The organism is Flavobacterium rakeshii, assembly GCF_009741375.1.
Taxonomy (GTDB): Bacteria; Bacteroidota; Bacteroidia; order Flavobacteriales; family Flavobacteriaceae; genus Flavobacterium; species Flavobacterium rakeshii.
In genome coordinates, this window is record NZ_WOWP01000057.1 from 1 (window position 1) to 81355 (window position 81355).

Sequence of the window (81355 nt, forward strand, 5' to 3'; positions counted from 1 at the left end):
ATTGGAAACAAAATTATTTATTTAGATTAAATAAAAATAACTATTTAGAATTATTACAAATAATTATTTCTAAAACTTAAAAAAAGAATGATATAATATGATTTTAAGACTGAATTTATTTCATATTGAAATTATAAACTGTTTGTATAAAAAATATTAATAAAGTTTTCAATACTATATTACTCCTAACCTTTATATCACTAAATAGTGTTTATTAAAATTAGTCTTAAACAAACTACCAAATTCTATTTATTCATACGTAACTTATTTTTTGCCAAATGACAAAAAGAACTTACTTAATGATTACTAACTTTACCTAATGGAACAGCTTATTGAATATATTTTACAGTTTAGCAATTTAAATACACAGCAAATTGAACTTATTTCTAAAAATTCAGTTGAGACAGAATTACATAAGGACGAGTATTTTGCTGAAGCCGGTAAAAGGTTTGACTACTATGCTTTTATTTTAGAAGGTGTTTTCCGTATTTGTTACTATAACCGAAAAGGCGAAGAAATCACCAAGTATTTTGTTGAAGAAAACCACTTTATAGCAAACCCTTATAGAGCTGAACCCTTTACTGAATACATACAGGCTGCAACCTACAGTAAACTGATTCTGTTTTCCCAACAGCAATGGAAAGAACTCTCTAATACAATTGTAGACTGGGAAACTATTACCAATAAGATATTTCATAATGCCTTAATGAAAAAGGTAGACAGGATGAGTTCGCTGGTTTCGGAAGATGCCACAACACGCTACCTCATCTTTCTGGAAAAATTCCCAACTCTAGTAAACAGAGTTCCGCTCACCTACATAGCCTCTTATCTGGGAGTTACACAATCATCACTAAGCAGGATTCGAAAAAACATTCGCTAAGTCCCTTTTTGCCAAATGGCAAATGTTTTAATATCCGGTTAATAGAACTTTGTGTTGTTAATCAAAAAAAGTAAAAAATGAGTTTTAAAGAAACAATTACAATTGGTGCCAATACAAGTAATCCATTAACCATAAAAAGGTTAGGTTATGGCACTATGCAGTTACCCGGAGAGTATGTTTGGGGTGAGCCTAAAAACAGAGATGAAGCCTTACAGATTTTAAAAACAGCTTCTGAACAGGGAATTAACTTTTTAGATACCGCCGACTACTATGGTCAGGATATAACTAACCGACTTATTAAAGAAGCCTTATATCCATATAAAGATGACTTGGTAATATGCACAAAAGTAGGTGCAAACAGAGGTGAAGATAAAAGCTGGGGTGTTTATGATAAACCTGAGAATTTAAGAGCCAGTATTGAAAATAATTTAAGAACCTTAAAAACAGAACAGATACAGCTTGTACATTTCCGTGTAATGCCTGGCTCAAGTACACCTTTTGAGGAATCGCTAAATGCAATGTTTGAGATGCAAAAGGAAGGGAAAATTATGCATGTAGGTTTGAGTAATGTAACTCCTGAAGAATTAAATAAAGCTCTAGCTATGGGGAATGTAGCCAGTGTTGAAAATGCATTTGGTTATGATCAACGTAAAAGCTTCTCTACACACGGAATGGAAATAAGAGGGCTGCAGGAAGTAATGGATATTTGTGTAGCTAATAATATCCCTATGGTTCCGTTTTTCTCATTACAAAGCTCTTTACATAACAAGGAAAATAAAATCGCTGAGATTGCAAAAAAATACAATGTATCATCGGCACAAATAAACCTGGCTTGGCTGTTACATTATAATGATTTGATTTTACCTATTCCGGGGACTTCAAAACTAAACCACTTAAATGAAAACATTAAAGCTTTTGACATAAGGCTTACCGATGAAGATATGGCGTTTTTAGGATAATTCGTCATAACCAAAAGGTACAGTTTAGTTGTGCCTTTTGGTTTTTATTCTCTAATACAATACATATTCTACCTCCTATTTTGAGTAGTTTACTCAATAGTTTTTAATTTTGTAATTCACTTCACAATTACAAGAATATGATTCCGGAAAACCTGATTAAACAGATTGCTTTCATTAAGGAAATTGATAAGATAAAGTACATACAGAGGAAAACTAAGCTATTTAATAGTGACCGAAATGAAAATGATGCAGAGCACAGTTGGCATTTGGCAGTAATGGCTATCGTTTTAGCCGAACATTCAAATGAACCGATAGATGTTCTCAAAGTGGTTAAAATGGTTTTGATACATGATATTGTAGAAATTGATGCCGGAGATACTTTTATTTATGACACCCAGAAAAACCATGATAATACCGATGAGGAAAGAATAGCTGCTAATCGTATTTTTGGACTACTACCTAAAGAACAAGCAAATGAGTTAATAGAGATTTGGGAAGAGTTTGAAGCGGGAATAACCAAAGAAGCAAAGTTTGCCAGAGCAATGGACAGACTGGAGCCATTACTACAAAACACATCTAACAATGGCGGAACATGGAGAGAGTTTAATGTAAGCTATGATAAGGTATATAACAAGAAAAAAGTAATTAACGAAGGCTCAACAACCCTGTGGGACTTTGCCGAAAAATTAATAAACGAAAGTGTAGAGAAAGGTATTTTAAATAAGGAATAGTCTAATCATAATAATAAATATTATAAAAACATTCCTGTTATTCAATAACAACTACTTCATCAATATTATAAATCCAATCATCAGGATTGGTTTCGTTATACCTGAAAATCCCCTTAATGGTTATAAACTTATCAGTTTTTAAACGCTGAGTATTACCATCTTTAAAATTAATACCAGAAATAGATTCGGGGCCTGCAGCTCCACAAAAAAAGCATGAAGCCATTTGATTTTTGCTAATAGCATAACTTTCTTCATCGATAGGAATAACATAACCTTTTAATACTACTTCCTTACCCAAAAGAGTTTTTAATTTTGTGTTTACCTTAGGATACATTATTCCTTCAGGATATATTGAATCTTTTATCTCACTATATTCAATGTCAGAAAGTAATTTCCAGTTTAAAGTATAAGGCTCATCTATATTGTATTGACTTACTATTGAATCCTTTTTAAATTTTGTTTTTTCACTATATGTCCCTAATACTACTGAGTCATGTATTATATCTGTATTAACCTTTGTTTTATCTATAGTTTTATTATTGCTAACCAAATAACTGCCACCAAAAATTAAGAGACTACAAATAACTACTATTATGGCTATTAAATAAGTTTTACTCATGTGATATTTACATTATTTCAGGAAAATTATCCTCCCATTTTATAGTTTTCCAATTTTTAATTTCATCATCATTTAATAAACATTTTTCCAGTTGACCAATGTATTCCTCCCTATTTAACTGCTGACCAATAAAAACAATTTCATTTTTACGGTCCCCCCAATTACTATCCCATGATTCCTCTATATCATACTGATTATCATGAAAAGCACGGTATCTTATTCTTTCACTATATGGCATGCTACACCACCATACCCCGGCAGTTTCTACACGCATGCTACCACCAGCCTGACTAAAATTAACTGCCAAATCAGGACGTGAAGCTAACCAAAATAATCCCTTTGCCCGTATTGTATTAGAAGGGTAATGCTCTCCCAAAAAATTTAACCAGCGTTGTGGATGAAATGGTTTTTTACTCCTAAAAACAAATGATGAAATACCGTATTCTTCCGTTTCAGGAACATGCTCATTTTCCAGCTCCTTTAACCAGCCGGCAGACGTTTGTGCTTTTTCAAAATCAAAACTGCCCGTATTTATTATATCAGCTAAAGGAACCTTACCAAATTCCGAAACAATAATATGGGCATCTGAATTAAGTTTGCGTAAAGCTGCCTTAAGAACTTTTATAACTTCAGCATCTACTAGATCAGCTTTATTAATGATAATTACATTTGCAAATTCTACCTGTTCTGTGAGTAGATTAACTATAGTTCTATTATCGGCAGGGTCATCTGTAAGGTCCCTGTCAGCAAGTACTTCATCGGTATTAAAATCCCTGAAAAAATTATACGCATCCACAACAGTAACCATAGTATCTATATAACTAAAAGTGGAAAGGTCTACAGAGCCATCTTCGGTACTAAAAGTAAATGTTTGGGCTACAGGTACAGGCTCTGAAATGCCTGTACTTTCAATCAATAAATAGTCAAACCTGTTTTCTTTTGCTAATCTTTCAACTTCAATAATAAGATCTTCTCTTAAAGTACAGCAAATACAACCATTACTCATCTCAACTAACTTCTCTTCTGTTCTTGAAAGAGTTTGTTCTTTAGCAACAAGTCCGGCATCAATATTTATCTCGCTCATATCATTAACAATCACCGCAACCTTTAAACCGTCCTTATTGTGTAATATATGGTTTAGTAAAGTCGTTTTGCCAGCCCCTAAAAAACCACTTAATACCGTTACCGGAAGTCTATTTATTTTTTCCTGCATTTTTTCTGTTTATATATTAGAAAATGAAAAGTATTATTGCATCAACACTAATGCAACTTAGTTGCAAATATAAACAAAACCTTATTACTGCAACTATGTTGCAATAAATTAAATTATGAACTATACTTATGACATATATCATATTTTAAGTTCACACTAACATCTTAATTTGCCTAAAACAAATTAAGATGGAATACTGGAAAAAAATTACACACAGCGAGCGCTTAAAAGATATTAAAAAGGCATTACACAACAATGTAAACTTCTCTGAAGATCCTTCCCTTGGATATCCAGCATCAAAGTTGGATGAAAAGGTTTTTAACGATGAGGCTCCGTTTTTAAAAGACAGTCCTGTACTGCAATCGTTTGTAGCAAACCCAAATCATATAGGCTGCCATACCTTTGGCACATCTGAAAAAGCTTTTAAAGGCACTCAGGATATAGAACGCGAAGTACTCAATATAGTAGCCGTTGATATTTTTAAGGCACAACCTGATTCATTTGACGGCTATATAGCCCCGGGAGGTACCGAAGCTAATATACAGGCATTATGGGTGTACCGAAATTACTTTATAAACGAATTAAATGCTTCTCCTAATGAAATAGCCATAATAGCATCAGAAGATACCCACTACTCTATCCCAAAAGGTTCAAACCTGTTAATGATAGATTATATCAAAATACCTGTTGATTTTGAAAATAGGTCGGTTAACAAACCGGCTTTAGAAAGCAGTATTAAAAAAGCAATCATTAACGGTAAGAAATACTTCATTATAGTAGCCAACATGGGGACTACCATGTTCGGCTCTGTAGATGATGTAAATACTTATGTAGCTGTAATGGAGCAAAACAATCTCCCTTTCAAACTACATATTGATGCTGCTTACGGCGGATTTATATATCCGTTTAGTAATCCAAACAGTGATATGAGTTTTAATAACCAAAACATTAGTTCCATAACAATAGATGCTCATAAAATGTTACAGGCACCTTACGGTACAGGAATTTTTATCTGTCGTAAAGGATTAATTGAAAACGTACTGACCAAAGAAGCCGAATATGTTGAGGGAATGGATTTAACCCTGTGCGGCAGCCGATCAGGAACTAACGCAGTTGCGGTTTGGGCAATACTTGCTACATATGGTCCGCATGCGTGGTTTGAAAAAATAAGTATACTGCAAATGCGAACAACATGGCTATGTAATCAGTTAGATGAGTTAGACATAAAATACTTCAGGAATCCATATATGAATATCGTAACCATTAAGGCAGAAGGAATCCCTGAAGAACTGGCCCTTAAATTTGATTTGGTACCCCAAAAACATGATGAAACCAACCAATGGTATAAAATCATTGTAATGGGACACGTTGAGGTAGAAGATTTATTACAGTTTATAAATGAACTTAAGGTGGTTAAAAACGTTTCTGTTATTAATTAAATAAATCAGGCATTTATACCTAAAATACCCAAACAGGTAGTATTACGGTATATTTATAACTATTAAGTATTTAAATTTGAGATGTACTTAATTAACCATACCCATGTTAGAATCAAACATTAAAACCCCGGGAGTATATATAAATGAAATCAATGCATTTCCTAATTCGGTTGTACCGGTACCTACCGCCGTACCTGCCTTTATAGGATATACACCACAGGCTGAATATGAAGGAAAATCATACACTAATAAGGTTCAGAAAATAACATCGTTCTCTGAATTCAAAGCAATATACTGTATACCCGATGCGGCACCTCCGGCAGATCCTTCAAAACAATATAATCCACAGTATTATCTTGTAAAACAGGAGGCGCAACCTGCCAGTGGCGACTATTTACAGGTAAACGGTACTTTTTATTCTGTTGTTTCTGATCCTAATACTATTTACTATTTATACAATAGTATAAGGTTGTTTTATCAAAATGGTGGTGGTGATGCTTATATTATTTCCGTAGGAGGATATGGTAAACCTTCAGGAACACCTGGTGCTATTGGTAAAAACATAATAAATCCTAATGTAAAGCTCAATGAGCTTTTAAATGGCCTGGCATTACTTCAAAATGAGAATGAGCCTACCATGTACATCTGTCCGGAAGCTACATTATTATCTGTTTCAGATAATGGCACTCTTATGCAAAAGATGTTGTTACAATGTACACAAAAAGAAAACCCTATATCGATATTTGATATTATAGGGGGTAATAATCCCGACCCTACACTTTACACTAATGACATTGAAACCTTTAAAAACAATACCGGCAACAACGGATTAGACTACGGAGCCGCCTATTATCCTTTTGTAGGTACAACCGTAACGCAAAGTAATGAAATTGATTACACTAATCTTTTTGGCGGAGATATAAAACAACTGGCTACTATACTAACCGAGGCCGACGGTAACAGCGATACCCTGAATCAGTTATTGGATACTATTCAAAATCCCGGGAAAGATCCTTTAACGGTTTCTCAATACAATAATGCTCTTATAAATGCCAGTAAAAAGTATCATGAAATTATAAACCATATTTTAGCTGATGTTAACATACTACCTCCAAGTGGCGGAATGGCCGGAGTAATAACTGTAACAGATAATGAAACTGGAGTTTGGCAGGCACCCGCCAATAAAACTATTGTTGGCGCAAACACACTCCCAATAAAGCTTAATGATAGCCAACAGGCTAATTTAAATGTAGATAGTGTTACAGGTAAATCAATAAATGCAATACGCTTTTTTAACGGACAGGGAATTTTAATTTGGGGAGCAAGAACGCTAGATGGTAATAGTAATGACTGGAGATATATCTCTGTAAGAAGAACTGTGTCTTTTATACAGCAATCCTGTAAACTAGCCATGAAAGCTTATGTTTTTGAGCCTAATACCGTAAATACCTGGTCAGCAGTAAAATCATCTATTAGTAATTTTCTAATCTCAGTTTGGAAAGAAGGAGGCTTACAGGGTGCAACTGCGGCCGACGCTTTTTCTGTACAATGTGGTTTAGGGACCACAATGACTTCTGATGATATAATTAACGGAGTAATGAATGTTACAATTAAAGTGGCAGTTACACATCCTGCAGAATTTATTGTTATTACACTTCAACAACAAATGGCTACCGGTAATTAAATAAATTATGCCACATTACATTAAAAAGCCTCACTGAATAGTGAGGCTTTTCTATTATTCCTTAATACTTAATGCTCCTGACGGGCATTTGGCTACCTGATCAATCAGTTCTTTTGACGAGGCATTCTCCGGTTTAATCCAGGGCCTCTCTTTAGGGTTATATACTTTAGGTAATGTTTTTACGCAAATACCCGAATGTATACACAGCTTTTGCTTCCATAGTATAGTAACCTCTCCGTTAGTATATTCACGAACGTCCATAATTTCATAGTTTTTATACGTTACAAGTTACTTCTTTTCGGGTAATAAAACAACATTTTAAGTTGGCTATTCAAAATGGTTTAACCCACGAATGCCCCATATCATTGATTATATAATCGGTTTATTTATTAAAAGAACTTTCGGTGTTAACCTTATTATCCTCACCATAAACTTTTTGTCCCCAATTACCCTTGTCACCTAAAGCACGACCTTTAATTAGCCAGGCAATACCAAAAACTAACAATGATAAAGCCTCAAAAGTTAATGTTGAATACGGAAACAGTTTAAACTTTGCCGATACAGGTACCATAATGATAAATACCAATATAGAGTAGCCACAAAAACGGTAAATATTATTTTCATTCACAACGCTTTGTGGTGTATTCGTTTCATGTTTATGTCCTATGGTAAATACATTAATTGATAAGAGTGAAAAAACTAGGAACAACATTCCGGCAAAACCATAATGCAACGCTCCCAACCAAGCATCTGGATACGGGATAAGAGTGTATATTTTTTATGAAATAACCTCGGGGTTTGTAGGTACCATAGCTACACCAACAGCCATTATCCCTGCAATATTTGTAAGTAAATTGTCATTTTTCCATATGGATGGATTACCATGACCCTTGTAGCGTATTAAAAACAAGCCAACAGCACACAGGGTACCGGTAAAAATCTCCCTGAAGTTGGTATAATAATAGTGGCTGATTGACGGTTGTACGTTGGTATCAAAAAAATCTATAAACGAAAGGATAACCAAAACTATAGGTAAAAATATTCCTAAATAACCTATAGCTCTTCTTATCCTTCGATAAGAATATATATCAAAAACCGGAATTTCTGTTTTTGGCGTTTCCATAATTGATTAGATTTGGTTTCTGTAAAATTATCAATATATTGAAAAGTATATACAGGTAAAACTACCTGTTTTGTATAAGGGTTTTCACTATATAACTATAAACCAAATACCTAATAACCTTGAAAGGTAAAACCGAATCACTTAAAAACAGAGGTAAAAGCTCTGAAGACGATAAACTTTTCGGTAACGAAAAAGAACAGCTAAAAATAACCGAAGGGCTTAAAGATATGTATTACCTGTTAAGCAGAGATTTCCCTGCAAAAGCATCGGTAGGGCTTGTAGGTAATCGATACCGCCTTAAAACAAGGCAAATAAAGGCATTACAGGGAATGGGAGCTTCAAGTCAGGATATTTCGCTCAGAAAAAGTAAAGAACTTACTCCCGAAGAGTTAAAAGGTAAAACTATTTACCTTGATGGTTTTAATGTAATAATACTGTTTGAAACCTTACTTTCCCAAGGATTTATTTTTAAAGGGCTTGATGGTTGTTACAGGGATATATCCTCTGTTCATGGTACTTATAAAAGAGTTAGCCAAACGCAGGAAGTACTAGTTACAATAGGGGAAATATTCAGTAAACTGGAACTGGAAAAAGTGATATGGGTATTTGATGCTCCCGTATCAAACAGCGGAAAAATGAAAAGCTTTTGTTATGAACTGACACAACAACATAACTTTAAATGGGAAGTACTTCTGGATAATTCTCCCGATAATTTTTTGTGTGAAGGGGAGAAACTTGTTTGCTCATCAGACGCGTGGATACTAAACGAATGTAAGCAATGGTTTAATTTAGGAAGCTATATAATTAACAACCTGTTTCCTAACACAAAACCGTCTTATATAATAGAACCATAAAAAAATCCCCTGCAATGCAGGGGATTTTATATTTAAAATAAGATTTCCTTATTCATCACCATGTAAAAATGCCTGCCTGTTTAATAGTGTTTCTTCACTTTCAACATGGTCATCATCAGGCACACAGCAGTCTACCGGACATACAGCAGCACATTGAGGCTCCTCATGGAAACCTTTACACTCTGTACATTTACCTGGTACAATGTAATATAAGTCGTCTGAAATAGGTGTTTGAGCCTCATCAGCATCTACCTCTTCCCCGCTTGGTAATACAATTTTACCACTTAAACTGGTACCATCTTTATATCTCCAGTCATCGGCACCTTCATATATTGCCGTATTAGGACACTCGGGTTCACATGCCCCACAGTTTATACATTCGTCTGTTATTATGATTGCCATAGCTTGTTTTATTTTTTAATAATGTAAATTTGCACAAAATTACGTCCAAAACTATTCATAAGCAAATCTAATGACTTTAGCCGAAAGAAAAACAGCCTTTGTTGAATTAGGTAAATTTTTAGGTCAGTTTTCTGCCGAAAACACTACTCCGAAAGAAGGTGTACAGCACAACGACTTATTTTTTGATAACTTTTCTAACCTGATAGAGTTATCACAATCACACAATCGTTGGTTTACTAAGGATGAGGTTTATTTCGCATTACAGTCATGGGCTGATGCCTTAACCCCTGATAATCTGGATAAATGGTTAAGCAACTACAATCTTGATACTGTAGAGCCAAAAACTATTGGACTTATTTTAGCCGGGAATATTCCGCTTGTTGGGTTTCACGATTTAATTTCGGTAGTAATTACAGGGCATAAAGCTTTGGTTAAAACATCATCAAACGATCAGCATTTACTACCATTTTTAGCCAAGTATTTAATTACGGTTGAACCCCGTTTAGAAAACGCGGTTACTTTTACCGAGCAAAAACTGGAAGGTTTTGATGCTGTTATTGCCACGGGTAGTAATAATACAGCACGTTATTTTGAATACTACTTTAAAGATAAGCCCTCTATAATCCGTAAAAACCGTAACTCAGCTGCTATACTTACAGGAAATGAAAGTAAAGAAGAATTGATAGGGCTTGGAGAAGATATTTTCAGGTATTTTGGTTTAGGATGCCGTAATGTATCAAAACTATTTGTACCAAAGGATTATGATTTTACTCCGTTTTGGGAAGCCATTTATGAGTACAGAGATATTATCCATTATGAAAAATATGCTAATAATTACGATTACAACAAGGCGGTTTTCCTAATGAGTAACTTTAAAATTCTGGACAACGGTTTTTTAACCATAAAAGAAGACAGTAGTTACTCCTCTCCTATCTCAAGTGTTTTTTATGAGTTTTATGAAAACACAGATGCTATTAAACAGCGTATTGAAACAGATAAAGAACTGATTCAGTGCATTGTTAGCAACATTGACGGTATTGGCGGAAAAGTTGCTTTTGGAGACACACAAAAACCACAGCTTTGGGATTATGCTGATGGTGTGGATACAATTGCATTTTTATCAAAAATATAGCGGAATAATTCAAAATATTTCCGAATCTTTTTTGCTGTTATCTAATGGATATTTTGGAAATTTGTAGCACGCATTCTATCTATTTTTAATTTGTCCCATGAAAAAACACAATTTCAGTGCAGGTCCCTCAATCCTGCCACAAGAAGTATTTGAAAAATCTGCTCAGGCAGTCCTTGATTTTAATAATTCAGGGCTTTCTATTCTCGAAATCTCACACAGAAGTAAAGATTTTGTTGCCGTTATGGAAGAAGCCAGAGCCACCGCGCTTGAGCTTTTAGGGCTGGAAGGCAAAGGTTATAAAGCACTTTTCCTAACCGGAGGTGCCAGTATGGAGTTTGTAAGGGTTCCGTACAACCTGTTAAAAGAAAATGGCAAAGCTGCTTATCTTGACACGGGAACATGGGCTTCGGGCGCTATAAAGGAAGCTAAACGTTTTGGCACTACAGAGGTTATAGCATCATCCAAAGACGAAAACTACAACTATATACCAAAAGGCTTTGCTGTACCGGCAGACGCCGATTATTTACACTGTACAAGTAACAATACCATCTTCGGGACACAAATGCACAGTTTCCCTGAAACCAATGTGCCTTTGGTTTGTGATATGAGTTCTGATATTTTTTCGAGAGAACTGGATTTTTCTAAATTCGGAATTATATATGCCGGTGCTCAAAAAAATATGGGTCCTGCAGGTACTACCCTTGTAGTAGTGAAAGAAGATATACTTGGTAATACAGGAAGAAACATCCCGGGAATTTTAGATTACAGTCAGCATATCGCTAAAGACAGTATGTACAATACACCTGCTGTATTCCCTGTTTACACTTCTCTTTTAACTCTGCAATGGGTTAAAAGAAATGGCGGTGTTACAGCTATAGAAAAGAAAAACAATGAAAAGGCCGAACTGCTTTATAATGAGATTGACCGTAACCCATTGTTTACCGGAACAGCTAAAACTGAAGACCGCTCTAAAATGAACGTAACCTTCCTTTTAAAGGATGAAGCATATACAGAACAGTTTGATAAACTTTGGAAAGAAGCTAACATTAGCGGTATTAACGGACACAGGTCTGTAGGCGGATACAGGGCTTCCATTTACAATGCCATGCCATTAGAGAGCGTTAAGGTACTTGTAGATGTAATGCAGGAGTTTGAAAGAACTGTATAAATTTTAATCATCAAATCTTAAGATAACAAATGAAAATTTTAGCAAACGACGGTATTTCCAAAAGTGGTATTATAGCTCTTGAAGATGCCGGATTTGAAGTAATAACAACAAAAGTTGCACAGGAACAGGTAGCTAATTACATTAATAAAAATGAAATTAGTGTAATTTTAGTAAGGAGTGCAACACAGGTAAGAAAAGATATTATTGACAATTGCCCAAGCCTAAAAATAATAGGCCGTGGTGGTGTTGGTATGGATAATATTGATGTTGAATATGCCCGTGAAAAAGGTATACATGTAATCAATACCCCGGCTGCTTCGTCTGACTCGGTTGCAGAACTTGTTTTTGCTCACCTTTTCTCAGGCGTACGTTTCCTGCATGATTCTAACAGACTTATGCCTCTTGAAGGTGACAGTAATTTTAACAGCCTTAAAAAAAGCTATGCAGCTGGTACTGAGCTTAAAGGTAAAACACTTGGTATTATCGGGTTTGGTAAAATAGGTAAATCAGTAGCACGTATTGCTCTTGGATTAGGCATGAAAGTAATTGCTTCAGATAAATTTATTGGCAATGCCGAGATCAGAGTAGATTTTTACAACGGTCAGTTTATCAATGTAGAAATAATTACAGAACCAATTGAGGACATCTTTAAACATGCCGACTTTATTACCCTACACGTACCTGCACAGGGAGGTCACCTTATTGGTAAGGCTGAACTTGAATCTATGAAAGACGGTGTTGGTATCATTAACGCATCTCGTGGTGGTATTATTGACGAAGTTGCCCTTGTTGATGCCCTTGACAGCGGTAAAGTTGCCTTTGCCGGACTTGATGTATTTGAAGAAGAGCCTAAACCGGCTATACAGGTATTAATGAACCCTAAAATCTCATTAACGCCACACATTGGGGCTGCTACCCTTGAGGCTCAGGATCGTATTGGTACAGAGCTAGCCGAACAGATTATAAGCATATTGAAAACAGCAAATAGCTAAGATTAAAAATCTTAATTAACAGAAAAGCACCCTATCGGGTGCTTTTTATTTTTTAACTTTATAGCTGTATGATCAAAAGTCATATCGCTATGAAAAATTACATTCTACTTTTCGGCATGTTTTTACTGCTTGTATTTAGCTGTAAAACACAAAATGACACTGAAGCTATGGAACCTATGTCTGTGACTACAGATACTACCGCCATTGCTAATGACACTGTACGTATTGCAAACGATGAGCTGGAATATGAAATTACCATTATAGATCCCGGTTTTAATTCATGGTTATATTCCAGAGCAAAACCAAGAGGATATTACTCACAACAATACCTGAAAAACAAAAACAGGCTTTGGGTAATACAATGGAATATAAGAGCAATGCAGCCACAACGTTACAGAGACCTATACCTTATGCAAATAGATTATGAACCCCGAATAGACTACGGATATGAAGTAAACTATATGCTATACAATTATTTGGTATATTTTCAGTTAACAACAGGACAACGCCTTGGAGGTATTGTACCTAAAACTTAAATCCAGTATATTTGTCTTTTAACCCTTTTCATGGAAAAATTAAAAAAGCGCTGGGGCATTACCAGCAATTTCCAACTCATAGTAATATTCATTGTTTTTGCCATAACGGGCTCAACATCGGCATATTTATCTAAACCTGTAATAGAATGGATAGGCATCTCTAAAGATGCTATGTCTCCTTGGCTGTATATACCGCTTCGGCTACTTATTATCTTCCCTGTATATCAGGTATTACTGGTGTTTTTCGGACTTGTATCCGGTCAGTTTAAATTCTTTTGGAACTTCGAGAAAAAAATGCTCCGTGGTATGGGGCTTGGCTTTCTCTTTAAAAATAAAAAAAGCTCCTAATCAGGAGCTTTTCTTTTATCAATTACATTAATTATTCTTTAAGCTTGGACTTATAGTTCTTTTTAAGCTTACTAAGCTTTGGCTCAATCACTGCCTTACAATACGGCTGATTAGGGTTTAAAGCATAATAATCCTGATGGTAATCTTCTGCCGGATAAAACTCGGTAGCCTCGCTAACTTTAGTAACTATCTTCTTATCAAATATCTTTTGATCTTCCAGTAACTTAATAAAGTTCTCTGCTTTGATTTTCTGTTCAGGGGTAGTATAAAACACCTCACTTCTGTATTGCGTACCTATATCTGCCCCTTGCCTGTTTAGCGTAGTAGGGTCGTGAGTCGCAAAAAAGATTTCAAGTAAATCTTCATAAGCAATTTCATCAGGGTTATAGGTAATTTTAATAGCCTCGGCATGTCCTGTTGTACCACTGCAAACCTCTTTATAGGTTGGATTTTTTGTAGTACCCCCTATATAACCGGAAACTACTTTGTCCACTCCTTTTAAATCGGTAAAAAATGCCTCTGTACACCAAAAGCAGCCTCCTGCAAATATGGCAGTCTCTAACTTACTGTTATCCATTTGTTTTAAATCTCCTTTCTTTAATTCTTCTTTGTTGTTATCTGTTACTGCTGTCTCAGGCTTTCCCTGGCAGGAAAGTGTAAAAACAGCCAGTGTTAGCATCATAATTCGTTTCATTGTATGTAGTTTTCAAAGTTATACAATCATTTTATTACAATCTGTTTGTAAACAGACTTTACACTATTTACATACGAAATATTGTGCCAAAAAAGATTTATTTTTATTTAAATTGTTTGTTTCTTTGTGAAAACCCGAATTAATGATACAGGCAAAAAACATTCATAAATATTACGATTCACTTCATGTACTTAAAGGAGTAGATTTGCATATTAAAAAAGGAGAAGTCGTTTCTATTGTAGGAGCATCAGGTGCCGGAAAAACAACCCTTCTGCAAATATTGGGAACGCTTGACAAACCTAAATCAGAAAACGGAACTTCACTACTTATAGACGGTGAAGACGTACTGAATATGAAAGACAAAGCCTTATCTAAGTTCCGAAACCTTAAACTCGGTTTTATATTCCAGTTTCACCAGTTATTTCCTGAATTTACAGCTCTTGAAAACGTATGTATACCTGCGTTTATAGCAGGGAAACAAAAAGCAGAAACAGAAGCAGAGGCCAAAAAACTACTTGAGTATTTAGGCCTTTCACACCGAATAAACCACAAACCGGGAGAACTATCGGGTGGTGAGCAGCAACGTGTTGCTGTAGCCAGAGCACTTATAAATAAGCCTGCCGTTATTTTTGCCGATGAACCTTCGGGGAATCTTGACACCCATTCTGCCGAAAACCTACACAACCTGTTTTTTAAGTTAAGAGATGAAATGGGACAGACTTTTGTTATTGTTACCCATAATGAGGAACTGGCTAATATGGCCGACAGGAAACTGGTTATGAGTGACGGACAGATAATTTCGGGACATTAAAATAATGGAGATTTCTGTGATGAATGAAAAAATGAATGTGGAGGAGCTTAAATCGTTCCTTGATGAAAAAGTAATTTTATACAACAATCCTGATTTTATTGACACCGATCCAATACAGATTCCGCATCGATATACCCTGAAAGAAGATAAAGAAATTGCCGGATTCCTTGCCTCTACCATTGCCTGGGGTAATCGTAAAATGATTATTAACAGTGCCAACAAAATGATGGATTTAATGGGTAACAGTCCGTATGACTTTGTTATGAATCATAATGAAGACCATTTGGATAATCTGGAAGGCTTTGTACACCGCACATTCAATTCGACAGACTTAGCCACTTTCATGCAGGCATTACAGAATATTTATAAAAATCATGGTGGACTCGAAATGCTTTTTACTAAACATCAAAATGCAGATGGAATGCAGCAAAGTATAAGCGAGTTTAAAAAAGTTTTCTTTGAAATAGCCCATCAGTCACGTACTCGAAAACATGTATCTGATCCCTTAAACGGTTCGGCAGCAAAAAGAATCAACATGTTTTTACGATGGATGGTTCGTAACGATAATGCAGGGGTAGATTTAGGTATATGGAACAAAATATCTCCTTCACTCCTATCCTGCCCGTTAGATGTACATTCCGGTAACGTAGCGCGTAAACTGGGTTTACTTAACCGAAAGCAAAACGATGCTAAAGCTCTGAAAGAACTGGATGCTCAATTACGCCAGTTAGACCCTAAGGATCCTGTAAAGTACGACTTTGCTTTATTTGGGCTTGGTGTGTTTGAAGGATTTTAGTTAAATTGCAGTGTATCAAACAAATCCTTACCTATATGAGATTACTTACTGCATTACTATGCCTGCTTTTTAGCTTTCACTCCTATTCGCAGGAACCAAACGTATATTTTTATAATCACAAAGGAGAGTCTATTGATAAACAAACATTTATTGATAGTATAAAAGTTCCTAAGCATAAATATACTTATAAGCTTATTGAAAATGATACCGCCGTATTAGGTAGTTTATTTTTGAGAGAAGAGATAAACGTAATTACACAGGAAGAGCGAAAATCGCTAATAAAAGAACTTGAATTATTAAGCGGGCAAAAAATTAAAGACAACCAGACTATAGTAATTGATTTTTTCTCATATCCGGTAAAAAAGCAATCGAGTTATGATGGCTTTTTCAATAAATACACGAAAAACCGTTCCTATTTAAGATTTTTTAAAAAGAATGACGGTTATGTACACTTTTTCGTTTCACAAAAAGATTATATACTAGATGGATTTATAGAAGATAAAAATAATTATCTGCTTAAAAATCTATTTTCAAATTATGAAGCCTCTTACGGGAATTATATTATAATAAAGCCCAACGGACATTATTTGAGAAGGCTTGATGAGCACAGGCAGGATGAAATAATCGATAAAATAAAAGGAGACTGGTAGTCTCCTTTTATTTTTTTTATTTAGATAAAGTTTTTTTCGCAATGTATCTCACTAAAAAGAATATGCCTACTACAAAAAGTAGCAGGAGCAGTATACAAAGTAGCTGCCACATTCCAATACCAAAAGAAAAATCGGTTACTGTTGTTTCCATTGTTAAATTTATTGTTCTAAAATTGATTTGTAGAGAGTATAATTTTCGTCATCAAAACAAACAAATATTACTTTATCGATTGCCTGATTATTATTTTCTAAAAATTCCTTTACGGAAGCTATAGCTACATCAGCCGCTTTATCTTTGGGATAGTGATAAATACCAGTACTAATATTAGGAAAAGCTATAGTCTTTACATTATTTTCAAGTGCCAGATTTAAACTGTTGATATAGCAGTTTTTAAGTAGCTCTTCCTCTTTTTTTGCACCGCCATTCCAAACCGGCCCCACAGTATGAATAACATAGTTAGCTGGTAAATTACCTGCTGTGGTAATAACTGCTTCTCCTGTTTTACAATTACCCTGTTTATTTCTTATAGCTACACAGGCATCCAGTATTGCCGATCCTCCCGCTCTATGTATAGCACCATCAACTCCACCGCCACCTAACAAAGACGAATTAGCCGCATTAACAATAACATCGGCCGTGATTTTTGTTATATCACCTTTAATAAGCTCTATTTTAGACATGATTAGATTTTTCCGTAATACATTGCTTTTACTATACCGTCAGACAGCCCTATTTTAGGCACGTAAATATTGCGTGCGCCACTCCACTTCATGGCATTGAGATAAATGCGTGTGGCATATATAATAACGTCTGCCCTGTCTGGATTAAGCCCTAATTCAGCAATGCGCTGCTCATAAGTAAGCGTATTAAGGAACTGATACTGCGAATTAATATAAAAATAGGATAACGGTAAATCCTGTTTTTTACCTGAAAGTTTAAACAGCTTGTTGATATTACCACCAGAACCTATAAGGGTAACATTATCAAACGGCTCGGTTACTGTTTTAATCCATTTTTCTATTTCTACCCAAACCAAATCGTTCACCATATTATTAAGCAAACGTACCGTACCGTTTTTAAACGATTTTGATGCTATGATCTTACCGTTGTCAAAAAGAGAAAATTCGGTACTACCACCACCAACATCTACAAAAAGATACGTTTGATCGGGTTTTATAAAAGTATGTAAGTCGGTCGATGCTATAATGGCAGCTTCCTTTTTACCATCTATAATATCTATTTTAATTTCAGCTTCCTGTTGAATCAGTTCGGCCACTTCATTTCCGTTAAAAGCCTCACGCATTGCCGATGTGGCACATGCCATATATCTTTCAACCTTATGTACTTTCATAAGTAACTTATAGGCTTTCATGGCATCTACCATGCGCTCTATATTATCATCACTTATTTCGCCAACAGTAAAGGCATCCTGCCCTAAACGTATTGGAACACGTACTAACGAACTTTTATTGAATTGTGGTGCTTTTCCTTCCTGCTCTACAATATTGCACACCAAAAGCCTCATGGCATTTGATCCAATATCTATCGCTGCATATTTTTTTATATTAATCATTCGCAATAAGAACCCCTGGCTCTAAGCCACAAGTTTTATAATTTAAAAATTATCGAAAACCACTTCCAGTTTATCCCTGTAATAGTTGTAGGTTTCAAGCTGTGCCCTGAATATTTTTTCTTCAGGACGTTTTCTGTACCTGTTTTCAAGATTTTCAGAATGTAGTCTTGCTTTTACATTACCTTTCCAGCCAATTTCAAAAGTATCTATAAGTTCCTTCTTTATATCCTCATCATAAACAGGACAGGTAACTTCTACCCTTTCATCAAGGTTACGGGTCATAAAATCGGCAGAAGAGATAAACACTTCCGGCTGCCCGTTATTCCCAAAAATATAAACTCTTGAATGTTCCAGGTAATTATCTACAATACTTATAGCCTCAATATTCTCGCTCATACCTTCCACACCCGGAATAAGACAGCAAATACCCCTTATAACAAGCTGTATTTTTACTCCTTCCCTACTGGCTTCATACAATTTGTCGATCATTTTATAGTCGGTAAGGCTATTCATTTTTAGTTTGATATAGGCCTCTTTTCCGGCTATCGCATTAAGTATCTCCCTGTCTATCAGTTTATAGAACTTAGACCTTGTATAATGCGGTGATACAAACAAATGCTTGTAGCGATGTATTCGGTAATTTACATCAAAAAAGTCAAATATTTTGTTTACATCCTTTAATATTTGCTGGTGATAGGTAAACAAAGTTACATCGGTATAAATCTTAGCAGTCGACTCATTAAAGTTACCTGTAGAGATAAATCCGTAACGTTTTATCTTTCCTTTCTCAACACGCTCAACCACACATATTTTACTGTGTACCTTAAGCCCTTTTACTCCAAAAATAAGGTTGATACCTTCCCTTTGCATCTGCTCTGAATAAGAAATATTACTTGCCTCATCAAAACGTGCCTGCAGCTCAATTTGAACGGTAACCTTTTTACCGTTTTTAGCCGCATTAATAAGGGAACTGATAATTTGGGAATTTTTAGAAAGCCTGTAAAGGGTAATTTTTATCGAAATTACCTTTGGATCCAGTGCTGCTTCCCTTAAAAAACGAATGATATAAGAGAACGACTGGTATGGAGCATTTAACAAATAATCTTTTTCTTTTATTTTATCCAGAATACTACCGTCAAGGCTTAATCCCGGTATGGGTAATGGCGGATTTTGTTTGTAAAGCAAATCATACCTGCCCAGGTTAGGAAAACTCATATAATCCCTCCTGTTATGGTAACGACCACCCGGAATAATACTATCGGTAGCATCAATACCCATTCGGGTAAGGAAAAAGTTAAGTGTATCTTTCTCTATCGACTGATCGTAAACGAAACGTACCGGCTCACCAATCCTTCTTTCTTTTACCCCTTTAGAAATTTTTTCCATTAAACTCTTACTCTGGTCACTATCAATTTCCAGCTGAGCATCACGGGTAATTTTAATCATGTGTGCAGATACACTCTCATAATTAAAAATACTGAAGATATTGTGAAGGTTATAACGGATAACATCATCTAACAAAATAACATAGTGCTTATCGTTATTAGACGGCAGTACCACAAAACGGTTTACTGTTTTAGGCATTTCCACAACCGCATAACGCACTTCCCTTTTCTTGTTACTGTCATCATCAATTAAAGTTCCGTCAGGGCCTTTAATTTGTTTAGGCTTAATAACAAGTTTAACGGCAAGATAACCTGCCGCATCTTTAAGTAACGGGAATTCATCAAGATCATTAAGGATAATGGTTACCAACTCCGGACTAACCTTTTGGATAAAGAAATCTTTTATAAAGTTTTCCTGTTCCTTGGAAATTTCAGTTTCGTTGATAATATAAATGTTCTCCTGCTGAAGTTCCTGTTCAATAACGCTTAATATCCTTAAACTTTCAGACTGTTGTTCAATAACGATCTCGGTAATATCCTTAAGCAACTGCTGTGAGGATATACCACCAAGAAGCTTCTCTCCGGTTTGCCCCGCTAAGCTTAATCGCCTAACTGCAGCATACCGAACCCTGAAGAATTCGTCTAAATTATTGGAAAATATACCTAAAAATCTAAGTCGGTCTAGTAACGGGACTTTTTCATCAGCAGCTTCCTGTAATACTCTCGCATTAAAGGCCAGCCAACTTTTTTCCCTGTCAATATACCGGTTTACCGGTGTGTGATGGTGAATCATATTTTTTTAACTCTCTTGGAAAAACTGTTTTTTGGGTTTTACCTTTTTGTATTGCACCCCAGTCGTCTTGTTCAAAAGATATTGAAACAAAGCCTGAAGTAGGTACATTATCTAAGGTAACGCTCCCAAAGATATTAACAAAATTAGTAATCGCCTCGTTATGTCCAAAAAGAATTAGGTTATCATATTTGTTATCACAACTTTTTATAATATTCTCAAGCCTCTTTACCTCAAATGTGTAAAGATCATCTTTAAACACTATATTTTCTATAGGAATTGAAAGAGTCTCAGCAAAAATGTAGGCTGTATTTTTAGCGCGTTGTGCCGTACTGGACCAAACCATAAAAGTTTTTGGTAAGTATCCTGAAACCGCAGAAGCAACCAGATGCGCATCGTCTATCCCTCTTTTAGACAATGGTCTGTCTTTATCAATCAGTGGGGCATCCCAGCTTGATTTTGCGTGACGGATTAATATTAAATTTTTCATGGGCCTGCATTTTTTAAAATATCTATATATTAAATATCAGAAAAAATAGCTTAATAAAATCCAAAGAATATGTTAATTTTTATTACGGAGCAAGCCTATCTGTTAACCAACTGAAATCATCCTGTAGTTTATATCGTATCCTGTCATGAAGTCTGTTTGGTCTTCCCTGCCAAAATTCTACTTCTACAGGTTTTACGATAAAACCTCCCCAGTTTTTTGGGCGCGGAATTTCTTTCCCTTTGTATTCGTTTTCAAGGTCATGAAGTTTATTCTCAAGAAAATCACGAGAAGGGATAACTTCACTCTGCGGTGATACTATAGCCCCCAGCCTGCTTCCTTCCGGACGGCTTTCAAAGTAACCGTCAGATATATTTTCGGAAACCTTCTCTGCAACACCTTTTATAATAACCTGACGTTCAAGTTCATGCCAAAAAAATGAAAGACATACATTTGGATTAGCTTCTATAGCTTTTCCTTTTTCAGAATTGTAATTGGTATAGAATATAAAACCTTCGTACGTAAACTGTTTAAGCAACACCACCCTCGCTTTTGGAAAACCGTCTTTACCAATGGTAGAAACCGTCATAGCATTTACCTCGGCAACAGCACCAAAATCTTCAACTTCATGAAACCACTTTTTAAAAAGCGATATAGGATCTTCAGGTAAATTCTGTTCGGTTAATTCACCTTTTTCATACGAACGTCTGTAATTACTTAAATCTTCCATTTTTATATCTTTTTAAGCTGTACAAATAACAGTTTAAATTTATTTAATTTTTAAATAACAAAACCTGACTTTTATGAAAATCAGAACTCAAAAAACTTACCGTCATCTGCCAGTTCAACATTTTCAAAAACAGTTTGTGCCTCTTCCTTAAACAACTCAATAGAATCGTAACGCGTGGAGAAATGCCCTAACAGCAAGTGTTTAGCATTAGCTTTCTTAGCTATAGTTGCAGCCTGTTTTGCGGTACTATGCATTGTTTTTTCACACAAGTATTCTTCAGTATCTAAAAAAGTACTTTCATGATACAAAACATCTACATTATTAATAATCGGTAATATATCTTCACTATACAAAGTATCTGAACAAAAAGCATAACTTTTTGGTGCGGGAGGGTCAAACGTAAGTTCACTATTTGATATTACTCTTCCATCATCAAGCGTGATATCACTTCCGTTTTTTATCTTTTGGTAATAACAGGTATCAATACCATAATCTTCTACTTTACCTATATGCAGTTTACGTTCGGCAGGTTTTTCCTCAAAAAGGTAACCATTTGTATATACCTTATGTTTTAAAGGAATTGTACGTACTATTACTTTATCATCTTCAAAAACCACCTGAGATTCATTTCCTTCCAACTCATGAAAGTAAAGGTTATAGGTTGTCCATGATGCCGATAGCTTTAACTGTACCAACATCATTTCCTTAATCCCTTTAGGTCCGTGAACATGTAGGTCGTTTTTTCTTCCCAGTAATGAGAACGTAGAAATTAAGCCTATAAGTCCGTAAACATGATCCCCATGCAGGTGTGAAATAAAAACGTGATTGATTTTAGAAAAACGGATTTTATTTTTCCTGAGCTGTACCTGTGTACCTTCACCACAGTCTATCAAAAACATTCTGTTTTTTATCTCTAAAACCTGTGAGGTAGGATTAGTTAATGTTCTTGGAGTAGCGGCATAACAGCCAAGTATGGTGAGATTCATCTGCTTGAATTTTGAAAACAAAAAAGCAGGGTCATTATAAATGCCTTTTTGCTTGCTGTTACATAGAGTAACAGTATTTATAAATTAAAATTAAAAGCCCAGATCTCTTTCTATCTCTTCCATTTCAATGATATCGTGTGCCTCTAAAACTGTAGGCACTACAATCATCTCATCTGGAACTTCATTAAAATCAAAATCGTTTACTACCATAACAAACGATTTTTTAGATTTTCTGTGCTTGTTGGATAGTGATAAAAATGATAAAATATCATTTAATCCTAATCCTGTATCCTGTGTAACATCAAGTATGATGTTTAGGTTTTTAAAGGAATTGTATTCACTTTCAATTTTTTCTCTGAAAGCATTAATATCTCCCTGAGTGTCTTTTAAAGTAACGGTATGTCCTTTTTCGTCTACTTTCATAAGTTATTGTGCTGTTATAGCTAATTTACAAACAGATAAATGAAAAATACTGTTTTTAAAATAATTTTATGCCTATTGCTTAATTTTAGAGGCTAACAGATAAATAACTGCCATCCTTATAGCAACACCGTTTTCTACCTGATTTAATATAACAGACTGTTGTGAGTCAGCAACATCACTGGTAATCTCTACCCCTCTGTTTATAGGTCCCGGGTGCATTATAACAATTTCTTTGTTTAACGAATCAAGCAACTCCTTATCAACACCATATTGCTGGCTATACTCTCTTGTAGACGGGAAATAGTTTACATCAAGGCGTTCATTTTGTACCCTAAGCATATTAGCAACATCACACCACTCCAGTGCTTTACGCAAGTTAGACTCTACTTTTACACCAAGTGATTCAACATATCTCGGGATTAATGTTTTTGGTCCGCAAACCATAACCTCGGCTCCCTGAAGCTGTAATGCAAAAATATTGGAAAGCGCCACCCTTGAGTGAAGAATATCACCTACTATAACTACTTTCTTACCACCTACATCACCAAGCCTTTCCCTTATAGTGTAAGAATCCAGTAAACCCTGTGTTGGGTGTTCGTGAGCACCGTCTCCGGCATTAACTATACTTGCGCTTACATTTTGTGAAAGGAAATGAGCAGCTCCCGGATGTGAGTGCCTCATAACTACCATATCCACCTTCATGGATAGGATATTGTTTACAGTATCAATAAGCGTTTCTCCTTTCTTTACAGACGATTGTGCAGCCGAAAAGCTTATCACATCTGCCGAAAGACGCTTTTGTGCCAACTCAAAAGAAAGCTTGGTACGCGTACTGTTTTCAAAAAATATATTGGCTATGGTAATATCCCTAAGCGAAGGGACTTTTTTAATAGGTCGGTTTATTACTTCTTTAAAATGGTCGGCCGTTTCAAAAATAAGGTCAATATCAGCTTTGTTGATATATTTTATTCCTAATAAATGATTAACGCTTAATTCTTTCATTACTTACTGTTGCTATTACGCCTAAATTAAATAAACACTATCCTCTCCCTCGTTCTGTTGCCAGGTTACTTTTACCTTTTCGTTGTTAATTGCATCTACCTGACGGCCTCTGTAATCAGGCTGTATAGGTAAGTGTCTGCTAAAACGACGGTCAATAAGTACCAGTAATTCTATCTCAGAAGGTCTTCCGAACGACTGTATTGCTGTTAATGCAGATCTTATGCTTCGGCCTGTGTACAATACATCGTCAATAAAAACTACCTTTTTATTTTCTACTAAAAAGTCAATTTGGGTTTTGTTTGCCTCCAACGGCTTATCTGACCTACGGAAATCATCCCTGAAAAATGTAATATCCAAAAATCCAAGTGGTACATCTTTCACATTATAATCCTGTTCCAGCAACTGTTTTATACGTTCTGCCAGATAACGGCCTCTGGGCTGTAATCCAATAAGTATAGTATCAGAAAAATCAAGATGTTTTTCAATTAACTGGCAGGCCAAACGGTTAAGGATGATATTGACTTCTTTTGAAGTTAGCAATATTTTATGGCTCATAGTGCTGTGTTAAGTTTGGAGTGTAAAAGTAGTGAAAAAACAGAATTAGAAAAAATAACACCACATATTTAATTTCAGTATTTACCAGTAGCATTTCAACATTAATTCAATTTTAACGAAATACGATTTTAAGTGCTTTAACTTTATAATAATAACCAAAAAGCAAAAAGCTATGAAAAAGAGTATTTTAAAACCTGCCCTATTATTACTTATGCTGGTATCCCTAACCGGATGTGAACTGGCCGGCGATATATTTCAGGTAGGTGTGAGTGTAGGTGTTTTTATCGTAATAGCAGTACTGGTACTGATTGTTTGGCTTATTTTTAAAATGAAAAAATAGCCGATACCATCAAGTAATAAAAAAGCCCCTGTAATTACAGGGGCTTTTTTATATTAATCATCGTTCATGGAAAGCAGAAACTCTTCGTTGTTCCTAGTTTTCTTGAAACGGTCGTTTATAAAGTCCATTGCCTCCACAGGGTTCATATCTGCCAGATACTTTCTCATGATCCACATACGCTGTATGGTTTTCTCATCAAGAAGAAGATCATCCCTACGCGTACTTGACGAAGTAAGGTCGATAGCCGGGAATATACGTCTGTTAGCAATTTTACGGTCAAGCTGAAGCTCCATGTTACCTGTACCTTTAAACTCTTCAAAGATAACCTCGTCCATTTTAGAACCGGTATCAGTAAGTGCAGTAGCAATAATACTTAAAGAACCTCCGCCTTCAATATTACGTGCAGCACCAAAGAAACGTTTTGGTTTTTGAAGCGCATTTGCATCAACACCACCACTCAATACTTTACCCGATGCAGGCTGTACCGTATTGTAAGCCCTTGCCAAACGGGTAATAGAGTCAAGCAGTATCACTACATCATGACCACACTCTACCAAACGTTTTGCTTTTTCAAGCACTATGTTGGCAACTTTTACGTGGCGTTCTGCAGGTTCATCAAAGGTAGAAGCAATAACCTCTCCCCTTACGCTACGCTGCATATCGGTAACCTCTTCAGGACGCTCATCAATAAGTAATACAATAAGGTAAACTTCAGGGTGGTTAGCCGCGATAGAGTTGGCTATATCTTTTAGTAACATTGTTTTACCTGTTTTAGGCTGCGCAACGATCATACCACGCTGTCCTTTACCTATAGGTGAAAACAAATCAATAATTCTTGTAGAAATGGTACTTTGCTTATTAGCAAGGTTAAATCTTTCTTCAGGGAAAAGCGGAGTTAAATGTTCAAAAGAAACTCTGTCTCTTACTACCTGCGGATCGTGTCCGTTTATTTTTAAAACCCTTACAAGAGGGAAATATTTCTCACCTTCTTTTGGCGGGCGAACCACACCTTTAACCGTATCTCCTGTTTTTAAACCGAATAAACGGATTTGCGAATTGGATAAATAAATATCATCAGGAGATGCTAAGTAGTTATAATCAGAAGAACGAAGGAAACCATAACCATCCGGCATCATTTCAAGTACTCCTTCACTTTCAATAATTCCGTCAAACTCATAATCAGGTTCTCTGAAATTTTGTTTCTTTTTATAACTTGGATGATTTGGATTGTTAGCGTTAGCTCTTTCAATTTGAGCAAGCCTCTCTTCTTCACTCAATTGAGCTTTAGTAGGCTTGTTATCGGCAGGTTTTTGGTTTTTCTGCCTGTTATCCTGGGTAGGATTCCTTTTTTTATTATCGTCTTTAGCCTGAGGTGTAGTACTGTTTGCAGGAGCATCATTTTTAACCTCTGCTGCGGGCTGTTCTTTTACAGGACGCTGCTGAATTTTTGGTTCAGGCTTCTTCTTGGCAAAATTCTTATCCTGTGTCTTTTGTTCCTGCTCTGCAGGTTTAACTTCAGGAGTTTTTATCTCTTTTACATCAGGCTTATTTTCAGCCTTTACCTGTGATCCCGTTTCTGATTTAGTTCGGGTCGCAGGTTTTTCTTTAGCTATCCTTGCCCTTTTAGGCTTTTCAGCTTTGTCTTGTGGTAGTGCTTCGTTAGCCGCACCCGACTCATCAAACAAAGGTTTGATTTGGGTTGGATTTGCAGCCTGGTGATCTAAAATCTGGTAAACAAGTTCGTCTTTTTTTAAGCCTCTGTATTTACTGATTTTAGCTTTTTTAGCAATTTCCTGAAGCTCAGTCAGCTTCATTTCTTTTAGTTCGGAAATATCAAACATGCATCAATGTTAATTAAATTATTGAGAGTGTATTCAATTTAATAAATAAAAAGTGAAGGGTGTAATTTTTATTTGAAATCTAATGCTTCGGAGAATGAAGCACTTATGGTTATGTCTTGCAATAATACGAATTTATTTTTACTGTGCAATAGTATTTTTTAAAAAAGAAACCATATTTTTGTGCAGCAAACAAGAGATAATGTTACAAAGAATACAAACCATATACCTATTAATAGCCCTTGTATCTGCCGGCGTTTTGCCATTTGTTTTCCCTTTATGGACTACTGCTTCCGGTAACGGATTCATGTTTATGGAAAATTTAGGATACATTGCACTATTTGGGTTAAGCGCTACGTTATCTTTAGTAAGTATAGTATCATTTAAAAAAAGAAAAAGCCAGTTTGTAATGGGCAGGCTTAATATAATATTAAATTTAATTTTATTAGGATTATTCATTTTCAGGTCGCTAAACTTATCCGGAGAGACTGACAAAGATCTTGTCATTTCAGAGAAGGGTATTGGGATGCTTCTTCCTATTGTTTCTATCGTTTTTTTAAGCCTTGCCAATAAGGCTATCAAAAAGGACGAAGATCTCGTAAAATCAGTAGACCGATTGAGATAAACCTTTTAACTTAGTTTATTAGTGCGTTAAATCCCTGCTTTTTTAAGCGGGGATTTTTTGTTTACCCCACTCCTACTTTTTTAATTACTCATGTATTTTAATAACACTTGTTACACCTTGTAAGCTTTCTTTAAAAAGAGCAATACCAAACATGAATTATTATTAGTATAAATTACTTCTAATAAAAAGAAAACCCCGCTTATAGCGGGGTTTCTATATATAATTGAATTACTATTAATTATACATGTAATGCTCTGTTAGCAGTAGCGGCAAGAGCAGCTTCTTTAACAGCTTCAGCATAGGTTGGGTGAGCGTGAGACATTCTTGAAATATCTTCGGCAGATGCTCTAAACTCCATTGCAGTTACAGCCTCAGCGATAAGATCAGCAACACGAGCACCAATCATGTGAACACCAAGAACTTCGTCAGTCTCAGCATCAGCAAGGATTTTAACAAACCCGTCAGTATCCATACTTGCACGGGAACGTCCTAATGCTTTGAACGGGAAACTTCCTGATTTGTATTTTACACCTTCTTCTTTTAATTGCTCTTCTGTTTTACCAACAGCAGCAACCTCCGGCCATGTGTAAACAACACCCGGAATTAGGTTATAATCGATATGAGGTTTTTGTCCTGCAAGAGTTTCAGCAACAAATACACCTTCTTCCTCTGCTTTGTGCGCTAACATAGCACCACGAACAACATCACCAATAGCGTAAATATTAGATACGTTAGTTTGTAAATGATCGTTTACTTCAATTTGTCCTCTGTCAGATACTTTGATACCTGCTTTATCAAGATTAAGACCATCTGTAAACGGACGACGACCTACAGAGACTAATGAGTAATCACCATCAAGAGTAATCGTTTCTCCTTTAGCATTTTCTGCCTGCACCTGTACTCCTTCTCCGTTTCTTTCTACTGATTTTACTTTGTGAGAAGTATAGAATTTCATTCCTTGTTTTTTAAGTACTTTAGTAAGCTCTTTAGATAAGCCTGCATCCATACCAGGAATGATTCTGTCAAGATATTCAACTACAGATACCTGAGCACCTAAACGAAGGTACACCTGACCAAGCTCAAGACCAATAACACCACCACCAATAACGATAAGGTGCTTAGGAACCTCTTTAAGCTTAAGTGCTTCTGTAGAAGTGATTATTTTTTCTTTGTCAATTTTAATGAATGGTAATGAAGATGGTTTAGAACCTGTAGCCAAAATAGTGTTTTTAGCTTCGATAGTCTCTTCAGAACCGTCGTTTTTAGTTACTTTAATATGAGTAGCATCTTCAAAAGAACCAACACCTTCAAAAACAGTTATCTTGTTTTTATCCATAAGGTATTTAATTCCGCTTACGTTTTGATCTACAACACCCTGTTTACGGGCAATCATTTGCTCAAAGTTTACTTTTATCTCTCCCGGGATATCAATACCGTGCTCTTTAAAGTGAGAGATAGCATCATGATAGTGGTGAGATGAATCAAGAAGTGCTTTAGACGGAATACAACCTACGTTAAGGCAGGTTCCTCCAAGGGTTGGATATTTTTCTATGATTGCTGTGTTAAAACCTAGTTGTGCACAACGGATAGCGGCAACATATCCGCCGGGTCCAGAGCCTATAACGACTACGTCAAATGAACTCATAATATAACTTTTTGTGTGTTTTAATTTTGTAAGGCAAATTTAGCGAAGTTTTTTCTTTTGGGTAGTACAAAAGTCAAAAACATGACTTTAATTTTCTATCCTCAATGTTAATTTGTGATACCACCGGCTTTAAATCATAAAACTTAAAACAAAAAAGCTTAAAAAGGTGTTAAAAATACATTACAGCCGCAAAACTCACCTCTTTAAACATCCCTTATAGTATGCAGATAAAGTAATTGTCAAACCATGATTTATGTCAGTTTTTTCCCCTGTAAGACACCCTACTTTTGGTGTATAATTTAAAAACACAAAACCATGAAAAAAATATTATTTGCAGCAATGGCAGCTTCACTATTTTGTGCCACAACTGCAACTGCTCAGGACAACAATAATGATTCTGCCGACTTTAACCGATGGATGGTTCGTGTACGCGGCGTAGGTGTATTACCTAACGAAAGTGCTGATATAGGAATTATTGGCGGAGATGCTGACATAAGCAGTACGTTTATCCCTGAACTGGACTTTACTTACTTTTTTACCAAAAACATAGCTGCCGAACTTATTTTAGGTACTTCAAAACATGATGTAAAAACTACAGGCTCTGACATTTCAGCTATTGGCGGACCAACAAGTGCCGATGTTGACTTGGGTAGTGTAAGATTACTACCTCCTACCCTTACTGTACAATACCATTTTTACACTTTTGACGGAATATTTAAACCTTATGTAGGTGCCGGTATCAACTATACTATTTTTTATGATGTAAAACCGGGTAATACTGTACATGATGTAGATTATGATAACAGCGTAGGCTTTGCGTTACAACTTGGTTTTGACATCAAAATAAGTGATAAATTTTACATTAATGCCGATGCCAAACAGCTGTTCCTTAATACTGATGTAACTGTAGACGGTTCCAACCTTGCACCGGGACTTAGCATACCAGCCGATGTAGATATTAACCCTCTTTTATTAGGTGTGGGTATAGGCTATACATTTTAGTTCGTAGTTTTTTATAGATGTAAAAAAGGCTGTCGCTTTAAGGGAGTGACAGCCTTTTTGATTTTTTATAATTTACTATTAAAATCCGTAATAAGTATTAAGGAATAAATACCTGTCCCTGTGTTGCTCTGGTTCGGCAGCTGTTTGCGCTCCAATAGTAAGCACATTCATTGTTTCATTAGCTTTACTAACAGGCCATTGCGGCAGGTTTTCTGTATTTGGATTGCCTGTTTTTATAAAATTAGCCAGATACTTTACTCCGGTTTGGGATACTTTATGATCTTCTTCCGTCCAGTTATAAAGTTCATTGTTGTTAAGATTACCCAACAGATATTCAATATCAGAAGCATGTGATGCTCCCGGCAGTGCTGCAGGCATTTCATTCTCTTTCTTTTCTCCGTCTTCTTTAATTATTCCTCCGGCGAGACCTTCTTTAACATTACCCAACTCCGACTTTAACGGAGGTCGTTGCTGTGCAAACCTGTATACATACGTAGGTTGTCCTGTTGTATTTTTATGAAGCTCTGCCCACTTCCATGTACTGAAAACTATAAAGTTATCACTTGCCAGTGCAGTAGCCGATTGTATTACTTCCTCCTGCGTAGTACCCGGATACAATTTTAAAACCTCCTCGGCCTTATCACCAAACATTTGTTTTACCCTTGCAGCATAATTTTCCGGATTAGGGAATTGTCCCTGCATGAAAGCCATATAAGGCATTTCTGCCGATGTCCATCCTGCCAGTAAAGGTACTTTTGCCTGTTCACCATCAGCAAAAATAGTTGATGGTAGTTTTGGTAAAAAATAACCGTCTACAGTAGCTCTTGTATTAAAAGCACCCCATTTTGAAGCCTCTTCCAGTAATGAATCGGCAGAGATTTTTCTCAAATCTGCCAGTGATTGTGCATTAATACGTTTTGCAAATTCAAGTCCGTTTTGTTCTGCCTCATTTAAAGGAACAGCATCAAGAGTAGGTTTTATCATAGCACCACTCTCTCCTATTGCTCCGTTAATTAAATCTTTTGATAAAGGTGAAGCCATTTGTGCTGATACCGATATTGATCCGGCAGACTCACCCGCTATAGTGATTTTACCCGGATCTCCGCCAAAAGCAGCAATGTTGTTTTTAACCCAAACCAAAGCCGCATTCTGATCCAGTAAACCATAGTTGCCCGATGCGTTATTAGGTGACTCTTTAGTAAGTTCAGGGTGTGAAAAGAACCCGAATATCCCTAATCTGTAGTTTAGCGTTACAGTAATAATCCCTTCTCTAGCAATGGTTTCTCCGTCATACCTCCCTTCAGACCCATCTCCGGCCACAAAACCTCCGCCATAAAAATACACCAGCACAGGTAGTTTTTTTTCTTTAGCATCAGCAGGAGCCCATACATTAAGGTAAAGACAATCTTCACTCATGCCGGACGACCTGAATTTCATATCGCCAAAAACATCTTTTTGCATGGCATTATCTTTAAATGCATCGGCTTTTAAAACACCCTCCCATTTTTGTGGTGGCTGTGGTGCTTTCCATCGCAGTTCGCCAACAGGTGGCTGTGCAAAAGGTATTCCTTTAAAACTGTGTATTCCGCTTGGCAAGGCAACACCTTCAAGTATCCCCTGCTCCACTTGTACCTGTAAATCGTTTAACTTTTTTTCCTGAGTACAGGACGTGAAAATAACGCTGCCAAAAAGCAGCAAGAAGTATTTTTTCATAATAATAGATTCGGTTGAAGCGTAAAGATAACTATAAAGTTATGACATTGGTATTTTTCACTTCACTAATCATAAAGGTACTGTGAGTACTACCTATGTGCTTTAAGGTTGTAAGCTTGGTTACCATAAACTCGCGGTATTCCTCCATATCGGCAACAAAAATTTTAAGGATGTAATCATAATCACCACTTACATGGTAACACTCAATTACCTCGTCCAGCCTAACTACTTCCTGTTCAAAATGAGTAAGGTATTCTTTAGCATGCTGGGTAAGCTTTAAATGGCAAAAAACTACAAACCCCCTATTTACCTTTTTTTGGTTCAGTACCGCCACATACCTATCAATAACTCCCTCACGCTCCAGTTTTTTTACACGTTCGTAAACCGCTGTAACAGATAGATTTAATTTTAAAGAGAGCTCTTTAGTGGTTCGGGTACTGTCCTGCTGAAGCAGCATCAATATTTTCCTGTCGGTTGCATCAAAAGCCATGTGAAAAATTTTCGGTTAAAAACTATAATTAAAACTATTTTATAAACTTTAAATCTAAATAATAACGATTAAGTAGAAATAAAAACCAAATATATAGATTATCATTGATTTTTATAGTAGTTTTTATTCTCTTTGAAAACATAAACGATTAAAAACAACACATTTATGAAATTCAATCCGGCCGATAATATACAGGATTTACAGTACTTTGGTGAATTTGGAGGAGTAAACCCTTCAATTTCAGATTCATCTACTTATACATTCCTTTCTGCAAAAACAATGTTTGATACATTTGAAGGAAATGCTGATGGATGTTACCTGTACTCCCGTCACTCATCTCCAAGTAACCTATATTTAGGTCAGGCACTTGCCGCTATGGAAGGTACAGAAACTGCTAATGTTGCAGCGTCTGGTATGGGAGCTATTACGCCTGTATTATTACAACTTTGCGGAGCCGGAGATCACATAGTATCAAGCCGTACTATATATGGCGGTACTTATGCTTTCATGAAAAACTTTTTACCTAAGCTTAATATCACTACTTCGTTTGTAGATATTACTAAGCTTGATGTGGTAGAGGCAGCTATTACCCCTAACACTAAAGTTCTTTACTGTGAAACAGTAAGTAACCCGTTACTTGAGGTTGCCGATATTGAAAGCCTTGCTAAAATTGCTAAAAAACATAATCTTAAACTAGTTGTAGATAATACATTCTCTCCACTATCTGTATCGCCTGCTAAAATGGGTGCTGATGTGGTAATACACAGTCTTACCAAGTTCATTAACGGAAGTAGTGATACTGTGGGTGGTGTAGTTTGCGGTACTCAGGAATTTATCGATGCACTTCGCAACGTTAACGATGGTGCCAGCATGCTTTTAGGCCCTACAATGGACAGCCTTAGGGCAGCCAGTATACTTAAAAATTTAAGGACTTTGCACATAAGAATGAAACAACACAGCCATAATGCTACGTATTTGGCTGAGCGTTTCGAACAAGACGGATTAAAAGTAGTATACCCTGGGCTTGAAAGCCACCCTAGCCACAAATTATACAAAGAAATGATTAACCCTGAGTATGGTTTTGGAGGTATGATGACTGTTGATGTTGGCTCTCTTGATAAGGCTAACGAGCTTATGGAACTTATGCAACACAGAAACCTTGGTTATCTTGCAGTAAGTTTAGGTTTCTATAAAACTTTATTCAGTGCACCGGGTACTTCTACATCAAGTGAAATACCAATAGAGGAGCAGGTTGAAATGGGATTAACAGATGGTCTTATTCGTTTCTCAATAGGACTTGATAATGATATTAAAAGAACATATAATATGATGAAGAGCTGCATGCAGGAGCTTGGAATATTATAAGTGTGTATTCAAACATAAACAACTGAAAAATCCGTTTCTCCTGAAACGGATTTTTTTATTAAATCACAAAAAAGCAACTCAATTAAATCAGTTTTTTTGTAACTAATCAGTAATAAACAGTACTAATTAGCATTATTATATTTCTGAATAAGATTGAGTTTAATTAAATTCGCCATAAAATATAAAAACATGAAAAAACTTTTACTGCTGTTCCTTTTAACGGGAATGGTTGCAACAGCACAACAAAACCTTACCATAGAGCAGGCTACCTATGGGCAATATCAGGCCTACGCACCTAAAAGCCTAACTGCTCCACAATGGAGAACTGATACAAAAACCATTACTTATCTTGACAATACCTACTCTAAACTTATGTCAAGAAGTGAAGAGTCTAACTGGGAAGAAACTACTTTCCTAACAAAACAGGACTTGACAACAGCCCTTAAAGCTAAATTCCCTTCTGATTATTTCAGTTTTCAGATATTCCCTTACAGATATGAGTGGAAAGATAAAAACACTATTTCTTTTGATGCTACAGGAACAAACGGTACTTACCTTGTACTATTTGACGTAGAGAAAAAAGAGGTTATACATGCCGTTTCTTTCTCTACAGATGCTGCACAGCAAACTATGGCTCCAAACGGAACTAAAGCCGCGTGGTTAAACGAAAACAATATTGTTATTACCGATGAGAACGGAAACAATACTAACGTTACAAACGATACTGATAAAGGTATTGTAAACGGTAGCGACTATGTACACCGTCAGGAATTTGGTATTAACAAAGGTATGTGGTGGTCTGCAGATAGCAACATGCTTTTATACTACCGTAAGGATGAAACTATGGTGGCAAACTATCCGCTTGTAAACTTTGGCGAGCGTATAGCAAAAGAAAATGATATAAAATACCCAATGGCAGGGATGAAAAGTGAAGAAGTAACTCTTGTGATTTACAATATTGCTTCTAAAACTAAAACCACGCTTAAAACCGAAGGCCCTAAAGAGCAGTTTTTAACCTGTGTAACCTGGAGTCCTGACAACAAATATGTATTTGTTGGTGTACTTAACCGCGAGCAAAACCATTTAAAGCTTAACCGTTATGAAGCTGCTACCGGTAACTTTGTAAATACTCTTTTTGAAGAACAGGCTTCTACCTATGTAGAACCACTTCACAACCTTACATTCCTTCCTAACAGTAATGATAAATTCCTTTACAGAACGGAGAAAAACGGTTACGAGCAACTTTATGTTTATAACACCGATGGTAAGCTAATCAAAAACCTTGGTTATAACGACGTTGTAGTAATGGAGCTTTTAAACTTTGATGCTAAAGGAAAAACGGTATTTTATGTAGGTACTGCTAACAATGGTTTAGACAGACAATTATATCAGGTAAACCTTAAATCCGGTAAAACTACACAAATAACTAACGGCTCGGGTACACACTCTGTAATGGTGAGCAGTGACGGATCTTTAGCACTTGACAGCTTTAGCAATACTACTACTCCAAACGATGTGAGCATTATAGCTACAGCTTCTAAAAAAACTACATCTATATTAAAATCAGATAACCCATATACAGGCGTAACCAAACTGCCTAAAATGGAACTGGTTACTATAACTGCTGCCGATGGTAAAACTCCTCTTAACGGAAGACTTATTTACCCTGGTAACTTTGACGCTAATAAACAATACCCTGTAATGGTTTATGTATATGGTGGCCCTCATGCACAGTTAGTAACTAACGACTGGTTAGGTGGTGCTTCACTATTTGACTACTACATGGCGCAACAGGGATATGTTGTATTTACACTGGACAACAGAGGTAGTGATGCACGCGGACGTGATTTTGAACATGTAATTCACAGAAACCTTGGTCAGAATGAAATGGCCGATCAAATGAAAGGTGTTGAATTCCTTAAATCAAAGTCGTTTGTAAATCAGGATAAAATTGGTGTTTATGGATGGAGCTTTGGCGGATTCATGTCTACTTCCCTAATGCTTAATCACAGTGATACCTTTAAAGTAGGTGTTGCAGGAGGTCCTGTTTGCGACTGGCAGTATTATGAAGTAATGTATGGTGAGCGCTACATGGATATGCCACAGGAAAACCCTGAAGGTTATGAAAAAGCAAGCGTTGTAAACAAAGCTTCTAAATTAAACGGAAGACTACTTATGATACACGGTGCTCAGGATAATGTGGTTGTACAGCAACACAGTATGCAGTTTATTAATGCCTGTATTACTGCAGGAAAACAGGTTGATTACTTCCTATACCCTACTCATGAACATAATGTTCGCGGTAAAGACAGGATTCACCTGAACCACAAAATAGCCGACTATTTTGATACACATTTAAAATAAGATATTATAAAGGAGCCTTAGGGCTCCTTTCTTTTTATACTAAAATGAAAAATAATACGTTTTATACATATACATTTAAATAAAATGTATATTTATATTATGTATAGTAAAGAACTCACCAAAGGAACACTACAACCTATTATCCTGAAACTACTTCATGATAAGGGTAAAATGTATGGTTATGAAATTACACAAACGGTTAAGGATATAACCAGAGGAAAGATTGATATATCTGAAGGAGCACTATACCCTATTCTCCATAAACTGGAAGCTGAAGGCATACTGGAAACAGAGAAAATGTACATTGGCAAAAGGGTACGCAAATACTATCAGGTAACCAGTACCGGTATAAAGGCTGCGCAACAGGTTACTGATGAACTGAATAACTTTATAAGTACATTATCTATTATTTTTAAAGAAAAAGAAGTTGCCAAATGATACTTAGTGAACAGCAAATAGAATATATCTCTGATAACCTGAAGTTTTACGGACTTACAACCGAAGAGCTTCACAGTGATGTACTGGATCATATATGTTCCCTTATTGAAAACAGTGAACATAATGATTTTGATACAGCCTATAAAGAGGCTATAAAGAACTTTGGCGGTTATAATGAAATGAGGGCAATAGAACGCGACACTTATTTACTTATCGCTTTTAGAAAGAACATGAAAAGACAGAAAATTGTTTATTTACTTGGCTTGATAAGTTCAATGCTTATATGTTTTGGTCAGTTCTTTAAAATAATGCATTGGCCGGGAGCAAGTATTATTGTTACCCTTGGTTTTGCACTATTTACTATTTTCTTTCTACCAATATATTTCTACCATCGGTATAAACTGTCTTATGCTAAAAACATATAAATAACTATAAAAGGCTTTCGCCTTTTTTTAAACCTAAATACATTTTATTAAAATGCATTTTTAAAAACTATTATTAACTAAAAAAACATTAATCATGAAAAAATTAGTTTATGTATTCGGCTTTATCAGCCTGTTTTTAATCAGTAACGGAGTATTGTTTAAAATTATGCACTGGCCAAGTGCCAGTATACAATTGTGTACAGGTGTTGTAATACTGAATTTTGGATACCTACCCTTTTATTTTTATAAAAAATATAAGACACAGCCTTAATTTAAAAGTTAAACAATACCTACTTATAGGTGTTGAACAGCTTGATAAGAGCTTATAACTTTGAAGATCTTTTAAGATTTGAGTTAGTAGTAAAAATCCGCTTCACAATAATGTGAGCGGATTTTTATATTATACTGTTTTAAGAGCATCGATAAGTAAATCAATATCTTCTTTAGTATTATAATGACTTAATGAAATACGTAGCGACGGCTTTTTTACATTTTCATCAGTAAGCATTTCCTTTAAAACATGCGAAGGTTTTACACTACCACTTTGGCAGGCACTTCCTCTCGATACAGCAATTCCTTTCATGTCCAAATGGAAGAGAATCATCCCTGTTTTTTCATCTGATAATGGTAACATCACATTTACCAAATTATAAAACAGCTCGGCACCACCCCCATTAACAATATACCCTGAGAATTCGGCATCAAGCCTTTCATACAAATACTGTTTAAGCGCTGTTATTTGCTCTCTTTCTTCGTTTAAGTGTTTATAGGACAATTCCAGAGCCTTAGCCATACCCACTATTTGATGGATAGCTTCGGTACCGGCTCTCATGCCTTTTTCCTGTTCGCCACCATATATCATAGCATGCAGCGGAGTGTTCTTCCTAACAAAAGCAAAACCAACTCCTTTTGGGCCATGAAACTTATGAGCACTCGCAGCAATAAAATCTATCGGAGTATTGTTTAGATCAAACTCTGTTTTACCTATGGATTGTACCGTGTCTGAATGAAATAAGGCTCCATACATTTTACATATTTTCCCTACTCTATCAATATCAAGTACAACACCTGTCTCATTATTAACGTGCATAAGGCTAACCAGTGTAGGGGTTTTATCAGATAAAAGAGTTTCAAGCTGATTTAAATCGACTTCACCATTTTGAGCAACATTAACATACTCAACATTTATATCAAATTCGGTTTCCAGTATTTTAACTGTATTCAATACAGCATGATGCTCTATTTTAGAGGTTATTATACGTTTAATTCCTAAATCTTTAACAGTGCTACGTATAACCCAGTTATCAGCCTCAGTACCCCCCGATGTAAATATAATTTCTCTGGCTTCAGCCCCAATTAGGGATGCTATGGTTTTTCTTGCTGTTTCCAAAAGTACTTTAGCTCCCCTGCCATAACTGTGTGTAGAAGAAGGGTTTCCAAAGTTTTGTGACATTACAGCCGTTATTTCCTCAATTACTTCAGGTCTTATAGCTGTGGTAGATGCGTTATCCAGGTATGCTTTTTTCATACCTGCAAAATTACTTAAAAAGCATTTATAAGTACCATATATAATATACAGCTTCATAAAAACGTTTTATCAACTCGGTAAAAACCTTATTTTTGTTGAAAAATATAATTTATGAAAAAGCTATCTGCTCTGTTTGCTATTGTACTGCTGGTATTTGCCTGTGATGATGGTGATATGACATTCAAAGATTTTAACTTTGGTGATGTAACTACAGCACAGTTGTGTACTGCAAACGAATTTTTATACAAGATAAACGGAACAGAAGTACTTATACTTGATGTAAACATTGAGGAATACTTTTCAAATATTGACGGAACCATAGATACTATTACTGTAAACAGCGCCAATAAAGTTATTTACAGAAATTATAGCGGTACAGTAACTTCATCGGCTATTTGTACATCATTGCCTCCTGCAACACCTACTGTTGTTGAAGAATGGAATGCATCACAAGGTGGTGAGCTTACTGTTACAACTACAAAACTTGTAAGTGATGACGGTGATGTATCTTACGAACACAGCATCTCTATTGTTAGACTTGAATTTGTTAAAGATGATGAGACTATAGTGATTGAAAACCAAAACTATGGTACATATACTACTTCACAAGGATTTGATTTTGATTTTGAAGATTTCTCAAACGGTACTATTAACCCCAGCAAATGTGATAGCGGAGATGAAAGTGCACCTAAAATAATATACGAAATCAACTCTGATGAAGTATTGAAAATAATTATTACTTCAGAAAACTTCAATACCTTATTTGTTAATGAAGTTACCGGTATTGATGCTCCAAGAATTCTTGAACTTGACGATACTGATAACAGGATAATTTTTGATGTGTACTCCAATACTGCTTCAGGTACATTAATTTGTAGCAACACCCCACCTATTACTCCCGTTGTGGAACAGAGATGGAATGCTACCGGAGAAATTTGGGTAACAACTGAAGAAGTTGTAGTGGGAGAATTTCAGCATACTGTAATATTTCACGATGTTACGTTTTTTAATTCTGCGAACGATGAAGAAACCTTTAAACCAACAGAAGACGAAAACGGTAATTATATTTATGGCCAATTTGCAATAGAATAAAAAAGCAGCCATTAGGCTGCTTTTTTATTTTTTATCTATCAGGGGTTTTGTTTTATGTAAACCTCTGTAGCACCAAGTCCGTATTTCCTGTAATTAGCATCCTGAAAGCTAATGTTGTCATATCTTCCCAAAAGGAAGTCTAATTCTGCTTTAAGTATACCTTCTCCCACCCCGTGAATAAGTACAACTTTAGGCATTCTGTTTTTTATGGCAAAATCAATTTGGCGTTTGGCTGTTTCGGTTTGTAAAGTAAGTATATCATAGTTAGACATACCTTTTTTGTTAGGTACGAGTTTCTCTATGTGTAAATCAACTTCCAGTACAAACTCATCTTTTTTAGAACGTTTTTCCTTTACAAAACTTCTTTTTTTAGGCTCTTCCTTGTCTTTCAATACAGAAGACAGGCTTTGGGATGAAAATAATGATTTCATGTCACCGGTATCAGCAATTTTAACCAGTTCCTGTGCTTCAAAATCAAGCTCAAAACCTTCGGGGGTTTCAATAACAACTCGGTCTTTTTTAAACCCTTTTACTTTGCCAGAAAAAGAATCGTCTAAAACCGTTACCTCATCACCTATATTAAATGTCTTCATCTCTGTTTTCTCTTTCATCTCTTTCTTCCTTACTTGGCACTTTTGCCATAAGGCGCATTAAACCAAAAGCAAAAACTGCAAAAGCAAGAATCATTAATATTTTGTTAGGCTGATCTTTAGACTGCTCATAAAAAGCCCAAAAAGCGGCCAAAAACATTAATATTATAAAAATTGTTCTCATAGTGTTTATTAAGACTCCAAATTTACTATAAGTTTTTAAATAAAAAATCCCGCACATGGCGGGATTTATATATTTCTAGTATTGAAGTACTTTGAATTACATTCTACCACCCATAGAGGCAGCAGCACCTATACCTATAACAATTAAAAGTATATAAAGAACAATTACAATAAGAGTAAAAATACCCATAAACCTAAAATATGATTTTAGGTTTTTCATAGACTCAGTAAGATCTTCTGTTCTGTTACTTAATAAAGCCTGTTTTGTTCTTGAAGAAAATTTATACAGGTATAATGTAGGTATGAAAGCCAAAGCCACTACTAAAAGATAAAAAATTCCAAAAACAGAACCTGATAAACCTCCCATAGCACCTCCCATGGCAGATCCCATAGCGCTACCTAAAGCAAGCATTGAAAATCCTCCAAGAGCTCCTAAACCTAAAAATACGAAACCTACAATTGCTAAGAAGCCTGACCATTTAGCAGCAACTCTTAGATACTCTTTAGACTCGTTAGTAATTTGTAATTCAAAAGAATCAAATGCTGAATTTTCTTCCATAAAACAAAATTGTTAGTTAATAATTAATTGGTTATTTAGTGTGTTTGTTATTTTTCAAATTCTTTAAGCGTCGATGTAATGATATTTACACAGTCTAGCAATTGCTCCTCATTCATAACTAATGGTGGTGCAAATCGAATTATGTTACCATGTGTTGGTTTTGCTAATAATCCATGTTCTTTTAGCTTAACACAAATATCCCATGCTGTAGAGCTGTCTTCTGTATCATTTATTACTATAGCATTAAGTAATCCTTTACCTCTTACTAAAGTAACTATATTGCTTTCACTAATATATTCATTTATTTTATCACGGAAAAGAACACCTAATTTTTCTGCATTTTCGGCAAGTTTTTCTTCTTCAATTACTTCCAACGCAGCTATAGCAACAACAGCAGCAACAGGATTACCTCCAAAAGTAGAACCGTGTTGCCCCGGCTTAATAACATCCATAATATTGTTATTGGCTAATACTGCCGATACAGGATAAGCTCCTCCTGAAAGTGCTTTCCCTAAAATAAGAATATCCGGAGTTACATTTTCGTGGTTAACCGCAAGCAGTTTACCTGTTCTTGCAATACCGGTTTGAACCTCATCTGCAATAAACAGTACATTATGTTTTTCACAAAGTGCTTTGGCTTTAGCTAAATACCCTTCTGAAGGTACATAAACCCCTGCTTCTCCCTGTATAGGTTCTACAAGGAATCCTGCAATATCACTATTATTTTTTAAAGTTTCTTCCAGTGCCTGTAGGTTATCATATTCTATTTTGATGAAACCTTCAGTATACGGACCGAAGTTTTTCCTTGCATCCTCATCATTAGAGAACGAAATTATTGTTGTTGTCCTACCGTGGAAGTTGTTTTTACAAACTACTATTTTAGCCTGTTGCTCTGCAATTCCTTTTTTCTCATAAGCCCATTTACGGCAAAGTTTAATTGCTGTTTCTACGGCTTCAGCACCAGTATTCATTGGCAGTACTTTATCAAAACCAAAATATTTGGTTATAAACTCTTCGTATCTGCCCAGCTTATCATTATAAAAAGCTCTTGATGTTAATGTTAGGGTTTGAGCCTGCTCCATCATTGCTCCTACAATTTTAGGATGGCAATGTCCCTGATTTACTGCCGAATAAGCCGATAGAAAATCGTAATATTTTTTCCCTTCAACATCCCACACATAAACACCTTCTCCTTTGCTTAAAACTACCGGAAGCGGGTGATAGTTATGCGCTCCGTATTTGTCTTCTAAAGCAATGGCATCTGCCGAACTCAATTTTTCTAAAACTGACATTGTAATCTAAATTTTTAATTTTCACTTTACAATTCCTGCTTAGTTAGGAGAGAAATCATCCTTTGCTGCAAATTAATAAAATTAAAACGATTTATTATTTATTTTGAGTAAAATGTAATTAAAAATCCCTCACGCAGTATTGCAGTGAGGGATTTGTAAAATTTAGCGTTTTTAAACTAGAAAGCTACTTCGTCGGCACTTGGTCCGTAACTACCCGGTATAGGTATATTAAGCAATCTTAAATATACACCTAACTGCGCCCTGTGATGCACAACCTGAGAATAAGCCATCCTTATTACACTATATTTAGTATAAGAATTAAGAATTTGCTCTCCGTTTCTAAGTGTCCACGGCTCATTAAAATCTTTCACTTCGATTTTTTCAAGTCCGTCCTTTGCATTTTTAAGCGACTCTTCAAAGTAGTCCAGTAATTCACCTGTGTTTTTAACATCCTTAGGCTCATAAGGGTTATCAGCAAAGTCAAGCTCATGAGTATCTACAGCCATTGCTACCCATCCCGGAAGTTCTGCCACGTGTGAAGCAAGCCTACCCAGTGTCATGCTCTTAGGGTGTGGCTGCCAGTCAAATTTCTCTGGTGGTACCCTGCTAAGCATTTTACGGGTTGTTCTTGACTCTTCATTCAATTCCTGTTTTAATAATGCGATTAATTCCATAACTGTTGTGGTTTATTTGTTTGACACTACAAAGTAAACACCGGGTTGTGACAACAGTATGTCAGCAGGATTTTAAAGATTCATTTTTTCTGAAATTCGTTCCAAAAGTTTCTTCATATCGGTTTTAAGCGATAGTGGTTCAACCAGCTCTGCCTGATCACCAAACATAGCTAGCCATCTTACAAAACCCTGCTGTGGTGATTGGGTTAAAAAAGTCATTTCTATATAATCATCGTTAACTTTTTCTGAAACAAAGCCATAATAATGCTTATGTTCCTGTATGTACAAAGCCATAGCTTTATCTACCTTAATGATTACTTTTTGTAAAGTGAGACTTGCTTTTGCCCTTTCACGCATTTCATTAAATTCCTTAAGTGAGGTACGCTCCTGTTGCAACTCATCTGTAAGTTCAATACTTACTACCCTATCTAACCTAAACTGCCTGTAACTGTCCCTTAAATGGCAATATCCTATAGTGTACCAGTTTTCATATTCATGGAACACCCCTATAGGCTCTATTTTTCTTTCGAGACTTTCTTCGTTCCCAAAGGCCTTATACTCTAGTTTTATAACTTTCTTATCTGATATGGCTTTAAGCAATGTATCCAGTATATTACCCGACGGAGAAGTATTGGTTTTTCTTTGGGTTACCATTATCTGGTTTTCTAAATTTTCCACAAGGTCTTTCTCGGTTCCTCTTAAAACCGCCTTTACCTTATACATAGCCGAAGAAAAATGATTTTGCAGAGAATCATCGGTAAACTTTTCCATAAGCTTTTCGGCAGTTAAAAAGGCTATAGCCTCTTCCCTACTAAACATCACCGGCGGAAGCCTGTATCCCTCTACCAGGGAGTACCCAACTCCTGCCTCACCATATAAAGGCACTCCGGCTTCTTCAAGTGTACGGATGTCACGATATACAGTACGAAGGCTTATATCAAACCTATCGGCAAGATCTTGTGCTTTAACTACCCTTTTAGACTGTAGTTGTATTAATATTGCAGTAATACGGTCAAAACGATTCATTTGATTAAGATGATTGATTAGCCAAATATACTACAAATAAAAAAGCCCCAAAAAGGGGCTTTACTAAGTAACCTTTGTAATTTAATTATTGCTGCACAAGCGTTGCATTCGAGGTTATTTTTGTATTAAGCAATCGAGATATAGGGCAATTGCTTTCTGCTTTCGTTACCAGTTGTTGAAACTCGTCTGTACTAATCTTAGCTACTTTAGCTACAACCGACAGGTGAGACTCAACTATACTTCCGTTTTGAAAATCAATATCACATTTGGTTTCAATAGAGTCTACCTCATACCCTGCCTCATTAATATAGGCTGTAAGCTGCATGGTAAAACAACCGGAATGGGCTGCTGCCACGAGTTCTTCAGGGTTTGTTCCGTTACCGTCTTCAAAACGGGTTTTAAACGAATATTGTGTGTTATTTAGAACAGTACTTTGTGTAGTTAGTTTTCCGGCACCTTCTTTCAACGATCCTTCCCAATGGGCAGTTGCATGTCTTTTCATAAATCTTTTATTATTTGGTTTCTTTATTCCTTATAAAGTTACTAAACAGATAAACAACAAATAATCAATGATTTAAATTTAACATAACATTAAAATTGAGAACTTATTTTTCAGATTTCTCTAACATTGTAAGTAACTTAATGGTCGTATTCCAGTTACGGGTTGTAGCCCTCAACTTAAGTTTTGATTCGATAAGATTATTACTCAGTTTAGAATCAGATGCCTTTGTTGCCAGCTTAAAGTATAATATACCATCATTAAACTCAATACTGTCATCACCTATGGGTGCGTCATAAAGCTTTTGGATATTCTCTTTTTGTGGGATTTCCGACAGGAAAGTAACATACAGTTTTTTACTCCCCTCTTCCAGTTCGTCTCTTGTGGCATAAGGATTATTTGCAGCAACTTTGTTCATATCTGCCATATCAAGTACAAACACGGTAATATCATAACCGTATTCTTTTTTGATAAGTGACTCAATAGCAACAGATACTTTTGCCTTAGCTGTTTCTTTAGCCTCAAAAACCACATTGCCACTTTGTATGTATGTTTGCACATTACCATAGCCTGCTAGGTTCATTTGCTTACGCAAACTTTCCATTTTAATTATGTTTTTACCACTTACGTTTATCCCTCTGAAAAGTGCCAGATATAGTGCCATTATTTTTGTTTGATTAGTTTAATTACAAATTTATTTAAATTTTATAGTCAATAGTTTATTTTTGCCGCATGGGAAGAAAAAGATCAGACAAGATCGTATTTGACAATGTCAAGGTTCTTGATGCAGGCGCAAAAGGAGTATCGGTAGCTAAAGCTCCCGATGGTAAGGTTATATTTATACCAAATGTAGTACCCGGAGACGTAGTAGACGTGCAAACCTTTAAGAAAAGGAAAGCCTACTACGAAGGCAGGGCTATTAACATTCATGAATTTTCTGAACACAGAACAGAGCCTGTGTGTAGTCATTTTGGTTCCTGCGGGGGCTGCAAGTGGCAAAACATGAAATACAGTCAGCAGTTGTTCTATAAAAATCAGGAGGTATTCAATAACCTTAAGCGTATTGGTAAAATAGAACTACCTGAATTTGAACCAATACTTGGTTCTGAAAAACAATTCTTTTACCGTAATAAAATGGAATTCTCTTTCTCTAATTCACGTTGGATGACAGAAGAGGAAATACAAAGCGGTAAAGAAATTGACAATGCCAATGCACTTGGATTCCATATCCCTAAAATGTGGGACAAAATTCTTGATATTACCCACTGTAGCCTACAGGAAGATCCAAGTAACGCTATTAGGAATGAAATAAGAGACTTTGCTAATAAACACGGACTAACTTTCTTTAATCCCCGTAACCATGAAGGACTACTACGTACGCTTATGATACGTACTGCCTCTACAGGTGAGATTATGGTACTTATCCAGTTTTTTGAGGACGATAAGGAAAATAGAGAGCTTATTCTTGATTTCCTTGCCGATCGTTTCCCTCAAATAACTTCATTACAATATGTAGTTAACAGTAAGGCTAACGATACACTTTACGACCAGGATATTATACTTTACAAAGGGCGTGATTATATTCTTGAAGAAATGGAAGGTTTGAAATTTAGCATCAATGCTAAGTCATTTTACCAAACCAATTCTGACCAGGCTTATGAGCTTTATAAAATAACCCGTGAATTTGCAGGACTTACCGGAAACGAATTGGTATACGATTTGTATACAGGTACAGGAACCATTGCTCAGTTTGTTTCTAAAAAAGCAAAAAAAGTTATTGGTGTTGAGGCAGTGCCTGAAGCTATTGCCGATGCTAAGGAAAATGCAAAACGTAACGAAATAACCAACTGTGACTTTTTTGTGGGTGACATGAAGGTGGTATTTAATGAAGAGTTTATAAATACACACGGTACTCCCGATATAATTATAACCGACCCACCACGTGATGGTATGCACAAAGATGTTGTGGAGCAAATATTAAAAATTGCTCCGGAGAAAGTGGTTTATGTAAGCTGTAATTCGGCTACACAGGCTCGTGACCTAGCGTTAATGGACGAAAAATACAAAGTAACACGCGTTCGCCCTGTTGATATGTTCCCGCAAACACATCACGTGGAAAATGTTGTACTTTTGGAAAAACGATAATAATTTCTGTAATTTATCACTATGAAAAAAATAATAACAGTCTTTCTTCTGGCACTCCTTACAGCTGTTGGCTTTTGGAGTTGTGAAAAAGATGATATATGTGCCGAAGGTACAGCAACAACACCTAGCCTTATTATTGAATTTTATAACCGTGATAACCATACAGATCCTAAAAACGTAACCTATTTCAGTTACTTTTCGGCAGATTTAGACACCATAGGTCCAATAAATGGTACAAATCATATTGAAGTGCCTTTACGAACTGATACTACCGCTACAACATGGAATTTTAGATTAGGAACATCTCAGCTAGGTGAAATAAATTATAACAACGATGTTATTACTTTTAACTATGAGACTAAAGAGTTATATATTTCACGTGCTTGTGGTTTTAAAAGTTATTTCACGTTAAACCCGCAAAACGGAACAGCCCCAAATCCTCTTGTAATCGAAGATTCTGAAGATGAAGAAGGTCTTTGGATACAGGAATATACTATTGAAGAGTCAAACATTGAAAACGAAGATGAAGTACACGTTAAAATTTATTTTTAGTATCGTTTTAATGTTGGCCATTATGCCGGCATTTTCGCAGGAACAAAAAACAGATACCATACAAAAGCCTAAAACGGATAAGTATGGTATACGTATTGGTGCCGATTTATACAGGTTTGCCCGTTCTATTTATGATGACGACTTTCAGGGATTTGAAATTGTTGCCGATTACAGGTTAACAAAAAAGATGTATGCTGCCGGAGAAATAGGTAATACCAAAATCACAGTAGATGACGACCAGTTAAACTTTACTACAAACGGTAGCTATATTAAGGTTGGTTTTGATTTTAATGCTTATGAAAACTGGCTGGACATGCAAAACATGATATATGTTGGTTTCCGTTATGGTTTTAGCACTTACAGCCAAAAACTTAACAGTTATAAAATATATGATGATTCGGGGTATTTTGAGCAAACTGTGGTTTACCCTAATCAGGAATATAGCGGTCTAAGCGCACACTGGCTGGAGTTTGTAGGAGGTATTAAAGCCGAGTTATTCAACAACCTGTATTTAGGTTTTAGTGTGAGGCTAAAAGCGCTTATCACAGATAAAAAACCGGATAATTTTGATAACCTTTACATTCCAGGGTTTAACCGTACTTATGACGGAAGTTTTGGTGCAGGGTTTAACTACACCCTATCATATACCATTCCGCTATACAAAAGAGCCAAATAATATTTCATTATACAGCAATAGGAAAAGCGTGAGTTTCTACTTACGCTTTTTTTGTTTGGTCTCTTAATTTTTTTATAAAAAAATTAATACTAAAATGAGCAATTAGCGTTACATTGCATAATCAATTTAATGAAGGGAAAATCACTTTGATATGAATGAAATAAAGATATTATGGGTTGATGATGAAATCGACCTGTTAAAACCACACATACTGTTTTTAGAAAAGAAAAACTATAAAGTTACTACAGCAAATAACGGGCAGGATGCCTTAGACCTTTTTGACGAAGAAAGTTTTGATATTGTTTTCCTTGATGAGAACATGCCGGGGCTTAGCGGACTGGAAACACTTGCCGAGATTAAGGAGAAAAAATCGTCTGTTCCGGTAATTATGATTACCAAGAGTGAAGAGGAATACATTATGGAAGAGGCTATTGGGTCTAAAATTGCCGATTACCTTATAAAACCCGTAAATCCAAACCAGATTTTACTTAGCCTTAAAAAGAACCTGGACAATTCAAGACTGGTATCTGAAAAAACTACGCTTGACTATCAAAAGGAATTCAGGAAAATTGCCATGGACATGTCAATGGTAAACAGTTATGAAGACTGGATTGACCTGTATAAAAAACTGGTTTTCTGGGAAATTGAGCTTGAAAATATTGAAGACCACAGTATGATTGAAATACTGGAGTCACAAAAGCTTGAAGCCAACTCTCAGTTTGGTAAATTTATAGAGAAAAACTACGAAGACTGGTTTGATCCTAAAGAGGATGATAAGCCTGTACTGTCTCATACCCTGTTTAAAGAACTTGTTGTTCCTGAAATCAAGAAGAAACAACCTATACTGTTTGTGGTTATAGATAACCTTAGGTACGACCAGTGGAAAGCTTTTGAAAGTGTAGTAAACAACCACTATAAACTGGAAAAAGAAAATACTTACTTCTCTATCCTTCCTACTGCTACCCAGTATGCACGTAACGCTATCTTCTCGGGACTTATGCCTTTAGAGATGGAAAAGAAATATCCGCAGTACTGGAAAAATGATGTAGATGAGGGTGGAAAGAACCTTTTTGAGGCTGAGTTCCTTACCGAGCAAATAAAGCGTTTAGGTCTTAACATAAAACAGGAGTACTACAAAATCACTAACTTTAAAGACGGTAAAAAACTGGTAGATAACTTTAAAGGGCTTAAAAACAATGACCTTACCACAATAGTATACAACTTTGTTGATATGCTTTCGCATGCCAAAACCGAAATGGATGTGGTAAAAGAACTTGCCAGTAACGACAAGGCTTACAGGTCGCTAACCCTTAGCTGGTTTAAAAACTCGCCTCTTTTAGAAATGATACAACAGGCTCAGCAAATGGGCTTTAAGCTTATACTTACTACAGATCACGGTACCATAAACGTTAAAAACCCATCGAAAGTTATTGGTGACAGGAATACAAGTCTTAACCTTCGCTACAAAACCGGGCGAAGCCTTACTTATGAGGATAAAGACGTGTACCATGTAAAAGATCCAAAAAGTATACACCTACCGGCTGTAAATATGAGCAGTTCGTTTATTTTTGCTAAAAACGATCTTTTCCTTGCTTATGTAAATAACTTTAACCATTATGTAAGTTATTACAGAAATACCTATCAGCATGGTGGTATTTCTCTGGAAGAAATGATTATACCGTTTTTAGTGTTCAACCCAAAATAGGTGAAGTGCTTATGGAAATTACATTTTCCTTAGATGAGATAGACAGCGTTGCACAGCAAATACTGTCTGCCAATATAAAAAATATAGTTTTGTTCCATGCCGGTATGGGCGTGGGCAAAACTACCCTTATAAAAGCTTTGGCTAAACAGCTTGGAGTTCAGGATATGACCTCCAGCCCTACCTTTTCACTGGTAAATGAATATGAAACCGAAAATGGTGACATCCTTTACCATTTTGACCTGTATCGTTTAAATACCGAAGAAGAGGCTTATGATATGGGTATAGACGAATACTTCTATTCGGGTAACTTGTGCCTTATTGAATGGCCCGAAAAAACACCTAATCTTATCCCTTTAGATCATACGGCAATTACCATTAAACAACTGCCCGACGGTAAAAGGCATGTAGTTGTAAAATAGTTATTTAACTTAACATTATTTTTGTAAATTGTATCAAAATATTTCAGCCCAACCATCATGTCGTTAACACCCTTTACAAAACAGCAATTGCTTCCGCAGGAGGAGAAACTTGAAGTAGGAAAGCAGCGAAGTGACCTGTTTATAGGAATCCCTAAAGAAACATCTTATCAGGAACGAAGAATATGCCTTACACCAGATGCTGTTGCATCACTTGTAGCACACGGGCACCGCGTTATGATTGAAGCCGGAGCCGGAGTTAGTTCCAGCTACAGCGATAAGGAGTTTAGCGATGCCGGAGCCGAAATAACCAGCGATACAAGAAAAGTGTTCAGTTGCCCTGTAATACTAAAAGTTGAACCGCCTACACTACAGGAAATTGAAATGATGGCTCATCAGGGGTTACTTATTTCTGCCATACAGATAAAAACACAAAAGAAAGAATATTTTGAAGCTTTAGCCTCAAAAAAAATAACCGGACTAGCCTTTGAATTTATTAAGGATGAGGATGGCTCCTACCCTGCTGTTAAATCATTAAGTGAGATTGCAGGTACCGCTTCGGTACTTATCGCTTCAGAACTGATGATTAACCAAAAAATAGGTAAAGGCCTGCTTTTGGGGAACATAACAGGTGTACCGCCTACAGAGGTTGTTATTGTAGGTGCCGGTACTGTAGCCGAATATGCTGCCAGAACCGCACTAGGTCTTGGTGCTAATGTAAAAGTGTTTGATAATTCGATTACCAAACTTCGTAGGCTGCAAAACAATCTTAATCAAAGGATATTTACCTCTACTATACAGGAAAAGGTGCTGCTAAAAGCCTTAATGCGTTGTGATGTGGCTATTGGTGCGATGAGAGGTAAAAACCGTACGCCAATCGTAGTTACCGAAACGATGGTGGAACGTATGAAAAAAGGAGCCGTGATTATTGATGTTTGTATTGATACCGGTGGTTGCTTTGAAACATCAGAAGTTACAACTCACGAAAAGCCTACCTTTATAAAAAACAACGTGATACACTATTGTGTACCTAATATACCATCACGTTACTCTAAAACGGCCTCTATGTCTATTAGTAACATTATTACTCCGTTTTTACTGCAAATTGCGGAAGATGGTGGAATAGAAAGCTCTATAAGATGTAATTACGGACTTAAAAACGGGATTTACTTTTATCACGGACTGTTAACCAATCGCCCTGTTGCCGAATGGTTTAATATACCTTTTAGGGACATTAACCTTTTAATTTTTTAAAGAGTATAACTACTCTGTCAAACAAACAATACAATTTTGCATACTCCCATTACCTTAATTATCACCGGACTAATAATTGGAACAGTAGGAACACTTATAGGAGCCGGAGGTGGTTTTATTCTTGTACCCTTTTTACTTCTTTTCTATACTGAATTCCCTCCCGAGGTCGTTACGGCAATCTCAATAGCTGTTGTGGCTGTGAACTCTATTTCAGGCTCTATGGCCTACGCTAAATCCGGTAGGATTGATTATAAAGCAGGATTAGTTTTTGCAGTATTTACTATTCCGGGGTCAATACTGGGAGTATATACGGTTAAATACATTCCGCAGAATGTATTTAAAATCATATTCGGTATTATGCTTATTGGGCTTTCGGTATACCTTTTCTTTAAAAACAAGGCTATTATTTCCAGTTCGGTTATCAGCTCAGAAAAGAAAGGATACAAACATACCGTACTAACCGATAAAAGCGGAACAACATACGAATACAGCTATAAGCAGTCAATAGGTTCACTTATAAGTGTTGTGGTTGGTTACATCTCCCCTCTTTTAGGTATTGGTGGCGGAATAATACATGTACCTGCCATGGTAAACTGGCTAAAATTCCCTGTGCATATCGCTACAGCAACTTCACACTTCATATTGGCTATTATGGCTACCGTTAGTGTGATTACCCATGCCATAAACGGTACATACAATAATACCGATATTGTTTTAACTATAGTGTACTTATCACTGGGCGTTATACCAGGAGCTCAGCTTGGTGCTTATTTTTCTCATAAAATTAAAAGCCATACCATTATAAGGGCACTTGCTGTATGCCTTATTATAGTGGGAATCAGAATCCTTTTTTATGGTAAGCATTAGGGAGTATACATCTGCAGACAAACCCTACCTGATAGCACTACTCAGGCTAAATACCCCTCACTACTTTTCACATGAAGAAGAACAGGATTTAATTGACTATCTGGATAATAGTATTTACAAATATTATGTACTTACTAAAGATGATAACATTGTTGGCGCAGGAGGCATAAATCTTTCTGCCGACCTTACTACAGGAATCCTTTCGTGGGATTTTTTTCATCCTGATTATCATGGACAGGGATTAGGTACTACTTTAACCCTTTTCAGGATTCAAAAAATAAAAGAAATCAGTACGGCAACAACCATGAGGGTTCGTACATCACAACTTACCTATAAATTTTACGGAAAGTTTGGATTTAAAATTCGTGAAATCAGTAAAGACTACTGGGCAAAAGGTTTGGATTTATACCGAATGGAAAATAATATTAGTAATATAATCTAAAATCGAGTCTTTTACAAAGAGCATAACGTTTTTCATGCAGTTCTTCCACTATATCTACCACGTCATCACTATCTTCAAAAAGGCTGAAAAATAATTTATCGAGATTAACACTGCTAATACCGCTAAAAGGAAGTCCGTAACCCGATATGGCTTTAGCTCCTGTAATATCAAGAAAATACTGAGCCTCCTCTTCATCAAGGTCTAATACTTTTGAGTTGGCAAAGTGTATTACTTTCCCTTTCATTTTCCCTTCAAAAAGTTCGGCAATCTCCTCTATACTGTAATAGTAACCATTAAGACATATATTGTTTGCCTGTCCCTGCATTACCAAATAAATGATCTCGTAGTTTTTAAAATTATGATCGTCATACAGTAAAGCCTGTAGACTCTCCTCCATTCCTTCTATAGTATCACAATTTTTATAAATACTGGAAATCCCTTCAAAAGCCAGCTGTTCCAAATTCTTAACCACTTCGGTACTTCCTGCCCTTTCTACATCGGCAACAGCCTCAAGGCAAAAAATGAAGTTTTCATAATCCATACAATCGGTGCTAATAAATGTGTAACAAAAGTAGTAGATTGCAACTGCAAATCCGTTTTTTTAACGTGGTAATATATCCACAGTAATCATAAATTAGACGCCAATTGTTTATTAATAAACAGAAAACCATTACTTTCGCGCAAAAAATTATATTATCCGGTGACAAGCAATCCTACAGACAGAATTACCTATTTTCCTGAAAGCCTGATAAATTCAATTGATTTACCGGAACGCTTCACCTTTCCTTTTTACTACGAGCCACACGAGTTAACAAAAATAGCGACAGAAGAACTGCAACACTATTTAGAAACTCAAACCGAACTGGACCATAACTTTGGTTTGAATGAAAACCACAAAGGAACTGTTATTGGTAAAATGTTTGGAGTATTGGTTGTAAAAGACACAAATGGAAAATTGGGCTACCTGTCGGCTTTTTCAGGTAAACTTGCCGGATCTAATGAGCATCCTAAGTTTGTTCCTCCTGTTTTTGATATGCTTATGGAAAATAGCTTTTTTCTGAAGGAGCAGTATATCCTTAACAGTATTAACGACAGGGTTAAAGAAATTGAAGCCGATAATAACTACATCTCACTAAAACAAAAACTACAGGAATATAATTTAGCTTCAGATAAAGAAATAAATGACTTCAAACAAATTGTAAAAGCCAACAAGCAGGATCGTAAAAAACAACGACAGGAACAAAAAAATATCCTGACTGGTGAAGATTATGTACAGTTTGAGGCTCTTATGATAAAACACAGCCTGCATGACAAACATCAGCTTAACGTGCTAATAAACAAATGGCAGGAAACGATTGATGAAGTTAAACAGCAACTCGCTGAATACGAAAACACTATTGAAAGCTTAAAGAAAGAGCGTAGGGAAAAATCGTCTGCATTGCAGCAACAGCTTTTTGAGCAATATGTGTTTTTAAATAAAGACGGAGAAGACAAGAGCCTTCACGCTATATTTAAAAATACGGTATTTGGAAAACCTCCCGCTGCTGCCGGAGAATGTGCCACTCCTAAATTATTGCAATATGCCTTTAAACATGGCTTCCAACCGATAGCCATGGCTGAATTTTGGTGGGGAACACCTCCAAAGTCGGAAATAAGGCAACACAAACAATACTACCCTGCCTGTACCGGTAAATGCAAACCTATACTGGAGCATATGCTGAAAGGCACTCCTGTAGATGATAACCCGTTATTAATCAATCAAGGAGAAGATAAAAAACTGGAAATTATTTTTGAGGATGATTACCTTATCGTGGTAAACAAACCAGCCGAGTTGCTTTCGGTTCCCGGTATTGTAATTCAGGATTCGGTTTATACGAGGCTTCAGGCAATGTGGGGAAATATCGAGCCTTTAATTATTCACAGATTGGATATGGCAACTTCTGGATTACTGGTAGTAGCTAAGACTAAAGAAACCCACAAAGACATACAAAAACAGTTTTTAAGGCGTACTGTAAACAAACGCTATACAGCGCTACTATCAGGTACATTTACCAAAAGTGAGGGCGAAATAAGCCTGCCGTTACGTGGTGACCTTGATAACAGACCCCGACAGTTGGTTTGTTTTGAACACGGTAAAAAAGCGGTGACCAAATGGAAAACTATAGCAAAAAATGAAACCACAACCAAAGTTCATTTCTGGCCACTAACAGGACGTACACATCAGCTACGTATGCATTCGGCACACGAACAGGGACTAAATGCTCCTATTGTAGGCGATGATCTATATGGTACCTCTGCCGAAAGGCTACACCTTCACGCCGCTTATTTAGAATTTACACACCCTGCAACACAGAAAAAAATGAATTTTGAAGCTCCCGAGGAGTTTTAACTTCTGCAATATCATATAAATTAAAAGAGCTTCAGGTTTACTGAAGCTCTTTTAGTGTATTACTAATTTTAAAATTAGAATCCGAAAATACCTCCCGAAACAGAGATTTTCTCTCCGTTTATCCAGGCAGAATCATCAGAAGCCAGGAAAACTGCAACCTTAGCAATATCCTCCGGCTGACCGGTACGTCCCAGTGGTGTTTTAGTAATAAATTCTGCCTCAATATCACTACCTATAAATCCGCCATCACGCGAACCTTCGGTTTCAACTACTCCCGGTAACAGCGAATTAATACGGATATTTCTTCCCGTAAATTCTTTTGACAGCGCTATTGTAATAGAATCTAAAGCTGCTTTTGTAGAAGAGTACACAGATCCCGTAGCCATTGGCATTTTACCAGCCTCAGAACTAACATTAATAATGTTACCTCCTTTCTCTCCAAATAGCTTTAAAGCTTCCTGTATAGTGAATATAACACCTAATACATTAATGTTATATTGCTGGTGGAATGATTCTGCAGTAACCTGCTCAATTGGCATATATTGATAAATACCCGCGTTATTAACCAATACATCAAGCGTTCCAAAAGTATTTTTAGTTTCTTCAAAAAGCCTTACAACATCTGCATGGTTTGAAACATCAGCCTGAACAGCAATAGCAGTACCGCCATTGTCTGTAATTGCTTTAACCACTTTGTCTGCATCTATTTTGCTTGAAGCATAATTTACAACAACTTTAGCTCCTTCGGCTGCATAATGTTTTGCAATACCGGCACCAATACCTTTTGACGCTCCTGTTACTATAGCTACTTTATTCTTTAATTTACTCATTTTTATAATTTTTAAGTTTGAGCAACAAAGTTATATCGGTATTATTAATTTTAGTAACTTTGTTACAAAAAGTAACAGTAACCTCTAAGTAACAAAGTAACCTATGTCGTGTATTTTTTTTGATAAGGAACATCATAATGAAATGAGAGCCGTAAGGGATTCAATGGACGTGCTAAACGGAAAATGGAAAATTCCCATAATTTCCTCCATTTGTTTTTATAATAAAAGAAGATTTTCAGATATACTGAGTGATATAGAAGGAATTTCAAACAAAATGTTAAGTAAGGAGCTTAAAGAGCTCGAAATTAACAAGCTCATTACCCGAACTGTGTTAGAAACCCAGCCCGTAACCGTGCAATATCAGCTTACGCAACACGGTCACACACTACGAACAATTATTGACAACCTGAAAGACTGGGGTGTAAAACATCGTGAAGAGATTATTAAAAATTAAAAAAACAAAAGCAGGATATAAATCCTGCTTTTGTTTTAACGTGTATATAATGTTACCCTGAGTACTTTAGGACTGTCAAAATTTAAGCCCCAGTCGGTTTGATCACCATTTAAAATGCGTTCCACTTTAAAGACTCCATTTTCGTAGTGGCCTTCCTCTACAGTAAGGTACTGCCAGTTAGAGTTTTTATTTTTTTCCGAAGGTTTAAACATCACCCTGCAATGGTAACCGCATACCAGAAACTGGTTTTCACTAAGCTCGGCAATAAGAAACCTTCCGTCAGGATGCTGCGGCTGAAATTCAGAACGCGAAAGTCGGCTAAATGTACCAAAAGCCACATCTGCATCCCATGATTTTAAATGTAGTGTTTTATCGGTAATATAGTTTACTCTGTCTACCGCATTACCTCTATCTGCTGTAGGATCTACAGGCACTAACTGAACTGCTGTTTGTATTTTACCATCAAAGTTAAGCCTTGCAATCTCACTTGCCATAGGGGCAAACAATTCAAAGTTAATGGCAGTGGGCTCGTACATTTCTTTAGCCGTCATTACCTCCCCTTTTTTATTGATTCTGATTCTGGTATTGTCCAGCCCAAAAGGTGCGTAGCCTATTGCACCATATCCCAATGCAGAATAAAAGAATTTTGGGAAATCATCATGCCAAAAGGTCTCTGGAACAAAAAGCGGATTATCTCCCCTGGCATAAAGCTCCATTGCTTTTAAATAGGTTTCTGTATCACTAAAATAAATATCGGGTGCCAGTACATCTACAGCAGGTGCTGCTGCTTTCCATAATTCAAAAACATTGTCATTTGGTCCTCCCACCTGATAATACGGCGGACCCGGATTTATAGGGTTTCTTATCGCAGCATTTACATACAGTGGTAAAGGGTAAATGTCTTTACCTGCCTCTGCTATTTTACCAATATATTGAGCTACATGCCAAACCTGAAAAAATTCATCAGCATCATTACCAAAAACCTCCTTCCAGTTCTTATTTGACTTAGGATTCTTGCCAACTGCTTTTAGTACTTCTTTCGGTACAGGCTTATCAAATATTTTTTGGGCATCTTTACTATAATCCCTTACCGAGCCCCATGCTCCCGGTTCGTTTTGAACCTGTACCATGATAACCGTATGCTGTTTATCAAACTCCTTTAAGTGTTTCATAAAAGCCGAAAATGCCCTTACATCCTCGTTTAATGTAGCTTCGGCATGAGGTGACGGAGAATCTATCTCCTGTCCCTCCTTATTTATCATGTTGGGATATTTTTCAGGCTGTTGCTTCATCCAGCCGGGCATATAATGGTTAGAACCATTTTTCCATGTAGCAAACCAAAGCAATACCACTCTAACATTATGTTCCCTTGCCTGAGTGATTATAGTATCTATAACACTGTAATCAAACTGACCTTTTTGAGGCTCAAACTGTTCCCAGTAAATAGGTATTTCAAGCGTGTTTACCTTTAACTGCTCCATTGCCGACCATACCTCGGGTAATGTATCTGGCCATGCGCTCGAATTGTTACATTGTGCGCCAAGCATCAAAAACGGTTTACCGTCTACCATAAGGCAATGCCTGCCGTCTTTATGCTTAATATACGGGAGTTCTGTTTGTTGGGCTATACACAGGTTAGTATAACCTAATACCAGTAATAGGAAAGAAATCAGTTTGTGGTTCATTATTTTACATTTTACAAAAGGTCAAAAAGACTATATGTTGTAAATATAAAATTTTATTCTACTATAACGATGTAATTGAGGGAAGAAAACTGAAAAAGTATGCTTTATAAATTTAGACATGCAGTAATTAAGCAAGTTTCATATTCAGTTTATTATCAAGATATTTTTAATTAACCAATTCAATAAATTTAGGGTTCGTAAATAGATTTTGAAAGGAAACTTTTTACTATTGATTGTTTTATTAAGTCAAATTTAGTAAGGATTATTGATTACTTACTTTGTATATTGCATGTCAAATCTACCTTCTCTTATTTGATGTACTACACCTTGATTATCTTGTACATCAAACCAAAAAGTACCAGATACAATTTGGTTTTCAGTATCCAGTTTGGTTATCGTAAGTTCTCCGGTGTGGGTTTGTGAGGTATAATAATTATTTATACTATTAGAGTAAAAAGAATAAATGGCTAGTGCATTGCCTGATCTGTTTTCTAATAATTGATAGGTTTCGTTTTGAAATATTTGCAATTCATTAGTTCCTATAGAAATACCAACTAAATCTCCATCACTGTTTCTTTTATTACCCTGAAGTCCTAAATAATATCCTCCATCAACATATTGATAAACACAATCTAAAGGATTTATACCTCCACTTGGCAGGAATACTTCTCCATCCAGTAAACAACCAAATGTGTTTTCCCCTGTTTGTGTAGCAGCAGGGAGCAGGTTTACAGGGTCTTGAGCAGCTTTATCATCGTCATTATTACAAGCAGTGATTCCAGTTAATAAGACTAAAGTCAAAAATAGATACTTCATTTTTTAGTTGGTTTATATATTAGAAGTTTTGAACATTTATTATGATTTAACTTATATAAAAATTCAAAAAATTATTTTTTATTTATCTCACATATTGCATATCAAATCTACCTTCTCGTATTTGATGTACCACACCTTGGTTGTCTTGTACATCAAACCAAAAAGTACCCGAGACAATCTGGTTTTCAGTATCCAGTTTGGTTATCGTAAGTTCTCCGGTGTAAGTTTGAGAGGTATAATAATTATTTATTCTATAACCATAAATACCTTGAGCATTACCATTAATATTTTCTAACAACTGATAGGTTTCGTTTTGAAATATCTGTAATCCATTAGTTCCTATGGCTATCATTATTAAATCTCCATCACTATTCCTTTTATTACCCTGAAGTCCTAAATAATATCCCCCATCAACATATTGATAAACACAATCTAAGGGATTTATACCTCCACTTGGCAGGAATACTTCTCCATCCAGTAAACAACCAAATGTGTTTTCTCCTGTTTGTGTAGCAGCAGGGAGCAGGCTTACAGGGTCTTGAGCAGCTTTATCATCGTCATTATTACAAGCAGTAACCCCTATTAGTAAGAGTAAGGTGTAAAATAGAGGCTTCATTCTTAGTTGGTTTGGTACAGTATTAACATTATACCAAAATTAGTGTTTTTTAACAAAAAAATATATATTTGCATTACAAAAGGTCTCACCTTTTTTAACCTTTAAAGTGAATACTTACGATAACGAAGTAGAGCCCAACGAGCAAGTAGCTTTTATTAGTGATGGTTCCGCGGGCTCTCGTTTTTTATTGATAGTACTGACTACTGTTCTTTATAAATTTCAGATAGTGTCCAAAAAGATATTTTCTAAGCAATTCCTTACTCTTAGGACTAAGTCTATTTTTGTAAATATTTCTTCGCCTTACAGTTTTATGCTTAGGATCAAAATGATCAATCAAAACAGCCACGATAACACCAAATCTTAAAATTACTTGCCTTTGTTCCTTATAATTAACATTTAATAATTTTTTCTCTAATTCTCCTATCCATTTCGCCAAGCTACTATCCTCATTTTCCAAAGTTTCGAGAAAATCCTTTAAGGTCATTATTCTAAATTTTTGGTCTTTGTTAGATATTAAACATTCTCCAATAATTCTTTGAACAGACCTATCCAAAATTCGATGTCTTCGAGATTCGATTGTTTCGATAAATCTTAAAAGTTGGTTACCTTGTTTTATTTTTGATAAATCTATATATTGACTTTGTAATCTTAAATATTCAAGTTGCCCCCAAAATTGCGCAAATAAATATAAAACATACTTTTGATTATGTATTGGATTTGAAGATAACGATTTTTTTAAGTTTACAAAGGTTGCAAAATCCTCTTTTGCCAAAGATTCAATTTTACCATATAGTTCGCTTGATGCCTTTAAAATAGGATCTAAATTATCATAAAAAATTTTTTTCGCAGCATTTCTGGTTTTAAAATATTGTTTTATATCAGGATAGAAAAATTTAAATCCTTCCCATATAGTTGCACCAGTTATTGTGGCTATTGTTAATTGTAGTAGATTGTTCATAAAAATGTCTGCTAACATTATTTTTTACGAAACTACTCATTTTTCTTTCGTCAAAAACACCTATAACCGAATTTCTATAATTATATAGATAATATAATTATTTGCAAAGTCAATAAGGTATAGTTAAAACAAACAAAGCGTTTGGAATCCAAACGCTTTGTTTGTTTTTCTATGGACGATGAGTCCCGATAGCTATCGGGAGAAGCGCCAACCCTCTCAATATAAACGACAGGGAAATATATTAAAAAAGCTTCAGTTTTCACTGAAGCTTTTTAAAGGTTGTGGGCGATGAGGGATTCGAACTTTCGCATACTAATCCGCGTCATTCCTATGTTTTATAAAGTTCGTTTTGGCTGTGCCACGAACTTTATTTAAATCAATGCAAATCATCAATTTACATTACCTGCAAAATTGATTTTAAAGAACGATATAAAACTTTATTTACAGCAAAGATATTAATTATACTTTAGCACCCTTGTTAAGTTTATTATATTCTGAACTATATGCTAATAGGTATTTTAAGTCTTCTATCATTTTATCATTTGCAACAATTTTTCTATTCAATACCTCATTGATAAAGTTTGACCATTTAGAATCGGAGTTCATTTCATCAATGATGGTTTTATATTTCTGTGAAAAAACTTGATTATGCTTATTCAGAACTTTTGAGATTTCAATGATTCTTTTTAACTCTTGATAGATTTTCGGAGCTTTTACCGTCATTTTTTTAATGGAAGAATTAATTTGCTCACGAGCTTCGATAATCTTTCTCCTTTTAGCGTTAACTTCAGAATTCAATTGAATTATTTGCCCAACTCCTTCAGCAACGACATCAAATGCTATCATCGTAAATTCCGCCTTAAGTTCATTTTTTGAATAACCTTTTTTTTCATCTAATCGAATTAAAGACCCTTCCAGTGAATTCAGAAAGGTTTCACTTACGCTATCAAGTCCACTCTGAAAGTTGATAGTTAAGTCACCCAAATAAATATGATTTTCAATTTTGTCTACATTACTAACAGCATCTATTACTTTAGCATTTTCTTTTCCTTTAATTTCTGTAAATTTTGAGATTAGATTTTTAGCCAAAGTCAAGTTTTTCAATGCGTCCTCACGCTCATGCATAAGATATACCAAGGCCTTATGTCTTTCTTTATTAATCAAGAGAAAGTCGTTTTGAAATAAGTAAAATCGTTCATTTAACTCATTAAATGACTCTTCTTCTTTTAGCAACTTATTATAGTTACCACCAGTGATGATATTTTTAAAAAAACTCATACGTCTAGAATTTGTAAATTTCTCTTTATTTGTTTCGTAGCGGTTTCTAAATCTGTAATTTCTTGTTGGCGTTTTTCCGGCAAATCTTTAGAAACTGAAAAGCGAACTTTTTGGTTAGAACTATACACTAAATAACTTAAAGAGAGTAAATCAAGACCAAACAAGATAACTATAATATATAGTATATATTTGTTTTTGCCGACATCTAAGATATCATTCCAAAGTATATATTTGTAATTATAAAATGATATTATACTATAAATACTATTATAAACTAATACACTCAAAAGAATAAAATATAAAGTATACCTAATATATGATTTCACATAGAGATAATGACCCCCGACAATTCCTGTTACAAAAAAAAACATGTAAGCTTTTTTAGCTTTTCTTCCATCATATTCCTCTGTATTAAAGATTGATATAATTATATAGGTCATAGCAAAAAATATTAGGTAAAGTATAAACAACCAATATTTCTGAAAGAAACCTTTATTTTTCCATTTTAACATTGCTGATTTCTTAATATCAGATTCAGCTTTATTAAGCTCTCCCATTTTTTGAAATGACAATCCCCTTTTTTCAATTATGTCACTTGCAGATGGAAATAAGCGTATATAAGTTGAATAAAATTTAATAGCTTCATGGTAATTTCCAAGCTGGTAATAGCTATCACCTAGTAAACTAAACGTTAGCGGTCTCGAATTTGGATTTTCAATTTTCAGGAAATCTATAACTGCCTCTTTAGGTTTATTAACTTTTAGGTTAAGGGTACCTCTTTTGTAAAGAATTTCGTCGTTATTTTTATTTGGATTAAGCTGAATATAGGATTGATAATCCTTGATACCTAATTTTTCCTGGTTATTTAATGTATAAAGGTTTCCACGTTTAAGATAATATGATGAGTTAAGTGGAACAGCGTTTATACAATAAGAATAATCTTCTATAGCTTTATTATAATCGTTTTTAGAATAGTACTCCGCTCTGAGTTCATGAGATTGTACATCAGAATTATGATAATTCAGATATATGTTTATACTTTCAAGAAAATCATCTTCGTCATCACTCGCTAATTTTGCAATAGCAAGTCCCTTATGAGCTAGTGATTTATTTCCCTCGATTTCTATCACTTTATCAAAATCGTCAATACTTTCATCCCATTTTTTTAACTTAAGCCGAATATTACCTCTTGATAATAATGCAGGAGCTAAGGTATCTGTTATCTCAATTGCCTTTGTTGCGTAATCCTCAGCCTTTTTGTAATCCTTTGCCAGACTTATAGAGTCTGCTTTTTTCACAAGTGAAGTGTAATTTTTTAATTGCTCTTCATAGCTTAAATCTGACCCGCAATTATACAACAGAGCAGCCACTATAATTAATAAAATAACTTTTTTCATATTTAAAAATCCAGTTCTAAGGGAGTATTTTTATCAAGTATAGCTTTTTTAAAGTTATCAAAATCTTCTAATGGGTTTTTCATAACAAATTCGCTTGCACCTCTTAAGCCTTGTAATATAAGTGCATCATTCCCTTCACGAAGCCCTTTATCAATAACTTCAAAATGCTTATCAATAATTCTTCCTCGTTCAGAAAAGATTAGATTTAAGACTCCTTGCTTGAGCTTGAATTCCGATAGAATTCGAGCTAATTCATTATTAAGTTCTGCATTTCGAATGTCTAGCCTTTTGGATTCTAAATAGATATTTCCAATTTGCATTACTCCATTATTTACGGAGTCTATGCTTTGCTGGTTTATTGAAGCTACTTCTTTTATGTTTTGTAGAAATGAGTTTACATCCTCAATTTCTTTTTGCGTAACAGCATTACTCATTTTAGGGTGCTACTTTTTATTGTCTTTTACAAGTTTTACAATTCCGTAAATTAATAGACAGGCTCCCCCGCCAATTGCTGCCGGTGCTGCTAATGCTGTTCCTGCTATTGCTGCACCGATAGTACCTACAGCTGCGCCAACACCTGTAAAAGCAGCTCCGTTTTTTAAATCGTTATTATCGCTCATGAGTATATAAATTAATTAAATTGAAGTTCTATTTTTACAATGTTGGTGAATGTTTCCCTTTAACACTTCCTTTAGGATGCCTTATACAGGTTCCTGCGGTTAACGAAGAAATTGAAGATGCCGAAGTACCACAGTATTTACATTGATATTTAGACTTCTCTGAACCTTCATAAAGTTTGTGCCTTCCTTTGCCTTCAGGATGACGAATACAGCTGCCAGCAGTAAGAGAATTAATAGAAGATGATTTTGTACCGCAGTACTCACAGTAATAATTGACCATTGGTTAGTTTGTTAAAATTATTTATTCAAAAATACCGATGATACAGAGTAAGATTGTTACTTTTTTACAAGAGAGGCCAAATAGCAAATAAAGACCTATTTTTAGTTTATGAAATGTTTTTTAAAAGTAGTACAACTTCTGTCCCTGTGATTGAAAACTTAATTTTTAATGCATCTTTTAATTCAGGTTGTAGTAATTCTAAACGTTCTCGAACTATTAAAGTACTTTTAGAGGAATGAAGTTTATTTGTATTACTGTTTTTATAACCATTTCCATTATCGGAAATTGTGCAGCGCACAACTTCATTAGAAATTTTTTTTAAGGATATAATGAAATGTGGCGAACTGTGGATATCATTAAAAGCATGTACAAAAACATTCTCTATGAAAGGTTGAAGTAGCATTGCCGGGATGTAAAAATTATACAAATCAATTTCTGGGTCAACATCAATGAAATAGGTGATAAAATTATCAAACCTGATATTTTCGATAGTGATATAATTCTCTAAATATGCTATTTCATCTTCTAAGTTAATGCTCTTTCTTCTGGAATTCTCAAGGTTAGTCCGCATTAGTTTTGCAAGTTTACCTATATATCTCAGGGAGTTTTGCGTATCCTTTTCTATGATATAATTTTGAATAGCATTCATTGCATTAAATGTAAAATGAGGATTCATTTGAGCAATTAACGCTTCATGCCTAGTCTCAGACAATCGGCGTTCAACCAGCGCTTTTTGAATAATTTGCTTACGCTTATAATAATAAATAAGCAGTGAAATCAGTATTAATACACTTATTAAAACTATAACGAACCAAATCTGTTTCCAAAAAGGAAGAGCAATATTTATTAATGGTAATCCAAATCTTGAAATCTTACCCGAATACAAATCCATTACTTCTACTTCTGGCTCATAATTTCCTGAAGGTAAATAAGGTAAATAAATAAGAGGCTTATTTGAATAGGGGCTCCAGTTGCCACCCTCCTGTAAGCGAAATCTGTATCGTAATTTTTCGGCATACTTATGACCCGAGGGATTCAAACTGAATTCAAGTGTGTTTTCTGTGTAGGCTAAACTTAATGGAGAGTATATTACGTTCTGATACCATTGATCAGGCTTGAATGGTACATTATTTATTTTAAGGTTTTCAATATCTATTCGATTTACTGTAGGTAAGTCTTTTATAAAACTATCTAACTTAATTTTATAATATCCTTTATTTGTACCTAACCATAAAACCCCGTCAATTATTGCTGAAGATTTTACATCTTTATTTACAAATCCTTGTTCGGTATTTATAAGCTGAACACTGTCTCCCTTGAAAATATTAATTCCCAGTTCTGTACCTATAATTAGCACATTTTTGTAACACTCAATAAAACTTATAGTTCTACCGTAAAGCCTGTTTCGGTCTATTTTTTCATTGATTTCAAAAATTCCTTTTTTCTCTGTTACTTTATAAATATCGCCGTATTCAGTAGCTATTATTAAATTGTCTTTATCATTTTTAGTAATAAACTTTAGCTTAGGTTCTTTAAATGTCCCATTTTCAAGACATGACGTAAAACCATACCTGTCGTAAACATAGAGACCTTTGAATATTGATGCTAAATATGTTTTAGTCTTTGTATGCAGAATTGATACAACATCCAAAGGCGTGTTTGGGTCACTTTCTAAAAACCAATTATTTTTCAAAGAATAAAAAGCATCAGCATACACGTGTACACCTGCATAGGGAATTGTTTCAATTAGTTCTTCTTGCGGTGTAAAACCAATTTTATAACTATGAACAGGTAAATATGCTGTAATTTTAAGCTCCTTATCTATTTTAAAAACACCTATATTAGAATTAATTAATAAGTATTCATTTCCTTTTAGGATTTCATAAAAGATTATATCTCTAGCCGTAATATTATAATCAAGCTCATAATAGCCATCAGCATAGTTAGGTAACGGACTTCCACCAGAAATGTATCGCTGTTGAAAATTTTTAAACTGTGATAGAGTGAGTAATTTTAATGTTTTATTATTCTTATCCTGAACTTTTAAACCATCAGCAGCAAGGATAGCGATATTATCCTGAAATTCAGCTATTGAAACAACAGGCTTCTGATTATGGCTACAATAATTTATAATATTTTCTAGGTTGACAGCATAAATCCCTTTGTCCTTAGAACCACAGTAAAGAATCTTTTTTTCAACATCATAAATCACACTTAACAATCCTTTACTAGTGATTCCATATTCATTTGACACATTAGTAATTTTATCTCCATTAACAGTATAGAGCCCTCCAATTGGTTTAAAAACTCCCCAACCAGCTGCGTATATTTTATCATCTTCTCCTTTGACGAAGTCCCATAAAATTGAACTTTTAACAGAAGATATTTTTTTTTCTCCCTTTAAAAAGTCATTAACAGTTATAATATCAAGATTATCTTTATTGCTACAGTAAATTTTGTCATTTATACAGGCCATACTATATATATTACTATGGGAAATTACCTTAACAATTCTATCTCTTTCTATTTTATAAATGCCCTCGTTAACAGCACTAAAGTAAACTGTGTTATTAATTGTCATAAAATCTGTAACAATAAAAACTCCTTTATGTGGCTCAGCACCGGGCAAGGTTGTTACCTTCCAGGTCTTTAGATTAATGACAGATACCCCAGTTTCTGTACCTACATACATAAAACCATCAAAACATAGCAATTTTCGGATACGGTTATTGGCAAGACCATTTTTTGTAGTAAAACGTCTGAAGGTTTTTCCATTAAAACAACTTACCCCGCCATTATCGTCATAGCTACCAAACCACAGATTGTGGTTGTTGTCTTCGGTAATAGCCCAGCAATTATCAAACCCCAATCCATTTGCAGAGGTAATGTTTTTAAAAGTCCCATTTACTAAATACGAAATTCCATTTTCTGTACCTGCCCATAATGTACCTTTACTGTCTAAAAAAAGAGTTCTTACGGCATTGTTTTGTAAACCGTCATTTGTTGTATAATGTCGTACCGGCTTCTGTTGTGAAAAACAGTTTGCACAAAATAAAACAAGAAGATAAAACAGGGAGCTAAGTCGAAATTGCATCCATTAAAGATTTCTTAGTATAATAATTTTCTGAAACAGGTAATTCAGCCCCATTAGCTAGGTTTATTAATCCTTCAGAAGAAAAAGAACGTATAAAATTGCGGTTAACAAGATAACTTTTATGGATTCGTAAAAAGTTTTGCTCCGATAACATCTTTTGAAGCTCCCCTAAAGACTTTGAAACGTAGCTGTCTTTGTAAATTGTATATATAAAACTATAGGCACCATCAGATTTACAAAACAGAATTTCATTATCAGAAAGTATCTCCATTCCGTTTTTAGAAGGAAATACAAGCTTCTGTTGGCCTGTAATCTGATTGCTTATATTTTCTGCCAGTATTCTAAATTTGTCATAATTAAGCTTTCTGTCTTTATTTTCAACAAACCTGTCTAATGCTAAAAAAAGATCGTCTATATCTATCGGCTTCAACAAATAATCTATAGCGCTAGCTTTTATAGCCTTAATTGCATATTCCTGAAATGCTGTTGTAAATATTAGTTCAAAATCAGGATTCACGAAGTGTTTAAGCAAGTCAAAACCATTTTCTTGCCTAAGTTGTATATCCAAAAATACGATATCAGGACGATAGGTCTTAATTGCAGCAACTGCTTTATTTACTGACGGACAAATAGCCATTACTTGTACTGTTGCATTTGCGTAAGATTTTAAACTTTGATTTAAAACATTACCTGCTTTACTTTCGTCTTCTACTATAATTACCTTGATGTTCATCATGTACACATTTGTTCATACTATCAAAGTTAATTGTTTACATCTTAATAGGACAAATAAATTACTCCAGTCAAATGTAGAAACTCCAATCGTAAGGTAGTATTTAATACTAATATTAATAAATTTGGCCCTCGTTATAATCAAAAATCTCAACCACTTTTTTTAGTTTATGGTCTTTACAAAAATCATGAATTTTTCCCCAGGAAAGAAAATGAATATCAAATTCTGTTTTAATCTCAAATTTATCAATACATGTTTGATCAGTAGGAATAAGTCCAATATAATACGCTTCCCGACAGTCAAGCAACAATTTAACAGCTTTAAGCACTACTTTGTTCATACCGATTTTTCTGTTCTCTTTATACCTTGGCTCTTGAATACCTAAACCAAAATCTTTTGAAGCGCAATTGTCAAATAATAATTTCTTCAAATGTAACTGAAAAAACAAATTAGATGACGAGCCGGAGTATTTCTCTTTTCTTTCATAATTTTCAAACTGTTTAGATAGAGACCATTTTTTACTCTGTGAAGTTTTTACCTTACCTTCTATAAAAAAAACCTTTCTATGCTTTGGATTTTCATGTTCAGTGATAATAACCAAATCAGAATCACCAAACCTCGAAAATGATTGCTCTAATAAAATGGTGTAATCTTGAGCTTGTACTCCTTTTAGTGCGGGTATGCCTATCAGGTCTATAAATTTATCCATTAGCCTTTTATCCTCCCCGATGGAGAATATTAATGAATTAATTATACCGCGTTCTGAATACCCTAAGATTTGCATTTTTGTATTTTTATATTCTAAACTAGCCGGTTTAACAAGTCTACGGTTGTTTCTTCCTGCAATGCCTATTTCTAATTTTGTATTGTTGTAACTGTCATTGAGGACATAAATTTTGCAATCGTCCTATCTAATTGCACAAACTAGGGATTTTTGCAATTCAACCAAATTAGCGATGAACGCCTACCATTCTTTTCATAGTATCTATAAAAGCCTGTTTAAAGGAATCGTCTTTTGCTATTAAACGGTATAAATCCAATTCATTTTTACGTTGTTTAGCCATCACATCATCAAATATTTTATAAAAGGCTAATTCTTGAGTTGAAGCGTCCGGATTGTCTGCTACTTTTGTTTGAAAATCGGGATGAGCCATCATCATTTTACTTAAAGAAATAAATTTTACTCTTTGATCTTCAGGAGTAGCTTCCCAGCCCTGAAACCAGCGTTCGTTGAAACTTTTGACGATTAGATCCAAAGGGTCTTCTTCCTCGTCTTTGCCGTGAGCTCCACGCGGATTTGGATTTTGAGGGTCTAATAAGGTATCAGAATCATCTAAACTAATCGATGAATTTAGTGTTACACGTTCTAAACCATAAGTAGCTAAATCTACAGTATCTAGTAAGCCATCAATGGCAGCATCTGGATCAGCTACGATAAGTTTTGGTATTAAGAATTTTAAAAACCAATATAGCTTTTCCCAAGAAAGCATTTCGAAGGATAAAATGGAAGCCATTTGTCCGTAAATTTTGACAAACTGCTTTGCCTTAATTTTAAAATCGGCTTTTTGGGCATCTTCTAATTCCAAATCGTGATTGAAACGTTGAGCTGCTGTATCTATTATTGGACTCAAAAACTGAGCATCTACCCTGTCAAAATATTTTAAGACAAAATCCTCTACTTCATAGCTTTCGTAAACACCTACATCATCCAATGAAGCCTTGAGTTCATGTAAGACGTTTACATCGGTAGCACCGCTTAATGTTGTTGAAGTATAAAAAGGATCAAAGGCGTTTTTAATTTCTTCGGTAGAGTTGAAGAAATCTAACACAAATAAATCCTCTGTTCGTTTACCTAACTTATTTGCAGAGCGATTGAGGCGTGATAAAGCTTGAACCGCTAATACTCCCTGTAGCTTTTTATCTACATACATTGCAGTGAGTTTAGGTTGGTCGAAGCCTGTGAGGTATTTATTGGCAACTACCAATAAACGATATTGATCCTCATCGAATTTATCTTTGGTATCTTTTTCAGCAAATCCATTTAAACCATCTTCAGTATATTCAATACCATTAATTTTTTTTGTACCTGAAAATGCAATCACTACATCAAAAGGATTGCCTTTCGCTTTAAGAATTTCTTTGATAGCCAGATAATAGTTAATAGCAGATTCGATACTTTGTGTAACCACCATTCCTTTTGCTTTTCCTTTAAGCAACTTTTTATTCACCACATGGGTCGTAAAGTGGTCAAGCATTATTTCAGCTTTGGTAGCGATGGTTCTGGGATCACGTTCAACAAAGGCTCTTAGCTTTTTTTGAGCCTTAGTTGTATCAAAAAGTGGATTGTCTTCAATAGATTTTGAAATTTCATAATAACTACGATACGTAGTATAATTGGCCAGCACATCTAAGATAAACCCCTCTTCAATGGCTTGTTTCATTGAATAAAGGTGAAATGGCTGATAACTACCATCGGTTTGTTTGCTTCCAAACTTTTCTAAGGTACTGTTTTTCGGTGTAGCAGTAAACGCAAAATATGAGGCATTACCTCTCATCTTTCGCGATTGCATCGCGGCTAGTATTTTATCTTGAGCGTCTTCTGTATCTTCTTCTGAAGGCAGATTCCCCATAGCCTGATTCATTTTGTCAGATGTCGTTCCGCCTTGACTACTATGCGCTTCGTCAATGATAACTGCAAAGTTTTTTGTGCTCAAATCGGAGATCCCATCAATGATGAATGGAAACTTTTGAATTGTGGTTATAATGATTTTTTTACCTGCCTCTAAGGCTTGGCGTAATTCTCTTGATGATAAGGCCGGTGCAACAATGTTTTTTACTTCTGAAAAATCTTTGATATTGTCGCGCAGCTGTTTGTCTAAGATACGACGGTCGGTTACAACAATTACCGAATCAAACAAAGGATTTGCAATGCCTTTGCTTCCCGGCGTATTTTCATTCACCGGGTAAGTTTCGATTAATTGATATGCCGACCAAGTAATAGAGTTGGATTTACCAGAACCTGCTGAATGCTGTATCAAATAGGTTTGTCCTGTTCCATTGATACTCACGTGACGTACCAATTTGCGTACAACATCCATTTGGTGGTAACGCGGAAAATAGAGTGTTTTTTTGCTTAGAGGTTCATTCTCTTTACCGTCAAGACGCACAAAATGCTGTATAATATTAGCAATACTGTCTCGCGTAAATACTTCGTCCCATAAATAGGCAGTTTTATGCCCGAATGGATTAGATGGGTTTCCTTTGCCGTTGTTGTTCCCTAAATTGAATGGCAGGAAAAAAGTATTAGCCCCATCGAGTTTAGTGGTCATGTAAGCTTCATCAGTATCTACTGCAAAGTGTACAATACATCGCCCAAAATTCAACAAAGGCTGGGTTGTATCTCTTTTAAATTTGTATTGATTTATCCCATGGACTTTGGCATTCTGACCCGTCCAGTGGTTCTTGAGTTCCATAGTAGCAAAAGGAATACCGTTGATGAAGAACACCATATCGATTTCCTCTAATGGGTTTGCATTTGAATATCTTAATTGTCGTGTTACAGAAAACTCGTTTTTTTCAAAGTTATCTTTGATTGCTTGACTGCTACTTGCCAGCGGTGCCACATAGAGCAACGTAAGATGTGCATCGTCAACTTCCAAGCCTTTTTTAAGCAAACGAAGGACACCGTATTTCTTTATCAAGCGATCAAAACGCTCCAGGATTTTTAGCTTCCAATCCGATTGCTTTTGCAGCTTCGCTAACTCCTCTGCCTGCGTACTTTCCAGAAAGTGCCAAAAACGCTCTTCATCCAATGCGTATTTTACATTGAAATCAGACGGATAACCAATATAATAACCTTTACCCGAACGGTATAATTCTCTACGTTCGTTAAGGTTTCCTTCTTGTTTGAGTTCTTCTAAAGAAGTTCCGGTTAGTATTTTTTCTATGGCTGCTTCTAAGGCTTGTTCGTTGGTTTGGCTAGGCATAATTAAGTTTTTAAACTATTTCTAAATTTGAGAAAGCAACGTAATAATCTTTTACAACTAAATCAATTTCTTCGAGATTTTCATTAAAAATTATTAAATCATTATTTCTTACTAACCAAATTTCGTAAAATTCTTTTTTTTCTTTTCCAAATTCATATTCTTCTCTTGATATTATAAAATTATCAGTAGAAAAGGTTTTTACTTCAACATATTTATAATGTTCACCTTTGTCAGGGCTATATCTTATGTCATAATGTAATCCTTCGTCTTCCTTTGCCTTATAATGCACATAATCATTTCCATATTTTGAACATAAATGATGATATACTTTTTCCTCAGAAGTTTTCCCTGTTTGAAAATTATAACTCAGTGAAGTATTATTATTAGGGTTAAAAATATCTTTCCTATTTTTATAACCTGTCCATTTTTTTGTTTTAAATGAATTTATTCTTTTTTCATTAAAAATTTCTTTTCTCTCGTCACTGGTACTTTTAACAGGTTCAATTTTTGGAGTAATAATTTTACTAAAAATAAATTTTTTTAGTTTGTCAATTTCAATTTCAAAGTGTAATAAACTCTTTAGTTCAGTATGTTTTTCGACAATTTCCATTAAGGTATAGTCAAGATTTGATTTATTTAAATTATAAATGTTTTCAATGTCAATAAACTTACTTCTGTCAATCAAATCAATTCCTTTAAATTCTTTTTTTATAAAATTCTCAAAGCATTCATTTTTAGCAATTGCAAACACATATCTATTTTCTAATGATATATTTTCTATATAATTGATTTGTTTAACTTCATAATCGTGAAGCCTTTGAAGGAATTCTTTTTGCGAATCAAATGTCACTGAATTACAATGCAATGATTGTTTGAAAATATTAAACTTATTGATAAATAAGTTTATTAAACTATTAAGATGAAAATCGTACAAATCAATTTGATTAATGCTATATTCATTGAATTCCCTAATACTAATACTTAAATCCGAAAATAAAAGATTTAAATATGTATAATTAATTTTATCGTTTATAAAATCATAATTTGGTAAAGGTGAATCTATTGATATTACCAAATCTTCATTTATTTGATTTATCTCCAAAATATTTTCTTCTTTAAAAGTCAATTCTTTTCCTTTCAAACGGTATATATTCGACCAAAAATTAATTTCAGAGTTTGAAAAACCTAATATTTTTAATGTTTCATCTAATAAATCGTCTCCAAAATTAACTTTTGTTAAATGTTTAACATCATTAAAATCTGTAGATAATATAGACCTAAAGTCCGCTTTGTGACCTGAAACATCAAACAAATGAGATAATATTTCAGAAATAGCATCTTTAAAACTTGAATGGTTTCGGATACTTTCAAAACTAATACCATCAGGAAGTTTAAGGAAATAACCAGAATCTTCTAAAAAGATAAATTCGTAATCTTGCAAAGGATAAAGGTTACTTTCAACTTTAGTAATAACCTCTGTACATACATGAATTTTTATTTTTTGAAGCTTACTAGCGTCATTATGTTTTGATTTTTCATTATCCAAAGCATTTATTCTGTAAATCAATATGTAAGGATATAATTCCATTAAAAATTCAGAAAGCAATTTTGTTGTTAGTTCTTGATTTTTATAACTTTCTAAGTTAATTTTAATTTCTGATAGATCATTTATTCTGAAAAAATCAATTGCTTTTTTACCTCCAGACCTTTTTGGAAAATTGAATACAGGATATGCTGCACGTAATTTACTTGGAATATTTACTTTATCACTAAAATAAATTTCTTCTTGATTATACAATCTAAGTCCCATATCATCTCGAGCAAAAAGCTTTAAACTCTTGGTTAAGCGCTTACCATTTTCTTCAAAATGCAAATATGCTCGTCTATAATAAGCAGAAGTGTTTCTACCATTTTCATAAATGATGTTTAACTTTTCTAATATTTCTTGAACACGTTCAATTGATAAATCATTAAAATCGGTAACCGCTCCTAACAATTTTAAAGTGTCATCTATGTCCCTTCTTTTAATTTCATATTTTTTAAATAATTCACTTCCATAATTGATTTCAATTTCATTAATTGATTTGAATGTATTGTCTAATAAATGATTACTAAAATTGTAAAAATTATTTTCTATTAATTCATAAAGATAACTTTTGTTAGATGTTTTTCTATGTTGGCTATGATATTTATAATTAACGACTTCACCGTGTTTTTTTTCAATTCGATTGAGATTATTTGATAATCTTAGATCTTTAATAACCCATAATAAAAATTGCTCAGGAGTTATTTTTTTTAATATTTCCTCTCTTTGCAAAAAATCTGAAACTTGAACATTTACTGTTGTTGGTACATACCCAACTGTTCTTACAACATATGGATGATGATGATTAGAAATATTAAATTTTGAATATTTTACAAATTGATTTACACCAAGCCAATTTAGAAAAGTTTCTAAATGATTTGTATCGACTACATTAAGTCCTAAATCAACAGGATTTGCAATATGTGTTCTACTATTATGAATTTCCCCAAAAATATCTCTACATAATTGTCCTTGAAAATAAAAATCCGAAAAGTAAACTAAAGACGAAATTGTAACATTTTGGTCTTTGTCAATTATTGGGACATTTTGTATGTCAATAGAAGTATATGTAGTTTCAGGATCAAAATTGTGAAACAATGCTATAAGCATTTTTTTAACAGTATCAACACTTAAATCAGGTTTTTCAATTATATAATGATTTGTATTGTTTACAATTTTATGAGCTAATGGAAGCGATTCAAAGGAGTGAATATTACCTATGTGCTTTAATTTAGTTTGTAAAGTTCTAGCTCTATCTTTTTTAGAGCTTTCATTAATATTAAATTCAATAATTAAATCATTAAAAAGAGTTGGACTAATAACGTCTATCAAACAGTAATCAGGAATAACATAGTCATCATTTAAATGGGTAAAGATTTCGTTTTGTTTTTCGATTACATCTCCTTTATCGTTAATAAAAATATTAAAGATATCTGTTTTATTTTTACTAATATTTCTGGTTACTAAATACTTTATTAATCTAGCTCTAAATTTATTATCAGTAATCGATAAACTCCATTTTTCAATTAAATCTACAAAACGTAGGTAAGCATTATATTTTGGTTTTAACAAATCAAATTTAACCAAAGGGTCTAAGGATTGAATGTGCTTTTGAAATACACTTCCTCCATCCTCTGATTTCAATAACTTTGAAAATTCATTATCTATAAATACCGTGTTCTCTAAAGAATGGTATTCATTACTAACACAAGGTATTATCTTTTCATTTTTAAGAATTACATTTAGTTTATCATAAAAATTTAAATCTTTTAAATTCTCATTTTCTGAATTGTATTGTAATAATAAATATGCAGACCAATCAACTTTTTCTTCTGCTTTGTACAAAGCCATTTTACACATTAATTGTGTAAGTTTCTCAATTACGATTTTATTTTTCTTAGAGTTTGCTAAATGCTTTCTATTTTGGTCTAAATCAAAAGTAGCATGGATTATATAAGGGAAATGTAAAACAATATTGGTTGAAAAAAATGAATATAAGTAGTAATTAGTTTTGGGTTTAACCCTTGGTACGGCAATTCTTATTTGATAATTTTCAATTAATCCTTCATTGGTTTTAAATTCATCAGGTAGTTTATTTTCGTCTTGAAAGATATCCCAAATTTCCTCTTCACTTGAAATGTTTTGAATACTTCCTTTTGCTAATTGATGAATATCTCTTTCAATATAAATATCTTTTTTAAATGCAAATCCTTTAAATTTTATATTCTTAATATGATGAAGAAATAAAATAGTCTCAGCATTTATTTTTCTTATTTGGTCATTAATATCTTTTAAAACATCAGCCTTAAAGTGTAATGAAATTACAGTTGCAAACACTTCGAATTCATCTGTTTCTATACAGTTAGGCACTGATAAGATGGGTAATGGATAAATTGAATTTGATAATCTATATTTTTCACGAATTTCCTTTTGCTTATCTTCATCAAATAAAGTTGAAAATGCATTTTCTTTAATTTCTTCAGAGTAAGAAACTTTTAAACCATTACTAAAAATATTGACTTCTGTTACCCAATTTAATATAGAGCGAAAACCAAGCCCTTTATTTCCTATGTATTGCGTTTTATCGATTTTAGAAGATAAATCACTTGTAGCAAGTGAACGATATCCATCTTCTGAAAAGGGTACTCCTTGATTTGCTATATTCAAAATATTATTCTCAATATCCAATTCAATTAAAACACTTTCAGATTTTTGGTCGTCACAATTTTGTAATAATTCTAAAATTTGTCTTCCATTATAACCCGAAGTTGTTGAGTTTTCTCTATTAAAAGCCGCTACCATTTCATGATAGTCTTTTACATAAATCTCAGTTTTATCCTTTTTTAGTTGCTCGACAAACTTTCTCATATCAGCACACTTTCACCTTACCCGTTACCACCGCATCTATCAAACTCACTTTATATTCCTTTAATTTCTCTATTTCCTGTTCTTTAATGGAAATCGCTTGATCAAATTTGTTGGATTGTTTTTTTACGTAATTCACAATCGTAATTTGCTCATTTGTAGTAGGAATTGCAATTTGAATATTGTTTATTTGAAATTGACTCAACATTGGAATAGCTGTATTACTTACAATATTAAGTATCCCACTTAACACAACTTTAATTCCTAGAAATACAAAATCCGAATTTTCTCTAATTTCTTTTAACAGAACTAAACTAGGGTTTATAGTGGTTGGTCCAAAATCTTTATCAACTAAGGCCACTTTTCCACAAGTAGAGCCTCTTTGAACAATCAATATATTATCTTTTCTTACCATTATTTCAGGTGATTCATAATATTTTTTCCAAGATATAAATACTGGTTCATCAAGAATGATGCTCCCATCCCAATTCATGTGCGTAGCTCCTAATGCTAGAGCTCCATGACCTTCATCTACTAAGTCACTCGTTGTGTAACCTTTAAATCCTATACGGCCTTGTGATTTCAATATGTACTTCAACCTCTTCACCTCCCAATGCTCCGGTATCGTCCCAATCCATTCCACACCACTGTCTTTCATTTTAACCGTTTTATCCAAACCTTTGGTTACGGCTTCCTGAATAATGATTTGCTTACGCTCTTTCAGTAAGGTTATTTGTTGCTCTTTAATGGCAATGGCCTGTTCTATTTTAGCGGTCTTGTCGTCTAGGAAGTTAGCAATGGCGGTTTGTTCCTTGAGTGGGGGGAAAGGAAATCGAAATCTTCTAAAATCAAGATAACTTATGTTTTGCCTTAAGCCAGATCCTAAACCATAAATAATTTTATTGTTATCAATCGCCCTGAAAAAGTAATGGAAAAACTTTGGACTCGCTTTTGATTTAAACCTTAAATTTAAGTATGCATTGGTAATAATCCCTTCAAATTCGGAAATCGAACTTCTTAAACTAACTGTATCATTTTGTAAATCAGTTGGCCTAAAAATTAAATCTCCTTTATTTACAAATTGGTACGTTTCAAAAGATTCTGGAACTAATCCCGTTAATTCATTATCTCCTTTGACTCTAATGTTTCCATAACTTAACGATAATACTGTATTTCTTTTCATACCAGTATTTTTCTCTTTATTTTCAAAAATGAAACTAAAACCTGGTACTACCTCCCAATGCTCAGGAATTTCTCCTAACCATTCTACTCCCGAATCTTTATAAACTTCGTAGCTATTATTTATCTCTACCATAGCCTAAAAATTTAATATTTCGTGAATTAAACCATCGCTTTGTTTTTCCAGTGCTAAAATATCGGCTGTTACTTCTTCTAACGAACGTAATGCCTTATGCTGGTAGAAGTATTTATTAAACGAGATTTCGTAGCCTATCTTGGTAGCCTCCAGGTTAATCCAGGCTTCGGCTACATGGGGTTGTACTTCTTTCAAGAAATACTCATAAATGTTTTCTTTAAGCGGTACGTTTTCAGTATCGCGTAAATCGCTGTCGGTTTCATAAGTAACAAATTCACCTTTTTTAGCTGTTGGGTAATAGCCATAATTCGGCAGGTCTTCAACAGCACAGTCTAATTGGTAAAGCAATTGATCAAGCTTTTCACCCGATAATTTTACGGTGGTTTTTATTACTTTCTCGGCTGTTTCATCGTACCAGCTAACAGTGTTTAAGATTTGGTTTTTCTCTGTAGCACTTAGTTTTATTTTTTCTTTCTTTAAAACGTCGTCAACCTCAGTTTTAAATATATTAAAATCATTGTATTTTTGGTTTCCCAGCTTATTAAGCAATATGGTCGCCGTTTCTAATATAGCTAATTGTTTTGTCCAGGTTTCTTTCTTTAAAAGCGTTTCCTCCTGCTTTTTATTCAAATCGAAACCTTCTTTTTCAGCCCAGTCTAAAATTTCTTTTTTGTAAGCTCTTAAATCCTCATATACTTTCTTAGCATAGTTAGCGTATACTTGCTGCATTACACCTTTCAAGCTTTTATCAAAACGCAAATCGGCAATTCGTTCCGCTGTAAATTGGGCTTTTAAACGTTTCGGTCGTTCTATAGTAACTTTGTAATACCCAAAATCGGCATTATCAAATACTTTTGAGGCGATACTATCTTCGGTAGTTCTTTCTACCGCAGCCAACTCGGTGTAATTTTTAACAATGTCGGTAATATGTTCGGGTGCTAACTCACAGTTTTTGTTTCCTAAGTTCTTGCGCAGTTTGCGGTACATTTGTCCGGCATCAATCAATTGTACTTTACCTTTACGGTTAGCAGCTTTGTTGTTGGATAAAATCCAGATATAGGTGGTAATGCCGGTATTGTAAAACAAGTTGTTTGGCAACTGTACAATGGCTTCTAACCAATCGTTTTCAATAATATGACGACGGATGTTGCTTTCGCCACCGCCTGCATCTCCTGTAAATAATGAACTTCCGTTATGAACGGAAGCTATACGCGAACCCAGGTTATTTTTTGAAAGGGGTTTCATTTTGTTTACCATTTCCATTAGGAATAGCAACTGCCCATCCGAAGATCGAGGGGTAGCGTCGGCATCTTCCTCAACGCCCCAATAATTTTTTAAACGGATTTTGAAACGAGAGTCAATAACCTCTTTTCCGTCTTTAATATATTTCTGTTCACTTGCCCATGATTTACCATAAGGCGGATTAGACAACATAAAATCGAAATACTGCCCGGCAAATTCATCGGTCGATAAAGTAGAGCCTACGCGGATGTTCTCAGGATTATTACCTTTAATCATCATATCTGATTTACAGATAGCATAGGTTTCATCGTTAATCTCCTTTCCAAACAAATATACATCAGAATTAACGGCCTTAATTTCTCCATCGGGATCTACAATGAAGTTTTGCGACTCGGTTAACATACCACCACTACCGCAGGCCGGGTCATAAATAGTCATAACCGGCGGTAAATTGTTTTTTATCGGATCGAAAATAATGTGCGTCATCAAGTCGATTACCTCGCGTGGGGTAAAGTGCTCCCCGGCTTCTTCATTGTTTTCTTCGTTGAATTTACGTATCAATTCTTCGAAAACATATCCCATCCCTAAGTTGGTTAGCGCCGGGAGCTTTTTACCGTTTGAATCGAATTTTTCAAAAGGCGTAAGGTTAATATCGGGAGAAGTAAATTTGCCCAGAACATCATATAAAACATCTTTCCCTGCCATATGGCGGATTTGAGACTTTAAATTAAACTTCTCAATGATTTCCTTCACATTAAAACTAAACCCACTCAGGTAGTCTTCAAAATTAGCCAATAACAGCTGCTGGCTATTGGTGGTGGTATTGTGTAATCTTTGTAAAGTCCACTCGCTGGTATTGTAAAACACATAACCGGTTACATCGGTAAAGCCTTTGTCATCCCATTCGGTAAATCCAGCTTCATCGCGTTGGAAAGCTAACTCTTCCAGAACAGCTTCTTTAGTAGGTTCAAGTAAGGCATCTAAGCGGCGCAATACAACCATTGGTAAAATAACATCGCGGTACTTGCCACGAACGTAAACATCTCTAAGGCAGTCGTCTGCAATAGACCAAATAAAAGAAACTAATTTATTGTGTACGGTATGATCCATTATTATATAATAATCTGTTGAAATCCCAAATATAAGGTTTTACGATCGATCATATGTAAAAGATTTAGCAGTCAAGAGGGTTTACTAATTATCAAGTTTTAAAAATTATTCGTGGGAAAATTAATTCCTTCTGAATAATGAAATTCACTGAATTATCATCTTAAATCCTTTTTCTTTCTTCGCCTTTTAAACTCTTTAGGAACACACTGATAATCATTTTCCGATTTCATCAATAAATCAATAAACTTAGGCAGTTCATTAAATTGAAATTTGTCTTTATACTCTTGGAGTACTTCTATAAGTTCTTGTCTTGAAATAGCAACTTTCTCGTCTTCAGCAGTCTTTTTATCTTGATTAGCATTGCACCTACCCTGCAATCCCTTCGCGCTATACTCCTTCCCAACACTGCTTCCATTAAAGACACTCTTTGTTTTATGATCAACAAAAGTCACACCATATATCAGCCCTACCTCATTCTGTCGAAGAACTGTATCAATCCCTTCCTTTTGTAGTTGCTTTATAAGCTGAGGTAGGATGATAATATTGTTCTTTAGGAAAACTGTGTCAATTACATTTTTGATCCTGGACTTATCCGACTGCCGTTTGATTTCATTAACTGCAAATTTCTTCTCCAGGCTCTTCATTGTTGGCTTGTCATAAAACCTGCTTGCCTTTATGGGAACACCCACACGATTTCCTTTTTCATCGAGTGTATGGTATAATAATCCGTTATGTTTCGCAACCCTTGAATTTTCTTTTCCTTTATCCGCTTCAATATTGTAAAGTTTCAGCACGGCATTCAGTTCCGCAAGGCTTGTATACTTGTAATTTTTCACCACAAAATTTAGAACATTTTCAATTGCTTTTTTTGTTTCAATTTTACTATACTGGACTCTTGCGGAAACATTGCTTTCTTCTGGTTCTCAAAAAGTAAAAGCAATCCCTTTATTTCGGTGGCTTGTGAAGTCGCATTTACTCTTCTTACCAGCTGGTTAAAGTTACTGCCGATAGCATTCAGTTCACGGTTCAGATAGCTCATTTGAATAATGGCTTCATCGGTTGAAGTATTTCTTGTGATTGTAGTAATCGGTTTGCTGAAAAGGCAATACCTTACATACTCGCTTACACTGCGGCAGGTCGTGTTTTTGCAGCGGCTTTCAAGTGTGGTGAATTCCTTTTCGGTAAGGCGCACATGGATACGCCTCTTGCGGTTGTTGTTTTCAGTCTCCATAATATCCTCTTCATTGGTTCAACAGCTTTAAAGCATAGCAGTGTCCCCCCGCCCCCGAGTTCCGAGGAATGGGCGGCAAGATGCCGTTGTCCGACAACGGGACATCTTGCCATTGCCGCAGACAAGGCAATCGACCGCAGCCTTTTCTATGCTTTACGCTAAT

Annotated in this window: 82 protein-coding genes; 34 read left to right on the plus strand and 48 right to left on the minus strand. The window is 35.0% G+C overall.

What is annotated here, in order from left to right; genetic code table 11:
* Nucleotides 1-319: 319 nt before the first annotated feature.
* From GN157_RS14480 to GN157_RS14490, 3 genes are all read left to right on the plus strand, one after another.
* A complete protein-coding gene (locus GN157_RS14480) occupies nt 320-880 on the plus strand; it encodes a Crp/Fnr family transcriptional regulator (protein ID WP_157484222.1) in 561 nt (186 codons plus the stop codon).
* A gap of 77 nt (nt 881-957) precedes the next feature.
* Entirely contained in the window at nt 958-1839 is an 882-nt protein-coding gene (locus GN157_RS14485; protein ID WP_157484223.1) for an aldo/keto reductase, read from the plus strand.
* A 137-nt stretch (nt 1840-1976) separates the two neighbouring features.
* Entirely contained in the window at nt 1977-2570 is a 594-nt protein-coding gene (locus GN157_RS14490; protein WP_157484224.1) for an HD domain-containing protein, read from the plus strand.
* Nucleotides 2571-2607: 37 nt separating this feature from the next.
* Here GN157_RS14490 and GN157_RS14495 read toward each other — a convergent pair whose 3' ends face one another.
* Nucleotides 2608-3189: a hypothetical protein gene (locus tag GN157_RS14495; protein ID WP_157484225.1), complete on the minus strand. Its 582-nt coding sequence runs from the start codon at nt 3187-3189 to the stop codon at nt 2608-2610.
* A 7-nt stretch (nt 3190-3196) separates the two neighbouring features.
* Nucleotides 3197-4402 (minus strand): GTP-binding protein, encoded by a 1206-nt coding sequence (locus tag GN157_RS14500; protein ID WP_157484226.1) that lies wholly within the window; start codon nt 4400-4402, stop codon nt 3197-3199.
* A gap of 188 nt (nt 4403-4590) precedes the next feature.
* On the opposite strand from GN157_RS14500, the gene GN157_RS14505 reads away from it, so the two are divergent.
* Together GN157_RS14505 and GN157_RS14510 are read left to right on the plus strand one after the other, a co-directional pair.
* The gene (locus GN157_RS14505; protein WP_157484227.1) at nt 4591-5841 is read left to right on the plus strand and encodes a pyridoxal phosphate-dependent decarboxylase family protein; all 1251 of its coding nucleotides are present in this window, start codon (nt 4591-4593) and stop codon (nt 5839-5841) included.
* A gap of 103 nt (nt 5842-5944) precedes the next feature.
* Nucleotides 5945-7525, plus strand: coding sequence for a phage tail sheath family protein (locus GN157_RS14510; protein WP_157484228.1), 1581 nt, complete (start codon nt 5945-5947; stop codon nt 7523-7525).
* A 54-nt stretch (nt 7526-7579) separates the two neighbouring features.
* Here GN157_RS14510 and GN157_RS14515 read toward each other — a convergent pair whose 3' ends face one another.
* The 3 genes from GN157_RS14515 to GN157_RS14525 form a co-directional block, all read right to left on the minus strand.
* Nucleotides 7580-7786 carry a (4Fe-4S)-binding protein gene (locus tag GN157_RS14515; protein WP_157484229.1) on the minus strand — a complete coding sequence of 69 codons (207 nt, stop codon included), beginning with the start codon at nt 7784-7786 and terminating at the stop codon, nt 7580-7582.
* A 121-nt stretch (nt 7787-7907) separates the two neighbouring features.
* Complete coding sequence (locus GN157_RS14520) at nt 7908-8237, minus strand: hypothetical protein (RefSeq protein ID WP_157484230.1); 330 nt, start codon at nt 8235-8237, stop codon at nt 7908-7910.
* Between the two features lie 66 nt (nt 8238-8303).
* Nucleotides 8304-8648: a hypothetical protein gene (locus GN157_RS14525; protein WP_157484231.1), complete on the minus strand. Its 345-nt coding sequence runs from the start codon at nt 8646-8648 to the stop codon at nt 8304-8306.
* A gap of 119 nt (nt 8649-8767) precedes the next feature.
* Between GN157_RS14525 and GN157_RS14530 the strand changes: the two genes are divergently transcribed.
* Nucleotides 8768-9502 (plus strand): DUF434 domain-containing protein, encoded by a 735-nt coding sequence (locus GN157_RS14530; RefSeq protein WP_157484232.1) that lies wholly within the window; start codon nt 8768-8770, stop codon nt 9500-9502.
* Between the two features lie 48 nt (nt 9503-9550).
* Here the strand turns inward: GN157_RS14530 and GN157_RS14535 are convergent, their stop codons facing one another.
* Nucleotides 9551-9904: a 4Fe-4S dicluster domain-containing protein gene (locus GN157_RS14535; RefSeq protein ID WP_035130898.1), complete on the minus strand. Its 354-nt coding sequence runs from the start codon at nt 9902-9904 to the stop codon at nt 9551-9553.
* Nucleotides 9905-9974: 70 nt separating this feature from the next.
* Between GN157_RS14535 and GN157_RS14540 the strand changes: the two genes are divergently transcribed.
* From GN157_RS14540 to GN157_RS14560, 5 genes are all read left to right on the plus strand, one after another.
* Nucleotides 9975-11036 carry an acyl-CoA reductase gene (locus GN157_RS14540; RefSeq protein WP_157484233.1) on the plus strand — a complete coding sequence of 354 codons (1062 nt, stop codon included), beginning with the start codon at nt 9975-9977 and terminating at the stop codon, nt 11034-11036.
* A gap of 97 nt (nt 11037-11133) precedes the next feature.
* Nucleotides 11134-12204: a 3-phosphoserine/phosphohydroxythreonine transaminase gene (serC, locus tag GN157_RS14545; protein WP_157484234.1), complete on the plus strand. Its 1071-nt coding sequence runs from the start codon at nt 11134-11136 to the stop codon at nt 12202-12204.
* A 29-nt stretch (nt 12205-12233) separates the two neighbouring features.
* Nucleotides 12234-13196: a D-2-hydroxyacid dehydrogenase gene (locus tag GN157_RS14550; RefSeq protein WP_157484235.1), complete on the plus strand. Its 963-nt coding sequence runs from the start codon at nt 12234-12236 to the stop codon at nt 13194-13196.
* 89 nt (nt 13197-13285) lie between these two features.
* Entirely contained in the window at nt 13286-13732 is a 447-nt protein-coding gene (locus GN157_RS14555; protein WP_157484236.1) for a DUF6146 family protein, read from the plus strand.
* A 30-nt stretch (nt 13733-13762) separates the two neighbouring features.
* Entirely contained in the window at nt 13763-14080 is a 318-nt protein-coding gene (locus GN157_RS14560; RefSeq protein ID WP_035130888.1) for a DUF6787 family protein, read from the plus strand.
* Between the two features lie 31 nt (nt 14081-14111).
* Here GN157_RS14560 and msrA read toward each other — a convergent pair whose 3' ends face one another.
* Complete coding sequence (gene msrA / locus GN157_RS14565; RefSeq protein ID WP_197429466.1) at nt 14112-14774, minus strand: peptide-methionine (S)-S-oxide reductase MsrA; 663 nt, start codon at nt 14772-14774, stop codon at nt 14112-14114.
* Nucleotides 14775-14916: 142 nt separating this feature from the next.
* Here msrA and GN157_RS14570 point away from each other — a divergent pair, with 142 nt between their 5' ends.
* Genes GN157_RS14570 through GN157_RS14580 form a run of 3 tightly spaced genes read left to right on the plus strand, consistent with a single transcriptional unit; the run spans nt 14917 to nt 17031 of the window.
* A complete protein-coding gene (locus tag GN157_RS14570) occupies nt 14917-15585 on the plus strand; it encodes an ABC transporter ATP-binding protein (protein WP_157484237.1) in 669 nt (222 codons plus the stop codon).
* Nucleotides 15586-15616: 31 nt separating this feature from the next.
* Entirely contained in the window at nt 15617-16381 is a 765-nt protein-coding gene (locus tag GN157_RS14575) for a TIGR02757 family protein (protein ID WP_157484290.1), read from the plus strand.
* A 35-nt stretch (nt 16382-16416) separates the two neighbouring features.
* Nucleotides 16417-17031, plus strand: a complete 615-nt coding sequence (locus GN157_RS14580; RefSeq protein ID WP_157484238.1) for a hypothetical protein — start codon at nt 16417-16419, stop codon at nt 17029-17031.
* A 159-nt stretch (nt 17032-17190) separates the two neighbouring features.
* Here GN157_RS14580 and GN157_RS14585 read toward each other — a convergent pair whose 3' ends face one another.
* From GN157_RS14585 to pyrR, 9 genes are all read right to left on the minus strand, one after another.
* Nucleotides 17191-17712, minus strand: coding sequence for an O-acetyl-ADP-ribose deacetylase (locus tag GN157_RS14585; protein WP_157484239.1), 522 nt, complete (start codon nt 17710-17712; stop codon nt 17191-17193).
* A gap of 2 nt (nt 17713-17714) precedes the next feature.
* Complete coding sequence (locus GN157_RS14590; protein ID WP_157484240.1) at nt 17715-18605, minus strand: Ppx/GppA phosphatase family protein; 891 nt, start codon at nt 18603-18605, stop codon at nt 17715-17717.
* Between the two features lie 42 nt (nt 18606-18647).
* Nucleotides 18648-20783: a polyphosphate kinase 1 gene (gene ppk1 / locus GN157_RS14595; protein WP_157484241.1), complete on the minus strand. Its 2136-nt coding sequence runs from the start codon at nt 20781-20783 to the stop codon at nt 18648-18650.
* A complete protein-coding gene (locus tag GN157_RS14600; RefSeq protein ID WP_157484242.1) occupies nt 20746-21270 on the minus strand; it encodes a SixA phosphatase family protein in 525 nt (174 codons plus the stop codon). Before GN157_RS14600 ends, ppk1 begins: the two co-directional genes overlap by 38 nt.
* A gap of 82 nt (nt 21271-21352) precedes the next feature.
* On the minus strand, nt 21353-21997 hold the full coding sequence (gene pdxH / locus GN157_RS14605; RefSeq protein ID WP_157484243.1) for a pyridoxamine 5'-phosphate oxidase: 645 nt from the start codon (nt 21995-21997) through the stop codon (nt 21353-21355).
* An 80-nt stretch (nt 21998-22077) separates the two neighbouring features.
* Nucleotides 22078-22983, minus strand: coding sequence for a ribonuclease Z (locus tag GN157_RS14610; RefSeq protein WP_157484244.1), 906 nt, complete (start codon nt 22981-22983; stop codon nt 22078-22080).
* 90 nt (nt 22984-23073) lie between these two features.
* Entirely contained in the window at nt 23074-23406 is a 333-nt protein-coding gene (locus GN157_RS14615) for a ribonuclease Z (RefSeq protein ID WP_157484245.1), read from the minus strand.
* Between the two features lie 72 nt (nt 23407-23478).
* Nucleotides 23479-24408 (minus strand): aspartate carbamoyltransferase catalytic subunit, encoded by a 930-nt coding sequence (locus tag GN157_RS14620; RefSeq protein ID WP_157484246.1) that lies wholly within the window; start codon nt 24406-24408, stop codon nt 23479-23481.
* A gap of 21 nt (nt 24409-24429) precedes the next feature.
* Nucleotides 24430-24963: a bifunctional pyr operon transcriptional regulator/uracil phosphoribosyltransferase PyrR gene (gene pyrR, locus GN157_RS14625; protein WP_035130865.1), complete on the minus strand. Its 534-nt coding sequence runs from the start codon at nt 24961-24963 to the stop codon at nt 24430-24432.
* A gap of 172 nt (nt 24964-25135) precedes the next feature.
* Between pyrR and GN157_RS17860 the strand changes: the two genes are divergently transcribed.
* A complete protein-coding gene (locus GN157_RS17860; RefSeq protein ID WP_197429467.1) occupies nt 25136-25303 on the plus strand; it encodes a hypothetical protein in 168 nt (55 codons plus the stop codon).
* Nucleotides 25304-25356: 53 nt separating this feature from the next.
* Here GN157_RS17860 and rho read toward each other — a convergent pair whose 3' ends face one another.
* Nucleotides 25357-27144: a transcription termination factor Rho gene (gene rho / locus GN157_RS14630; protein WP_157484247.1), complete on the minus strand. Its 1788-nt coding sequence runs from the start codon at nt 27142-27144 to the stop codon at nt 25357-25359.
* Between the two features lie 199 nt (nt 27145-27343).
* Here rho and GN157_RS14635 point away from each other — a divergent pair, with 199 nt between their 5' ends.
* Entirely contained in the window at nt 27344-27766 is a 423-nt protein-coding gene (locus tag GN157_RS14635; protein WP_157484248.1) for a DUF4293 domain-containing protein, read from the plus strand.
* 238 nt (nt 27767-28004) lie between these two features.
* Here GN157_RS14635 and lpdA read toward each other — a convergent pair whose 3' ends face one another.
* A complete protein-coding gene (gene lpdA, locus GN157_RS14640; RefSeq protein WP_157484249.1) occupies nt 28005-29411 on the minus strand; it encodes a dihydrolipoyl dehydrogenase in 1407 nt (468 codons plus the stop codon).
* 315 nt (nt 29412-29726) lie between these two features.
* Here lpdA and GN157_RS14645 point away from each other — a divergent pair, with 315 nt between their 5' ends.
* Nucleotides 29727-30413 carry an OmpW/AlkL family protein gene (locus GN157_RS14645; RefSeq protein ID WP_157484250.1) on the plus strand — a complete coding sequence of 229 codons (687 nt, stop codon included), beginning with the start codon at nt 29727-29729 and terminating at the stop codon, nt 30411-30413.
* 78 nt (nt 30414-30491) lie between these two features.
* On the opposite strand, the gene GN157_RS14650 is transcribed toward GN157_RS14645, so the two are convergent.
* Nucleotides 30492-32126 carry a carboxylesterase/lipase family protein gene (locus GN157_RS14650; protein ID WP_157484251.1) on the minus strand — a complete coding sequence of 545 codons (1635 nt, stop codon included), beginning with the start codon at nt 32124-32126 and terminating at the stop codon, nt 30492-30494.
* Between the two features lie 31 nt (nt 32127-32157).
* Nucleotides 32158-32616 carry an Lrp/AsnC family transcriptional regulator gene (locus GN157_RS14655; protein ID WP_035130857.1) on the minus strand — a complete coding sequence of 153 codons (459 nt, stop codon included), beginning with the start codon at nt 32614-32616 and terminating at the stop codon, nt 32158-32160.
* Nucleotides 32617-32781: 165 nt separating this feature from the next.
* On the opposite strand from GN157_RS14655, the gene GN157_RS14660 reads away from it, so the two are divergent.
* The 5 genes from GN157_RS14660 (at nt 32782) to GN157_RS17865 (ending at nt 37479) form a co-directional block, all read left to right on the plus strand.
* Entirely contained in the window at nt 32782-33981 is a 1200-nt protein-coding gene (locus GN157_RS14660) for an aminotransferase class I/II-fold pyridoxal phosphate-dependent enzyme (RefSeq protein ID WP_157484252.1), read from the plus strand.
* A gap of 189 nt (nt 33982-34170) precedes the next feature.
* Nucleotides 34171-36345, plus strand: a complete 2175-nt coding sequence (locus GN157_RS14665; RefSeq protein ID WP_157484253.1) for a S9 family peptidase — start codon at nt 34171-34173, stop codon at nt 36343-36345.
* A gap of 99 nt (nt 36346-36444) precedes the next feature.
* Nucleotides 36445-36783 (plus strand): PadR family transcriptional regulator, encoded by a 339-nt coding sequence (locus GN157_RS14670; protein ID WP_157484254.1) that lies wholly within the window; start codon nt 36445-36447, stop codon nt 36781-36783.
* Nucleotides 36780-37208 carry a hypothetical protein gene (locus tag GN157_RS14675; protein ID WP_157484255.1) on the plus strand — a complete coding sequence of 143 codons (429 nt, stop codon included), beginning with the start codon at nt 36780-36782 and terminating at the stop codon, nt 37206-37208. The genes GN157_RS14670 and GN157_RS14675 overlap by 4 nt, the downstream gene beginning before the upstream one ends.
* Nucleotides 37209-37302: 94 nt before the next feature.
* Nucleotides 37303-37479, plus strand: coding sequence for a hypothetical protein (locus GN157_RS17865; protein ID WP_197429468.1), 177 nt, complete (start codon nt 37303-37305; stop codon nt 37477-37479).
* Between the two features lie 129 nt (nt 37480-37608).
* Here GN157_RS17865 and GN157_RS14680 read toward each other — a convergent pair whose 3' ends face one another.
* Nucleotides 37609-38736, minus strand: a complete 1128-nt coding sequence (locus tag GN157_RS14680) for a cysteine desulfurase family protein (RefSeq protein WP_157484291.1) — start codon at nt 38734-38736, stop codon at nt 37609-37611.
* A 111-nt stretch (nt 38737-38847) separates the two neighbouring features.
* On the opposite strand from GN157_RS14680, the gene GN157_RS14685 reads away from it, so the two are divergent.
* Nucleotides 38848-39828, plus strand: a complete 981-nt coding sequence (locus tag GN157_RS14685) for a hypothetical protein (RefSeq protein ID WP_157484256.1) — start codon at nt 38848-38850, stop codon at nt 39826-39828.
* Between the two features lie 38 nt (nt 39829-39866).
* Here GN157_RS14685 and GN157_RS14690 read toward each other — a convergent pair whose 3' ends face one another.
* The 8 genes from GN157_RS14690 to GN157_RS14725 all read right to left on the minus strand — a co-directional run bounded on the left by GN157_RS14690 (nt 39867) and on the right by GN157_RS14725 (nt 45315).
* Complete coding sequence (locus tag GN157_RS14690) at nt 39867-40439, minus strand: Smr/MutS family protein (protein ID WP_231749149.1); 573 nt, start codon at nt 40437-40439, stop codon at nt 39867-39869.
* Nucleotides 40408-40602, minus strand: a complete 195-nt coding sequence (locus tag GN157_RS14695) for a hypothetical protein (RefSeq protein WP_157484258.1) — start codon at nt 40600-40602, stop codon at nt 40408-40410. The genes GN157_RS14690 and GN157_RS14695 overlap by 32 nt, the downstream gene beginning before the upstream one ends.
* A 96-nt stretch (nt 40603-40698) precedes the next feature.
* Entirely contained in the window at nt 40699-41160 is a 462-nt protein-coding gene (locus GN157_RS14700) for a DUF5362 family protein (protein ID WP_157484259.1), read from the minus strand.
* A 47-nt stretch (nt 41161-41207) separates the two neighbouring features.
* Nucleotides 41208-42452: an ornithine--oxo-acid transaminase gene (gene rocD / locus GN157_RS14705; RefSeq protein WP_157484260.1), complete on the minus strand. Its 1245-nt coding sequence runs from the start codon at nt 42450-42452 to the stop codon at nt 41208-41210.
* Nucleotides 42453-42628: 176 nt separating this feature from the next.
* A complete protein-coding gene (locus tag GN157_RS14710; RefSeq protein ID WP_157484261.1) occupies nt 42629-43126 on the minus strand; it encodes a DinB family protein in 498 nt (165 codons plus the stop codon).
* A 72-nt stretch (nt 43127-43198) separates the two neighbouring features.
* Nucleotides 43199-44152, minus strand: coding sequence for a helix-turn-helix transcriptional regulator (locus GN157_RS14715; RefSeq protein ID WP_157484262.1), 954 nt, complete (start codon nt 44150-44152; stop codon nt 43199-43201).
* 85 nt (nt 44153-44237) lie between these two features.
* The gene (locus GN157_RS14720) at nt 44238-44654 is read right to left on the minus strand and encodes an OsmC family protein (protein WP_035130830.1); all 417 of its coding nucleotides are present in this window, start codon (nt 44652-44654) and stop codon (nt 44238-44240) included.
* 103 nt (nt 44655-44757) lie between these two features.
* Nucleotides 44758-45315 (minus strand): DUF1697 domain-containing protein, encoded by a 558-nt coding sequence (locus GN157_RS14725; RefSeq protein ID WP_157484263.1) that lies wholly within the window; start codon nt 45313-45315, stop codon nt 44758-44760.
* Nucleotides 45316-45383: 68 nt separating this feature from the next.
* Here GN157_RS14725 and rlmD point away from each other — a divergent pair, with 68 nt between their 5' ends.
* The 8 genes from rlmD to GN157_RS14765 all read left to right on the plus strand — a co-directional run bounded on the left by rlmD (nt 45384) and on the right by GN157_RS14765 (nt 52708).
* A complete protein-coding gene (rlmD, locus tag GN157_RS14730; RefSeq protein WP_157484264.1) occupies nt 45384-46796 on the plus strand; it encodes a 23S rRNA (uracil(1939)-C(5))-methyltransferase RlmD in 1413 nt (470 codons plus the stop codon).
* Between the two features lie 21 nt (nt 46797-46817).
* Nucleotides 46818-47348, plus strand: coding sequence for a DUF6452 family protein (locus GN157_RS14735; RefSeq protein ID WP_157484265.1), 531 nt, complete (start codon nt 46818-46820; stop codon nt 47346-47348).
* Nucleotides 47320-48024: a DUF6048 family protein gene (locus GN157_RS14740; protein WP_157484266.1), complete on the plus strand. Its 705-nt coding sequence runs from the start codon at nt 47320-47322 to the stop codon at nt 48022-48024. The genes GN157_RS14735 and GN157_RS14740 overlap by 29 nt, the downstream gene beginning before the upstream one ends.
* Nucleotides 48025-48175: 151 nt before the next feature.
* Nucleotides 48176-49729 carry a T9SS response regulator signal transducer PorX gene (gene porX / locus GN157_RS14745; protein ID WP_157484267.1) on the plus strand — a complete coding sequence of 518 codons (1554 nt, stop codon included), beginning with the start codon at nt 48176-48178 and terminating at the stop codon, nt 49727-49729.
* Nucleotides 49730-49740: 11 nt separating this feature from the next.
* On the plus strand, nt 49741-50148 hold the full coding sequence (tsaE, locus tag GN157_RS14750; RefSeq protein WP_035130818.1) for a tRNA (adenosine(37)-N6)-threonylcarbamoyltransferase complex ATPase subunit type 1 TsaE: 408 nt from the start codon (nt 49741-49743) through the stop codon (nt 50146-50148).
* Nucleotides 50149-50205: 57 nt separating this feature from the next.
* Nucleotides 50206-51399: an alanine dehydrogenase gene (locus tag GN157_RS14755; RefSeq protein ID WP_157484268.1), complete on the plus strand. Its 1194-nt coding sequence runs from the start codon at nt 50206-50208 to the stop codon at nt 51397-51399.
* Nucleotides 51400-51435: 36 nt separating this feature from the next.
* A complete protein-coding gene (locus GN157_RS14760) occupies nt 51436-52266 on the plus strand; it encodes a sulfite exporter TauE/SafE family protein (protein WP_157484269.1) in 831 nt (276 codons plus the stop codon).
* Nucleotides 52253-52708 carry a GNAT family N-acetyltransferase gene (locus GN157_RS14765; RefSeq protein ID WP_157484270.1) on the plus strand — a complete coding sequence of 152 codons (456 nt, stop codon included), beginning with the start codon at nt 52253-52255 and terminating at the stop codon, nt 52706-52708. Before GN157_RS14760 ends, GN157_RS14765 begins: the two co-directional genes overlap by 14 nt.
* Here the strand turns inward: GN157_RS14765 and GN157_RS14770 are convergent.
* A complete protein-coding gene (locus GN157_RS14770) occupies nt 52692-53249 on the minus strand; it encodes a DUF6642 family protein (protein ID WP_157484271.1) in 558 nt (185 codons plus the stop codon). The two genes, GN157_RS14765 and GN157_RS14770, sit on opposite strands and share 17 nt — an antisense overlap.
* A gap of 159 nt (nt 53250-53408) precedes the next feature.
* Here GN157_RS14770 and GN157_RS14775 point away from each other — a divergent pair, with 159 nt between their 5' ends.
* Nucleotides 53409-55097, plus strand: a complete 1689-nt coding sequence (locus GN157_RS14775) for an RluA family pseudouridine synthase (protein WP_317163546.1) — start codon at nt 53409-53411, stop codon at nt 55095-55097.
* A gap of 74 nt (nt 55098-55171) precedes the next feature.
* Here the strand turns inward: GN157_RS14775 and GN157_RS14780 are convergent, their stop codons facing one another.
* Complete coding sequence (locus tag GN157_RS14780) at nt 55172-55927, minus strand: SDR family NAD(P)-dependent oxidoreductase (RefSeq protein WP_157484272.1); 756 nt, start codon at nt 55925-55927, stop codon at nt 55172-55174.
* Between the two features lie 103 nt (nt 55928-56030).
* On the opposite strand from GN157_RS14780, the gene GN157_RS14785 reads away from it, so the two are divergent.
* Nucleotides 56031-56381: a winged helix-turn-helix transcriptional regulator gene (locus tag GN157_RS14785; protein WP_197429469.1), complete on the plus strand. Its 351-nt coding sequence runs from the start codon at nt 56031-56033 to the stop codon at nt 56379-56381.
* 35 nt (nt 56382-56416) lie between these two features.
* Here the strand turns inward: GN157_RS14785 and GN157_RS14790 are convergent, their stop codons facing one another.
* From GN157_RS14790 to GN157_RS14825, 8 genes are all read right to left on the minus strand, one after another.
* On the minus strand, nt 56417-58066 hold the full coding sequence (locus GN157_RS14790) for a DUF5597 domain-containing protein (protein WP_157484273.1): 1650 nt from the start codon (nt 58064-58066) through the stop codon (nt 56417-56419).
* Nucleotides 58067-58339: 273 nt separating this feature from the next.
* The gene (locus GN157_RS14795) at nt 58340-58882 is read right to left on the minus strand and encodes a DUF6252 family protein (RefSeq protein ID WP_157484274.1); all 543 of its coding nucleotides are present in this window, start codon (nt 58880-58882) and stop codon (nt 58340-58342) included.
* An 82-nt stretch (nt 58883-58964) separates the two neighbouring features.
* Complete coding sequence (locus GN157_RS14800; protein WP_157484275.1) at nt 58965-59498, minus strand: DUF6252 family protein; 534 nt, start codon at nt 59496-59498, stop codon at nt 58965-58967.
* Between the two features lie 184 nt (nt 59499-59682).
* Entirely contained in the window at nt 59683-60474 is a 792-nt protein-coding gene (locus GN157_RS14805) for a hypothetical protein (protein ID WP_157484276.1), read from the minus strand.
* Nucleotides 60475-60915: 441 nt separating this feature from the next.
* The gene (locus GN157_RS14810; protein WP_157484277.1) at nt 60916-61734 is read right to left on the minus strand and encodes a hypothetical protein; all 819 of its coding nucleotides are present in this window, start codon (nt 61732-61734) and stop codon (nt 60916-60918) included.
* The gene (locus tag GN157_RS14815) at nt 61731-63131 is read right to left on the minus strand and encodes a tetratricopeptide repeat protein (protein ID WP_157484278.1); all 1401 of its coding nucleotides are present in this window, start codon (nt 63129-63131) and stop codon (nt 61731-61733) included. Before GN157_RS14815 ends, GN157_RS14810 begins: the two co-directional genes overlap by 4 nt.
* 2 nt (nt 63132-63133) lie before the next feature.
* A complete protein-coding gene (locus GN157_RS14820; protein ID WP_157484279.1) occupies nt 63134-63565 on the minus strand; it encodes a hypothetical protein in 432 nt (143 codons plus the stop codon).
* A gap of 9 nt (nt 63566-63574) precedes the next feature.
* Nucleotides 63575-63751 carry a hypothetical protein gene (locus tag GN157_RS14825; RefSeq protein WP_157484280.1) on the minus strand — a complete coding sequence of 59 codons (177 nt, stop codon included), beginning with the start codon at nt 63749-63751 and terminating at the stop codon, nt 63575-63577.
* Nucleotides 63752-63771: 20 nt separating this feature from the next.
* Here GN157_RS14825 and GN157_RS18015 point away from each other — a divergent pair, with 20 nt between their 5' ends.
* Nucleotides 63772-63897 carry a hypothetical protein gene (locus GN157_RS18015; RefSeq protein ID WP_262884930.1) on the plus strand — a complete coding sequence of 42 codons (126 nt, stop codon included), beginning with the start codon at nt 63772-63774 and terminating at the stop codon, nt 63895-63897.
* 240 nt (nt 63898-64137) lie between these two features.
* Here GN157_RS18015 and GN157_RS14835 read toward each other — a convergent pair whose 3' ends face one another.
* From GN157_RS14835 to GN157_RS14875, 9 genes are all read right to left on the minus strand, one after another.
* Nucleotides 64138-67125 carry a sensor histidine kinase gene (locus tag GN157_RS14835; protein WP_157484282.1) on the minus strand — a complete coding sequence of 996 codons (2988 nt, stop codon included), beginning with the start codon at nt 67123-67125 and terminating at the stop codon, nt 64138-64140.
* Nucleotides 67109-67861 (minus strand): LytR/AlgR family response regulator transcription factor, encoded by a 753-nt coding sequence (locus GN157_RS14840; protein ID WP_197429470.1) that lies wholly within the window; start codon nt 67859-67861, stop codon nt 67109-67111. Before GN157_RS14840 ends, GN157_RS14835 begins: the two co-directional genes overlap by 17 nt.
* 112 nt (nt 67862-67973) lie before the next feature.
* Nucleotides 67974-68642, minus strand: coding sequence for a hypothetical protein (locus GN157_RS14845; protein WP_157484283.1), 669 nt, complete (start codon nt 68640-68642; stop codon nt 67974-67976).
* Between the two features lie 166 nt (nt 68643-68808).
* Entirely contained in the window at nt 68809-71844 is a 3036-nt protein-coding gene (locus tag GN157_RS14850) for a type I restriction endonuclease subunit R (RefSeq protein ID WP_157484284.1), read from the minus strand.
* A gap of 10 nt (nt 71845-71854) precedes the next feature.
* Complete coding sequence (locus tag GN157_RS14855; RefSeq protein WP_157484285.1) at nt 71855-76297, minus strand: DUF3883 domain-containing protein; 4443 nt, start codon at nt 76295-76297, stop codon at nt 71855-71857.
* A gap of 1 nt (nt 76298) precedes the next feature.
* Entirely contained in the window at nt 76299-77609 is a 1311-nt protein-coding gene (locus GN157_RS14860) for a restriction endonuclease subunit S (RefSeq protein WP_157484286.1), read from the minus strand.
* Between the two features lie 3 nt (nt 77610-77612).
* The gene (locus GN157_RS14865) at nt 77613-79961 is read right to left on the minus strand and encodes a type I restriction-modification system subunit M (protein ID WP_157484287.1); all 2349 of its coding nucleotides are present in this window, start codon (nt 79959-79961) and stop codon (nt 77613-77615) included.
* Between the two features lie 155 nt (nt 79962-80116).
* Nucleotides 80117-80797 (minus strand): hypothetical protein, encoded by a 681-nt coding sequence (locus tag GN157_RS14870; RefSeq protein WP_157484288.1) that lies wholly within the window; start codon nt 80795-80797, stop codon nt 80117-80119.
* A gap of 8 nt (nt 80798-80805) precedes the next feature.
* Nucleotides 80806-81192 (minus strand): plasmid mobilization protein, encoded by a 387-nt coding sequence (locus GN157_RS14875; RefSeq protein WP_157484289.1) that lies wholly within the window; start codon nt 81190-81192, stop codon nt 80806-80808.
* Nucleotides 81193-81355 lie beyond the last annotated feature (163 nt).

Bases quoted from the DNA above. Each gene is read 5' to 3' on its own strand.
- GN157_RS14480 (WP_157484222.1), top strand. From the start codon at position 320: ATGGAACAGCTTATTGAATATATTTTACAGTTTAGCAATTTAAATACA.
- GN157_RS14485 (WP_157484223.1), top strand. From the start codon at position 958: ATGAGTTTTAAAGAAACAATTACAATTGGTGCCAATACAAGTAATCCA.
- GN157_RS14490 (WP_157484224.1), top strand. From the start codon at position 1,977: ATGATTCCGGAAAACCTGATTAAACAGATTGCTTTCATTAAGGAAATT.
- GN157_RS14495 (WP_157484225.1), bottom strand. From the start codon at position 3,189: ATGAGTAAAACTTATTTAATAGCCATAATAGTAGTTATTTGTAGTCTC.
- GN157_RS14500 (WP_157484226.1), bottom strand. From the start codon at position 4,402: ATGCAGGAAAAAATAAATAGACTTCCGGTAACGGTATTAAGTGGTTTT.
- GN157_RS14505 (WP_157484227.1), top strand. From the start codon at position 4,591: ATGGAATACTGGAAAAAAATTACACACAGCGAGCGCTTAAAAGATATT.
- GN157_RS14510 (WP_157484228.1), top strand. From the start codon at position 5,945: ATGTTAGAATCAAACATTAAAACCCCGGGAGTATATATAAATGAAATC.
- GN157_RS14515 (WP_157484229.1), bottom strand. From the start codon at position 7,786: ATGGACGTTCGTGAATATACTAACGGAGAGGTTACTATACTATGGAAG.
- GN157_RS14520 (WP_157484230.1), bottom strand. From the start codon at position 8,237: ATGTTGTTCCTAGTTTTTTCACTCTTATCAATTAATGTATTTACCATA.
- GN157_RS14525 (WP_157484231.1), bottom strand. From the start codon at position 8,648: ATGGAAACGCCAAAAACAGAAATTCCGGTTTTTGATATATATTCTTAT.
- GN157_RS14535 (WP_035130898.1), bottom strand. From the start codon at position 9,904: ATGGCAATCATAATAACAGACGAATGTATAAACTGTGGGGCATGTGAA.
- GN157_RS14540 (WP_157484233.1), top strand. From the start codon at position 9,975: ATGACTTTAGCCGAAAGAAAAACAGCCTTTGTTGAATTAGGTAAATTT.
- serC (WP_157484234.1), top strand. From the start codon at position 11,134: ATGAAAAAACACAATTTCAGTGCAGGTCCCTCAATCCTGCCACAAGAA.
- GN157_RS14550 (WP_157484235.1), top strand. From the start codon at position 12,234: ATGAAAATTTTAGCAAACGACGGTATTTCCAAAAGTGGTATTATAGCT.
- GN157_RS14555 (WP_157484236.1), top strand. From the start codon at position 13,286: ATGAAAAATTACATTCTACTTTTCGGCATGTTTTTACTGCTTGTATTT.
- GN157_RS14560 (WP_035130888.1), top strand. From the start codon at position 13,763: ATGGAAAAATTAAAAAAGCGCTGGGGCATTACCAGCAATTTCCAACTC.
- msrA (WP_197429466.1), bottom strand. From the start codon at position 14,774: ATGAAACGAATTATGATGCTAACACTGGCTGTTTTTACACTTTCCTGC.
- GN157_RS14570 (WP_157484237.1), top strand. From the start codon at position 14,917: ATGATACAGGCAAAAAACATTCATAAATATTACGATTCACTTCATGTA.
- GN157_RS14575 (WP_157484290.1), top strand. From the start codon at position 15,617: ATGAATGTGGAGGAGCTTAAATCGTTCCTTGATGAAAAAGTAATTTTA.
- GN157_RS14580 (WP_157484238.1), top strand. From the start codon at position 16,417: ATGAGATTACTTACTGCATTACTATGCCTGCTTTTTAGCTTTCACTCC.
- GN157_RS14585 (WP_157484239.1), bottom strand. From the start codon at position 17,712: ATGTCTAAAATAGAGCTTATTAAAGGTGATATAACAAAAATCACGGCC.
- GN157_RS14590 (WP_157484240.1), bottom strand. From the start codon at position 18,605: ATGATTAATATAAAAAAATATGCAGCGATAGATATTGGATCAAATGCC.
- ppk1 (WP_157484241.1), bottom strand. From the start codon at position 20,783: ATGATTCACCATCACACACCGGTAAACCGGTATATTGACAGGGAAAAA.
- GN157_RS14600 (WP_157484242.1), bottom strand. From the start codon at position 21,270: ATGAAAAATTTAATATTAATCCGTCACGCAAAATCAAGCTGGGATGCC.
- pdxH (WP_157484243.1), bottom strand. From the start codon at position 21,997: ATGGAAGATTTAAGTAATTACAGACGTTCGTATGAAAAAGGTGAATTA.
- GN157_RS14610 (WP_157484244.1), bottom strand. From the start codon at position 22,983: ATGAATCTCACCATACTTGGCTGTTATGCCGCTACTCCAAGAACATTA.
- GN157_RS14615 (WP_157484245.1), bottom strand. From the start codon at position 23,406: ATGAAAGTAGACGAAAAAGGACATACCGTTACTTTAAAAGACACTCAG.
- GN157_RS14620 (WP_157484246.1), bottom strand. From the start codon at position 24,408: ATGAAAGAATTAAGCGTTAATCATTTATTAGGAATAAAATATATCAAC.
- pyrR (WP_035130865.1), bottom strand. From the start codon at position 24,963: ATGAGCCATAAAATATTGCTAACTTCAAAAGAAGTCAATATCATCCTT.
- GN157_RS17860 (WP_197429467.1), top strand. From the start codon at position 25,136: ATGAAAAAGAGTATTTTAAAACCTGCCCTATTATTACTTATGCTGGTA.
- rho (WP_157484247.1), bottom strand. From the start codon at position 27,144: ATGTTTGATATTTCCGAACTAAAAGAAATGAAGCTGACTGAGCTTCAG.
- GN157_RS14635 (WP_157484248.1), top strand. From the start codon at position 27,344: ATGTTACAAAGAATACAAACCATATACCTATTAATAGCCCTTGTATCT.
- lpdA (WP_157484249.1), bottom strand. From the start codon at position 29,411: ATGAGTTCATTTGACGTAGTCGTTATAGGCTCTGGACCCGGCGGATAT.
- GN157_RS14645 (WP_157484250.1), top strand. From the start codon at position 29,727: ATGAAAAAAATATTATTTGCAGCAATGGCAGCTTCACTATTTTGTGCC.
- GN157_RS14650 (WP_157484251.1), bottom strand. From the start codon at position 32,126: ATGAAAAAATACTTCTTGCTGCTTTTTGGCAGCGTTATTTTCACGTCC.
- GN157_RS14655 (WP_035130857.1), bottom strand. From the start codon at position 32,616: ATGGCTTTTGATGCAACCGACAGGAAAATATTGATGCTGCTTCAGCAG.
- GN157_RS14660 (WP_157484252.1), top strand. From the start codon at position 32,782: ATGAAATTCAATCCGGCCGATAATATACAGGATTTACAGTACTTTGGT.
- GN157_RS14665 (WP_157484253.1), top strand. From the start codon at position 34,171: ATGAAAAAACTTTTACTGCTGTTCCTTTTAACGGGAATGGTTGCAACA.
- GN157_RS14670 (WP_157484254.1), top strand. From the start codon at position 36,445: ATGTATAGTAAAGAACTCACCAAAGGAACACTACAACCTATTATCCTG.
- GN157_RS14675 (WP_157484255.1), top strand. From the start codon at position 36,780: ATGATACTTAGTGAACAGCAAATAGAATATATCTCTGATAACCTGAAG.
- GN157_RS17865 (WP_197429468.1), top strand. From the start codon at position 37,303: ATGAAAAAATTAGTTTATGTATTCGGCTTTATCAGCCTGTTTTTAATC.
- GN157_RS14680 (WP_157484291.1), bottom strand. From the start codon at position 38,736: ATGAAAAAAGCATACCTGGATAACGCATCTACCACAGCTATAAGACCT.
- GN157_RS14685 (WP_157484256.1), top strand. From the start codon at position 38,848: ATGAAAAAGCTATCTGCTCTGTTTGCTATTGTACTGCTGGTATTTGCC.
- GN157_RS14690 (WP_231749149.1), bottom strand. From the start codon at position 40,439: ATGAAAGAGAAAACAGAGATGAAGACATTTAATATAGGTGATGAGGTA.
- GN157_RS14695 (WP_157484258.1), bottom strand. From the start codon at position 40,602: ATGAGAACAATTTTTATAATATTAATGTTTTTGGCCGCTTTTTGGGCT.
- GN157_RS14700 (WP_157484259.1), bottom strand. From the start codon at position 41,160: ATGGAAGAAAATTCAGCATTTGATTCTTTTGAATTACAAATTACTAAC.
- rocD (WP_157484260.1), bottom strand. From the start codon at position 42,452: ATGTCAGTTTTAGAAAAATTGAGTTCGGCAGATGCCATTGCTTTAGAA.
- GN157_RS14710 (WP_157484261.1), bottom strand. From the start codon at position 43,126: ATGGAATTAATCGCATTATTAAAACAGGAATTGAATGAAGAGTCAAGA.
- GN157_RS14715 (WP_157484262.1), bottom strand. From the start codon at position 44,152: ATGAATCGTTTTGACCGTATTACTGCAATATTAATACAACTACAGTCT.
- GN157_RS14720 (WP_035130830.1), bottom strand. From the start codon at position 44,654: ATGAAAAGACATGCAACTGCCCATTGGGAAGGATCGTTGAAAGAAGGT.
- GN157_RS14725 (WP_157484263.1), bottom strand. From the start codon at position 45,315: ATGGCACTATATCTGGCACTTTTCAGAGGGATAAACGTAAGTGGTAAA.
- rlmD (WP_157484264.1), top strand. From the start codon at position 45,384: ATGGGAAGAAAAAGATCAGACAAGATCGTATTTGACAATGTCAAGGTT.
- GN157_RS14735 (WP_157484265.1), top strand. From the start codon at position 46,818: ATGAAAAAAATAATAACAGTCTTTCTTCTGGCACTCCTTACAGCTGTT.
- GN157_RS14740 (WP_157484266.1), top strand. From the start codon at position 47,320: ATGAAGTACACGTTAAAATTTATTTTTAGTATCGTTTTAATGTTGGCC.
- porX (WP_157484267.1), top strand. From the start codon at position 48,176: ATGAATGAAATAAAGATATTATGGGTTGATGATGAAATCGACCTGTTA.
- tsaE (WP_035130818.1), top strand. From the start codon at position 49,741: ATGGAAATTACATTTTCCTTAGATGAGATAGACAGCGTTGCACAGCAA.
- GN157_RS14755 (WP_157484268.1), top strand. From the start codon at position 50,206: ATGTCGTTAACACCCTTTACAAAACAGCAATTGCTTCCGCAGGAGGAG.
- GN157_RS14765 (WP_157484270.1), top strand. From the start codon at position 52,253: ATGGTAAGCATTAGGGAGTATACATCTGCAGACAAACCCTACCTGATA.
- GN157_RS14770 (WP_157484271.1), bottom strand. From the start codon at position 53,249: ATGGATTATGAAAACTTCATTTTTTGCCTTGAGGCTGTTGCCGATGTA.
- GN157_RS14780 (WP_157484272.1), bottom strand. From the start codon at position 55,927: ATGAGTAAATTAAAGAATAAAGTAGCTATAGTAACAGGAGCGTCAAAA.
- GN157_RS14785 (WP_197429469.1), top strand. From the start codon at position 56,031: ATGTCGTGTATTTTTTTTGATAAGGAACATCATAATGAAATGAGAGCC.
- GN157_RS14790 (WP_157484273.1), bottom strand. From the start codon at position 58,066: ATGAACCACAAACTGATTTCTTTCCTATTACTGGTATTAGGTTATACT.
- GN157_RS14795 (WP_157484274.1), bottom strand. From the start codon at position 58,882: ATGAAGTATCTATTTTTGACTTTAGTCTTATTAACTGGAATCACTGCT.
- GN157_RS14800 (WP_157484275.1), bottom strand. From the start codon at position 59,498: ATGAAGCCTCTATTTTACACCTTACTCTTACTAATAGGGGTTACTGCT.
- GN157_RS14805 (WP_157484276.1), bottom strand. From the start codon at position 60,474: ATGTTAGCAGACATTTTTATGAACAATCTACTACAATTAACAATAGCC.
- GN157_RS14810 (WP_157484277.1), bottom strand. From the start codon at position 61,734: ATGAGTTTTTTTAAAAATATCATCACTGGTGGTAACTATAATAAGTTG.
- GN157_RS14815 (WP_157484278.1), bottom strand. From the start codon at position 63,131: ATGAAAAAAGTTATTTTATTAATTATAGTGGCTGCTCTGTTGTATAAT.
- GN157_RS14820 (WP_157484279.1), bottom strand. From the start codon at position 63,565: ATGAGTAATGCTGTTACGCAAAAAGAAATTGAGGATGTAAACTCATTT.
- GN157_RS14825 (WP_157484280.1), bottom strand. From the start codon at position 63,751: ATGAGCGATAATAACGATTTAAAAAACGGAGCTGCTTTTACAGGTGTT.
- GN157_RS14835 (WP_157484282.1), bottom strand. From the start codon at position 67,125: ATGCAATTTCGACTTAGCTCCCTGTTTTATCTTCTTGTTTTATTTTGT.
- GN157_RS14840 (WP_197429470.1), bottom strand. From the start codon at position 67,861: ATGATGAACATCAAGGTAATTATAGTAGAAGACGAAAGTAAAGCAGGT.
- GN157_RS14845 (WP_157484283.1), bottom strand. From the start codon at position 68,642: ATGCAAATCTTAGGGTATTCAGAACGCGGTATAATTAATTCATTAATA.
- GN157_RS14850 (WP_157484284.1), bottom strand. From the start codon at position 71,844: ATGCCTAGCCAAACCAACGAACAAGCCTTAGAAGCAGCCATAGAAAAA.
- GN157_RS14855 (WP_157484285.1), bottom strand. From the start codon at position 76,297: ATGAGAAAGTTTGTCGAGCAACTAAAAAAGGATAAAACTGAGATTTAT.
- GN157_RS14860 (WP_157484286.1), bottom strand. From the start codon at position 77,609: ATGGTAGAGATAAATAATAGCTACGAAGTTTATAAAGATTCGGGAGTA.
- GN157_RS14865 (WP_157484287.1), bottom strand. From the start codon at position 79,961: ATGGATCATACCGTACACAATAAATTAGTTTCTTTTATTTGGTCTATT.
- GN157_RS14875 (WP_157484289.1), bottom strand. From the start codon at position 81,192: ATGGAGACTGAAAACAACAACCGCAAGAGGCGTATCCATGTGCGCCTT.